At 71.2% G+C, this 115,343-nt stretch carries 97 protein-coding genes (1 of these 97 running past the window's edge); 43 read left to right on the forward strand and 54 right to left on the reverse strand.

The window, feature by feature from the left end; genetic code table 11:
* Window positions 1-344: 344 nt before the first annotated feature.
* Together recQ and DEI84_RS10000 are read right to left on the reverse strand one after the other, a co-directional pair.
* Complete coding sequence (gene recQ / locus DEI84_RS09995) at window positions 345-2,192, reverse strand: DNA helicase RecQ (protein ID WP_110890710.1); 1,848 nt, start codon at window positions 2,190-2,192, stop codon at window positions 345-347.
* Window positions 2,193-2,201: 9 nt separating this feature from the next.
* A complete protein-coding gene (locus DEI84_RS10000; RefSeq protein ID WP_146236348.1) occupies window positions 2,202-3,428 on the reverse strand; it encodes a CPBP family intramembrane glutamic endopeptidase in 1,227 nt (408 codons plus the stop codon).
* Between the two features lie 36 nt (window positions 3,429-3,464).
* On the opposite strand from DEI84_RS10000, the gene DEI84_RS10005 reads away from it, so the two are divergent.
* Window positions 3,465-4,385, forward strand: a complete 921-nt coding sequence (locus DEI84_RS10005) for an EamA/RhaT family transporter (RefSeq protein ID WP_110890712.1) — start codon at window positions 3,465-3,467, stop codon at window positions 4,383-4,385.
* Between the two features lie 18 nt (window positions 4,386-4,403).
* On the opposite strand, the gene DEI84_RS10010 is transcribed toward DEI84_RS10005, so the two are convergent.
* Window positions 4,404-4,895 carry a GNAT family acetyltransferase gene (locus DEI84_RS10010; protein ID WP_110890713.1) on the reverse strand — a complete coding sequence of 164 codons (492 nt, stop codon included), beginning with the start codon at window positions 4,893-4,895 and terminating at the stop codon, window positions 4,404-4,406.
* 103 nt (window positions 4,896-4,998) lie between these two features.
* Here DEI84_RS10010 and DEI84_RS10015 point away from each other — a divergent pair, with 103 nt between their 5' ends.
* Complete coding sequence (locus tag DEI84_RS10015) at window positions 4,999-5,805, forward strand: class E sortase (protein ID WP_258371752.1); 807 nt, start codon at window positions 4,999-5,001, stop codon at window positions 5,803-5,805.
* Entirely contained in the window at window positions 5,802-5,978 is a 177-nt protein-coding gene (locus DEI84_RS15705; protein ID WP_181419450.1) for a hypothetical protein, read from the forward strand. The genes DEI84_RS10015 and DEI84_RS15705 overlap by 4 nt, the downstream gene beginning before the upstream one ends.
* A gap of 87 nt (window positions 5,979-6,065) precedes the next feature.
* Here the strand turns inward: DEI84_RS15705 and DEI84_RS10020 are convergent, their stop codons facing one another.
* Together DEI84_RS10020 and DEI84_RS10025 are read right to left on the reverse strand one after the other, a co-directional pair.
* Complete coding sequence (locus DEI84_RS10020; protein ID WP_110890714.1) at window positions 6,066-9,119, reverse strand: AAA family ATPase; 3,054 nt, start codon at window positions 9,117-9,119, stop codon at window positions 6,066-6,068.
* A complete protein-coding gene (locus DEI84_RS10025; protein ID WP_110890715.1) occupies window positions 9,119-10,288 on the reverse strand; it encodes an exonuclease SbcCD subunit D in 1,170 nt (389 codons plus the stop codon). The genes DEI84_RS10020 and DEI84_RS10025 overlap by 1 nt, the downstream gene beginning before the upstream one ends.
* Window positions 10,289-10,399: 111 nt before the next feature.
* On the opposite strand from DEI84_RS10025, the gene DEI84_RS10030 reads away from it, so the two are divergent.
* On the forward strand, window positions 10,400-10,912 hold the full coding sequence (locus tag DEI84_RS10030; RefSeq protein WP_110890716.1) for a DinB family protein: 513 nt from the start codon (window positions 10,400-10,402) through the stop codon (window positions 10,910-10,912).
* A gap of 98 nt (window positions 10,913-11,010) precedes the next feature.
* Here DEI84_RS10030 and DEI84_RS10035 read toward each other — a convergent pair whose 3' ends face one another.
* Window positions 11,011-13,134 carry a DEAD/DEAH box helicase gene (locus tag DEI84_RS10035; protein ID WP_110890717.1) on the reverse strand — a complete coding sequence of 708 codons (2,124 nt, stop codon included), beginning with the start codon at window positions 13,132-13,134 and terminating at the stop codon, window positions 11,011-11,013.
* Between the two features lie 259 nt (window positions 13,135-13,393).
* The gene (locus tag DEI84_RS10040; RefSeq protein WP_258371753.1) at window positions 13,394-14,248 is read right to left on the reverse strand and encodes a polyphosphate kinase 2 family protein; all 855 of its coding nucleotides are present in this window, start codon (window positions 14,246-14,248) and stop codon (window positions 13,394-13,396) included.
* Window positions 14,249-14,312: 64 nt separating this feature from the next.
* Between DEI84_RS10040 and DEI84_RS10045 the strand changes: the two genes are divergently transcribed.
* The gene (locus DEI84_RS10045; RefSeq protein WP_110890719.1) at window positions 14,313-15,326 is read left to right on the forward strand and encodes an alpha/beta hydrolase; all 1,014 of its coding nucleotides are present in this window, start codon (window positions 14,313-14,315) and stop codon (window positions 15,324-15,326) included.
* A 158-nt stretch (window positions 15,327-15,484) separates the two neighbouring features.
* Entirely contained in the window at window positions 15,485-15,742 is a 258-nt protein-coding gene (locus tag DEI84_RS10050) for a hypothetical protein (protein ID WP_110890720.1), read from the forward strand.
* 88 nt (window positions 15,743-15,830) lie between these two features.
* Here the strand turns inward: DEI84_RS10050 and DEI84_RS10055 are convergent, their stop codons facing one another.
* From DEI84_RS10055 to DEI84_RS10065, 3 genes are all read right to left on the reverse strand, one after another.
* Window positions 15,831-19,211: an efflux RND transporter permease subunit gene (locus tag DEI84_RS10055; protein WP_110890721.1), complete on the reverse strand. Its 3,381-nt coding sequence runs from the start codon at window positions 19,209-19,211 to the stop codon at window positions 15,831-15,833.
* 97 nt (window positions 19,212-19,308) lie between these two features.
* Window positions 19,309-20,007: a DUF6518 family protein gene (locus tag DEI84_RS10060; protein ID WP_110890722.1), complete on the reverse strand. Its 699-nt coding sequence runs from the start codon at window positions 20,005-20,007 to the stop codon at window positions 19,309-19,311.
* Window positions 20,008-20,195: 188 nt separating this feature from the next.
* Complete coding sequence (locus DEI84_RS10065; RefSeq protein WP_110890797.1) at window positions 20,196-21,635, reverse strand: PLP-dependent aminotransferase family protein; 1,440 nt, start codon at window positions 21,633-21,635, stop codon at window positions 20,196-20,198.
* A gap of 61 nt (window positions 21,636-21,696) precedes the next feature.
* Between DEI84_RS10065 and DEI84_RS10070 the strand changes: the two genes are divergently transcribed.
* From DEI84_RS10070 to DEI84_RS10095, 6 genes are all read left to right on the forward strand, one after another.
* A complete protein-coding gene (locus DEI84_RS10070) occupies window positions 21,697-22,362 on the forward strand; it encodes a YitT family protein (RefSeq protein WP_110890723.1) in 666 nt (221 codons plus the stop codon).
* An 82-nt stretch (window positions 22,363-22,444) separates the two neighbouring features.
* Complete coding sequence (locus tag DEI84_RS10075; RefSeq protein WP_110890724.1) at window positions 22,445-23,299, forward strand: DUF4097 family beta strand repeat-containing protein; 855 nt, start codon at window positions 22,445-22,447, stop codon at window positions 23,297-23,299.
* Window positions 23,296-23,889 carry a PadR family transcriptional regulator gene (locus DEI84_RS10080; protein ID WP_110890725.1) on the forward strand — a complete coding sequence of 198 codons (594 nt, stop codon included), beginning with the start codon at window positions 23,296-23,298 and terminating at the stop codon, window positions 23,887-23,889. The genes DEI84_RS10075 and DEI84_RS10080 overlap by 4 nt, the downstream gene beginning before the upstream one ends.
* 238 nt (window positions 23,890-24,127) lie before the next feature.
* Window positions 24,128-26,371: an APC family permease gene (locus tag DEI84_RS10085; RefSeq protein ID WP_258371754.1), complete on the forward strand. Its 2,244-nt coding sequence runs from the start codon at window positions 24,128-24,130 to the stop codon at window positions 26,369-26,371.
* A gap of 59 nt (window positions 26,372-26,430) precedes the next feature.
* Entirely contained in the window at window positions 26,431-27,255 is an 825-nt protein-coding gene (locus DEI84_RS10090; protein ID WP_110890726.1) for a hypothetical protein, read from the forward strand.
* A gap of 121 nt (window positions 27,256-27,376) precedes the next feature.
* Window positions 27,377-27,622, forward strand: a complete 246-nt coding sequence (locus tag DEI84_RS10095; protein WP_110823514.1) for a DUF3072 domain-containing protein — start codon at window positions 27,377-27,379, stop codon at window positions 27,620-27,622.
* A 155-nt stretch (window positions 27,623-27,777) separates the two neighbouring features.
* Here the strand turns inward: DEI84_RS10095 and DEI84_RS10100 are convergent, their stop codons facing one another.
* Complete coding sequence (locus DEI84_RS10100) at window positions 27,778-28,926, reverse strand: NAD(P)-binding domain-containing protein (RefSeq protein WP_110890727.1); 1,149 nt, start codon at window positions 28,924-28,926, stop codon at window positions 27,778-27,780.
* Between the two features lie 162 nt (window positions 28,927-29,088).
* On the opposite strand from DEI84_RS10100, the gene DEI84_RS10105 reads away from it, so the two are divergent.
* Window positions 29,089-29,295 (forward strand): DUF3073 domain-containing protein, encoded by a 207-nt coding sequence (locus DEI84_RS10105; RefSeq protein WP_110823512.1) that lies wholly within the window; start codon window positions 29,089-29,091, stop codon window positions 29,293-29,295.
* A gap of 689 nt (window positions 29,296-29,984) precedes the next feature.
* On the opposite strand, the gene purM is transcribed toward DEI84_RS10105, so the two are convergent.
* Window positions 29,985-31,079 (reverse strand): phosphoribosylformylglycinamidine cyclo-ligase, encoded by a 1,095-nt coding sequence (gene purM, locus DEI84_RS10115; RefSeq protein ID WP_110890729.1) that lies wholly within the window; start codon window positions 31,077-31,079, stop codon window positions 29,985-29,987.
* A gap of 71 nt (window positions 31,080-31,150) precedes the next feature.
* On the opposite strand from purM, the gene purF reads away from it, so the two are divergent.
* The gene (purF, locus tag DEI84_RS10120; RefSeq protein ID WP_110823510.1) at window positions 31,151-32,608 is read left to right on the forward strand and encodes an amidophosphoribosyltransferase; all 1,458 of its coding nucleotides are present in this window, start codon (window positions 31,151-31,153) and stop codon (window positions 32,606-32,608) included.
* 57 nt (window positions 32,609-32,665) lie between these two features.
* Here the strand turns inward: purF and DEI84_RS10125 are convergent, their stop codons facing one another.
* Entirely contained in the window at window positions 32,666-33,127 is a 462-nt protein-coding gene (locus DEI84_RS10125; protein WP_110890730.1) for a hypothetical protein, read from the reverse strand.
* 104 nt (window positions 33,128-33,231) lie between these two features.
* Here DEI84_RS10125 and DEI84_RS10130 point away from each other — a divergent pair, with 104 nt between their 5' ends.
* Window positions 33,232-35,808: a LuxR family transcriptional regulator gene (locus DEI84_RS10130; protein ID WP_110890731.1), complete on the forward strand. Its 2,577-nt coding sequence runs from the start codon at window positions 33,232-33,234 to the stop codon at window positions 35,806-35,808.
* Between the two features lie 330 nt (window positions 35,809-36,138).
* Here the strand turns inward: DEI84_RS10130 and DEI84_RS10135 are convergent, their stop codons facing one another.
* Entirely contained in the window at window positions 36,139-36,498 is a 360-nt protein-coding gene (locus DEI84_RS10135; RefSeq protein WP_110823507.1) for a sterol carrier family protein, read from the reverse strand.
* Between the two features lie 57 nt (window positions 36,499-36,555).
* Here DEI84_RS10135 and purD point away from each other — a divergent pair, with 57 nt between their 5' ends.
* Together purD and DEI84_RS10145 are read left to right on the forward strand one after the other, a co-directional pair.
* A complete protein-coding gene (purD, locus tag DEI84_RS10140; protein ID WP_110890732.1) occupies window positions 36,556-37,824 on the forward strand; it encodes a phosphoribosylamine--glycine ligase in 1,269 nt (422 codons plus the stop codon).
* On the forward strand, window positions 37,821-38,699 hold the full coding sequence (locus DEI84_RS10145; RefSeq protein ID WP_110890733.1) for a phosphoribosylaminoimidazolesuccinocarboxamide synthase: 879 nt from the start codon (window positions 37,821-37,823) through the stop codon (window positions 38,697-38,699). Before purD ends, DEI84_RS10145 begins: the two co-directional genes overlap by 4 nt.
* 116 nt (window positions 38,700-38,815) lie before the next feature.
* Here the strand turns inward: DEI84_RS10145 and DEI84_RS10150 are convergent, their stop codons facing one another.
* The 3 genes from DEI84_RS10150 to DEI84_RS10160 form a co-directional block, all read right to left on the reverse strand.
* Window positions 38,816-40,018: a GAF domain-containing SpoIIE family protein phosphatase gene (locus DEI84_RS10150; RefSeq protein ID WP_110890734.1), complete on the reverse strand. Its 1,203-nt coding sequence runs from the start codon at window positions 40,016-40,018 to the stop codon at window positions 38,816-38,818.
* A 136-nt stretch (window positions 40,019-40,154) separates the two neighbouring features.
* Window positions 40,155-40,787, reverse strand: a complete 633-nt coding sequence (gene lepB, locus DEI84_RS10155; protein WP_110890735.1) for a signal peptidase I — start codon at window positions 40,785-40,787, stop codon at window positions 40,155-40,157.
* The gene (locus DEI84_RS10160) at window positions 40,784-41,314 is read right to left on the reverse strand and encodes a hypothetical protein (protein ID WP_110890736.1); all 531 of its coding nucleotides are present in this window, start codon (window positions 41,312-41,314) and stop codon (window positions 40,784-40,786) included. Before DEI84_RS10160 ends, lepB begins: the two co-directional genes overlap by 4 nt.
* A gap of 106 nt (window positions 41,315-41,420) precedes the next feature.
* Here DEI84_RS10160 and DEI84_RS10165 point away from each other — a divergent pair, with 106 nt between their 5' ends.
* The 3 genes from DEI84_RS10165 (at window position 41,421) to DEI84_RS10175 (ending at window position 43,777) form a co-directional block, all read left to right on the forward strand.
* Window positions 41,421-42,200 (forward strand): SDR family oxidoreductase, encoded by a 780-nt coding sequence (locus DEI84_RS10165; RefSeq protein WP_110890799.1) that lies wholly within the window; start codon window positions 41,421-41,423, stop codon window positions 42,198-42,200.
* A 44-nt stretch (window positions 42,201-42,244) separates the two neighbouring features.
* Window positions 42,245-43,144, forward strand: a complete 900-nt coding sequence (locus DEI84_RS10170) for a VOC family protein (RefSeq protein ID WP_110890737.1) — start codon at window positions 42,245-42,247, stop codon at window positions 43,142-43,144.
* Window positions 43,145-43,210: 66 nt separating this feature from the next.
* Window positions 43,211-43,777 (forward strand): GNAT family N-acetyltransferase, encoded by a 567-nt coding sequence (locus tag DEI84_RS10175; protein ID WP_110890738.1) that lies wholly within the window; start codon window positions 43,211-43,213, stop codon window positions 43,775-43,777.
* Window positions 43,778-43,863: 86 nt separating this feature from the next.
* Here the strand turns inward: DEI84_RS10175 and DEI84_RS10180 are convergent, their stop codons facing one another.
* Window positions 43,864-45,369, reverse strand: a complete 1,506-nt coding sequence (locus DEI84_RS10180) for a catalase (RefSeq protein WP_110890739.1) — start codon at window positions 45,367-45,369, stop codon at window positions 43,864-43,866.
* A gap of 139 nt (window positions 45,370-45,508) precedes the next feature.
* Complete coding sequence (locus tag DEI84_RS10185; RefSeq protein WP_110890740.1) at window positions 45,509-46,033, reverse strand: Fur family transcriptional regulator; 525 nt, start codon at window positions 46,031-46,033, stop codon at window positions 45,509-45,511.
* A 165-nt stretch (window positions 46,034-46,198) separates the two neighbouring features.
* Between DEI84_RS10185 and DEI84_RS10190 the strand changes: the two genes are divergently transcribed.
* Together DEI84_RS10190 and DEI84_RS10195 are read left to right on the forward strand one after the other, a co-directional pair.
* Entirely contained in the window at window positions 46,199-47,539 is a 1,341-nt protein-coding gene (locus DEI84_RS10190; RefSeq protein WP_110890741.1) for an acyltransferase, read from the forward strand.
* 138 nt (window positions 47,540-47,677) lie between these two features.
* Window positions 47,678-48,496, forward strand: a complete 819-nt coding sequence (locus tag DEI84_RS10195) for a cytochrome c oxidase assembly protein (protein WP_110890742.1) — start codon at window positions 47,678-47,680, stop codon at window positions 48,494-48,496.
* Window positions 48,497-48,683: 187 nt separating this feature from the next.
* On the opposite strand, the gene DEI84_RS10200 is transcribed toward DEI84_RS10195, so the two are convergent.
* Together DEI84_RS10200 and DEI84_RS10205 are read right to left on the reverse strand one after the other, a co-directional pair.
* The gene (locus DEI84_RS10200) at window positions 48,684-50,351 is read right to left on the reverse strand and encodes a DHA2 family efflux MFS transporter permease subunit (RefSeq protein ID WP_110890743.1); all 1,668 of its coding nucleotides are present in this window, start codon (window positions 50,349-50,351) and stop codon (window positions 48,684-48,686) included.
* Window positions 50,348-50,956: a PadR family transcriptional regulator gene (locus DEI84_RS10205; protein ID WP_258371755.1), complete on the reverse strand. Its 609-nt coding sequence runs from the start codon at window positions 50,954-50,956 to the stop codon at window positions 50,348-50,350. Before DEI84_RS10205 ends, DEI84_RS10200 begins: the two co-directional genes overlap by 4 nt.
* A 138-nt stretch (window positions 50,957-51,094) precedes the next feature.
* On the opposite strand from DEI84_RS10205, the gene purS reads away from it, so the two are divergent.
* Genes purS through DEI84_RS10225 form a run of 4 tightly spaced genes read left to right on the forward strand, consistent with a single transcriptional unit; the run spans window position 51,095 to window position 55,411 of the window.
* Window positions 51,095-51,343 (forward strand): phosphoribosylformylglycinamidine synthase subunit PurS, encoded by a 249-nt coding sequence (gene purS, locus DEI84_RS10210; protein ID WP_110823495.1) that lies wholly within the window; start codon window positions 51,095-51,097, stop codon window positions 51,341-51,343.
* A gap of 2 nt (window positions 51,344-51,345) precedes the next feature.
* A complete protein-coding gene (purQ, locus tag DEI84_RS10215) occupies window positions 51,346-52,041 on the forward strand; it encodes a phosphoribosylformylglycinamidine synthase subunit PurQ (protein WP_110823494.1) in 696 nt (231 codons plus the stop codon).
* Between the two features lie 47 nt (window positions 52,042-52,088).
* Window positions 52,089-54,470 (forward strand): phosphoribosylformylglycinamidine synthase subunit PurL, encoded by a 2,382-nt coding sequence (gene purL / locus DEI84_RS10220; protein ID WP_258371756.1) that lies wholly within the window; start codon window positions 52,089-52,091, stop codon window positions 54,468-54,470.
* Window positions 54,471-54,475: 5 nt separating this feature from the next.
* A complete protein-coding gene (locus tag DEI84_RS10225) occupies window positions 54,476-55,411 on the forward strand; it encodes a 2-hydroxyacid dehydrogenase (RefSeq protein WP_258365776.1) in 936 nt (311 codons plus the stop codon).
* 189 nt (window positions 55,412-55,600) lie between these two features.
* Here the strand turns inward: DEI84_RS10225 and DEI84_RS10230 are convergent, their stop codons facing one another.
* Both DEI84_RS10230 and DEI84_RS10235 read right to left on the reverse strand, forming a co-directional pair.
* Window positions 55,601-56,761, reverse strand: a complete 1,161-nt coding sequence (locus tag DEI84_RS10230) for a beta-propeller fold lactonase family protein (RefSeq protein ID WP_110890746.1) — start codon at window positions 56,759-56,761, stop codon at window positions 55,601-55,603.
* Complete coding sequence (locus tag DEI84_RS10235; protein WP_110823490.1) at window positions 56,758-57,075, reverse strand: chorismate mutase; 318 nt, start codon at window positions 57,073-57,075, stop codon at window positions 56,758-56,760. The genes DEI84_RS10230 and DEI84_RS10235 overlap by 4 nt, the downstream gene beginning before the upstream one ends.
* 78 nt (window positions 57,076-57,153) lie before the next feature.
* Here DEI84_RS10235 and DEI84_RS10240 point away from each other — a divergent pair, with 78 nt between their 5' ends.
* Complete coding sequence (locus DEI84_RS10240) at window positions 57,154-57,558, forward strand: DUF1304 domain-containing protein (protein ID WP_220032815.1); 405 nt, start codon at window positions 57,154-57,156, stop codon at window positions 57,556-57,558.
* 656 nt (window positions 57,559-58,214) lie between these two features.
* Here the strand turns inward: DEI84_RS10240 and DEI84_RS10245 are convergent.
* Window positions 58,215-59,231 carry an iron-siderophore ABC transporter substrate-binding protein gene (locus DEI84_RS10245; protein ID WP_309146385.1) on the reverse strand — a complete coding sequence of 339 codons (1,017 nt, stop codon included), beginning with the start codon at window positions 59,229-59,231 and terminating at the stop codon, window positions 58,215-58,217.
* Between the two features lie 104 nt (window positions 59,232-59,335).
* On the opposite strand from DEI84_RS10245, the gene DEI84_RS10250 reads away from it, so the two are divergent.
* Window positions 59,336-60,205 carry a shikimate dehydrogenase gene (locus DEI84_RS10250; RefSeq protein ID WP_110890747.1) on the forward strand — a complete coding sequence of 290 codons (870 nt, stop codon included), beginning with the start codon at window positions 59,336-59,338 and terminating at the stop codon, window positions 60,203-60,205.
* Between the two features lie 251 nt (window positions 60,206-60,456).
* Here the strand turns inward: DEI84_RS10250 and DEI84_RS10255 are convergent, their stop codons facing one another.
* The 3 genes from DEI84_RS10255 to DEI84_RS10265 form a co-directional block, all read right to left on the reverse strand.
* Window positions 60,457-60,837 carry a YchJ family protein gene (locus tag DEI84_RS10255; RefSeq protein WP_110890748.1) on the reverse strand — a complete coding sequence of 127 codons (381 nt, stop codon included), beginning with the start codon at window positions 60,835-60,837 and terminating at the stop codon, window positions 60,457-60,459.
* A 37-nt stretch (window positions 60,838-60,874) separates the two neighbouring features.
* Window positions 60,875-61,300 (reverse strand): organic hydroperoxide resistance protein, encoded by a 426-nt coding sequence (locus DEI84_RS10260; protein WP_110890749.1) that lies wholly within the window; start codon window positions 61,298-61,300, stop codon window positions 60,875-60,877.
* Window positions 61,301-61,429: 129 nt separating this feature from the next.
* Complete coding sequence (locus tag DEI84_RS10265; protein WP_110890750.1) at window positions 61,430-62,014, reverse strand: TetR/AcrR family transcriptional regulator; 585 nt, start codon at window positions 62,012-62,014, stop codon at window positions 61,430-61,432.
* An 85-nt stretch (window positions 62,015-62,099) separates the two neighbouring features.
* On the opposite strand from DEI84_RS10265, the gene DEI84_RS10270 reads away from it, so the two are divergent.
* Genes DEI84_RS10270 through DEI84_RS10280 form a run of 3 tightly spaced genes read left to right on the forward strand, consistent with a single transcriptional unit; the run spans window position 62,100 to window position 64,329 of the window.
* On the forward strand, window positions 62,100-62,885 hold the full coding sequence (locus tag DEI84_RS10270; protein ID WP_110890751.1) for an SDR family oxidoreductase: 786 nt from the start codon (window positions 62,100-62,102) through the stop codon (window positions 62,883-62,885).
* A 55-nt stretch (window positions 62,886-62,940) separates the two neighbouring features.
* On the forward strand, window positions 62,941-63,615 hold the full coding sequence (locus DEI84_RS10275) for a hypothetical protein (RefSeq protein ID WP_110890752.1): 675 nt from the start codon (window positions 62,941-62,943) through the stop codon (window positions 63,613-63,615).
* A 36-nt stretch (window positions 63,616-63,651) separates the two neighbouring features.
* Window positions 63,652-64,329 carry a maleylpyruvate isomerase N-terminal domain-containing protein gene (locus DEI84_RS10280; protein ID WP_110890753.1) on the forward strand — a complete coding sequence of 226 codons (678 nt, stop codon included), beginning with the start codon at window positions 63,652-63,654 and terminating at the stop codon, window positions 64,327-64,329.
* On the opposite strand, the gene DEI84_RS10285 is transcribed toward DEI84_RS10280, so the two are convergent.
* The gene (locus DEI84_RS10285; RefSeq protein ID WP_110890754.1) at window positions 64,314-65,012 is read right to left on the reverse strand and encodes an NAD(P)H-dependent oxidoreductase; all 699 of its coding nucleotides are present in this window, start codon (window positions 65,010-65,012) and stop codon (window positions 64,314-64,316) included. The genes DEI84_RS10280 and DEI84_RS10285 overlap by 16 nt on opposite strands.
* Before the next feature lie 66 nt (window positions 65,013-65,078).
* Here DEI84_RS10285 and DEI84_RS10290 point away from each other — a divergent pair, with 66 nt between their 5' ends.
* Window positions 65,079-65,810 carry an SOS response-associated peptidase gene (locus tag DEI84_RS10290; protein WP_110890755.1) on the forward strand — a complete coding sequence of 244 codons (732 nt, stop codon included), beginning with the start codon at window positions 65,079-65,081 and terminating at the stop codon, window positions 65,808-65,810.
* Here the strand turns inward: DEI84_RS10290 and DEI84_RS10295 are convergent.
* From DEI84_RS10295 to DEI84_RS10305, 3 genes are all read right to left on the reverse strand, one after another.
* Window positions 65,791-66,000 (reverse strand): hypothetical protein, encoded by a 210-nt coding sequence (locus tag DEI84_RS10295; RefSeq protein WP_110890756.1) that lies wholly within the window; start codon window positions 65,998-66,000, stop codon window positions 65,791-65,793. The two genes, DEI84_RS10290 and DEI84_RS10295, sit on opposite strands and share 20 nt — an antisense overlap.
* 218 nt (window positions 66,001-66,218) lie before the next feature.
* Window positions 66,219-72,995 (reverse strand): Ig-like domain-containing protein, encoded by a 6,777-nt coding sequence (locus DEI84_RS10300; RefSeq protein WP_181420414.1) that lies wholly within the window; start codon window positions 72,993-72,995, stop codon window positions 66,219-66,221.
* Window positions 72,996-73,376: 381 nt separating this feature from the next.
* Window positions 73,377-73,700 carry a hypothetical protein gene (locus tag DEI84_RS10305; protein WP_110890758.1) on the reverse strand — a complete coding sequence of 108 codons (324 nt, stop codon included), beginning with the start codon at window positions 73,698-73,700 and terminating at the stop codon, window positions 73,377-73,379.
* 286 nt (window positions 73,701-73,986) lie between these two features.
* Here DEI84_RS10305 and DEI84_RS15710 point away from each other — a divergent pair, with 286 nt between their 5' ends.
* The 3 genes from DEI84_RS15710 to DEI84_RS10320 all read left to right on the forward strand — a co-directional run bounded on the left by DEI84_RS15710 (window position 73,987) and on the right by DEI84_RS10320 (window position 76,109).
* A complete protein-coding gene (locus tag DEI84_RS15710) occupies window positions 73,987-74,526 on the forward strand; it encodes a VanZ family protein (RefSeq protein ID WP_181420415.1) in 540 nt (179 codons plus the stop codon).
* A gap of 72 nt (window positions 74,527-74,598) precedes the next feature.
* On the forward strand, window positions 74,599-75,759 hold the full coding sequence (locus tag DEI84_RS10315; protein WP_258371757.1) for an ATP/GTP-binding protein: 1,161 nt from the start codon (window positions 74,599-74,601) through the stop codon (window positions 75,757-75,759).
* Window positions 75,756-76,109, forward strand: coding sequence for a hypothetical protein (locus tag DEI84_RS10320; protein WP_110890760.1), 354 nt, complete (start codon window positions 75,756-75,758; stop codon window positions 76,107-76,109). Before DEI84_RS10315 ends, DEI84_RS10320 begins: the two co-directional genes overlap by 4 nt.
* 268 nt (window positions 76,110-76,377) lie before the next feature.
* Here the strand turns inward: DEI84_RS10320 and DEI84_RS10325 are convergent, their stop codons facing one another.
* The 11 genes from DEI84_RS10325 to DEI84_RS10365 all read right to left on the reverse strand — a co-directional run bounded on the left by DEI84_RS10325 (window position 76,378) and on the right by DEI84_RS10365 (window position 89,677).
* Entirely contained in the window at window positions 76,378-76,944 is a 567-nt protein-coding gene (locus DEI84_RS10325) for a hypothetical protein (protein WP_110890761.1), read from the reverse strand.
* A 451-nt stretch (window positions 76,945-77,395) separates the two neighbouring features.
* On the reverse strand, window positions 77,396-79,216 hold the full coding sequence (locus DEI84_RS10330; protein WP_110890762.1) for a DUF4012 domain-containing protein: 1,821 nt from the start codon (window positions 79,214-79,216) through the stop codon (window positions 77,396-77,398).
* 100 nt (window positions 79,217-79,316) lie between these two features.
* Window positions 79,317-80,735, reverse strand: a complete 1,419-nt coding sequence (locus DEI84_RS10335) for a lipopolysaccharide biosynthesis protein (RefSeq protein WP_110890763.1) — start codon at window positions 80,733-80,735, stop codon at window positions 79,317-79,319.
* On the reverse strand, window positions 80,732-81,847 hold the full coding sequence (locus DEI84_RS15480; RefSeq protein ID WP_181420416.1) for an O-antigen ligase: 1,116 nt from the start codon (window positions 81,845-81,847) through the stop codon (window positions 80,732-80,734). The genes DEI84_RS10335 and DEI84_RS15480 overlap by 4 nt, the downstream gene beginning before the upstream one ends.
* Window positions 81,848-82,049: 202 nt before the next feature.
* Window positions 82,050-82,673 (reverse strand): glycosyltransferase, encoded by a 624-nt coding sequence (locus tag DEI84_RS15485; RefSeq protein WP_146236350.1) that lies wholly within the window; start codon window positions 82,671-82,673, stop codon window positions 82,050-82,052.
* Window positions 82,674-83,023: 350 nt separating this feature from the next.
* On the reverse strand, window positions 83,024-83,920 hold the full coding sequence (locus DEI84_RS16090) for a glycosyltransferase family 2 protein (RefSeq protein ID WP_110890764.1): 897 nt from the start codon (window positions 83,918-83,920) through the stop codon (window positions 83,024-83,026).
* The gene (locus DEI84_RS10345; RefSeq protein ID WP_181420417.1) at window positions 83,913-84,554 is read right to left on the reverse strand and encodes a WecB/TagA/CpsF family glycosyltransferase; all 642 of its coding nucleotides are present in this window, start codon (window positions 84,552-84,554) and stop codon (window positions 83,913-83,915) included. Before DEI84_RS10345 ends, DEI84_RS16090 begins: the two co-directional genes overlap by 8 nt.
* Before the next feature lie 106 nt (window positions 84,555-84,660).
* Window positions 84,661-85,800, reverse strand: a complete 1,140-nt coding sequence (locus DEI84_RS10350; protein ID WP_110890766.1) for a glycosyltransferase family 4 protein — start codon at window positions 85,798-85,800, stop codon at window positions 84,661-84,663.
* The gene (locus DEI84_RS10355; RefSeq protein ID WP_110890767.1) at window positions 85,800-87,275 is read right to left on the reverse strand and encodes a sugar transferase; all 1,476 of its coding nucleotides are present in this window, start codon (window positions 87,273-87,275) and stop codon (window positions 85,800-85,802) included. The genes DEI84_RS10350 and DEI84_RS10355 overlap by 1 nt, the downstream gene beginning before the upstream one ends.
* Before the next feature lie 4 nt (window positions 87,276-87,279).
* A complete protein-coding gene (locus tag DEI84_RS10360) occupies window positions 87,280-88,215 on the reverse strand; it encodes a hypothetical protein (RefSeq protein ID WP_110890768.1) in 936 nt (311 codons plus the stop codon).
* A 16-nt stretch (window positions 88,216-88,231) separates the two neighbouring features.
* On the reverse strand, window positions 88,232-89,677 hold the full coding sequence (locus DEI84_RS10365; RefSeq protein WP_110823464.1) for a polysaccharide biosynthesis tyrosine autokinase: 1,446 nt from the start codon (window positions 89,675-89,677) through the stop codon (window positions 88,232-88,234).
* Window positions 89,678-89,834: 157 nt separating this feature from the next.
* Between DEI84_RS10365 and DEI84_RS10370 the strand changes: the two genes are divergently transcribed.
* The 3 genes from DEI84_RS10370 to DEI84_RS10380 all read left to right on the forward strand — a co-directional run bounded on the left by DEI84_RS10370 (window position 89,835) and on the right by DEI84_RS10380 (window position 96,200).
* Window positions 89,835-90,557 carry a CPBP family intramembrane glutamic endopeptidase gene (locus DEI84_RS10370; RefSeq protein ID WP_110890769.1) on the forward strand — a complete coding sequence of 241 codons (723 nt, stop codon included), beginning with the start codon at window positions 89,835-89,837 and terminating at the stop codon, window positions 90,555-90,557.
* A 312-nt stretch (window positions 90,558-90,869) separates the two neighbouring features.
* A complete protein-coding gene (locus tag DEI84_RS10375; protein ID WP_220032891.1) occupies window positions 90,870-94,757 on the forward strand; it encodes a TIM-barrel domain-containing protein in 3,888 nt (1,295 codons plus the stop codon).
* Window positions 94,758-94,907: 150 nt separating this feature from the next.
* Window positions 94,908-96,200, forward strand: coding sequence for a PP2C family protein-serine/threonine phosphatase (locus DEI84_RS10380; protein ID WP_110890770.1), 1,293 nt, complete (start codon window positions 94,908-94,910; stop codon window positions 96,198-96,200).
* Window positions 96,201-96,488: 288 nt separating this feature from the next.
* On the opposite strand, the gene DEI84_RS10385 is transcribed toward DEI84_RS10380, so the two are convergent.
* Window positions 96,489-97,178, reverse strand: a complete 690-nt coding sequence (locus tag DEI84_RS10385) for a response regulator transcription factor (protein ID WP_110823460.1) — start codon at window positions 97,176-97,178, stop codon at window positions 96,489-96,491.
* Complete coding sequence (locus DEI84_RS10390) at window positions 97,175-98,533, reverse strand: sensor histidine kinase (protein ID WP_110890771.1); 1,359 nt, start codon at window positions 98,531-98,533, stop codon at window positions 97,175-97,177. The genes DEI84_RS10385 and DEI84_RS10390 overlap by 4 nt, the downstream gene beginning before the upstream one ends.
* 175 nt (window positions 98,534-98,708) lie before the next feature.
* On the opposite strand from DEI84_RS10390, the gene DEI84_RS10395 reads away from it, so the two are divergent.
* Window positions 98,709-99,068, forward strand: coding sequence for a hypothetical protein (locus DEI84_RS10395; RefSeq protein ID WP_110890772.1), 360 nt, complete (start codon window positions 98,709-98,711; stop codon window positions 99,066-99,068).
* A 143-nt stretch (window positions 99,069-99,211) separates the two neighbouring features.
* Here DEI84_RS10395 and DEI84_RS15715 read toward each other — a convergent pair whose 3' ends face one another.
* The gene (locus DEI84_RS15715) at window positions 99,212-102,820 is read right to left on the reverse strand and encodes an SdrD B-like domain-containing protein (protein WP_181420418.1); all 3,609 of its coding nucleotides are present in this window, start codon (window positions 102,818-102,820) and stop codon (window positions 99,212-99,214) included.
* A 181-nt stretch (window positions 102,821-103,001) separates the two neighbouring features.
* Here DEI84_RS15715 and DEI84_RS10415 point away from each other — a divergent pair, with 181 nt between their 5' ends.
* A complete protein-coding gene (locus DEI84_RS10415; RefSeq protein ID WP_110890773.1) occupies window positions 103,002-103,433 on the forward strand; it encodes a hypothetical protein in 432 nt (143 codons plus the stop codon).
* 18 nt (window positions 103,434-103,451) lie between these two features.
* Here DEI84_RS10415 and DEI84_RS10420 read toward each other — a convergent pair whose 3' ends face one another.
* From DEI84_RS10420 to DEI84_RS10440, 5 genes are all read right to left on the reverse strand, one after another.
* Window positions 103,452-105,482, reverse strand: a complete 2,031-nt coding sequence (locus tag DEI84_RS10420) for a potassium transporter Kup (protein WP_110890774.1) — start codon at window positions 105,480-105,482, stop codon at window positions 103,452-103,454.
* A 114-nt stretch (window positions 105,483-105,596) separates the two neighbouring features.
* Window positions 105,597-106,262 (reverse strand): response regulator transcription factor, encoded by a 666-nt coding sequence (locus DEI84_RS10425; RefSeq protein WP_110890775.1) that lies wholly within the window; start codon window positions 106,260-106,262, stop codon window positions 105,597-105,599.
* Window positions 106,259-107,641, reverse strand: coding sequence for a sensor histidine kinase (locus DEI84_RS10430; protein WP_110890776.1), 1,383 nt, complete (start codon window positions 107,639-107,641; stop codon window positions 106,259-106,261). The genes DEI84_RS10425 and DEI84_RS10430 overlap by 4 nt, the downstream gene beginning before the upstream one ends.
* A complete protein-coding gene (locus DEI84_RS10435; RefSeq protein WP_110890777.1) occupies window positions 107,628-108,602 on the reverse strand; it encodes a CPBP family intramembrane glutamic endopeptidase in 975 nt (324 codons plus the stop codon). The genes DEI84_RS10430 and DEI84_RS10435 overlap by 14 nt, the downstream gene beginning before the upstream one ends.
* A gap of 95 nt (window positions 108,603-108,697) precedes the next feature.
* A complete protein-coding gene (locus tag DEI84_RS10440; RefSeq protein WP_110823452.1) occupies window positions 108,698-109,186 on the reverse strand; it encodes an SRPBCC family protein in 489 nt (162 codons plus the stop codon).
* 112 nt (window positions 109,187-109,298) lie between these two features.
* Between DEI84_RS10440 and DEI84_RS10445 the strand changes: the two genes are divergently transcribed.
* Window positions 109,299-109,772 carry a hypothetical protein gene (locus DEI84_RS10445; RefSeq protein ID WP_146236351.1) on the forward strand — a complete coding sequence of 158 codons (474 nt, stop codon included), beginning with the start codon at window positions 109,299-109,301 and terminating at the stop codon, window positions 109,770-109,772.
* 8 nt (window positions 109,773-109,780) lie between these two features.
* Here the strand turns inward: DEI84_RS10445 and DEI84_RS10450 are convergent, their stop codons facing one another.
* From DEI84_RS10450 to DEI84_RS10460, 3 genes are all read right to left on the reverse strand, one after another.
* The gene (locus tag DEI84_RS10450; RefSeq protein WP_110890779.1) at window positions 109,781-110,212 is read right to left on the reverse strand and encodes a VOC family protein; all 432 of its coding nucleotides are present in this window, start codon (window positions 110,210-110,212) and stop codon (window positions 109,781-109,783) included.
* Window positions 110,213-110,733: 521 nt separating this feature from the next.
* A complete protein-coding gene (locus DEI84_RS10455; protein ID WP_110890780.1) occupies window positions 110,734-111,600 on the reverse strand; it encodes an SDR family NAD(P)-dependent oxidoreductase in 867 nt (288 codons plus the stop codon).
* Window positions 111,601-111,619: 19 nt separating this feature from the next.
* Window positions 111,620-113,278 carry a DHA2 family efflux MFS transporter permease subunit gene (locus tag DEI84_RS10460; protein WP_110890781.1) on the reverse strand — a complete coding sequence of 553 codons (1,659 nt, stop codon included), beginning with the start codon at window positions 113,276-113,278 and terminating at the stop codon, window positions 111,620-111,622.
* Between DEI84_RS10460 and DEI84_RS10465 the strand changes: the two genes are divergently transcribed.
* Window positions 113,243-113,710, forward strand: coding sequence for a MarR family winged helix-turn-helix transcriptional regulator (locus tag DEI84_RS10465; RefSeq protein ID WP_110890782.1), 468 nt, complete (start codon window positions 113,243-113,245; stop codon window positions 113,708-113,710). The genes DEI84_RS10460 and DEI84_RS10465 overlap by 36 nt on opposite strands.
* Window positions 113,711-113,832: 122 nt before the next feature.
* On the forward strand, window positions 113,833-114,489 hold the full coding sequence (locus DEI84_RS10470) for an HAD family hydrolase (protein ID WP_110890783.1): 657 nt from the start codon (window positions 113,833-113,835) through the stop codon (window positions 114,487-114,489).
* A 51-nt stretch (window positions 114,490-114,540) separates the two neighbouring features.
* Here DEI84_RS10470 and DEI84_RS10475 read toward each other — a convergent pair whose 3' ends face one another.
* Window positions 114,541-115,343, reverse strand: the 3' portion of a protein-coding gene (locus DEI84_RS10475) for an NAD-dependent epimerase/dehydratase family protein (RefSeq protein WP_110890784.1). It continues 157 nt past the right edge of the window; the window shows 803 of its 960 coding nt (coding positions 158-960); the start codon falls outside the window, past its right edge; it ends in the stop codon at window positions 114,541-114,543.

Consider the following 115,343-nt stretch of genomic DNA (forward strand, 5'->3'; position numbering starts at 1 on the left):
CGGGCGCGGTGAGCACTGCAGGGTCCGTGAGCACTGCAGGGTCCGTGAGCACTGCGGGGTCCGACGTGCTCGGACGGGCCAGTCCAGCGGGTGCGTCGAGTCGGACCGGAGCGGCCGGCGCGCCAGGTACGCCCGGTGCGGACACTGCACCGCCGAACGGACGACCGGCAGCGGGGGTGACGCCGGCCACGGCCGTTCGCCTGGCGATCGCGTCGAAGAGCGGCGTGGAGGACACAGCGGACCTTTCCCGAGGAGGAGTCGGATGTCCCGCCGATGTCGGCGCCGGCGAGTGGGACCGAGCATAGTGCGCGTATTTCACATCTGCAATACCCGACGCTCGCGATTCACCCGGCGGCGGCGACCACGTCCAGGACCGCACGCCCGTAGGAGTCGAGCTTGGCCGCACCGACACCGGAGATCTCGGACAGCTCGTCGAGGTCGGACGGTCGTACCGCGGCGATCCCGCGCAGGGTGGCGTCGTTGAACACGACGTACGCCGGGACCCCCTGCTCGCGTGCCTGCCCGGCTCGCCACTGTCGCAACGACTCGAACAGCGGCATGGCCTCCTGCGGGATGTCCGACACGACGGCTCGGCGGGCGCGACCGGCACGCGGCGCCTTCACCGGGTCGCGACGCATCCGGACCTCGACCCGTCCGGCCAGGACGTCGGCGCTGGTCGGGCTGAGGACGAGCGTGCCGTACCCGTCGCCGGAGACCGCCACGTACCCCTGCGCCAGGAGCTGGCGTGCGACGGCCTTCCAGTCGGCGTCGGACAGGTCCTGGCCGATGCCGAACGTCGCGAGGGTGTCGTGCCGGAGTTCCTGCACGCGCGGCGACTGCTTGCCGGTGAGGATGTCCACGAGGTGCGCCACCCCGTACCGCTGCCCGCGCTCACGGTCGAGCCGCACGATCGTCGACAGCAGCTTCTGTGCGGGCACGGTGCCATCCCAGGACTCCGGCGGCGCGAGGCACGTGTCGCAGTTGCCGCACGGCGTGGACTCCTGCCCGAAGTAGGCGAGCAGGCGCACCCGTCGGCACTCGACCGTCTCGCACAGGGCGAGCATGGCGTCCAGGTGCGCGCTGAGCTGCCGGCGGTGTGCGGCGTCGCCCTCGGACTGGTCGATCATCCGGCGCTGCTGCACGACGTCGTTCAGGCCGTACGCCAACCACGCCGTCGAGGGCAGTCCGTCGCGGCCGGCACGACCGGTCTCCTGGTAGTAGCCCTCGACCGACTTCGGCAGGTCGAGGTGCGCGACGAAACGGACGTCCGGCTTGTCGATGCCCATGCCGAACGCGATCGTGGCGACCATGACGATGCCGTCCTCGCGCAGGAACCGGGACTGGTTGCGCTCACGCACCCGGGCGTCGAGGCCGGCGTGGTACGGCAACGCGGCGATCCCCTGGTCGACCAGGGCGGCAGCGGTCCGCTCCACCGAGTTGCGGGAGAGGCAGTAGACGATGCCGGCGTCCCCGCTGTGCTCGGTGCGGATGAACGTCAGGAGCTGCTGCAGGGCGCCGGTCTTCGGCTCGATGCGGTACTGGATGTTCGGCCGGTCGAAGTCGGCGACGAAGTGGGCGGCGTCGTCGAGTCCGAGCCGGGCGGAGATCTCGCGGTGGGTCTGCGGCGTCGCGGTGGCGGTCAGGGCGATGCGCGGCACGGTCGGCCAGCGCTCGTGCAGGATGCTCAGCTCGAGGTAGTCCGGCCGGAAGTCGTGCCCCCACTGGGCGACACAGTGTGCTTCGTCGATGGCGAAGAGCGCGATGCGGGCCCGGTCCAGGAGCGCGCGCGTCGACTCGATCCTCAGGCGCTCCGGAGCGAGGTAGAGCATGTCGACCTCGCCAGCGACGATCGCGCGCTCGACCCGAGCACGTTCGTCCGGCGCCTGCGTGGAGTTGAGGAACGCGGCCCGGACGCCGTTCGCGGCGAGGGCGTCGACCTGGTCCTGCATGAGGGCGATGAGCGGCGAGACGACGACGCCGACGCCGTCGCGCACGAGCGAGGGCACCTGGTAGCACAGCGACTTGCCGCCGCCGGTGGGCATGAGGACGAGGGCGTCCCCGCCGGCGACGACACGGTCGATGATCGCGGCCTGCTCCCCGCGGAAGGCGTCGTACCCCCAGACCCGGTGCAGCACGTCGAGGGCAGCGGAGCGGGTGCCCGCCGACTCGGGCGCGGGCGCGGTGGGACTCATGCGACGAGCCTACGGCCGGGGGCCGACACCACCGGACTTCTCCACAGTCACCGCTGCGGACGTGGCGTGACCGGCATCGGCATGGGCATCGGCATCGGCGGACGCACCGACACCCTCGTCCGGGTCGGCACCGGCGCCGACCCGCACCGGCTCCCGCACCGAGTCGCCGGGGGCGACCGACCCGTCACCGAGCGCCGGCGCACCGGACCAGCCCGGGCCTCCCGGCCGGAGCCACTGCCGACCGCCCGCCCAGGGCGGCACCGGTCCACGGAACCGCGGGGCCTCCTGTCCGGGGAACCGACGGTCCAGCTTCCGCCAGTGGGCCACGAGCTCGACGAGTCCCCAGTACCCGAGGGACGACGCCAGCGTGACGACGAAGCCCTGCCACGAGCCCTGCGAGCCTTCGCCGGTCAGGTCGATCTCGGACCAGCCCGGCGCCTGCAGCACGAAGATCATGATGTTGTTCAGCGCGTGCTGGAGGACCGTCGCCTCGAGCCCGCCGGTCCGGAGCACGATGACCGCCGCGACGAGCCCGAACGAGCCGACGTCGAGGATGCCCCAGATGTTGTACCCGTTCGGGACGTGCAGGACGGCGAACAGCAGCGTCGAGACCCCGACGGCGACCACGGTGCTGACGACCCGCACCGGGATCCACGAGCCGATGGTCTGCATGAGGAACCCGCGGAAGACGTACTCCTCGGCCGCCGCCTGGAACGGCACGAGCAGGACGACCAGCAGGATCGTCACCGTCAGCGTCTGCAACGACACGGTGGACTGACCGATCGCGGCGGTGTTCCAGTGCAGCCCGCCGTCGAAGGCGAACATGCCCCACGACTGGAGCAGGAACATCACGATCCCGAGCACCAGCAGCGGCAGCAGGCACCATCCGAGCCAGCCCCACCGGATCCGTAGCCGGATCGAGGACAGCAGCCCGTACGGACCGAGCCGCGCGATCCTCATCGACAGCATGATCGCCGGCAGGAGCACCACGAGGGACACGAGCGACATCGACAACACGAGCGGGTCCGTCGGGTCGAGCGCCCCCTCGGACAGCTTCGCCAGCAGGTCGTTCAGCCCCTCCGGGCCGCGCTGCACCCCGATCGGCACGAGGTAGGCGATCGCGATGACGATCTGCGACAGCACGTAGAAGCCGAGGAAGACCGCCAGGGCCACGAGCGGACGCCACCACCGCCAAGCCGCATCGACACGGGGCAACCGGTGGTAGGGAACGCTCACGCCGAGCAGGGTACCGGTCCGGGCAGGATGGGACCCGTGATCACCGTGCTGCTCGGCCTCGCCGGCGCCGTCGTCTACGGCGCCGCGGACTTCCTCGGCGGCCTCGCGTCCCGCCGGGCACGGGCGGTGTCCGTGACGGCGGTCGCCGCCGCCGTCGGTCTCGCGCCCCTCCTGGTCGGACTCGCCCTGCTCGGCGGTCGCTTCGGCGGCGAGGCCGTCCGATGGGGCGTGGTGGCCGGGGTCTCCGGCGGCGTCGGCGTGCTCCTCCTGTACGCGGCGCTCGCGACCGGACCGATGAGTGTCCTGTCGCCGCTGACGGCGGTCTTCACCGCGGTCGTGCCGGTCGCGGTCGCCCTCCTCCGCGGCACGGTGCTCTCCCCGCTCGGGGTGGTCGCGCTCGTCGTGGCGGGCGTCGCCGTCGTCCTCGTGGCGGCGGTGCCGGACAGCGGTGGTGCCCGCCTGACCGCCCGCGGGGTCGTCACGGCAGCAGCGGCGGGGTGCGGACTCGGCGGGATCGTCCTGGCGTACGACGCATCACCGACGGACGCGGGCGTCGCGACGCTCGTGGTGGCGCGGGTCGTGCAGGCGGTCCTGCTCGGTGCGGCGGCGCTCGTGGTCGTGCGGCTCCGGCCGGGAGGCCCGCCACACGACGCAGGGTCGGTCGGCGGCCCTGCCGGCGCCGGGTCCGGTGCCGTGCGGTCCGGACCGGGCCGGGCGCTCGTGCTCGCGGTGGTCGGGTGCGGGGTCCTCGACGCCGTCGCCAACCTGTTCATCCAGGCGGGCCTGCACTCGAGTGACGACCCGTCGACCCTGCCGGTGATGAGCGTGCTCAACGCGCTCTACCCGATCGGGACGGTCCTCCTCGCCGGGCTCGTGCTCCGTGAACGGCTCACCGCGGTGCAGGCGACGGGCATCGTGCTGGCGTTCGCCGCATCCGTCGGGCTCGCCCTGTCCTGAGAGGACTGCGAGGAATCGTCAGAGTTCTGCGGCGCCCGATCGCCCGACCTCAACCGCATCCGGCCCCGGACCCGCATCGTCGACGATGAGCCGCTTGCCCAGCGAGACCGCCTGGTCCGGCGCGTACCCGAGGGTCTCGTAGAAGGCGATCACCTGCTCGTTCCCGGCGCGGACCTGCAGGTTCAGCTTCGGGCACCCCATGTCCGTGAGCAGCCGCTCGAACTCGGCCATCATCGCCCGTCCGAGCCCGCCGCCCTGCAGGTCCGGGCGCACCGCGAGGTAGTTCACCCAGCCCCGGTGCCCGTCGAAACCGGCCATGCCCGCGGCGACGACCTCCGGGGCACCCCCGGCAGCGCCCTCCGCGACCAGGAACAGCTCGGGCTGCACGGTGAGCTTGCGTGCGATGTCCCGACGGGGGTCGTTCCAGGGTCGGACGAGCCCGCAGGACTCCCACAGCGCGACGACGGCATCGGTGTCCTCGGGACGGAACGGGCGGATGAGGTGCTCCATCTCCACCACGGTAGCGGTGGACCGCCCTGTGGATGATCCCCGCAGCGAGCCGTCGCCGTGGTCTGATAGACCTACTGCGCCGTCCACACGAACCGGAGCCCCAGTGACCTCTCACGACACGCTGCCGACGCGACGCGACGCCCGCGACGCGGCCGATGCCGAGCGGCCCCGGCGACGACGCCCCCGCCAGACCGTCTTCGGCGCGCTCGTCGCACTGCTCGCGGAGCTCCTCATCATCGCGGGAGCGGGCACCGGGCTCTACGTGGTGTGGACCGCCTGGTGGACGGACGTCGTCGCCGTGAACGAGCAGAGCGCCCTCGTGGAGACGCTCAAGCAGCCGGAGACCAAGAAGGCCGTCGGTCCGGAGCACCGGGACGAGGCACCCGTGCTGTCGGAGCCGCCGGGGATGTCGACCGTGTTCGGCACCATGCAGATCCCCCGCTTCGGCGCGGACTACACGCGTCCGATCGGGGAGGGCACGGACCGCGAGCAGGTCCTCAACACGATCGGGCTCGGGCACTACCAGGACACCGCGATGCCCGGGGCGGAGGGCAACTTCGCCGTCGCCGGTCACCGTGTCACCTACGGCAAGCCGCTCAACCAGATCGCCGAGATGCAGGACGGTGACTCGATCGTCGTCCGTGTCACGGACGCGGAGAAGGAGTTCGACGTCTGGTACGTCTACAAGGTGACCGACAGCCAGATCGTCACGCCGGACAAGATCGAGACCATCGCTCCGGTGCCGAACAAGCCCGGGGTCGAGCCGGGCGCCGAGGACCGCTGGCTCACCCTGACGGCCTGTCACCCGATGTGGTCCGCTGCCGAGCGGTACATCGTGCACGCGAAGATGGACTACTGGATGCAGGCGTCGGACGGCACGCCGAAGGAACTCTCGGAGACGGCCAAGTGATCTTCCCCCTCGTGTGGCGCCTCCTGCCCGGCCCCACTGCGCTCAAGGTGCTCGAGCTGCTCGTGCTCCTGGTCGCGATCGTGTTCGTCCTCTTCACGTGGGTGTTCCCGTGGATCGCGGCCGACATCCTGCCGCCGCCCGACGGCACCGTGGACGCACCCCACTCCCCCTGACCGGCGGACGATCACCGGGCGGACGGTCACTGGTGAGCGCTGACCGGCCGGCACTGACCGGCCGGCACTCGTCAGGGGTCCGGCCGGTCAGACGGTGGTGGTGACGCGGGAGCCGCCTTCGGGCGTGCGTCGGACGGCGATCCGCTCGGGGATCCGCTGCTTGAGCTCCTCGACGTGACTCACGATGCCGACCTGACGTCCGCCCGCGGTCAGCCGTGACAGCTGTCCGATGACGTCGTCCAGGGTCTCCGGGTCGAGGGTGCCGAACCCCTCGTCGACGAACAGCGTGCCGAGCGACACCCCGCCCGCCTCCGCCTGCACGACGTCGGCGAGCCCGAGCGCCAGGCACAGCGAGAATGTGAAGGTCTCACCACCGGACAGGCTCCTCGGGTCCCGGGTGCTGTCCGTCAGGTGGTCGCGGACCGCCAGTGCCAGACCGGTCCGCCGGGCCCGGGTACCGGTCTCCCGTTCGTCCGACGTCTCGAGTGCGAACCGTCCGGCGAGCATCGCTCGCAGCCGGTCGTTGGCTGCTGCGACGACGTCCTCGAACCGCCGCATGAGCACGTAGGTTCCGAGCGTGATGCCGGTCGGGTTTGCAGTCGGTGCCGCGGTGGCGATGTCGGCGAGACGGACCACCGCGCGGCTCTCGGCGCTCGTGGTGTCCCGTGATCGGACGGCCCGTGCGAGGTCGGCGGCGCACCGCTCCGCAGCGGCGGCACGCTCGGCCGCGGCTGCTGCGGCTCGGGTGGCGTCGTCGAGGGCGGCGGCAGCGGCATCCCGGGCGCTCCGGGCGGCGTCGAGGTCGAGCACGACGCTGCCCTCGCCGTCCTCGCGCGCCGTCGTGGCCGCCAGGTCCTCCGCTGCCGCGACGACCGCCGGCTCCGCGAGTCCGGCCTCGACCACGGCCAGCTCCCGGTCCGCGGCGGCCACGAGCCCGCGGAGTCGATCCGCCTCGGTGCGGTCGAGGGCGGCGGCCCGTGCGGAGCCGACGTCGGTGAAGCCCTGCGCCTGGACGGCGGCGTCGACCTCGGCCTTGCGGTCGGCGACGTCCCGCTCGGCGGCGGTCACGCGGTCGTCCAGGTCCGCCACGGTACGGAGCACGGCGGCCACGGCCTCGACCCGTCCGACCAGGTCGGCCAGGGTCTCGTCGACGCCGGGGTCGATGGCGGTCCTCGCTTCCGACCCGGCACCTCCTGACTCGGCCTCGATGGCGACCGCGAGCACGGCCTGTCTCGCCGCCTGCACGCGCTGCTCGTCGTCGGCGATGCGAGTGCGGTCTCCCTCGATGCGGTCGGCGAGGACCCGACTGCGCGTGACGAGGTCGTGGTGGTCCTCCTCGAGCGACCGGGTCGCCCGGTCGTGGGCCTGCAACCGACGCTCGTGCTCCTCGACGGCGTCGGCCGCGGCACGGGCTGCGTCGAGGCGGGCCTCCGCGTCGCTGCGCTGCCGAGCCACGGACGCGTCGTCGTGGTCACCGACGGCCTCGGTGAGACGGACGAGCTCGGCACTGGCGACGGCGTGCTCGGCCGTCGCGGCGGCGAGGGCGCGCTCGGCGTCAGCGCGGGACGCAGCGGCGCGGTCGATCTGGTCGGCGCTCGGGTGGTCCTCCTGCGGCTGCGCCACGGCCGGGTGCTCGACCGCACCGCAGACGGGGCAGGCGTCGCCCGGGGTCAGCGCCGCGCCGAGTTCACCGGCCAGGCCGGCGATGCGGCGAGCCCGGAGGTCGTTCTCGACCGAGAGTGCGCCGGACGCGGTGGCGGCCGCCTCGCTGACGGCGGCTGCGGTGTGCGCTGCGGTGTCGGCAGCGGCGGCCCGTGCGGCGAGCAGACGCGCGAGTTCCCGTGCGGTCGCGACCGCGCGTGCAGCAGCATCGGCATCGGCCGCGGTGTCGGCTGCCTGGCTCGCCGCGAGGACGATCGCGGCGCGCTCGTCCGGTCGGGCAGCGAGCGCCTCGGCGGCGGCACCGATCCGGGTGCGCGTCCGTTCGAGCTCCTCGACCGCGGTCCCGACCGCGACCGTCCGGTCGGCGAGGGTCCGCTCGAGCTCGACGAGGTGCCGGACGTCGGCGAGGACCGCCGCGAGCCGGTCGTGGGTCGCCCGGGGTGCCGGATCGGTGACCTCATGCCGGTCGCGGACCGTCGAGCGCTCGCCCACCAGCGCGGTGAGCCGGTCCTCGGCCGAGGCGGCGCCGTCCGCGACCGCCACGACCACGGCGGCGTGGTCCGCGAGGACGAGGGCGGTCCGGTGCTCGGCGACGGCCTGCGCTCCGGCGGCGATGGCGTCCTGGCGGGCGAGCAGGTCACGGCGCCGGTCGACGGCCGCCTGGCGCGCGGTCAGGTCCTGCAGGTGGGCGACGGTGTGCTGTGCGGCGGCCGCGGCGCGTGCGCGGGCGTCCTCGTGCGCGGCCGCGGTCCGGTGCAGCACGGCCACGACGTCGCCGGCGGTCGACTCGTCGGCGTCGTCGTCCCCGGAGGCCTGGCTGAACCGGCCGAGCGCGTCGCGCACCCGGGCGTCCGCCGCCTCGACCTCGGCGACCGCAGCTCGTCGCCGCGCCGCGAGTTCGTCGGCGGTCCGGTCGTAGACCGCGGTCCCGAAGAGTGACTGCAGGAGCTTCCGACGGTCCTCACCGGGAGCGCGGAGGAACTTCGCGAACTCCCCCTGCGGCAGCACGACGGTCTGCAGGAACTGGTCGCGGTTCAGTCCGACGACGCGGGCGACCTCGGCGCCGATCTCCGGCGCCCGGTGGGACAGCGGTTCGCCGACCAGGTCCGACGGGTCGGCGAGTCGCCAGAGCTGCGCGGACGCCTGCTGCCGGATCGTGCCGCTCCCCCGTTGCTTCGGACGGTCGTAGGGCGGCGTGCGACGGACGCGGTACACGCCCGCACCCGTCTCGAACACCAGGTCCACGAAGGGCTCGACGGCGGGGTCGGCATGCTGGCTGTACAGTCGATCGGCACTGGCGTCGCTGCCGGCGAGTCCGCCGAAGAGCGCGTACACCACGGCGTCGATGATCGTGGACTTCCCGGATCCGGTGGGGCCCTCGAGCAGGAACACCCCGGACGCGGCGAGCGAGGCGAAGTCGATCGAGACGAGGTCCGGGTACGGGCCGACGGCGCGGAGGTCGAGGCGGTGCAGGTACATCAGCGTGCTCCCTGCTCGGCCAGGGCGGCCGCGGCGGACTCGTAGGCGTCCAGCAGGATCCCGAGCTCCACGTCGTCCGGACGGCCGCCGGTGGCGTAGGTCACGAAGTCCGCGGCGACCTCGACCGGGTCGGACGTCGCGCTGACGGCTCGGGCCGGTGTCCGGTCGGGGACGTCTGCGGGCTCGTGCGTGATGGCGAGGGCGTGCGGGAAGCGGTCCTTCACCCGGGCGTAGAGACGCTCCGGGTGCACGGTGTCCGTCACGGCGACCCGCACCCATGCGTCAGCGTGCTCCGAGAACGCCCCGGACTCGATCTGGGCGATGCTGCCGCGCACGTCGACGAGCCGGCGCGGTACGGGCGTCGGGAGGAGGTCGACCGTCACGGCCCCGTCGGCCGCGAGCTCGACGAGCGTCACGGATTTGCTGTGGTTCCGCTCCCCGAACGAGAAGGCCAGGGGGGATCCGGCGTACCGGATACGGTCGCCTGCACCGACGCGCTGCGGCCCGTGCAGGTGTCCGAGGGCGACGTAGTCCACGCCGTCGAAGGTGGACTCGGCGACCCGGTCGACGCCCCCGACGCGGATGTCCTGCTCGCTGTCGCTCGGCAGCGCGCCGCCGACGAAGGCGTGCGCGACGACCACCGACCGGGTGCCGGGGCGTTCCGCGAGGTCGCGCCGCACCCAGTCCATCGCCGCGCCGACGACGGCCTGGTGCGAGCGGGCGAGCGGCTCGTCGGGCACGGGCGCGAGCGCGTACCGCACCATGTCGGGCTGGAGGTAGGGGATGCCGTACACCGCGACCGGACCGCCGCCGTCGTCGGTGTCGACCAGCACCGGCTCCGCGAGCCGGGACGGCTCGGCGAGGATCCGGACCCGGTCGCTCATGACGCCCGCACCGAATCCGAGTCGGACCGCGGAGTCGTGGTTGCCCGGGGTCACGACGACGGTCGCCGTCTCCGCGAGGTGTTCGAGGACGTGGGAGAGCATGCGGACCGCCTCGACCGGCGGGATCGCCCGGTCGTAGACGTCCCCCGCGACCACCACGAGGTCGACCGACCGCTCGCGGACGACCTGCACGAGGTGGTCGAGGAACGCCGCCTGGTGCTCCAGCAGGTCCGCACCGAGGAGGGTGCGCCCGAGGTGCCAGTCGCCGGTGTGCAGGATCCGCATGTGAGCCACGGTAACGGCCGCCGGGGACATCCCGGACGCCCACGCTGGCCCTGTGGAGGACCGGACGACCGCGGGCACCGGTGGACGACCGGGCGGCGTACGGTCGGACACATGACCACTCCCGCCGAACTCCTCGTCGAAGCGTTCTCCCGCGTGCCCGAGACCGTCGGACGCGCCGTCGACGGCCTGTCGGAGGACCAGCTCGCGTCCCGACCGGCCGCCGGGGCGAACACGCTCGCCTGGCTCGCCTGGCACATCGCCCGCGGTCAGGACGCCCAGGTCGCCGCCCTCGCCGGTACCGAACAGGTGTGGACGGCGGACGGCTGGGTCGAACGCTTCGGTCTGCCCTTCCCCGCCGAGGCGCTCGGGTACGGCATGTCCCGCGACGACGTCGGTCGCGTCCGCGCGTCGGCGGCACTCCTCACCGGGTACCTCGACGCGGTGCACGCGCGCACGGTCGCGTACCTGCAGACGCTCTCGCCGGAGGACCTCGAGACCGTCGTCGACGACTCGTACGACCCGCCCGTGACCGTCGGTGTGCGGCTCGTGAGCATCCTCGACGACTGCGTCCAGCACGCCGGCCAGGCCGGCTACGCCCGGGGCGTGCTCTTCTTCAACCGCTGACGCGCTGCGTCGTCGCCCGCGTCGCGCTTCGCGCACGGACGACGGACGGGAGGCCCGGTACCAGCTGATACCGGGCCTCCCGCGCGCTCGTGGTCGCGTCAGCGCGCGGCGAGCTCCGCGATGATGCGGTCGCCGGGGCCGCTCTCGACGAGGTCCGCCTCGATCTCCGCGTGCTCGAGGATGCCCTCGATCTTGCGGCGACGGCCGCGCGGGACGATCGTGACGACGGTGCCCTCCTTGCCGGCACGACCCGTACGGCCGGACCGGTGCATGTACGCCTTGTAGTCGTCCGGGGCGTCGGCCTGCACGACGAGCGAGACGTCGTCGACATGGATGCCCCGGGCCGCCACGTCGGTGGCGACGAGCACGTTCACGCGGCCACTGGTGAGCAGCTGCAGGTTGCGGGTGCGTCGCGACTGGTTGAGGTCGCCGTGCAGCGAGGTCGCGCGGATGCCGGCGTCCTCGAACTGGTCGGCGAGACGCTCGGCGTAGGCGCGGGTCCGGGCGAAGACGATGGTCTTGCCCTCGCCGGCGACGAGCTCCTCGAGGACGCGGTCCTTGTCGCGCTGCTCGACCACGAGCACGCGGTGGTCGATGGTCGAGGACGCCTGGTCCTCACCCGCGACCTCGTGCACGCTCGGCTCGTGCAGGAACTCCTCGACGAGCGCCGCCACCTGGGTGTCGAGCGTCGCGCTGAACAGGAGCTTCTGCGCGCGGTTGCCCTGCGGGGTGACCTCGGCCGTCGCGGAGAGGATCTCCTGGACGGGCTCGAGGAACCCGAGGTCGCACATGTGGTCCGCCTCGTCGAGGACGGAGATGATGACCTCGCTGAGGTCGAGCGTCCCCTTCTTCATGAGGTCCTGGACACGGCCCGGGGTGCCGACGATGATGTCGACGCCACGCTGGAGGGCACCCTCCTGGCGGCCGTAGGGCACACCGCCGTAGATCTGCGTCGTGAACAGGCCGACCGACCGGGCGATCGGCTGCACCGTGCGGTCGATCTGCAGGGCGAGCTCGCGCGTCGGGGCGAGGATGAGCGCACGGGGGGCGCGGCCCATCTTGCGCTTCGTGCCGCCGCCGTGCTCCATGAGCTTCTCGACCAGCGGCGCACCGAACGCGATCGTCTTGCCCGACCCGGTGCGGCCTCGGCCGAGGACGTCCTTGCCGGCCAGGACGTCGGGGATCGTCGCCGCCTGGATCGGGAACGGGCTGCTCGCACCGAGTTCGGCCAGCGCGCGGGAGATGTTGCCGCCGATGCCGAGGTCGCCGAAGGTCACGCCCTCGACGTCCGCGGCCACGATCGACTCGGCCTGGAGCTTCTCGAGCTTGACGTCGTCGGCCGGGACGAAGTGGCCGCGGGGAGCGTCGTCACGACGCGGGGCGCGGTCGCGGTCGTCACGGTCGAAGCGACGGGGCGCACGCTCATCGCTGTCACGACGCGGGGCGCGATCGTCACGGTCGAAGCGACGCGGAGCACGCTCATCGCTGTCACGACGCGGGGCGCGGTCGTTGCGGTCGAACGATCGCGGCGCACGGTCGTCACGGTCGAAGCGACGCGGAGCACGCTCGTCACGGTCGAAACGACGCGGAGCACGCTCGTCGCTGTCACGACGCGGCGCACGGTCGTCACGGTTGAAGCTGCGCGGCGCACGCTCGTCGCTGCCACGACGCGGAGCACGCTCGTCACGGTCGAAACGACGCGGAGCACGCTCGTCGCTGCCACGACGCGGCGCACGATCATCACGGTCGAAGCGACGCGGAGCACGCTCGTCGCTGTCACGGCGCGGCGCGCGGTCGTCACGGTTGAAGCTGCGCGGTGCGCGGTCATCGCGATCGAAGCGACGGGGGCCGTGGTCATCGGCGTCACGACGCGGAGCACGGTCGTCACGGTTGAAGCTGCGCGGGGCGCGGTCATCACGGTCGAACCGACGCGGCGTACGCTCGTCGCGGTCCGAACCGCGCGCGGGGCGGCCCGCACCGCGCGGCTCCCACGCAGGGCGGCTGCCGCGGCTGTCGCGCGGCTCCCAGTTCGGGCGCTCGCCCGAGGACGGACGGGAACGACGCTCGTCGGCGTCCCAGCGCTGCTTCTGGCGGGGAGCCGTCGGCTCGGCGGCGCGGAAGCCGCGGTGCTTGGCGCTGCGAGCGGCAGGGGTGCCGTTCGGGTGACGCGTGCGGTCGGTGCGGTCGGCGCGGGAGTTCGCGCCCTTGTCGTACGGGGCCATGTGTTCTTTCCGGGGTGCAGACGTACCACGCAGCCCGGCAGCGACATCGGCGGGGGCGGCTCGTGGAGAGGGGGTTCATCGCAACGTCGATCGACGCGATTCCAGCCCTCGAACTACACAACACCCAAACACGTCCGCGGCTCGCGGCCGCGGTGTCGAAGGCCGACCGATCGAGCATACGCGACCGCGCCCGATCAGACCAGCCCCGTCGACCGGCGAGGCCGGAGCCGGAGGCGGGACGGGCCTCCCGGCGGTCGGGTCAGGACTCGGCGAGCCGCTGGCGCTGCTCGGCCACGTCGAAGTCCGCCGCGGGCCACGAGAGGTGCATGTCCTCGAGGGCGCGCAGCAGGAGCTGCTGGACGGCGAGGCGGGCGTACCACTTGCGGTTCGCCGGCACGACGTACCAGGGAGCCTCCGTTGTCGAGGTGCGGTCGAAGACCACCTGGTACGCGTCCTGGTAGTCGTCCCAGAGCAGGCGGTCGTCGATGTCGCCCGGGTTGAACTTCCAGTGCTTGTCCGGCCGGTCGAGACGGTCGCCGAGTCGTTCGCGCTGCTCGTCCTTCGAAATGTGCAGCATCACCTTGATGATCGTCGTGCCCTGCTCGGTGAGCCGTCGCTCGAAGTCGACGATCGCGCCGTAGCGCCGTTCGATCTCGTCCGGTCCGGCGAACTGCCGGACACGCTGGACCAGCACGTCCTCGTAGTGGGAGCGGTCGAAGACGCCGAGCTGTCCCGCGTCCGGCAGATGCCGTTCGACGCGCCAGAGGAAGTCGTGCTCGCGCTCCTCAGCGGTGGGGGCCTTGAAACCCGCGTAGCGCACGCCGTTCGGGTCGACCGCGCCGACCACATGCGAGACGATGCCGCCCTTGCCCGCGGTGTCCATCGCCTGCAGGACGAGCAGCACACGGCGCTGGTCCCCCGCCGTCGCCGCTGCCCAGAGCCGTTCCTGCAGGGCCGCCAGGCGGGAGGCGCCCGCGGCGAGCGCTTCCAGCCCGTCGATCTTGCGGCCCGGGAACCCCGGGGTGGCGTCGGGGTCGACCGTGTCGAGCCGGAACCCGGGGCCGACGCGGAGGAGCGGCTCGGGGTCGGCGTTCCAGGACTTCTGACGGCTCACGGGTCCTCCTGTGGATCTCGTGCCCATCCTGGCACCCCCGCCTGCCCATGTACCGTGGCTGGCGATGAAGTCCGGCCGCCGTACCCTGCTCGCGCTCGTCGCCGCGGCCGCGGTCGTCGGCGCAGCGGCGTCGTGCACCGTCGACGGGACCGGGGACGGGAACAGCACCGTCACCGCCGACCCCGTCATCTACCCGCTGTCGCTGGAGTACCACGGCATCGACGTCGTGCCGGACGTGCCGTACGGGCAGGACCCCCTGCAGCAGCTCGACGTGTGCCTGCCGGCCGACAGTCCGCCCGAGAGCACGTCCACGCCCACACCGATGCCGACGCCGACCGCCCGGGCTGCCGAGGAGCCGGACCGCGTCGAGGTCGGTTCCCGCCCTGCCGTGATGATGATCCACGGCGGCAGCTGGTCCCACGGCGACAAGGCCACGGCGGCGTACCGGTCGGTCTGTCAGTTCCTGGCGTCCGAGGGGTTCGTGACGTTCAACGTCGACTACCGCCTCGCACCGACCGACCCGTTCCCGGCCGGTCTCGACGACGTCCGTCGCGCGCTCGACTTCGTCTTCCGGCCGACCACCCTGCAGACGTACGACGTCGACCCGGACCGGGTCGGGGTGTTCGGTGGCAGCGCCGGCGGCAACCTGGCCGCGCTCCTGGCCGTCGAGGACCACGAGTCGAGCGCCTACGCAGACGGCTCCCGTATCCGGGCGGTCGTCGACCTGAGCGGGCCGACCGACCTCACCGTCCGGTCCACCGAGGCGGACGGGGTCGCTGCCTCGTTCCAGCGGAAGCAGTTGCTGTACCTCGGGTGCGAGTCGTACCGGTCGTGCCCGGCGGCCGGACGAGCGTCGCCGATGTACCAGGTGACGCAGGAGACCGCGCCGTTCTTCATCGGGCACTCCACCGACGAGTTCATCCCGCTGTGGGAGTCGCAGCGCTTCGCGACGACCCTGCGCGACCACGGCGTCCCGGTGACGTTCGTCGCTGTGCAGGGGTCGGCGCACTCGATCGCGCAGCTCGACCGGGCGATGAGCCGCCGGGTGACGGCGTTCCTGCGCGACAACCTGGGCTGACGCCGACGCCGACGCCGTCCGGCCCCGCTGACCGCCCTCCGGGGTGACGTGCTCCGGGGTGACGTGCTCCGGGGTGACGCTCCGGGGCGACGTGCCCCGCACGGGTGGCACCCGGAGCGGGACTGTCGATGATTTCGACGGATCGTCAGGCTTGCCGGGTGACGCACCCTTCGATCTCCGCCCCGACCCCCTCCGCCGTGCGTGCCCGCACCGGCAGCTGGACGTCGGTCCGCACGGCCGCGGAACTCCTGCTGGGGCTCTCCTTCTTCGTCACGGTGGCGTCCGGTTGGTACGGCGCCGCCGTCGGGCAGGCAACCGTGGTCACACCCGTCGCGGCGGTCGTGTTCCTCGTCACCGTGACGTGCGTGCTGGTGTCCTGGTTCCGCGAGCTCGACCAGGACTCCGACGGCCGCTGACCCCGTCTGCGTGCCGTCGGCCGCACGGTCGCACGACCCGATGCATGCAGGGGCACGCCGCCGCATGAGCGGCGACGCGCCCCGCTGATCACGCCTCGGCGCGAGCCGCCTTCCGCTGCGCCCGACGCTCACGAGCACCCTCGACCAGGGCGTACAACGCCGGCAGCACGACGAGCGTCAGCAGCGTCGATGACACCAGGCCGCCGATCACGACGAGGGCCAGCGGCTGGGAGATGAACCCCGACTTGCCCGTGAGCCCGATCGCCATCGGCAGCAGCGCGAAGATCGTCGCCAGCGCGGTCATCAGGATCGGTCGGAGGCGTCGGGTCGCGCCCTCGAGCAACGCCTCCCGGACTGGCAGGCCTCGTCGCCGGTACTGGTTCACCAGGTCGATGAGGACGATCGCGTTCGTCACGACGATGCCGACGAGCATGAGCAGCCCGATGAGCGACGCGACACCGATCGGGACGCCCGAGATGACCTGCAGCAGGATCGCACCGGTCGCGGCGAACGGCACCGAGACCAGGAGCATGAGCGGCTGGAGCAGGCTCCGGAACGTGGCGACCATGATCACGTAGACGATCAGCACGGCGACCACGACGGCGAGGCCGAGCTGCGAGAACGCCGACGACTGGCTCGCGGCGACACCGCCGATGGAGGCGCTCGCACCGCGCGGCAGGTCGAGTTCGTCGACCGCCGCGGTGACGGACTGCACGGCCGCCCCGAGGTTCGTCGCGTCCGGTGTGACGGTGATCGTGGCGGTCCGGGCGGCGTTCGTCGTCGTGACCGTCGTGGGCCCCTCGGACTGCTCGACCGTCGCGACGTCCGTCAGCGGCACGGTGCCGGTGCTCGTCGGCACGTCGAGTGAGCGCAGTGCCGCGACGGTCGTCGGCGGGTCCGGGTTCGCGATGTACACGTCGAGCGTGGCGTCGTCGATCTCGATGCTGCCGGTGTCACGTGGCGACACCGCGGCGGCCACGAGTCCACCGACCTGGGTCTCGGTGAGTCCGAGGTCGGCGGCCTTCGCCCGGTCCACCCGGACGGCGAGGAAGGGCTCCGCCGCGGACAGGTTGCTCGTCGCGCCGGTGGTGCCCTCGACCGAACGCATGGTCGCGAGGACCTTGCGTGAGGCGGTCTCGAGCTGCGCCTGCGTCGGGGCGGTGACGTCCACCTCGATGTCACTGCTGCCGCCGAACCCACCACCGGACGAGGCGATGGTGATCTCGCCCACGCCGTCGATGGCGTCGAGCCGCTTCCGGGCGTCGGCCTGGATCGTCGGCTGGTCGGCTTCCGCGTCGGTGGTGACCGCGTACTGCACGGAAGCCGATCCGCCGCCGCCGAACGCGGCCTGGATGGACTGCCCGCTCGTGCCGATGGTGGTCTGGACGGTCTCGACGCCGCGGACGTCCTGCAGTTCCCGCTCCACCTGTCGTGCGGAGTCGGACTGGACGTCGAGGCTCGAACCGGCCTTCAGGTCCTGGGTCACGGTGAAGGTGTTCTGCCCCGAGTCCCCGAGGTAGTTCGTGGTGACCAACGGCAGCGCGGCGGCCGTGCCACCCAGGACGACGACGGCGAGCAGGACCACGACGACCGGCGCCCGGACGGCCCAGCGGAGCACCGGGAGGTACACGCGACGGAGACGGTCCGAGGTGCCGGCGTCGTGCAGGTCCGCGGCGGACGCGAGCGCGGCCTCGGACGTCGGACGGACGGCGGGCTCGTCGGCACGCCCCACGGCGTGCGCGGTCTGCTCGTCCCGCTCCGCTGTGGCCCGCTCGACTGTGGCCTGCTCCACTGTGGCCTGCTCACCCGTGGCCTGCTTCGCCTTCTTCGGGCGCAGCCACCAGTACGCGAGCACCGGGACGATCGTGAGCGACACGAGCAGCGAGGCCACGAGCGCCAGGGTGACGGTCACCGCGAACGGCCGGAAGAGCTCCCCGACGAGTTCCGCGACGAAGGCCACGGGGAGGAACACCGCGACGGTCGTGAGCGTCGACGCGGTGACGGCGCCGGCGACCTCGCGGACGGCGTCGAGCACGGCCTGCGCTCGGTCGACGCCGGGGCGCATGTGCCGCTTGATGTTCTCGATGACGACGATGGAGTCGTCCACCACACGGCCGATCGCGATGGTGAGCGCGGCCAGCGTGATGATGTTGAGCGAGTAGCCCGCTGCCTGCATGCCGATCGCCGCGAGGAGCACCGACGTCGGGATCGAGACCGCCGTCACGAGGGTGGACCGCACCGAGAGCAGGAACACCAGGATGACGACGACCGCGAAGGCCAGGCCGAGCAGTCCCTCCTCGGCCAGGGAGTCGATCGACTGCTGGATGTAGGGCGCCTGGTCGAAGACGACGGTGAAGCGCGGGTCGCCCTCGATCTTGGCCTCGATGCCGGGCAGCGCGTCGCCGACGACGGTCGACACGTCGACGGTGTTGGCCTCCTGCGTCTTCGTGATCGAGATCGTCAGGGCCTGCTCGCCGTCGACGCGGCTGATCGACGTCCGCGGCGACTCCTTGATCGCGACCTCGGCGACGTCGCCGAGGGTGGTGTCGGTCGGGGTCGCGGCAGGGGTCGCGGCCGCGTCGGTGGGTGCGGCGTCGGTCGCGCCACCGGTCGTCGTCCCACCCGGGGTCGTCGCACCGGCAGCGGGCCCACCGGCGGCGGGTGCACCGGCGCCGGGTGCGCCGGTCGTGTCGGTCGACGTGGTGTCCGCCGCGTCCGATCCGCCCGAGCCGGACGAGTTGGTGAGGGGCAACGCGCGGATGTCCTCGAGCGACGCGATCCGCTCACCGGTCTGCACCGAGAGGGTCGACCCGTCCTCGGTGATCGTGCCACCCGGGATCAGCGTGCCGTTGTCGTCGAGGGCGTCCGAGATCGCCGTCTGGCTGAGCCCCCGGGCCGCGAGCTCGTCCTCGTCCGGTGTGATGACGACGCGACGCCCGGGGTTGCCGAACACGTCGGCCTGCCGGACCCCGTCGAGCTTCTCGAGGTCGGGGATCGCGGTCGCCTGCAGCCGGTCGACCAGCTCCTCCTGGTTGCCGGACGACGAGACCGCGACCTGCAGCACCGGCAGGTCGTCGAAGGACCCGGTGACGATCTGCGTCTGTACGGAGTCGGGGAGCGAGAGGGCGTTGACCGCGGTCTGGATCTTGTCCTCGGCGCTGGCCAGGTTCGAGCCGTAGTCGAACGAGGCGGAGACGACGCTCTGCCCGGTGGACGACGTCGCACTCGTCGACTCGAGGTCGGGCACGACCTGGATCGCCTGCTCGATCTTCGTCGAGACGTCGTTCGACACGACCTCCGGCGTGGCCCCCGGGTAGGCGCTGACGATGGCGACCTGCGGGAACTCGACGCTCGGGATGAGTTCCTGCTTGAGGCTCGACAGGGCGACGCCACCGAAGACGGCCACCACGATCGTCACGAGGGCGATGAGGGCGCGGTTCCGGAGACTGAAGACGGAGAGGAGGTGCACGCCCTGATCCTCGCAGCCCGGTCCTGCATCCACCCAGCCGAAGTGCATCCTGGGGATGAACGTGCAGGTACCCGGACGTGTGGCGGGGACCTCCCGGTCAGGCGGCGCCGAGCAGGGAGTACACGGCGAGCACGCCGACCGAGCCGACGACGCCGACCCCGAGCGCGACCGCACGGCCGATCGGCGACCGGGCCAGCGCGATGCCGGCGACGAGGACGCCGACCCCGACCACGATCTGGACGACCCACGTGGCGGTCCCCGTGGTCGCGGCGACCTGCAGCAGGGCGCGGGCGCCCTCGCCGATGAGGACCGCAGCGGTCACACCGGCGGCGGCACCCCGCCAGCGGCCGTCCGGAGACCGGAGCGCGACGGCGACGGCACCGGCGAGCAGCCCGGCGGGCAGTGCCATCACGACCCAGAAGTTGGTGATCGACAGCGAGTCCGGGTAGCCGCGGAGGTTCGTCGTCGCCCAGTAGCCGATGTGCATGAGCTCGAGCAGCACGACGCCGAGCGCCATCGCGAGCGCGGTCCGCAGCCGCGGTCGGACACTCCCCCGAGCGACCCCGGCGGCGAGCACGAGCAGCACGGCGACGACGAACCACGGCCCGGCCGCGTTGGAGATGGACGCCAGCTCGGGCACCGCCTGCCCGAAGCTCGTCGCGACGCCGGCGAGCACGGCCCCGGTCACCGCCATGGTGAGTCGGGCGACCGGCGGCACGGCACTGCCGCTCGGGTGCCCGGGAGCGGTCGGCGACGCGGCCCGGGCGACACCGGGAGAGGACAGGGTGCTGTTCATGGTCTCGATGCTGGCGTGCCCGTCCGCTCGTCACATCACCCGGGAGGGGCATGGGCATCCTCCGCAGGAGTGACGCGGCCGACCGCGGACCACGGACGCGGACGTCCGCGCACCACGGACGCGGCCGACCGCGCACCACAGACCACAGACCACAGACCACAGACCACGGACCACAGACGCGTGCGTCCTCAGACCACCGCCGCCGACGACCCCCGCGCGCCCACGGTCGCCCCGCCCACCCGTGCCCAGGACCGCGCGAGGGCGTCGACCACGCGCTCCCGTTCCTCCGCGGTCAGGGTGAACGGCACGCGGAGCGACCGCTCGAACCCGCCGTCCGGCCCGAACACGCCCCCGGACGCGAGCACGACCCCCTCGGACCGCGCCGCGAGGACCAGCGCGGTCGACACCGGACGCCCGAGCCCCACCCACGTGGTCAACCCGCCGGCCGGCGACGGGACGTCCCACTCCGGCAGCCGTTCCCGCAACGCGGCGACGAGGCCGTCGCGACCCGCGCGCAGGGCCGGACGCCGGGCCTCCAGGACGGCCGCCGTCTGCGGGACCAGTTCGCGCGCGACGAGTTGGTCCAGCGTCGGCGTCCCGAGGTCGCCCGTCGGCCGCGCGAGGAGCAGGCGGTGCAGGAGCTCCGGAGCAGCCCGGATCCAGCCGATCCGCAGCCCGCCCCAGAACACCTTGTCCGCCGAACCGACCATCACGACCTCACCCGGCGCCCCGGCGGCCAGCGGGGGCGCGGACGGGCCGTCGATGCGGAGCTCCCCCATCGTCTCGTCGGCCACGACGACGGTGCCGACGGCCGCGGCGGCCTCGAGCAGGACGCTCCGCGTGGACGTCGGCATGGTCGCGCCCGTCGGGTTGTGCAGCTCGGGCATGACGTAGGCCATCGTCGGCGCCGAGCGGCGCAGGGTCGCGTCGAGCACGCCCTCGTCCCACCCGCCGCGTGGGTCGACGGGGACCGACACCAGCCGACCACCGGCAGCGCGGAGGGCCTCGTGCGCGTGCGGGTAGGTCGGCGACTCGACGAGCACCGGGTCACCGCGCCCGACGAGCACCCGCGCCAGCAGCGCGATCGCGTGTTGGGCGCCGACGGTGACGATCACCTCGGAGGGCGAGGTCGGCAGCCCCCGGGCCGTGTACCGCTCCGCGATCGCCGCGCGGAGGCCCGGGTCCCCGACGGTGTCGAACCCGATCCCGGCGAGCGCCGCCGGCAGGTGCCGCATCGCGCGTTCGACGGCCTCGGCCACGACCGGGGCGCTCCGCAGGGCGGCCTTCCGCAGGTCGAGCACGTCCGCGGGCACGACGCCGCCGAACTCCTCGGGGTCCGGGCGCCCCTCGAGCGGCAGGCGGACGACGCTGCCCGACCCGCGGAGGGACGTCAGGAAGCCGTCGACGCGGAGTCGTGCGTACGCGTTCGCGACGGTGGTGCGGGAGACGCCGAGTGCGGCCGCGAGCCCGCGTTCGGCGGGCAGGCGAGCGCCGTGCGGGATGCGCCCGTCGATGACGAGGACCCGCACGGCGTCGGCGAGCGCCTCGTACGCCGGGGCGTCGGAGCCGGCACGCCAGTGCGTCAGGAGTACGGCGGCGGAGCGGGCACTGAGGAGGACGGGGGTCACGGGGTCCACAGTAGGACGATTGGCTCTCGACCAGCAGGCCAATCTGTTCCAAGCTCGAACCGTGCCCCGCTCCTCCACCGTGTCCCTCCGTCTCGTCCAACTCCTCGTCGGCCTGTTCCTCTACGGCGCCTCGGTCGCACTGCAGGTCCGCGCGGTCGTCGGCGTCTCGTCGTGGACCGTCCTCACGCAGGGCCTGGAGAACGTCCTGCCGTGGTCGTTCGGCGTCATCACGGTCGTGTCCAGCCTGGTGATCCTGCTGTTCTGGATCCCGCTCCGGCAACGACCGGGGATCGGCACGCTGCTCAACGCCCTCGCGATCGGTCCGGCGGCCGATCTGGTCCTCTGGCTGGTCCCCGAACCGGCCGGTCTGGTCGGTCGCGTGCTGCTGTTCGTCGGGAGCATCGCCCTGCTCGCGGTCGCGACGGCGTGCTACATCGGCGCGGGCTTCGGCACCGGCGCGCGGGACGGCCTGATGGTCGGGCTGCACGAACGGTTCGGCTGGCCGGTGTGGGTGGCGCGCACGGTCGTGGAGGTCACGGTCGTCGTCGTCGGCTGGCTGCTCGGCGGGGACGTCGGCGTCGGCACGGTGGTCGCCGCGTTCGCGATCGGTCCGCTGGTCCAGCCGCTCATGCCGCTGTTCCGCCGGTTCCCGTGGAGCCCCGGCCGGGAGGCCGGACCCGCTCCCGCCCCGCTGGTCGCTGACCGTCTGCCCGACGTCTCGATCTGACCCTGGCGTCCGCACAGGACGCGATGTATCGTGTTCCGAAAGACGCGATACATCGCATTCCGTCCGACACCGAGGAGCAGTCATGGCACAGGAGAAATGGCTCGTCGACGAGCCGCAGGTCATCGACACCGGGATCGTCCGCGCACTGCGGGTGGGCCTGGTCGGCGGGCAGGTGGACGTCGTCACGCACGACGAGCCGACCGCGCGCGTGGAGATCCACCAGGTCTCCGGCAAGCCCATCAAGGTGGAGATCGAGGGCGACACCCTGACGGTCGACCACCCCCAGATGCGCTGGGACGACCCCCTCGGCTTCCTCAAGTCCTTCCGCGGCGGCGGCGCCCGCGCGGACGTCAGCATCCTCGTGCCACGGGACGTCACGGTCACGCTCGGGGTCGTCTCCGCCGGCGTCCTGCTCTCCGGCACCGAGCGCGGCGCGGTGCTCAACAGCGTCTCCGGGGACGTCGTCGTCGACGCGGTCATCGGTGACGTCCAGGTCCACGCGGTCTCCGGCACGACCACGATCCGCGACCAGGTCGGCACCGTCACGCTCCGGACGGTCTCGGGCGACGTCGTCGCCACCGGCGAGATCCGTCGGTTCTCGGCCGACGCCGTCTCGTCCGCCGTGGTGCTCGACCTGCACGGCACCCCGGACAGCGTGAAGGTGAACACCGTCTCCGGCCCGGTCGACGTCCGACTCGAGCACGGCACGGCCTACACGAGCACCATCACCACCGCCACCGGCCGCCTGCAGTTCGACGACGCCGAGCTCCGCGGCACCCGCGGCACGTACACCCGGACCGACGGGGAGCTCTCCGGCTCGTACGTCGACATCCGGGTCAACTCCGTCTCCGGCGACGTCGCGATCGTGCACGGCCCGGCACCAGTCCCGGCCGCCGACACCACCCCGACCGCCGACGAGCAGGGCGGTGTCGCATGAGCCCCGTCTTCGCGCACGGACACCTGCGCCTGTACCTGCTCGTCCTGCTCGCCGACCACCCGATGCACGGCTACGAGGTCATCACCGCGCTCGGCGACCGCTTCGGCGGCACCTACGTCCCGAGTGCCGGCACCGTGTACCCGCGGCTCGCCAAGCTCGAGGAGGACGGCCTGGTCACGAAGACCTCCGACGGCCGGAAGACCGTCTACGCGATCACCGAGGCCGGTCGCGCCGAGCTCGACGCACGAGCCGACGAGGTCGCCCAGCTCGAGAACGGTGTCGCGGACAGCGTGAAGTCGCTCGCCGACGGCGTCCGCGCGTCGGTCGGCGCCGCGATGGAGTCGCTCCGCGCCGACCTCGCCGCCGCGCAGCACAGCGGCCCGACGGGGACCCCGGGTGCCGCCGGCGCCGAGCCGGCACCGGTCACGGGGTCCGGCGGCCGGACCCTCCGCGACGCCGAGATGGCGGTCGCCGTGTTCCGGCAGCAGCTCCGTGCCGACCTGCGTCGCCGCGCAGCCCGCGGCACGCTCGACGACGCTGCGGTCCAGCGCCTCCGTGACGGCCTGGAGGCCCTGCGCGGGTCGTTCTGACGCGACCGGACACCAGGACGACCGGTCCGGCGGGGCGGACGCGGTCCGGGCCTCCCGGCCGCCACCGGAGCACCGACCGTCGAACCTGTCCGTTCCTTCAGAGAAGGACAGGAGAACCCTTCCGATCCGCGGCGATCCGCGGATCGGAGCGGTTCTCTGCGTCCCATCGGGTCGTGGGGGAATACGGTTCCGGCCTCCGGTGTTGCGTTCGCCCCGCCAACGAGTAAGTTCGTCGCTCGTGACCAACGAGACCCGGTCGTTGAAAGCCCGACTGATCGGCGACCCGCTCCCCTCCGAGAAACTCGAGGGGCAGCTCCTGCCGAAGCACCTGGCGCTCCCCATCTTCGCCAGCGACCCGCTCTCCTCCGTGGCGTACGCACCGCAGGAACTGCTCATGATCCTGCTGCTCGGCGGGATGGCGTTCCTGACGTTCGCCCCCTGGGTGGCCGCGCTCGTCGTGCTGCTGCTCGTGGTCGTCGTCGCGTCCTACCGGCAGCTCATCAAGGCGTACCCGTCCGGGGGCGGCGACTACGAGGTCGCGCACCGGAACCTCGGCGAGAAGGCCGGGCTCGTCGTCGCGAGCGCCCTCCTCGTCGACTACGTGATGACGGTCGCCGTGTCGGTGGCCTCCGGCGTCGACAACATCATCTCGGCGCTGCCGATGCTCAACCCGTTCCGCGTGGAGCTGGCGCTCCTGTTCGTCGTGCTGCTGGCGGCCGCGAACCTCCGCGGCGTCCGCGAGTCGAGCAAGGCCTTCGCCGTCCCGACCTACCTGTTCGTGGCGAGCGTCTTCCTGATGGTCGTGACCGGCCTCGTCCGCATCGTCGCCGGGGACGCGCCCGTGGCCGAGTCCGCCGGCTACACCGTCGAGAACATCGAGCACACCACGCAGGCGGCCTTCATCCTCCTGCTCCTCCGGGCCTTCGCGTCCGGCTGTTCCGCGCTCACCGGTGTCGAGGCGATCGCGAACGGCATCCCGGCCTTCCGCCGCCCGAAGATCAAGAACGCGCAGCAGACCCTCGTGCTCATGGGCGGCATCGCGATCGTGCTGTTCGTCGGCCTCATCACGCTCGCCCTCGTCTCCCGCGTGCACTACGCCGAGAACGCGTGCGACCTGCAGGGCTTCGCGGACTGTGCTGCCACACCGCAGCGTTCCCTCATCGCCCAGATCGCCGCAGCCACGTTCGGCAACAACTCGGTCCTGTTCTTCGTCATCCAGGCGACCACGGCGGCGGTGCTGCTCCTCGCCGCGAACACGGCCTTCAACGGGTTCCCGCTGCTCGGCTCGATCCTGGCGCGCGACTCCTACGCCCCGAAGGCGCTGTCCACCCGCGGTGACCGGCTCATCTACTCGAACGGCGTCATCGTGCTCGCGCTCGTCGCGGCCGCACTGCTCATCGTCTACCGGGCGAACGTCACGAGCCTGATCCAGCTGTACATCATCGGTGTGTTCGTCTCGTTCACGCTCGGGCAGAGCGGGATGGTCAAGCACTGGGTGAGCCTGCTCCGCGCCGACCGTGCCGGCACCGCCGGGGAGCCCGTGCACCGCGGGCAGGTCGTCCGCAGCCTCACGATCAACTCGATCGGCGCCACCTTCACGTTCGTGGTGCTCGTCATCGTCACCATCACGAAGTTCACGCACGGCGCCTGGCTCGTCTTCGTGATCATGCCGGTGCTGTTCGTGCTCATGCTCGGCGTGAACCGCTACTACCGCGACGTCTCGCACGAGATCGCGGCCGACGCGGAGACCGAGTTCGGCGCCACGGGCGACCACGCCATCGTCCTCGTGAACAAGCTGCAGAAGCCGGTGCTGAAGGCGCTCGACTACGCCATCGCCGCGAAGCACGCCGACCTCGAGGCGGTGCACGTCGCCATCGACGACGCCGAGGCCGCGCGCCTCCGGGAGCAGTGGGCCGAGCACGGCATCGAGGTCCCGCTGACGATGGTGCCGAGCCCGTACCGCGACATCTCGATGCCGCTCATCAAGTACATCAAGGCGCACCGGCTCGAACACGGGTCCGAGGTCGTCACGGTCTACACCCCGGTGTTCATCGTCGGCCACTGGTGGGAGGGGCTGCTGCACAACCACCGCGGCCGCCGCATCCGCAAGAAGCTGCTGCTCATGCACGGCGTCACGGTCGCGCTCGTCCCCTGGCTGCTCGACTCGTCGGAGCTGCTCTACGGCAAGCGCTCCCGCCCCTTCCCCGGGCAGGACCGCCGCGGCGAGCCCGTCCGCCCCGCCCTCCGCCGGTCGCCGCACGGCGTCTTCCGCTCGGAGGCCGAGGAGGACCGGCTCATCCGCTCCGCCCAGCGCAACAGCCTGGAACCGCAGAAGCTCGCGAACGCCGGCACCCCCTCGCGCCGAGCGACGCGACCGGCCGGCCCCGCGGAGGGCGTCGACCCCGCGACCTGCACGGGTGAGATCCGCTCCCTCGTCCCGACCGCCCCGCCGGTTCCGCACACGCCGGACGACCGCGCCTGAGCCGAGCACGGTCGAGCGATGACCCCGCGTGACGGTGTCCGGTCGTACCATGTGACCCCATGACCACCGTGCCCGAGGACCTCCGTACCTTCGCGACCTTCGACGGACACGGCGGCAAGGTCTCGAAGCGCGTCGAGGTGCTCGACCACCGCCCGCCGGTCTCGCCGGACGGCCGCTACGACGGGCTCGTCGCGGTGCGCGGCGAGCACCCGCTCGGCGCGCTCGACGAGCGCGCCGCCGACGACTCCGCCGAACTGACGCGCGGCGTCGCGAGCATCGGCTGGGTGGACCCGGCCACGCTCCGGGACTGGTACCGGCCGGACCGGGTCGTGGTGAGCCTCCTGGACGCCCGCCGTTCCGGGCTGGAGCCCGGGGTCTACGCCGACTCGCGAGGGCGCGGCCGGGTCCGCATCGACGGCCAGGAGGCCCACCTCGGCTCCGACGGGCGGCCCGCGTTCCGCGCACTGGCTGGGACGGCGGAGGCCCCGAAGGTCGACGTCCCACTGCCGATGGACCAGGCCGTGCGGCTCGTGGTCGTGACCGTCGCGGGGCGCGACGGCGACGACCTGGGCGGGACAGCACCGGCGCACCGCACGTCGACCGGTGCTGCCGGCGTGGAGGTCGTGACGACGCCCGTGGCGCCGCTCCTGGCCCCCGGCGAGTACCCGGAGTACGCCGACGACGTGCCGGGGCTGCCGCCGCGACCCGCGTCCGGACGGGTCCGCGTGAGCGCCTCGGTGCTGCTGGACGGGGCCCTGCACCCGGTGGACCGGCTCGACGAACAGGCGAACACGCTCTGGATCGAGCGGGGCGGCCGGGTCGTCCCGATCGCGGCGAGCGACGTCGGCGGAGACCTGGTGCGGTACACGGCGACGCCGGTCTGACGCGGGACTGGCGCCGGATGGCGCCGGACTGGCGCCGGTCCGGCGTCGCCTGTCCGTTCGCCGGTCGTCGGGGGACGCCGTGCTGCGCGAGACGTCGGGGGTGCGGCGTACGGTCACGCTCATGAGTGATGCAGACCAGAACCAGCCGGAGACCCTCGGCGGCGAGCGCCCGGACCCGTCGACCACCGCGAGCAAGGACCCCGAGCAGTGGGTGACCGGTGACGAGCCGATGACCGGCCCGCAGCGCAGCTACCTCGACACCCTCGCGCGCGAAGCCGGCGAGGAGCTCCCCGCCGACCTCAACAAGGCCGAGGCCTCGGAGAACATCGACCGTCTGCAGCAGAAGACCGGCCGCGGCACCAACTGAACCGCAGGCGTTGCTGTACGGCGGTCCGCATCCCAGCGGGCCGCCGTCCGGCATCTCCGTCGCGATCGCCGTCCCCGTCGCGGTCAGGGTCGACCGGGACTGCCGGACGGAGCCGCGAGGCGCCCGATGCCAGCGGTGCGGTCCACCGCTGTCGGTCACGCCCGAGCGGGTGACCGCTCCCCGTCGTCCGCGGCCAGCACCGCCAGGACCTGGCGGGCGATCCGACGACCGGCGCGGTTCGCACCGATGGTCGACGCCTGCGGGCCGTACCCGGCGAGGAAGAGGCGCGGTTCGGCTCCGGCACGCCCGTCCTCCACGACGACCCCACCGGCCTCGGTCCGCAGGTGCAGCGGCGCGAGGTGCCGGAGGTCCGCGCGGAACCCGGTCGCCCAGATGACGGCGTCGGCGTGCACGTGCTCACCGGTCGCGGTCTCGACGCCGTCCGCGTCGAGCCGGACGAACATCGGCTCGGGCTGCAGCAGCCCACGCGCCAGGCCGCGTCGGATCCGCGGTGAGACCGGGAGGCCCGTCCCGCTGACGATGCTCGGCAGCGTCCGTCCCGCCTTCGCTGCCCGGTCCTGGTCCTCGACGGCCGCCACGGCGGCGCCGAGCGCGAGATCCGGGTCGTCGGACCAGACCACCGGGCGACGGGTGAACCACCGCGTGGTCCGGGCGACGCCGTCGAGCTCGAGCAGGAAGCCGATGGCGCTCGTGCCACCACCGACGACCACGACGTCCTGCCCCGCGAACTCCGACGCGTCGCGGTACCCCGTCGTGTCGAGCTGACGGCCCCGGAACACGTCGCGACCCGGCACCCACGGCACGAACGGTGTGCCCCACGTACCGGAGGCGTTGACGACCACCTCCGCGCGGATCACCCCGGTGGTCCCGTCGTCGTCGCGGGTCTCGACCACCAGCGCGGGCGTACTGCCAGCCGGACCGGACTCGACCTCGCGGCGGACCGCCGTGACGGCGACGGGGCGACGCACCCGGAGGTCGTGGTGCTGCTCGAACCGCCGGTAGTACTCCGCGACGACGTCACGGGCCGGACGTGAGCGGTCCGCGTCGTCGAAGTGCAATCCCATCTCGTGCATGCCCGGCAGGTCGTGCACCCGGTGCGCGAGGCCGAGCCGGAGGGCCTCCCAGCGGAACTGCCACGCGCCTCCCGTTCCCGGAGCACGGTCGAGGACGACCAGGTCGCGGCCGGCGGTCAGTCCGGCGCGCTGGAGGTGCCAGGCGACGGAGAGGCCTGCCTGGCCCGCGCCGATCACGACGACACGGGCGTGTTGGTCGGCGGTGCGCATCACCCTCGATTCTGCTGTGCTCGGGACGCGCCGGGCGAAGTCGGCAACGGGGTACATGGTAAAGTGGCCGACAGATTTCAAACCACGAACCGTCTGTTCTTCCCGGGTGCACACTCGTCGCCCGCCGAGACCGGACACGAGCCGACACAGAGGGGGTCACGCATGGGGCGCGGCCGTCAGAAGGCGAAGCACACCAAGGTCGCCCGGGAGCTGAAGTACTTCAGCCCGGACACGAACTACGGTGCTCTCGAACGCGAACTCTCCGTCGCACAACAGTCGGACGAGCCCGACTACGTCGACCGCTGGGCCGACGAGTTCGGTGACGATGGTGACCTGGAGAACCAGACGGACACGAACAAGTCCGCCTGACCTCCCGGTCTGACGACGCCGCGCCCCTCCGGGGAGCGCGGCGTCTCGTCGTGCCCGGGCTGATGCCTCGTCGGGCCTCCGCTGCGGCACGCCGTGCCGGCCTCGCCTCCGCCGGGGTTGCACGGTCTGCCGCCGCCGGGCATCCGCCGGGGTTGCACGGTCTGCCGCCGCCGGGCATCCGCCGGGGTCGCACGGTCTGCCGCCGCCGGGCATCCGCCGAGGTTGCGCGATCTGCCGCCTCCGCGCGCCGGTGGCGGCCGCTTCTGCGACCTCGACGGAGCGCGCATGGCGGGTCGTGCGACCTCGACGACGCCGCGCGCGGTGAGTCGTGCGACCTCGACGGAGCGCGCACGGCGGGTCGTGCGACCTCGACGACGCCGCGCGCGGTGAGTCGTGCGACCTCGACGGAGCGCGCACGGCGGGTCGTGCGACCTCGACGACGCCGCGCGCGGTGAGTCGTGCGACCTCGACGGAGCGCGCACGGCGGGTCGTGCGACCTCGACGACGCCGGGCACGGTGAGTCGTGCGAACGCGGCGACGCCTCGACGACGCGCGGCACCGAGGAGGTTCCGCAACTCGCCGTGCGTCGGACGTCCCGGTGCCACGAACGCGGGATCTCGCGCGCCGAGGTTCCGTGATTCTGGAACCTCGGGGAACGGGCCGCGCGGGGCGGTACTGAGCGGGGCGCCTCAGCCCGCGTAGGACCCCACGAGGCGCACGGCCCCGCCGTCGACGCCCTTGGCGCCCTGCTCGAACCCGGTCAGGTCGCGCGTACCGATCGACACCGAGCCGACCGTCCACGCGGGCAGTCCGGCTGCCCCGAGGGTCGCGATGACCTCGTCCGCCGCGGCACCGGACACGACGGCGAACATGCCGATGCCGAGGTTCCAGGTGCCCTCGGTGTCCTCGATCGGGGTGCCGGCCAGGTCGGCGAGCACGCGGAACACCGGCAGCGGCTGCCAGGTGGACCGCTCGACCTCGACCCAGGACCCGACGGGCAGCACGCGCGCCAGGTTCGCCGCGATGCCACCGCCCGTCACGTGCGAGAGCGAGTGCACGGCACCGGGGTGCTGCTCGATCAGGTCCAGCAGCGGGGTCGTGTACAGGCGGGTCGGCTCGAGCAGGGCCTCCCCCACCAGGCCGCCGAGCTCCGGCAGCGTGTCCGTGTAGCCGATGCCGCGCTGGCCGAGGACGTGCCGGACGAGCGAGTACCCGTTCGAGTGCAGTCCGGAGGACTCGATCGCGATGACCGCGTCGCCGTCCTGCACGAGGTGCGCGCCGAGCTGCGAGCCGGCCTCGACCGCGCCGACCGCGGCACCGGCGACGTCGTAGTCGTCCGGACCGAGCAGGCCGGGGTGTTCCGCGGTCTCGCCACCGACGAGCGCGGTGCCCGTGGCCGCACAGCCGCGGGCGATCCCGGCGACGATGTCGGCGATCCGGTTCGGCACGACCCGGCCGCAGGCGATGTAGTCCGTCATGAAGAGCGGCTTCGCGCCGACCACGACGATGTCGTCGACGACCATGCCGACCAGGTCCTGCCCGATGGTGTCGTGCTTGTCGATGGCCTGCGCGATCGCGACCTTCGTCCCCACACCGTCGGTCGAGGTCGCGAGCAGCGGGCGCTCGAAGTCCTTGAGGAACGAGACGTCGTAGAGCCCGGCGAAGCCACCGACGCCGCCCAGGACGGACGCGTTGTGCGTCGCCGAGACGGCGGACTTCATGAGCTCGACGGCCAGGTCACCGGCGGCGGTGTCGACACCGGCCTCGGCGTAGGGGTTGGGCATACGTCGTCCTCCGCTGGGCATGGCAGACTTGTTCGGTACCACCCGATCCTACGGTCTGGAGCACCCCGCGAATGTGCGGCATCGTCGGCCTCGTTGCGCAGGGGCCTGCAAACCAATCCATCTACGACGCACTGCTCCTCCTGCAACACCGGGGACAGGACTCGACGGGCATCGCCACCGTCGACGGGCACGTGCACCACATGCACAAGACCCGCGGTCACGTGCGCGAGGCCTTCCGCACCCGTGACATGCGGGCGCTCCTCGGGACCATGGGTCTCGGCCACGTCCGGTACGCCACCCGTGGCGCCGCGACGAACGAGGAAGAGGCCCAGCCGTTCTACGTGAACGCGCCCTACGGCATCGTCCTGGTGCACAACGGCAACCTGACGAACACGCGTGAACTCACGCGGGAGCTGTTCGACATCGACCGCCGGCACCTCAACACGACCTCGGACACCGAGCTGCTCGTGAACGTCCTCGCGCACGAGCTGCAGGGCCAGGTCCGCGGCAAGCACCTGGACCCGGGGCAGGTGTTCGACGCCGTCGAGCGCGTGCACGAGCGGGTCGAGGGCTCGTACGCCACGATCGCGACGATCGCCGGGCACGGCCTGCTCGCGTTCCGTGACCCGTTCGGCATCCGTCCGCTCATCCTCGGGCACAAGTTCGACGACGCGGGGAAGAGCGAGTGGGTCGTCGCGAGCGAGTCCCTCGTGCTCGAGTCCGGCGGCTACGACATCGTCCGTGACGTCGCTCCCGGTGAGGCCGTCTTCATCGAGATGGACGGCACGATGCACGCCCGACAGTGCGCGAAGGACCCGCGGCTCGTCCCGTGCGCCTTCGAGTACGTCTACCTGGCCCGTCCGGACTCCGTGATGAACGGCATCTCGGTCTACGACGCCCGTCTCCGTCTCGGCAACCGCCTGGCCGACACCATCGAGCAGTACGCGCCGACCGGTGACATCGACGTCGTCATGCCGATCCCGGACTCGTCCCGACCGGCAGCGATGCAGGTCGCCCAGAAGCTCGGCATCGAGTACCGCGAGGGCTTCTACAAGAACCGCTACGTCGGCCGGACCTTCATCATGCCGGGCCAGGCGGAGCGCAAGCGCAGCGTCCGACAGAAGCTCAACGCGATGTCGTCCGAGTTCAAGGGCAAGAACATCCTCATCGTCGACGACTCGATCGTGCGGGGCACGACGAGCCGCGAGATCGTCGAGATGGCCCGTGCCGCCGGCGCGAACGAGGTCACGTTCACCAGCGCCGCGCCGCCGGTCCGCTACCCGCACGTCTACGGCATCAACATGCCGACCCGTGCCGAACTGATCGCGCACGACCGCAAGATCCCCGAGATCAACACGGTGCTCGGCAGCGACCACCTGATCTACCAGGAGATCGGCGACATGCGCGACGCGATCATCGAGGGGTCCGACGTCCCGGACCTCGAGATGAGCTGCTTCACCGGTGAGTACGTCACCGGCACGGTGTCGCCGGAGTACCTCGCCTGGGTCGAGGCGAACCAGCTCAGCTGACGTCGGTCCGGAGCATCGGGACCACGGACTGGAGGGGTCGCGTCCGCGACCGCAGCCTCAGCGCTCGGGCTGCCCCTGCTCGTCTGCAGTGGGCTCGGCCGTCGCATCGGTCGGGGACGCCGGGCCGGTGGCGGGGCCGTCGTGGTCCTCGAGCTCGCCGTCGACCGTCTCCGGGACCGGGTCGACCGTGACCCGCTCGGCGGTCAGGCTCGCCGCTCGGCGGGACGACACCCGGTCGAGGACGACCGCGACGAGCGCACCGACGAGCATGCCGATCGAGACGCCGTAGAGGCCGAAGTACCCGACGAGCCCGGCGAAGCCCGTCGTCTCCTGCTGGTCGCCGCGGTCGAGGCCCATGGTGAGCGCGACGACGACGACCGTCACGAGGAAGCCGAGCACGGCGCCGCCGAGGATGAAGACGCTGAAGCGTGGGGCGCGTCGGATGGTGACCTGGTCCGGGGAGGTGACCACGTCGGGTGCCGGGACCGGACGCTGGTCGGGTCGATCGGTGTCGCTCACCGTCCCATTGTCCCCCACCTTGGGAGGAGGCTCGCGCGGCAGTTCATCCACTGGACGCGAGATGATGGTCCGGTACCGCGGGGTTTCGAGACGGGAGGTGCGCGATGGTCGACGAAGCCGACCCGGGTGACCGCCGTCCGATGCGGGCTCCCGCCCGGTTGTCATGGCCGGTGCTCCGCCGCCGAGAGGAAGACCGGGCCGTCGCGGTCGTCGCCGATCACCGGTGGAGCGTCGCGCTCGTCGGTGCGCCCGGACTCGGGAAGACCACCGTCGCCGCCCGCGTGACCGACCGCGTGGTCCGACGAGCGCCGGACCCGGCACCCCTGGTCGTGCCGATCACCGCGGTCGCCGCCGGTTCCTCGATGCCGTTCGGTGCGGTCTCGGACCGGTTCGGCGACGTGCTCGGCGACGACCTGACGGAACCGGTCCCGGCCGAGGAACTCCTGCGCCGCGCGGCCCGGACGGAGGGTCGGGAGCTCGTGCTGCGGGTCGACGACGCGGACCTGCTCGACGCGCTGTCCGCCCGCTACGTCGCGTGGCTCGTGCGCGACCACGGCGCGCGGCTCGTCCTCACCTGCCGCGACTTCACGGCGCTGGCCGAACCGCTGCGGGCGCTCTGGCAGGACGACCTCCTCGAGCGGATCGACCTCGTGCCGCTCGACGTGGACGAGACGTCCGCGCTCCTGGAACGCGCGCTCGGTGCCCCGCTGGAACCCGCCTCGGTGGAACAGGTGCACCGGGCGACCGAGGGCAACCCGCTGTACCTGCGCGAGGTGGTCCGTGCCGGTCTCGCCTCCGGCGCGCTCGAGCACACCGCGCTGAGCTGGTACTGGCGCGGGCGGGTCACCGCGTCCCACAGCCTGGCCGACATGTACCGGACCGAACTCGCCGCGCTCCCCGGCGACCTGCGCGACGTCGTGGAGATCGTCGCGCTCGCCGAGCCGATCCCGGTGTCCCGCCTGCTCGCCCTGGTGGACGGGAGCGACCTGGACCGGGCGGTCGGCCTCGGGTTCGTGCGGATGGACTCCACGGGCACCGGCAGCCCGGTCGCACGGTCGTCCCACCCCCTCGTCGGCGACGTCGTCCGGGCCCTGGTGCCCGTCGCCCGACGGACCGCCCTGTTCGCGCGAGCCAACGCCTTCCGCACCGACCGGCAGGAGGGCGCACCGCCGGCGGCACGTCTCCGCGCGATCCTGTGGGCGCTCGAGTGCGGTGTCCTGCCGCCCGTCGACCAGTTGCTCGACGCAGCGCGGATCGCGAACGGCCTCCAGGAGCACGAGAGCACGATCGCCCTCACGTCCGCCATGCTCGGGGCGGTCCTCACGCCGACGGAGCGGGTCCGCACCCACTGCCTGCGCTCGCTCGCCCACGGGTACAGCAGCGGACGCGAGGCCGGCCGGGTCGACGCGGAAGCCGCCTGGTGCCTCGCCACGTCCGGCGTCGACGTCGACGACGTCGCGGTCGTCGAGGCGTGCGAGACACTCGCCAACCTCCGGCAGTTCCACGACGACGACGCCGCGTCCGCCGTGACGCTGACCGAGATCGCCGTCGAACACGTCGGCCCGGCCGCGCGCGAGCAGCTGCGCGTCCTGCGGCTCTCGCACCTCGGGTGGGGCGGCGAATTCGCCGAGATCCGACAGGAGATCGAGCGCTCCGGGGTCCTGCACGCCCCGGCGATCCCGCGGTCCTTCCTGCCCATCGCCGCGTGCGCCGTGATGGCCCTCGGCACCGGCGGGCGGCTCGACGACGCGAGGCGACTGGCCCACGCCTGCCTGGCGACCGCCACGGTCCACCTCGAGGACTCGCCGTGGACCGTCGGGGAGGTCGTGTCGGTGCTGCACCAGGTCCAGGTGTGGCGCGGGGACATCGCCGAGATGGTGACGCAGGTCCCGCTCATCCGGGCCGACCCGTTCCTCAAGTACGACTTCACCCTCGAGCTCTTCGGCATCGGGAACCGGGCGCTCGGGGAGCGACGGTGGTCCGACGCCGTGACGGCCTTCACGGCCGCGTGTGAACGGTACGAGGTCATCGACCCCGGCGGCTTCTCGGCCTACGCGTGGTCCCGTCTGGCCATGTCCCAGGCGTACGCCGACATGCCGGACGCAGCAGCCGAGTCCGTGGAGCGGGCGCGGACCACACCGCTCCGTGCCATGCGGATCCTCGGCGACCAGATCGAGACGACGATCGCGTGGACCGAGGCGCTGCTCGGGAACCCGTCCGGGCTCCGGCGGGCCGACGAGATCATCGCGCGCGGGACGGCGGCGGGTGCGTGGACCCACGTGCTCTACGCGCAGACCCTGCACTACGCGATGGACGCGATGGCCGGTCGGGACACCGCCGCGTCCCTCGCGCGGATGCAGGAAGCGGCCACCCGCGTCGACGGGCCCCTGGCCGCGGCGATCACCGGGTACGCCGACGCCCTGCGGTCGGGTGACCGCGCGTGGATCGCCAGCGCCCAGGCCGACCTGGCCGCGTGCGGCATGGCCGTCACCGCGGGCCGGACGAAGCAGCCGCTCACGAAGCGCGAGTACGAGGTGGCCGAGCTCGCCGCCCAGGGGTACTCGAACCGGCGGATCGCGGACCGACTCGGGTTGTCGGTCCGGACGGTGGACGCACACATGTCGCGCGTGTTCGCGAAGTGGGACATCCGCGCACGGTCGGAGCTCGTCGAACTCGTCTGAACACAGAACGAGCCGGGGATGGACCGGGCCGGGCACGGAACGGCCCGCGCACGGAACGGCCGGCGCACGGAACGGTCTGAGCAGGACGGAACGGTCTGGGCAGACCGCAGAAGAAGTTGCGGGATGCAGCACGACTCGCCGCTGCCGTTGACACACGGCGCCCGGTTTCGCGTAGCGTGGAATGCGTCGCCGGGTTCGGACCCGTTCGGGTCGGGTCCGAATCCCGGCGGCTTCACAAAGGCTAGAGAAGCGGGTGCACGGTCCACATCGGTAGGACCTACCTAATTCCCCCGGGTACCGAGACCGACGGCGTGTCACCACGCCGCCGGGTCAGGGCAGGCGGACCGGCAGGAACGCGGCGATGTCGGCCCGTGAACCGGACGCGCTGACGCGGCGGGTGGTCTCCGGGTCGTCCCAGTGCTGCCGACCCGTCGCGAGCGCGAGCCACGTCGTCGCGTCCGTCTCGACCACGTTCGGCGGCGTGCCGCGCGTGTGCCGCGGTCCGGGCACGGCCTGCACCGCGGCGAACGGCGGGACCCGCACCTCGACGCTGTTGCCGGGCACGTCCTCGGCCAGGCGCTGCAGGGTCCAGCGGACGGCCGTCGCGATCGAGGAGCGGTCGGTCGCGCCGGCGGTGACGGCGTCGAGCGCGGCCCGGCCGACGGCGTCGTCGATGGTCTTCGGCGGCATCCCCACAGGCTAGCCGGTGCACTACGGGCGGCTCATCGGGCTCGGTAGGGTGATCGGGTGCGAATCCTCGTCCTCGGTTCCGGTGCCCGCGAGCACGCGATCATCACGGCCCTCCTGGCAGAACAGGCCGGGCACGTCATCACGGCAGCGCCGGGGAACGCCGGCATCGCCGCCGACGTGGAGACGGTGTCGCTCGACCCCACGAACGGCGCACTCGTGGCGGAGTACGCGCTCGAGAACGACGTCGAACTCGTCGTCGTCGGACCGGAAGCGCCCCTCATCGCCGGCGTCGCCGACCCGCTCCGCACCCGGGGCATCCCGGTGTTCGGTCCCGGCAAGGCCGCCGCGCAGCTCGAGGGGTCGAAGGCCTTCGCCAAGCGCGTCATGGCCGAGGCCGGCGTCCCGACCGGACGTCCCGTGTCCGCCGGCACGGTGGACGAGGCAGTGGCGGCGCTCGACGAGCTCGGTGCTCCGTACGTGGTCAAGGCGGACGGGCTCGCGGCGGGCAAGGGCGTCCTGGTGACCGAGGACCGCCAGGCGGCGATCGACCACGCGACCTACTGGCTGCAGCACGGACACGTCGTGGTCGAGGAGTTCCTCGACGGGGAAGAGGTCTCGCTGTTCTTCCTCAGCGACGGGCACGACGTCCGACCGCTGTCGCCCGCGCAGGACTACAAGCGACTGTCCGACGGCGACCTCGGACCGAACACCGGCGGCATGGGCGCGTACTCGCCGCTGCCGTGGCTCGACGACCGCTGGGGATCCGAGCAGGCCTTCGTGGACGAGGTCACCGAACTGGTCGCCCTGCCCACCGTCCGCCAGCTCGAGCACGAGGGCACGCCCTTCGTCGGACTGCTCTACTGCGGGCTGATCGTCACCGAGCAGGGCGTGCGGGTGATCGAGTTCAACGCCCGCTTCGGCGACCCCGAGACCCAGGTGGTGCTCCCCCGCCTCGCGACCCCGCTGAGCGGCCTGCTGCTCGCCGCCGCGTCGGGGCAGCTCGGCTCCACGCCACGACCGGAGTTCCGCGACCAGGCGGCCGTCACGGTCGTCCTGGCCAGCGAGGGCTACCCGGAGAGCCCGGTCACCGGCCGGACGATCACGGGTGTCGACGCCGCGAACGCCCGCGACGGCGTCGCCGTGCTGCACGCGGCGACGGGCGCCCTCGACGGCGACCTCGTCGCGACCGGCGGCCGGGTGCTCAGCGTCGTCGCCACCGGGGCCGACTTCGCCGAAGCGCGCGACCGCGCCTACGCCGGCCTGCACGACATCACGCTCCCCGGCGCGCAGTTCCGCACCGACATCGCCGCGAAGGTCGTCCGATGAGCGCCGCCCCGGACGTCCAGGGCTGGCGACACGTCTCCTCCGGCAAGGTCCGCGAACTGTACGTGCCCGCGTCGACGGCCGACGTCGCCGGTGCCACCGAACTGCTCCTCGTCGCGTCCGACCGGGTGAGCGCCTACGACTTCGCGCTCGAGCCGCCGATCCCGGGCAAGGGCGAGCTCCTCACCCGGTTGTCGCGCTTCTGGTTCGACCAGCTGCGTGACGTCCCGAACCACCTGCTCACCCCGAGCGGGACGACGACGCCCGTCCCGGCATCCGTCGAGGCACGCTCGATGCACGTCATGCCGCTGCGGATGTTCCCCGTGGAGTGCGTCGTGCGGGGGTACCTGGTCGGCAGCGGCTGGGCCGAGTACCAGGAGACCGGCAGTGTCTGCGGTGTACAGCTGCCCGCCGGGCTGGCGAACGGTGACCGCCTGGCGGAGCCCATCTACACGCCCGCGTACAAGGCCCCGCAGGGCGAGCACGACGAGAACATCTCGTTCGAGCGCACCGAAGAACTCGTCGGCCCCGCGGACGCCGCGGCGCTGCGTGACCTGTCCCTCGCCGTGTACTCCGAGGCGGCGGCGATCGCCCTGCAGCGCGGTGTGGTCATCGCGGACACGAAGTTCGAGTTCGGCCGCGACGCCGACGGACTGATCCGGATCGCGGACGAGGTCCTGACGAGCGACTCGAGTCGCTACTGGGACGCAGCGGCGTACGAGTCGGGCAACCGGACGGACTCGTTCGACAAGCAGATCGTCCGCGACTGGCTCAGCGCGAACTGGGACCGCACGGGGACCCCGCCCGTGCTGCCGGACGAGGTCGTCGAGCGGACGGCCGCGCGCTACCGCGAGCTGATCGAGCGCCTCGGCGCCTGACCGCATCCCGGCCGGCGGGAGACCGACCGGGCAGGCGGCCGATCGGGCAGGCACCCGGTCGGGCAGGCAGCCGGTCGCGCTGCCAGTCGGTCGCGCTGCCCTCCGGTCAGGCCGGGTCAGGCGTCGCGGGACACGACCACGACGGTCAGGTCGTCACCCGGGTCGTGTTCGAGCGCCCGGCCCCGGACACCGGCCAGGAACGTCGACAGGTCCGGCGACTTCCGGTGGAGCGCACCGAGCCGGGAGAGCGACGCCAGGGTCGAGTCCCACAGCTCGAGGGCACCGTCGCTGACGAGCAGCAGGGTGTCACCCGGTTCCAGGACGAGTTCCCCCGCCGCGCGGTCCATCCCGATCGGGTGCAGGCCGACCGGCAGGTCGAGCGACCGCAGCACGGTCTCGGTGCCGTCGGCGTGCAGGTGCAGGACGAGTCCGTGCCCGGCGTCGACGAACGCCAGCCGACCGGTCGCCGTGTCGAGCCGCCCGTGGAACAGGGTCGCGAAGGCCTCGGCGGCGCTGAGGTCCGGGGCGACCTGCTCCTCGAGCCCGGCGACCGCGGTGGACGGGTCCTCGTGCCGGCGGGCGAGCAGGGCGCCGCGCATGCCGGCCGCGAGCAGTCCGGCGGCCATGCCCTTCCCCATCACGTCCGCGATGGTGAGGTCCACCGTCCCGTCGTCGATGCGCCAGTCGTGGAAGTCGCCCGACACGATGCCGTGCGGGATCGACGTCCCGCCGATGGTCCAGCCGGGCAGGTCGACGGTGTGCGGCTGCAGCCCGGAGAGCACCGTGCGGAGGCGGTCGTCGTCGAGACCGGTGGCGAGTTCGCGCTCCGCCCAGACGCCGAGTTCCTCGAGCAGGGCGACGTCCTCGGGGGCGAGGGCACGCGGGTTCGGGTCGATCAGGCAGAGCGTCCCGACCTTGGTCGCGTCGGCACCGACGTGCAGCGGCACCCCGGCGTAGAAGCGGACGTTCGGGTCGTTGTTCACCATCGGCAGGTCGGAGAAGCGCAGGTCGTCCCGCGCGTCCGGCACGACGACGGGGCCGTCCTGGTCGAGCGTCCGGCCGCAGAACGTGTCCAGGATGGGCGTCGACCCGGGGAACACCTGGTCGGACTGCTGCGACTTGTGGAAGAGCACGTCGTCGCCGGCGAGGTTGAGGAAGGAGCCGGAGACGCCGAACGCCTCTCGGGCGATCCGGGTGATGCGCTCGAACCGTTCCTCCGGGCCGCCCTGCACGACGTCGAGTGCGGCGAGCAGCGCAGCACGACGAGCCGCGACGGGAGCGGAAGCGGGGATCGTCTGCTCGACGTGCTCGGTGCTCATGCGACCACGCTAACGCGGATACCGGACAAGCCCTCTCGGAGTTCACGGAACGCATGACCCCAGTCGACGGGCCACGCGCACGACCCCCCCGGCACCGCGCACCGCGCACCGCGCACCGCTCGCGCACCGCTCGCGCTCAGTCGGCGTCGGGGACCGCGTCCCACTCGTCGCCGTACCGCGACAGCACCGACCAGCGGTCGACCGGCCAGGTGATCACGAACGCCCGACCGACGACGTCCTCGACCGGCACGTTGCCGTGCACGCGCGAGTCGGCGGAGTTGTACCGGTTGTCACCCATGACCCAGACACGGCCGTCCGGCACCGTGATCGAGAAGTCCTCGCTGGAGACCCGGTTCACGTCCGCCGGCAGGCGCACGTACGGCTCGTCCACCGCGTGCCCGTTGACCGACAGTCGGCCCTGGGCGTCGCAGCACTCGACCCGGTCGCCCGGCAGCCCGATCACGCGCTTGATGAGGTCCTCGCCCTGCCCCGGGGCGAGCCACGCGTTCGGGTCGCGGAACACGACGACGTCACCGCGCTCGAGCGACATGACGTCGGGCACGAGCTCGTTCACGAGGACCCGGTCCCCGACGAGCAGGGTGTCCTCCATCGACTCCGAGGGGATGTAGAACGACCGCACCAGGAACGCCTTCACCAGGAAGGACACGACCAGCGCCGCCACCACGATCACCACGAGGTCGCGCAGGAACCGGGCCGTGGACCGGCCACGGGTCTGCTCGGTCGCGGCCGACGGATCTGTCTCGCTCAATGGGTGACCACGACCTTCACGACGGAGATGACGAGCGCGACGGCGGCGAGCACGAGGCCGCCCCAGAGCCCGAGGAACGACGGCTGCTTGCCGCGGAACCGCTGGAGGAACACCCCGACCAGGCCGATGCGGACGACCAGGATGACGACCGCGGCGGTCTGCGCCCACTCGGCCGGTACCCAACCGATCCACGCAGCCGCGTAGAGGACGGCGGGGATGAGTCCCGAGGTCGCGATCGGGTTGGCGTTCCGGGTGATCACCGCGACGGACTCCCGCCGCGCCGTGTCGTCGGCGGTGTCCCCGATCGCGTGTGCCACGAGGTGCGCGAGCACGTGCGCGAGGTACGTCAGCACCGCCGTCGCGAGCACGGTGAGCACGGCGGCTCCGTGGTGGATCTGCTCGGGCGAGACCGCGATCGCGACGGCGAGCACGGTGATGTTGCCGTAGATGTACGACGACATCCGGTCGCGGACGTGCTCGACCGGCAGGTCCTGGGGGCGTGGGCGACCGCGGCGTTCGGAGGGCATCGGTCCATCTTGGCCCGTCCCCGTCGGGTCGGACCGACGAGCGACCGGGTTCGATGCCAGGGTGGACCGGACCGCGCACCGACGCACGGTCGGGACGGAGGCCCGGATGACGAACCGCAGACCACTCGCCCTGGTGACCGGGGTGGGCCGCCGAGCCGGCATCGGTGCCGCCATCGCGACCCGTCTGGCGGCGGACGGCTGGGACCTCGCCCTGAGCTGGTGGGGTCCGTACGACGAGCGGGTGCACGGAGCCGCGGACCCGGAGGGGGTGGACGCGGTCGTGTCGGAGTGCGAGGCCGCGGGGGCTGCCGTGACGCGCCTCCCGGTCGACCTCGCCGACGCCGAGCAGGCGGCCGCGCTCGTCGGCCGGGCCGAGGCGGAGGCGGGCGCTCCGGTGACCGCGGTCGTCATGTCGCACTGCGAGTCGGTGGACTCGGACTTCGCGACGACCACTGTCGAGTCGTTCGACAAGCACCTGGCCGTGAACGTGCGGGCTCCGTTCCTCATCGTGCAGGCGTACGCGCGCCGGCTCCGCGAGGGGGCCGACGCACCCCTCGACCAGCGACGCGTGATCGCCCTGACGAGCGACCACGTCGGCTTCAACCTGCCGTACGGGACGAGCAAGGGCGCGCTCGACCGACTCGTCGTCGGTGCCGCGATCGAACTCGGGGACGCGCGGGTCAGCGCGAACACGATCAACCCGGGGCCGAACGACACCGGGTGGATGACCGACGAGATCCGGCAGGCCGCCGTGGACCAGACCCCGCTCGGACGCGCGTCGACGCCTCGGGACACGGCCGCGCTCGTCGGCTTCCTGTGCGGGCCGGACGGCGGGTGGGTGAACGGGCAGCTGCTGAAGACCGACGGAGGCTTCAGCGCGAAGTGACGCGTTTCGTTGACGTGTCACCATGATCGGCGCACACTGAGGACATGCACTCGCAGGACCTCCTCGCCGCGGACACCGGGATGGGCGCCGTCACGCTCCGGGTCGCCGACCTCGACGCGATGACGGCGTACTACCGGGACGGCGTCCGTCTGACGGTGCTCGCGCAAGAGGGCGGCCGCGTGGTGCTCGGCCGTCCGGCTGCCGCGGACGCCCCGGGAGGACTCACCGTGCCGGTCCTGGTCCTCGAGCACGAGCCGGCGCTCCGGAACGCCGGCCCGGGGCAGGCCGGCCTGTTCCACACCGCAGTGCTCTTCGACACCCGGGCCGACCTGGCCGCCGCCCTGTACTCCGTCGCCACCGGCTACCCGCAGTCCTTCACCGGCAGCGCCGACCACCTCGTCAGCAACGCCTTCTACTGCACGGATCCCGAGGGCAACGGCGTCGAGCTCTACTGGGACCGCGACCGGACGCAGTGGTCGTGGACGCACGGCTCGGTCGACATGGACACCGTGTACCTCGATCCGAACGCCTTCCTGCAGGAGCACCTGACGGCCGAGGCGCTCGAGCACGCCGGATCACGACCGGGCCGCGTCGGCCACGTGCACCTGTCGGTCGGGGACGTCGCCACCGCGGAGGCGTTCTACGTCGACACGCTCGGCTTCGAGACCACCGCGGCGATGGGCGGGCAGGCGTTGTTCGTCAGCGCCGGCGGGTACCACCACCACATGGCGATGAACACGTGGAACTCGCGCGGGGCCGGACGCCGACAGCTCGCCCTCGGGCTGGGCCTCGTGCGCATCGAGGTGCCGGCCGACGACGACCTGGGCGCGCTCACCGCTCGGATGCGCGACGCCGGCGTGCAGACCGCGGACGACGGTCGGACGGTCGCGTTCGAGGACCCCTGGGCGAACCGCATCGAGGTGACGACCGCCGGTCGCGGGTGAGCCCTGACCCACCGGCGGCAAGCCCGACCCGCGCTGGCGGCCAGGCGCACCCGGCAGGATGGTGTGATGACTGACGAGATCCGGTGGGAGGTGGTCGAGGAGAGCGCGCTGACGCTCACCGACCACGAAGCGATCGCGGCGATGCTGGCGCAGGCCTTCCCGAGCTGGTCGCACTGGTACGTCGGCGGCCGGAGCTGGGCGGGGATGCAGCCCGAACGCCGGGTGGTCGGTCGCACCGAGGACGGCGTCGTCCTCGCCCACGTCGGCATCCGGCGGATGTTCGTGACGGTCGGCGGCGAGGACGTCCTGGTCGGCGACACCGGCCTGGTCGGGGTCGCACCGCGGCTGCAGGGCACGGGCGTCGGTCGCGAGCTGATGGACCGCGTGCACGACGTCCTCGACGGCCTCCGCGTGCCGTACGGGTTCCTCGGCGCGGGTGAGGACCGGATCCCGTTCTACGCACACATGGGCTGGCACGAGTTCCCCGAAGCGGTCGGTACCTTCAGTGCATTCACGGCGGACGGCGCCGGCGTCTCGGAGACCGAGCAGGGCGGGTGGATGGTCCGTCCCGTCACGGCCCGGCTCGAGGACTGGCCGGAGGGACCGATCCTCCTCAACGGCCAGCAGGTCTGACGCCGGGGCACCGGACGCAGCCGGACGCACGGGAGGCGCGGTGCGAGTCGGACTCGCACCGCGCCTCCCGGCGGTTCCCGCGTCGACTACGCCTCGACGGCGACCGCCTCCGCGTCCTCGTTCGAGCCCGGAGCGGTCGGCACGACGGCGGCGCGCACACGGGCACCGAGGTCGGGGTCGACGTTCGTCCAGTAGGCGAAGACGCGCTCGCGCAGGTCGTCACGCGTCACCTTGGAGACGTGTCCGGCGATGTTGCCGACCAGACGCTCGCGGGCGGCGTCGTCGAGCACCTCGCGGTAGAGCGTGCCGGCCTGACCCCAGTCGTCGTCCTCGGGGTGCAGCGTCGCGGCGGAGCGCTGGAGGGCGCCGTCGGACTCCCACCCGGGGACGTCGTCCGTCGCGTTCGGGTCGGCGTGCGCCCCACCGAGCGTGTTCGGGGCGTACACCGGCACCTCGGCCTTCTGGAAGTCGAAGCGCATGGCGCCGTCCTTGGAGTACGAGTGCACCTCGTTCTTCGGGGCGTTCACCGGCAGCTGCGCGTGGTTCGTGCCGACGCGGTAGCGGTGGGCGTCCGCGTAGCTGAAGATGCGTGCGAGGAGCATCTTGTCCGGGCTCGCCGCGATGCCGGGCACGAAGTTCGACGGGGCGAAGGTCGCCTGCTCGATCTGCGCGAAGTAGTTCTCCGGGTTGCGGTTCAGCTCCATCGTGCCGACCTCGATGAGCGGGTAGTCGGCGTGCGGCCACACCTTCGTCAGGTCGAACGGGTTGAAGCGGTAGCTCGCGGCGTCCTCGTACGGCATGACCTGCACCTTGAGGGTCCAGCGCGGGGTGTCACCACGCTCGATGGCCTCGTACAGGTCGCGGATGTGGAAGTCCGCGTCCTCGCCGGCGATGCGGTCGGCGTCCTCCTGCGTCAGGGTCGCGTGGCCCTGCTCGGTGAGGAAGTGGTACTTCACCCAGAAGCGCTCGCCCGCGGCGTTGATCCACTGGTAGGTGTGCGACCCGAAGCCGTCCATGTGGCGCCACGACGACGGCAGACCGCGGTCGCCCATGAGCCACGTGACCTGGTGCGCCGACTCCGGGGAGAGGGTCCAGAAGTCCCACTGCATGTCGTGGTTGCGCAGGTGCGAGCCCGGCAGGCGCTTCTGCGAGCGGATGAAGTCGGGGAACTTGATGCCGTCGCGGATGAAGAAGACGGGGGTGTTGTTGCCGACGAGGTCGTAGTTGCCCTCTTCGGTGTAGAACTTCAGCGCGAAGCCGCGGGGGTCGCGCCAGGTGTCGGGCGAGCCCTGCTCACCGGCGACGCTCGAGAAGCGGGCGAGCATCTCGGTCTGCTTGCCCGGCTGCAGGAACGCGGCGCGGGTGTACTGCGACACGTCCTGCGTGACGGTGAAGGTACCGAACGCACCACCGCCCTTGGCGTGGACGACGCGCTCCGGGACGCGCTCGCGGTTGAACTGCGCGAGCTTCTCGACCAGGTAGTGGTCGTGCAGGGCGAGTGGGCCGTCGGCCCCGACACCCATCGAGTGCTGGTCGCTGGAGACCGGGGCCCCGCTGTTGGTCGTGGTGGTGGGCGTGTTCTGGTCGGACACGGTTCCTCCTAGGTGGAACGGTTGGAACGGGTGGAACGGTTGGATCGGTCGGGGTGGCTCGGGTTGGTCTCGGTGGGCGGCGCCGGACAGCGGGCGCGCCTGAGGGGGGCCTGCCGGGAGGCCCGTGCGACGTGGGCGGTCAGCCCACGCCGGGTGCGGCGACGGGAGGCGCAGCCGCGGAAGGCGTGGTCGCGGGAGGCGCGGCTGCAGGAAGCACGGCACCCGTCGGCTCATCGGCCTCGTCCACCTGCTCCGCCGCAGCGCACTGCTCACAGATACCCCAGTAGGTGACCTCGGCGGTGGTGACCGCGAAGCCGTGGGTCTCCGACGGGGTCAAGCACGGGGCGTGACCGACGGCGCAGTCGACGTCGCCGATCGCGCCGCACATGGTGCAGACGATGTGGTGGTGGTTGTCGCCGGTCCGGCGTTCGTACCGGGCGGGGCTGCCGGCCGGCTCGATCCGACGGACGAGCCCGGCGCCGGTCAGCGCGTTGAGGACGCCGTAGACAGCCTGGTGGCTCGTCGTCGGTAGTTCACCGGCGAGCGCGCTGACCAGGTCGTCCGCCGTGGTGTGCGGGGACGCCTCGATCGCCCGGAGTGCCGCGAGCCGAGGAGCGGTGACCCGGAGTCCGGCTCCGCGGAGGAGTTCGGTGTCGTCGACCATGCGGAGCCTTTCTCTTGCAGCGTTCAAGACAACGCTCACAGTACACGGCGGATACCCTTCCGACGCCAACGCCACATGGGCGTTGCGGAATACGATGTGTCACGATCCGGTCGCGATCAGCTGAGCATCGCTCGACGGGGGTGGACCGGCCGGTAGCGTCCAGCCATGTCCATGCAGCAGGCCGGCGCGACGCCGGCGAACACCGCTCAGGACGCCCGGGGGACCATCGCGCAGCGGGACCTGGTCGTCGACCTCATCCGGACGGCCTGCGTCGTCCTCGTCGTCGTCGTGCACGTCACGATGGTCGGGGTCGGGTCGGACGCGTCCGGCATCCGGGTCACGAGCCCACTGCAGGAACTGCCCTGGTACGTCGGGGCGACCTGGGTCGGCCAGGTGATGCCGCTGTTCTTCGTGGTCGGTGGGTTCGCGAGCGCCGTCGGATGGCGCAGCACCGTCGCCCGGGCCGGTCACGGCGGCGACCCAGCCCGGGACTTCATCGCGACCCGGCTCGTCCGGCTGTTCCGCCCCGCGGTCCCGCTCTTCGTGGTGCTCGCCGTCGGCCTCGGCATCGCCACCGCGGTCGGGACGCCCGCCGACCTGCTCGGCGAACTCGCCTTCGGCATCGGGTCCCCACTGTGGTTCCTGGCGGCGTACGGCATCACACAGTGCTGCGTCCCGGGCATGGCCCGGCTGCACGCGCGTGCGCCGTGGCGGACCCTGCTCGCGCTGCTCCTGCTCGCGGCCGCGATCGACTCGGTCCGCCTGGCGTCCGGCATCGTCGAGGTCGGCTTGCTCAACCTCGGCCCGGTGTGGCTCTTCGCCCAGCAGCTCGGGTTCCTGTGGGTCGACGGCTGGTTCGCCCGACGGTCCCGGCTCCTGCTGCTCGGCATCGCCGGCCTGGCGTACGCCCTGCTCGTACCCCTGACGTCCGTCGGCCTCTGGGCACCGGACATGCTGCAGGACCTCAACCCGCCGATGCTCCCGCTGGCGTTCCTCGCCGTCGGGCAGGCGTGCCTCGTCCAGCTCGTGCACGCACCCCTGACGCGACTGATGGCGGCCCGCCCCGCACAGGCCGTCGTGTTCCTGCTCGGCCGCGACGGCATGACGATCTACCTCTGGCACCTGCCGCTGTTCATCCTGCTCAACGGGGTCGGCCTGCTCGTGGGGCTGCCGTTCCCCTCCCCGGGGTCGGGCGTGTGGTGGGCCACCCGCCCGGTCGCGGTCGTCGTGCTCCTCGCCGCCACCCTCGGTGTCGCCCGCCTGGTCCGTCGCGCCGACCGGCCCCTCCCCCGCCTGACGCCCGGGTCGGACCGCCCGGCGTGGCCCATGCTGGCGGCCGGCGCCGTGTGCACGATCGGTCCCGCGTTCGCGGTCATGCAGCTCCACCTCTCCTTCCCGCTGGCGCTCGTCGGAGGGGTCGCGATCCCGCTGGGCGTGTGGCTCCTCGCGCGCACGGTGCCGGCGGAGGAGGCGGCGACGCCGGTGCCGAGCGCGGGACGCATGTAGGGATCCTCATACGCCGGGGCCGTGTCGGGCCTCCCGGCCGAAGGAGGATGACTCCCGCAGCGCGACCCCGGGAGGCACCCCACGCCGTCACCCTCCGAGTTCTGGAGCACCTGGCACGTCGACCCCCTGGCGACGGCGCTGGTCGTCGTCGGGGCAGCCGTCTACGGCCGCTGGGTCCTCGCCGCCCGCCGCCGCGGCGCGCGCTGGCCGTGGTGGCGGACCGTGGCGTTCGTCGCCGCGCTCGGCCTGTTCGCGACGCTGCAGTCCGGCATCGTGGGACAGGACGACCGCCAGCTCCGGTGGGCGTTCGTCCTGCGGCTCGCGACGCTGTTCTTCGCGGTGCCCGCGTTCGCCGCGGCGGCCGGCCCGCTCGCGCTGCTCCGGACGGGAGGCCCGACCCGCCTGTCCGGGGCCGCCGACGCCGTCCTGCGGTCCCGTCCGGCACGGCTGCTCGGCAACGCGATCGTCGCGCCCCTGGTGGCCCTGGCCGTGTTCGGCGTCCTGCTCACCCCGCTGGCGGGCGTGCTGCGGCAGTCGTTCCTCAGCACCGAAGCGGTGACCGTCCTCGTCCCGGTGCTGGGCTTCCTCCTGTTGGCACCGCTGTCCGAGGTCGGGGTGCTCCACTCCTCCGCCTTCGCGACCGCCGAGTTCCTGCTCGCGTTCGTCGAACTCGTGCTCGATGCCGTGCCCGCGGTCGTGATGCGGGTGAGCGGCCACGTGCTGGACGGTGCCGGCCGGACCACCCTGCACGTGCCGTGGACACCGTCGCCCCTGCAGGACCAGCACCTGGCGGGCGACCTGCTGTGGTTCATCGCCGAGGTCGCGGACGTCCCCGTGCTCATCGCCCTGTTCGTCCGGTGGCAACGCTCGGACCGCCGCGAGGCCAGGGCCGTGGACGACCTGACGGACGAGCAGATGGCGGCGCTGACGCGGGAGCACCTGCGGCGTCGATCCTGACGGGGGCAGTGGGTCCCGCGCTGCCGGGCTCCCGCGGCTCCACGCCCCGCGGCTCCCGCGGCTGCGCGCCCACGGCCGCCGCCGTGGTCCCGCGGCGCCGTGGCCGCGCCGCCGGCACGCCGGAGCCCCGGCCCCTCGTGCGAGGGACCGGGGCTCCGGCGGCGCGACGAGCGCGGGCGTCGTGCGGCTAGGCGCCTGCGTGCTTGCCGTGGTGCTCGGTGGTGGCGAGCTCCTCCTCGGCGGTGGCGGGTGCCGGTGCCGAGGCGTGTGCGGCGACGTGGTCCTGCTCCCCCGCTGCGGGACGACCACCCGTGACCGGTCCGCTCTCGGCCGGTCCACCGTCGGGCTGCGTGGCGACCGCGCCGGTCTGCTTCCACGCGGCCGTCTGCTTCGGCTTCGTCAGGAACAGGGCCGCGACGATCGCCGCGATGAGCACGACGGCCGGCAGGACCAACGACTGGCCCATCGCCCGCGAGAACGGGTCGAGCAGGAAGCCCGGCAGGGACCCCGTCTGCTCGGCGCTGATGCCGGACCCACCGGACCGGCTGGGGAACTCCGCGCGGATGCGGGCCTCCATGAGGGCGGCGATGCCGGCGGAACCGAGCACCGCACCGATCTGACGGGTGGTGTTGTAGACGCCCGAGCCGGCGCCGGCGAGCCGCGGCGGCAGGTTGCGCGTCGCGGACACGGAGAGCGGTCCCCACATGCAGGCGTTCGCGAGCCCGAGGAGCGCGCTCGGCAGGAGCACCCAGCCCCAGTCGGCGTTCGCGGCGATGAGGGCGCCGAACCAGAACAGCCCGCCGGAGAAGCAGGCGAGGCCGAACGAGGCGACCCAGCGCGGGCTCCAGATGTTCAGCCGCTTGCCGACGTAGGGCGCGAGCGCGGCCGAGAGGACGGCCTGCGGGACCAGGAGGAGCGCGGCCTGCGTCGGCGAGAACCGGAGCACGTCCTGTGCCCACAGCATGATCGGCAGCGCGAAGGACGCGATGGCAACGCCGACAGCGGTGATCGCGATGTTCGCGAGGGTGAAGTTGCGGTCCGTGAACAGGCCGAGCGGGAGGAGCGGCTCCCCCTTCTGCACGCCCTGCCAGACGACGAACGCGGCGAGCACCACGATGCCGGCGATGATGAGCGACCAGACGGAGATCGGACCGGTGATGGTGCCCCAGTCGTAGGTCTCGCCCTCCTGGATGCCGAAGACCAGCAGGAAGAGCCCGACCGCGGACAGCACGACGCCGAGCAGGTCGAAACGGTGGCGGTTCGTGGCGAAGGACGGTACGAACTTCTGCGCGAGGACGAACGCGACGACGCCGACGGGGACGTTCACGAAGAAGATCCACTCCCAGCCGAAGCCGTCGACGAGCAGGCCGCCGAGGATCGGACCGACGAGCGAGGCGACACCGGCGACGGCACCCCACAGGCCCATGGCGGCACCGCGGTTCTGCGGCGGGAAGATGCGGGTGATGACGGCCATCGTCTGCGGGGTCATCATCGCGGCACCGAGGCCCTGCACGACGCGGGCGAGGATCAGCACCTCGATCGAGCCGGCGAGCCCGCACCAGAGACTGGCGAGCGTGAACACGACGAGGCCGACCTGGTACAGCACCTTCGGGCCGAAGCGGTCACCGAGGCGACCGGTGATGAGGAGCGGGACGGCGTACGCGAGCAGGTACGCACTCGTCACCCAGATGACGGCGTTGATGTCGGCGTCGAGTGCCTGGGAGATGGTCGGCGTCGCGACCGAGACGATCGTCGAGTCGACGAGGATCATGAAGAAGCCGACGACGAGTGCCCAGAGCGCTGGCCACGGCTTCTTGCCGTGCTCCAGGTCGGCGGCGGCGGAGGCGGATGTCATCGAGTGGTGTCCTTGCTGTTCTGGAGGTGTTCGTCGGGGAGGGCCGGGCCTTCCCAGGGGATCTGACCGCTGTCGAGGCGGTCGGCGATGGCACTGAGCCACTCGAGTTGCGCGGTGAGCATGGCACGCGCGTACGACACGTCGAGCCAGTAGTGTTCGGCGAGGCCCTTGGCTTGGAGGCCCGCGGCGGCGTCGTCGTACCCGTCGCGCTGCGTGCGCAGTGCGGCGATGCGCGCCCGGAGCGCGGCGGCCACGTCCTCGACGGGGAGGTTGTCCACGTGGGACACGGCGAGCCCGAACTGCGGGTACTCGTCCGCCGGCTCGGCGACCATGCGGCGGAGGCCCGCCTCGAGCGCCGCGCGTCCGGCGTCCGTGATCGCGTAGGTGGTCCGCTCGGGCCGGTTGCCCGCGCGGTCGGTGCCGACGACCTCGGCGTACCCGAGGTCCGCCAGACGGCCGACCTGGTGGTACAGCGTGCCCGGTCGGACCTTGACGTTCCGGTCCTCGCGACGCTGCAGCATCGTCTGGAACATCTCGTAGGGGTGCATCGGCGCCTCGGCCAGCAGGCCGAGCGCCGCGAACGCCAGTGGCGTCAGGTCGGGCACGGGGCCTCCGGTGTTCGATGCCGATTGTTCGAAGTGGAACATACGCCTTCGAACAGTCCTCCACAACCGCTCCGGCGGGTCGTGGGCGGCACCTAGACTGTTCCTGTCCCCACCCGACCCCTGTGCTGGAGTGAACACGTGCCAACGATCGTCGTCGAGGTCATGCCGAAGGCCGAGATCCTCGACCCCCAGGGCAAGGCGGTGGGCAACGCCCTCGCCCGGCTCGGCAAGAACGACCTGACCAACGTCCGCATCGGCAAGCGATTCGAGGTGTCGGTCGACGGCCCCGTCGACGACGCCAAGCTCGCCGAGGTCCGTGAGATCGCGGTCGACGTCTTCTCGAACGCCGTCATCGAGGACGTCGTCTCCGTGAGCGTGGTCGAGTGACGATGCGCATCGGGGTCATCACCTTCCCCGGCTCGCTCGACGACCGCGACGCCCAGCGCGCGGTCCGCCTCGCCGGTGCCGAGCCCGTCGCGCTCTGGCACGGCGACCACGACCTGCAGGGCGTCGACGCGATCGTCCTGCCCGGCGGATTCTCGTACGGCGACTACCTCCGTGCCGGCGCCATCGCCGCGAAGGCCCCGATCATGGCCGAGGTCATCGACGTCGCCGGCAAGGGCATGCCCGTGCTCGGCATCTGCAACGGCTTCCAGATGCTCGCCGAGGCCCGCCTGGTGCCCGGCGCCCACACCCGGAACGCCCACCAGCAGTTCATCCGGCGCGACCAGGTGCTCCGCGTCGAGAACGCCGACACCGCCTGGACCGCGGGCTTCGACGCCCAGCAGGAGATCACCATCCCGCTGAAGAACGCCGACGGCCGGTTCGTCGCCGACGCCGACGAGATCAAGCGCATCGAGGACAACGGCCAGGTCGTGTTCCGCTACGTCGGCGTGAACCCGAACGGGTCGATCGACGACATCGCCGGCGTCTCGAACGAGCGCGGGAACGTCGTCGGCCTCATGCCGCACCCCGAGCACGCGACGGAGCCCGGCTTCGGCCCGGACACCCGCGCTGCCATGGCCTCCGGCACGGACGGCCTGACCTTCTTCACCTCCGTGATCGAGCGCGCGCTCGTCAAGTGACCGCGACTCCAGCGCCCGCGACTCCAGTGACAGGGAACGACAACACCGTGACCACGCCCGTCCGCCCGAAGCCCGACACCGTCCAGGACGCCGCCGAGACGCCCGACAAGGAGCAGCCGTACGCGGCCCTCGGGCTCAAGGACGACGAGTACGCGAAGATCCGCGAGATCCTCGGCCGCCGCCCCACCTCGGGCGAGCTGGCGATGTACTCGGTCATGTGGTCCGAGCACTGCTCGTACAAGTCGAGCAAGAACTACCTCCGCCAGTTCGGCCAGAAGGTCACGCCGGAGATGAAGAAGAACCTGATGGTCGGCATGGGCGAGAACGCCGGAGTCGTCGACGTGGGTGACGGCTGGGCGGTGACCTTCAAGGTCGAGTCGCACAACCACCCCTCCTACGTGGAGCCGTACCAGGGCGCTGCCACCGGTGTCGGCGGGATCGTCCGCGACATCATCTCGATGGGCGCACGTCCGGTCGCGGTCATGGACCAGCTCCGCTTCGGTGCCATCGACCACGAGGACACCGCCCGCGTCGTGCACGGCGTCGTCGGCGGCATCTCGTTCTACGGCAACTGCCTCGGCCTGCCGAACATCGGCGGCGAGACCTACTTCGACCCGGTGTACCAGGGCAACCCGCTCGTCAACGCCCTCGCGGTCGGTGTCCTCCGTCACGAGGACCTGCACCTGGCGAACGCGTCCGGCGCCGGCAACAAGGTCGTGCTCTTCGGTGCCCGCACCGGTGGCGACGGCATCGGCGGCGCGTCGATCCTGGCGTCCGACACCTTCACCGAGGGCGGCCCGACCAAGCGTCCCGCCGTCCAGGTCGGCGACCCGTTCGCCGAGAAGGTGCTCATCGAGTGCTGCCTCGAGCTGTTCCAGAAGGAGCTCGTCGAAGGCATCCAGGACCTCGGCGCCGCGGGCATCTCGTGCGCGACCTCCGAGCTCGCGAGCAACGGCGACGGCGGCATGCACATCTCGCTCGACGACGTCCTGCTGCGCGACCCCTCGCTCACGGCAGAGGAGATCCTCATGTCGGAGAGCCAGGAGCGCATGATGGCGGTCGTTCGCCCCGACAAGCTCGACGCCTTCCTGCAGGTCGTCGGCAAGTGGGAGGTCGAGACGAGCGTCCTCGGCGAGGTCACCGGCACCGGCCGCCTCGTCATCGACTGGCAGGGCCAGGAGATCGTCAACGTCGACCCGCGCACGGTCGCCGTCGACGGTCCGGTGTACGACCGCCCGGTCGCGTACCCGACCTGGATCGACGCACTCCAGGCCGACGGCGCCGAGTCGCTCGACCGCCCGGAGACCGGCCCCGCCCTCAAGGCGCAGGTCCTGCAGCTGCTCGGCTCCCCGAACCTGTCCTCGAAGAACTGGGTCACGAACCAGTACGACACCTACGTGCTCGGCAACACGGCGCTGTCCTTCCCCGACGACGGCGGCATGGTCCGCGTCGACGAGGAGACCGGGCTCGGCGTCGCGATCGCCACCGACGCGAACGGCCGCTACTGCCAGCTCGACCCGAAGCAGGGCGCTCGTCTGGCCCTCGCCGAGGCGTACCGGAACGTCGCCGTCACCGGTGCCGTCCCGGCTGCCGTGACCGACTGCCTGAACTTCGGCTCGCCGGAGAACCCCGAGGTGATGTGGCAGTTCTCCGAGGCCGTCGAGGGCCTCGCGGACGGCTGCATGGAGCTCGGCATCCCGGTGACCGGCGGCAACGTGTCGTTCTACAACCAGACCGGTGACACCCCGATCCACCCGACGCCCGTCGTCGGCGTGCTCGGCGTGATCGACGACGTCGCCAAGCGGATCCCGTCCGGCTGGCAGGACGACGGCCACAACATCTACCTGCTCGGCACGACGAGCCTCGAGCTCGACGGGTCGGCCTGGGCCGGCACCGTGCACGGGCACCTCGGCGGTCGCCCGCCGGCGGTGGACCTCGGGCGCGAGAAGGCGCTGGCGGAGCTCCTGGCCGCCGCGGCCGACGAGCAGCTGCTCACGAGCGCCCACGACCTGGCGGACGGCGGCCTCGGCCAGACCCTCGCCGAGTCGGTCCTGCGCTTCGGCCTCGGCGCCCGGGTCGTGCTCGACGAGCTCGAGTCCCGCGACGGCGTCGACACCGCGACCGCACTGTTCTCCGAGTCGACCGGCCGCGTCATCGTGACCGTGCGCCGCGAGGACGACGTCCGCTTCCAGGGCCTCTGCAACGGCCGGGGCTACCCGGTCCTGCGCATCGGCGTGACCGACGCCGCGTCAGGCTCGCTCGAGGTCCAGGGTGCGTTCGAGGCGACGATCGACGAGCTCCGCGACGCACACCGCGCCACGCTGCCGTCGCACTTCGGCGACGTCATCCAGGAGAACGTGACCGAGGGCTACGTGGGCCGCGGCCCGCTCGACTCGCACGGCGCGTTCTCGCCCCGCACGGACGCCTGAACCCGGTGCCGATCGTCACGCTGCCCTTCCAGGAGCTGGTCGACCGGTTCGGTCCGGTGCCCGACGGCATCGAGCTGGACGTCTGGGACGTCGAGGCGCCGTACCCCCGGGCCGAGCAGGTCGCCATCGCCTTCCTGCCGTTCTACTTCGGTGGACGGCACCGGTGGCAGTACGTGCACGACCTGCCGAACCTCGAGCTGCTGCAGCTGCCGAGTGCCGGGTACGAGTGGGCGATCCCGCACGTCCCCGGTCACGCGCACCTGGCGAACGGCCGCGGCATCCACGACGACGAGACGGCGGAGCTCGCGGTCGGCCTGGCGCTGACCTCCCTCCGCGAGATCGCGGTGTTCCAGTTCGACCGGGTCGAGCAGCGGTGGGACTCGCGGGAGACCCGGTCCCTCGCCGACCGTCGGGTGACCGTCGTCGGCTACGGCGCGATCGGTTCCGCCATCGCCACCCGGTTCGAGGCGTTCCGCACCGAGGTCACCGTCGTCGCGCGCACGGCCCGCGTGCAGGACGGTCGTCAGGTGCACGCCTTCGGCGACCTGCCGGAACTCGCCCGCACCACGGACGTCCTCGTGCTCATCGCGCCGCTCACCGACGAGACCGAGGGACTGGTCGACGCGGAACTCCTCGCGGCGCTGCCCGACGGCGCCCTCGTGGTGAACGTGGCGCGCGGCAAGGTCGTGGACACGGACGCCCTGGTCGCCGAGCTGCGGTCCGGCCGGCTCTCGGCGGCGCTCGACGTCACCGACCCGGAGCCGCTCCCCGCCGACCACCCGCTGTGGACGACGCCGAACACCGTGCTCACGCCGCACGTCGGCGGCAACACGGACCTCAGCGTGCCGCGGTCCCTCGACCTGGTGCGCCGGCAGGTGTCGGCGCTGGCCGAGGGCCGGCCGTTCGAGAACCTCATCGAGGTCCCCGTCCACCAGGGCTGAGCCTCCAGGCGGACGCGGCCGCGGACGCGGCCGCGCCGGCTTCCCGACGGGCGCGACCCGCTCCCGGCGGCCTCGGGCGGGCCCCGCAGACGCGCCTCCCGGCGGACGCGGCCGACCGCCCGACGGGCGCGACTCGCCCCCCGCCTGATGCGGCCGACGTCCCCGGACGCGACCCGAGCCTCCCGGCCCTCAGCGCTCCTGGAGCGGGATGATGCAGGTCGGGCTGCCGACCGCGATCTGCCCGACGGCGTCGCCCGGCACACCGTCTGCACCGACCGGCAGCACCGCGACGGCGTCGGACATCTGGTTGGCGACGAGCAGGTACCCGGGCACGCGGGCGAAGTGCCGCGGCCACACGCCACCGGCCGACGCTGACCCGACGAACTGGAGCCCGCCGTCGGACGCGTCGAACACGACGATCTGGTCGCGCCCCCGGACGGCCACCGTGACGAGGCCGTGCTCGTCGACCTCGACGTGGCTGAGCAGCGAGGTGTCGACCGGCCCGTCGAAGGCGGCGGCAGCGCAGACCTCGCGGAGCGAGCCCGACTCGTCACGCCGCATCCGGTACACGCGACCGTCGAGCTCGCCGGCGACGACGAGGTCCCCGTCGAACCAGGCCATGTGTCGTGGTCCGGATCCGGGCGTCAGGTGGTGGACGCGCAGCGGCTCGATCGACACCGAGGCGGCATCGGCCACGACACGGAACTCGTGCAGGGCATCCCCTCCGAGGTCGGCGACCAGGACGGTCCCGTCCGGCGTGGCGATCGACTGATGGGCGTGCGGGCCCTCCTGGCGGTCCTCGACCGGTCCGGTCGCGTCGGGCAGGAGCACGGTGGCGACGGCTGCGTCCGGCAGCGCCGCGGACACACCGGTCCCCCGGCCGGCGATCCCGTGCCCCGAAGCCATACCGTCGGCAGCGGGAGCCGTGGCCGTGGTGCCGCCGACGATGCCGTCACTGGCGGAGACGGAGGCCGCGTAGGACTCCGCTGCCTCGAGCGACACCGCGGTGACCGTGCCCGAGACGTAGTTCGTGACGACGAGTGCCCCGGACGGGTCGACCCGGACGTGGCACGGCGCGTCCCCGCCAGCGGGCGCATCCCACAGATGCTCGAGAGCGGACCCGGACCGGCGGAACGCGTGCACCCCGCCGTCGGTCGTCTCCGAGACGGCGTACACGCGGTCCCCCGACACGGCGAGGAAGGACGGGTCGTCCAGCACCGCGACGGTCGAGGCGACGAGGGTGGCCTCGCCGGCGAACTGCCCGGGGCCGACGATCGAGATGCCCGTCGCGTTGCCCCCGCCGGTCGCCGTGTAGGACCCGACGAGCAGGTGCAGGTCGGGCAGGGTCACAGCTCGCCGACCGCGATGCGCTCGTGGTGGTGGATGACCTCGGCGACGATGAAGTTCAGGAACTTCTCCGCGAACGCGGGGTCGAGGTGCGACTCGGCCGCGAGGGACCGCAACCGTGCGACCTGGATCTGCTCACGCGAGGGGTCGGCCGCCGGCATGCCCGCCGCGGCCTTGAGGTACCCGACCCGCTGCGTGTACTTGAAGCGCTCGGCGAGCATGTGGATCACGGCGGCGTCGATGTTGTCGATGCTCTGCCGGATGCTCTGCAGTTCGGCGACGGCGTCCTCGTCGTTCGTGCTCGGGGCCTCGTTCATGCCCCGAGCCTACTGACCGAGCGCGGCCGGGACGAGGGGCGGACCCGAGCACCCATCGACTGCTGAGATGATGTCCTCATGACGGTTCTGCTCGCCATCTCCGGCGTCTTCGCGGTCCTGGCGGGCCTCGTGCACGTGTACATCTTCTTCCTGGAGTCCGTCGCGTGGACGAGCCCCCGGGTACGCCGCATCTTCGGCATCGCTTCCGACGCCGACGCGCAGGCCACGCGCGCGATGGCGTTCAACCAGGGCTTCTACAACCTGTTCCTCGCGATCGGCGCGGTCCTCGGCGTCGTGCTCGTGCTCGCGGACAACGGCGCGACCGGCTGGACGCTCGTCGTGTTCTCCTGCGCGAGCATGCTCGGTGCCGCGGTCGTCCTCGCGGGAACCGGCCGCAAGTACCTCAACTCCGCGTTCGTGCAGGGATCGTTCCCGCTCATCGCCCTGCTCTTCGCGTTCCTCGCGTCCACGTTCGGCGCCTGAGCCGGCACGGCCGCGGCGACTGCGAGTGGCGCCACCGGGCCCCGCGCAACAGAAACCGGCTCGAACCGCGGACTCCCGCAGTTCGAGCCGGTTCCCGTTGGGCCAGGCCGGTCGAGGCCTGACGCCGGGCGTCGGCCGGGAGGCCCGCGCCACCACGCTCGGGCCGCCGCCGGTCCGCCGGTACCCGCCCGCGCCTCCCGGCCGTCCAGCCCGGCGTCGCCGCCGCGCCGCCGCGCGCCCCGGCGCCTGCAAGCGGCGCCACCGGGCCCCGCGCAACAGAAACCGGCTCGAACCGCGGACTCCCGCAGTTCGAGCCGGTTCTCGTTGTGCCAGGCCGGTCGAGGCCTGGCGCCGGGGCGTCGGCCGGGAGGCCCGCCCCACCACACACGGGGCGCCGCCGGTCCGCCGGTACCGGCCGCACCTCCCGGCGTCAGCCCGGCGTCGCCGCCGCGCCGCCGCGCGCCCCGGCGCCTGCAAGCGGCGCCACCAGGCCTCGCACAACAGAAACCGGCTCGAACCGCGGAGTCCCGCGGTTCGAGCCGGTTTCTGTTGTGCGAGGCCGTTCAGCGCCGCCCGATCGCCGGCCCGCGAACCGCAGACCGGCTGCGCCAGCCGGCGGCGCCAGCCGACCGGCGGCCGCCGGCCGCCGGCCGGCGTCAGCCGAGCTTCGCCGCGAACTCGTCCGGCAGACGCTCGAGCGCCCACTCGATCGCCGCGGTGGTCCCCAGCGAGAACGCCGTCGAGACGTCCGAGTCGTCGATCACGATGGCGTGCCCGGCCTCGACCGACGGCACCTTCTTGAACAGCGGGTCCGAGGACGCCTTCGACGCCTCGACGTAGATCGGCAGCACGACGGTCAGGTCCGCGTCGAGCAGGTCGAGGTTCTCGTTCGACAGCGACACCGAGAACTCCTTGCCCGCAGCCTCGTCGATGGCCTTCGGGATCTCGAACCCGAGGTTCTGCATGAACGTGGCGCGGCTGTCGCGGGAGGCGTACACGCCGAAGCCCTCGGACGTGTACGCACCGATCGCCGCGGTCTTGCCCGCGAACTCGGGGTGCGCCTCGCGCGCGGCGGCGTAGGAGTCGTCGAGGTCGCTGAGGAGCTTCTTGCCCTCGCTCTCCTTGCCGAGTGCCTTCGAGATCATGTCGACCTGCTCCGTGGTGGACGCGAGGTAGTTCTCGCCGCCCTTCGGGATCGCGACGGTCGGGGCGATGGCGGACAGCTTGTCGTAGCGGTCCTTGTCGCCCGAGCTCTTCACGTCGAGGATCACGTCGGGCTTGAGCTTGAGGATCTCCTCGTAGCTGGGCTCGAGCGTGTCGATGATCTCCGGCGCCTTGTCGTAGGCGCCCTTGAGCCACGGGCCGACGCCCTCGCCACCGAAGGCGAGCCAGTCGCTGGCGCCGACGGGCTGCACGCCGAGTTCGAGTGCCGTCTCGGCGTCACCCCAGCCGAGGGCCACGACGCGCTTCGGGGCGGAGTCGATCGTCGTGGTGCCGAGGCCGGTCGTGATGGACACCGGGAAGGCCCCGTCGGACGAGCCTCCGCCGGAGGACTCGGACGAGGACGGGCTCGACGAGGAGCAACCGGTGAGTGCGAGGGAGACGGCGACGACGGCACCGGCCGCGGCGAGCACGCGCCCGAGGCGGCGCTTGGGGAGGGAGGTACGGATCACGAAGGGTAGCCTAACCTAAGCGCCGCTTCCCCGGGGGTCCGTGTGACGTCCGCGGACAGGCCGACGCCCGCGGACAGGCCGACGCCCGCGGCTAGGCTGCCGACGTGGCAGCCTTCCCCGACGCCGACCGGACGCAGCTCGCCGTCCTCGGCTCCCCCATCGCCCACTCCCTCTCCCCCGCGCTGCACGCGGCGGCCTACGACGTGCTCGGCCTCCCGTTCTCGTACGGGAGGCACGAGGTCGCGTCCGGCGGGCTCGCCGCGTTCGTCGCGGGGCTGGGTCCCGAGTGGCGCGGGCTCAGCCTGACCATGCCGCTCAAGCGCGAGGTGGTGCCGCTCCTCGACCGGACGACCCCGCTCGTCGACGAGCTCGGGGTCGCGAACATGGTCGCGTTCCGCCACGAGGGCTCCTCGGTCGTCCTCGCCGGCGCGAACACGGACGTCGAGGGGATCGTCCGCCCGGTCGCCGCACTCGGTCACGTGCCCGGCGAGGCCGTGATCCTGGGTGGTGGAGCGACCGCGGCGAGCGCCCTCACGGCGTCCCTGCGGCTCGGAGCCTCACTGGTGCGGGTGTTCCTGCGCGACACCGGCAAGGCGGGTGACCTCGTCATGCTCGCCGCCCGGCTCGGGGTCACGCTCGAGGTGCACCCCTTCGACGAGCTCGTGTCCGCCGGGCCGATGGGCTTCGTGGTGTCGACCCTGCCGGGAGGCGCAGCGGACGACCTGCCGCTCGTGCCGTCCGGGCCCGACGCGGTGCTGTTCGACGTGGCCTACGAACCGTGGCCGACCCGGGCCTCCACGGCGTGGACCGGAGCGGGTGGTCGCGTGCTGAACGGCCTCGACATGCTCAGCGAGCAGGCGATCGGGCAGATCCGCTTCTTCCTGACGGGGGACGAGGACGAGCTCCTGCCGTCCGAGGCCGAGGTCCGTCGGGCGATGCGCACTGCCGTGGGCCTGCCGCCGACGATCGGCTGACCCTTCCGCCGAGAGCCACCGCTGCGCTGTGGCCCGCGAGACGCCCCCGTCTGCCCGGGACGCCGCCGGACCGGGCCCGCGAGACGTCACGCCCGAGCCCGCGAAACGCCCCCGTCAGTCTTCGACGCCGCCGAGTGGCCGAGACGCCGCTGAATCTGGCGGCGTCTCGGCCAGCTCGCGGCATCTCGGTCAGCTCGCGGCGTTCCGCGCGGACGCCCCCGTCTCGCGCGCACCGGCCCGAGCCTGGGCGGTCAGGCCACGACACCGTCGACGTAGTACCAGCGGCCGGCCTCGCGGACGAACTCGCTCGTCTCCTCGAGTGTCCCGCGCTCGGTGTCGGCGCGCCACCACGCGCGGAACGTGACCGTGCCCGCGGTGTCGAACGGGCCTCCCGACCGGGTCGCGACGATGTCGAGCCGCGTCCACCGCTGCGCCGGGTCGAGGTCGAGCGTCGCCGGGCGCGTGCTCGGGTGCCAGCTGTCCAGGAGGTACCGAGGCAGGCCGAGCGCGAAGGCGGAGAACCGTGAGCGCATGAGCCGCTCCGCGGTCGGTGCAGGCGCGCCGGCGTGCAGGGGCCCGCAGCACTCGTCGTAGGGGTTCCCGCTCAGGCAGGGGCAGCGCTCGGTGCTCACCGCTCCAGCCTAGGGAGCGGCGAGCACCGCACGAGCATCAGTCGACGAGCGAGAGCGTCACCGTGATGTTGCCGCGCGTGGCGTTCGAGTACGGGCAGATGGTGTGTGCGAGCTCGACCAGGCGCTGCCGCGAGGTGCCCTCGACGGCGGGCGCGTAGACGTCGAGTTCGACCGCGAGGCCGAAGCCACCCGTGCCGTTGCCACCGATGCTGACCTCGGCGGAGACCTCGGCGCCGGTGGTGTCGAGCTCGAGCTGCTTCCCCGCGACGTGCAGCGCGCCGAGGAAGCACGCGGCGTACCCGGCGGCGAACAGCTGCTCGGGGTTGGTGCCCTCGCCGCTGCCACCCATCTCCTTCGGCGGGCGGGTGTCGAGGTCGATGCGGTCGTCCTCGGTGCGGACGTGTCCGTCGCGGCCACCCCCGGTGGCGTGGGCGGCTGCGGTGTAGACGATGTCGAGAGTCATGGCCCCAGGTCAGCGACCGTCACTGGACGATCGCTGGGGAGGCGCGGGACGGCGCTGCTCGTCGGCCCGGCTGGCGAGCGGCGTCGGGCGTGTCCGGACTCCCGCGCACGCGAGCGTCCGGCGGTCGGTTCAGCTGATGAAGGTGTCGACGATCGCCGTCGCGTCCGCGACGACCGACCGCTCCCACTGCTGCCGGGTCTTCCGGATGCGCGTGACGACCAGACCGTGCAGGGCGATCCAGAGCAGGTCCGCCTGCAACCGTTCGTCCCGGTCGCCCGCGGGCAGGCCGACGAGGAGGGCGTCGAGGCGGCTCTGCAGTCGGTCGATCCCGGACTCGACCGTCGCCGGGTTCTCCAGCAGGTCCCGCCCCTCGAACAGCAGCTGGTACGCGCCGGGGTTCGCGACCGCCCAGGTGACGTACGCGCTCGCGGTGGTCCGCAACGCCGTGGCGCGGTCGTCGGTCGACTCGCTCGCGCCTGCGTCGTCGATCGCCGTGGTGAGCGCGGTGAGGCTCTGGCTGGCCACGGCGATGAGCAGCGCCTGCTGGGACGGGAAGTGCCGGTACACGGCGGTCGCCGAGACGCCACAGGCACGCGCGGTCTCCCTGAGGGACGGCGGGGTGACGGCCAGGCGCTGCGACAGCAGGTCCGTCGCGGCTGCGAGGAGGTCGTCCCGCAGCTGGTCGCCCGTGCGGGTACGCGACGTGTTCGTCATGGAGCAACTGTTGCACGCACGAGAGGTTGACACCCGTTAACCCCTGCACGTAGGTTTACACCCGTCAACCTCGAAGGAGCAGTCCATGGACCACACCGACACCACAGCGCTCGTCACCGGCGCGAGTTCCGGCATCGGACGCGAGTTCGCCCGTGCCCTGGCCGCGCGCGGAGCCGACCTGGTGCTGGTCGCGCGCCGGGCCGACGTCCTCGAGGATCTGGCGCAGTCACTCCGGGCCGCGCACGGAAGGGTGGTGACCGTCGTGCCGCTCGACCTCACGCAGCCGGCGAGCGGCACGCGCCTGCTCACTGAACTCGACCGGCTGGGCGTCCGCGTGGACACGGTGGTGAACTGCGCGGGCATCGGTCTGACCCGCGACTTCGTGGACAGCACGCCGTCCGAACTGGAGGACCAGCTCGCCGTCAACGTCGACGCCGTCGTCGACGTGTGCCACGCGTTCCTCCCCCGGCTCGTGTCCTCCGGCCGCGGCGTGCTGCTCAACGTCGCGAGCCTCACGGCGTACATGCCGACGCCGGGGATGGCGGTCTACGCAGCCTCGAAGGCCTTCGTCCTGCGGTTCACCGAGGCGTTGGCGTACGAGTTGCGCGACGCCGGGGTCACCGTCATGGCCTTCTCGCCCGGTCCGACGAAGACCGAGTTCTACCGGAACTCCGGCACGGACGAGGGTCGGGTGCGCTTCGAGACGCCCGAGCAGGTCGTGGCGGCCGCGTTCCGGGCCCTCGACAAGCCGACGCCCCCGGTCAGCGCCGTCTCGGGCAGTGCGAACACGCGGACCAGTCGCATCGCGCCGCTGCTGCCGCGGCGGACGGTCCTGCGCCTGGCCGACTCGTCCCCGAGGACGACGGCCTGACCTCGTCCCTACACCAGGACGGCCGCCGAGGAGGCATGAGCGGTAGACAGGGGACGTGTACCGACTCGGCTGGCAGGTGTTCCGCACGCAGTTCCGGCAGGACGTGTCCGTCGACCGGCTCCGACGTGCCCTGGTGGTCGGCGGTGTCGTCGCGGTCGGCATCGGTGTGCTGCTCGCAGTGACCGACGCAGGGACCGGCTGGATGGACGTCGGTCCGGGGCTTTCCCCACTCGTCGTCGTCCTGGGGGCGCTGGCGGCCGGACTCATCACGGTGTCGTGCTTCCCGGTGCGCCGCAGGGACGAACCGCCGGCGACGATCAACGGATACCAGGTCCGACCGGACACGATGCGGATCGCTCGGCACTCGGTGCAGCGGTACCTCGGCCGCAGGATGCCCGACATCGAGGCCGACGACCGGGCGGCCGTCCTCAACGACACTGCCCTGGTACGCCGGACGCTCGTGGTCGACGTCATGCGTGCGGCGCCTGGCCTCCTGGGGTTCGCGCTCATCGGTGTCGTGGCGCTCCTGCTCGGAGGTCGCCACGGTCTCGGGTTCCTCGCGGTCTTCGGCTACCTCGGACTCGTTCCCGACCGCATCCTCCGGCTCGGCCGGGCGGAGCGCGCCCACCGTGCCGCCGCTGCTCTCCCGCCGACCGGGCCGGGATCGACCACCCCGACCGGCCGGAACCGGTTCCCGTCCGGGTCGAAGGTCGGCCTGCCCGACGTCTGAGGTCGCAACCGGTGACCGTCACGGCAGGATGAGCCCATGGACACCCGCGCACTGTTCGCCGCGACCGCGCAGTCATTCGTCGACCTGGTCGCCGCACTGCCCTCCCCCGCCGAGGACGCAGCGCTGTGGTCCGCGCCGGCGCTCGGCGTCTGGGACCTCCGCGCGCTCGTCGGACGCACGAACCGCGCGCTCGGCACGGTGGCGACGTACGCCACGGCGCTCGACCACGACCACACCGGCCCGGAGTCCCGAAGCACCACGACGACCGTGACCGACCTCTCCGACGCGGTGGACTACCTCCGGACCGCGACCGGCACGGCGACCGACCCGGACGAGGTCGCCGCGCGCGGTGCCTCGGCCGGCGGGTCGCTGGGCACCGATCCGGCCGCCGCGGTGTCGGCCGCTCGCGACGACGCCCTGGCTGCCCTCGCGGCGGTCCCGTCGGGTGCCCGCATCTCGGTGGTCGGCGGCCTCCGTCTGCCGGTCGAGGAGTACCTGCGCACCCGCATGGTCGAACTGGTCGTGCACGGCAGTGACATCACGCGCGCCGCGGGCGCAGCGGGCACCACGGTCCCGTTCGCCCCGCCGCAGCCAGCGGTGGTCGCCGCCGCCGTGCTGCTCGCCGAGGTCGGGGCGCACCGCGGCGACGGCCCGCTGCTGCTCGCCGCCCTGACCGGCAGGGGTCCCCTGCCGGCGGGCTACTCCGTGCTCTGACCGTCAGCCCCGACGACACCGGCAACCCCGACGACACCAGCGGCACCACCGACAGCGGCACCCCCGACGACACCGGCAGCACCATCGACGCCGACCGCACCGCTGACGGCCCGCGCGATCCGCTGCACGGCGCCGTCGACGAGGGCTCGGCGTGCCGCGTCGTCGTCCTGCTCGGACTCGTGCACGAAGGCGGTCGCCCCGCGGACCGCTCCGCAGTAGTCGACGATGCCGTGCTCGATCTGCGTCCGGATCGCCTGCTCGTAGCCGTGCCGCTCGTACGTCCCGGCCGCGTCACCGGCGACCGGCAGCAGGTGCACGGTGAGGCGGCCGAGGTTCCGCCGCGTCCCACCGGCCGGGTCGACGTCGAACGCCCAGCCGTTGACGAAGACGCGGTCGACCCAGCCCTTCAGGAGCGCCGGCATCGACCACCAGTAGACCGGGAACACCAGCACGAGGTGGTCGGTGGCGTCGAGCCGCTGCTGCTCGCGGAGGACGTCGTCGGGGAGCGCACCGGTGCCGCGGTAGGCGTCCCGGTCAGCGGCGCCGAAGCGCGGGTCGAACCCCTCGGCGGCGAGGTCGACCAGCTCGACCTCGCCGGGGTGCAAGGCGGCCTGCAGCTGCCGGGCGATGCCCGCCGTGAGCGAGTCCGGGTCGGGGTGGGCGGTGACGATGAGGGTCTGCACGGCGGTCAGTCAAGCGGACCCGGCTGAGCCCGGACCGACGTCGGTGGAGCCGGGCACACTGGTCCCATGTGTGGCCGCTTCGTCGTCTCCGACACCACCGCTGACCTCCTGCCCGAGCTCGTCGGTGAGCTCGCCGCGCGCACCGAGCACGTCGACGAGGACACCGGCGAGGTGCACACCGGCCTCGCGCCGAGCTGGAACGTCGCGCCGACCGACCCCGTGTACGCGGTCCGGCAGCGGTACGGGCAGCGCGAGCTCCCGCAGATCAGCTGGGGTTTCGTGCCGAGCTGGGCGAAGGACTTCGCCAAGCAGCGCCCGAAGCCGATCAACGCCCGCATCGAGACCGTGGCGACGAGCGGCATGTTCAAGCGGGCCTTCGCCACGAACCGCTGCATCGTCCCCGCGCAGGGCTACTACGAGTGGGTCGTGCGCGAGGACGGCAAGGAACCCCACTTCGTGCACGAGCCCGGCGGCGCGCTGGCGATGGCGGGCGTGGTGAGCGCCTGGCCGGACCCGACCAAGCCCGAGGACGACCCGGACAAGTGGCGCCTGTCGCTCGCGATCATCACGCGGGACGCCCACGTGGCCCCGGGCGAGGTGCACGACCGCATGCCGGCGTTCCTCACCCCCGACGGCTACGACGCCTGGCTCGGCGAGGGTGCCGGCACGGACGACCTGCTCGCCCTGCTCGACCGGGAGTCGCTCGAGGTCGCTGCCGGCCTGCAGCAGTACGAGGTCGCCCGCACGGTGAACAGCGTCCGGAACGACGGCCCGCACCTCATCGACCCGGTCGCCTGACCGTCCGTTCCCCGGTCTGCGTGGACCCACGGCGGGTCGCCCGCGTGGCCGTCCGGACGAGCAGCCAGACCGCGGCGGAGATCGCGAGGAGGACGAGCACCAGGCAGATGCTCCAGGCGATGTCGTACCCGAAGGGGATGACGGGGTTGTGTACTTCCTGCGCGATCACCGTCGCGGCGGTCCTGGACATGGCGTGTGGTCGACCTTCCCCCTCGCGCCGCAGCCACCCCTCGCGACTGCGTGGACGCCCGTCCGTTCTACCGCTGCCGACGAGACCACCACAAGCCCTCCTCGAGACCGTGACCACCCGGTGACACTGCCCCGGCGGCGCCACCGACGGACGGGAGGCCCGACCCCCGCGAGCCTGTCGACTCACGGAGGTCGGGCCTCCCGTCCGGTGCTGCGCGCCTAGCCGCGCCGACGCGGTCCGCTCACCGGCGCGACCATCCGCCGCCGCAGCAGCAGCGCCGCCCCGGCGAGCACGAGGGCGAACGCCCCGAGCCCGAGCCCGAGCAGCCCGGTGCTGCCGGTGAAGGCGAGCGCCGCGACGTGCACGACGGCGGCGAGGCCGGTCGGGTACCGGACGGTGATCGTCGCGGTGACGACCTGTCCGGCGGTGTCCTGGACCGTGTAGTCGGCCGTCAGCGTGCCGTGGTGGTCGCGCTCCGGGGTGAAGGTGACCGCACCGTCCTCGACGCTCCAGGTGCCGGATCCGTCCACGGTGAAGCGATCGGTCATGTGCCCGGTGGCGGGGTCGAGCAGGTGCAGGGTGTCGGTGTCGAACGTGCTGCCGCCGGTCGGGGTGTCGTTCCCGAGCGGTGTGACGGTCAGGCGCTCGCCCGTCCTGCCGGTGCGCTCGTCGTCGCGGGCGACCGCTGCGGCGACGACCCGGATGGTCGCGGTCGCGGTGGTCGTCTGCCCGGAGGCGTCGGTCACCGCGTACACGAACGTGTCCGTCCCGGTGAAGCCCGCGGCCGGCGTGTAGACGTACGACCCGTCGGCGTGCACGCGGACCGTGCCGTGCTCGGCCTTCCGGTGCAGGCCCGTGGTGAGCGCGGTGCCGTCGTCGTTGCGGAGCAGGCCGTGCCGGGCGTCGACGGCGAGCGGTGTGCCGGCGACGGTGCTGCCGGTGTCGTCGACCGCGGTGACCCCGACGGTCACGGTGACGGTCGCGTCGGTGCGCTGGCCGGCGGCGTCCTGCGCCGTGTACGGCACGGTGTCGACGCCGGAGAACCGCTTCGCCGGGGTGTAGACGAACGTGCCGTCCGCGGCGAGTGTGGCGGTGCCGTGCGCTGCGGTCCCGACGGCGACGACGGTCAGGTCGGTGCCCGAGTCGTTGCCGAGGACGCCGGGGCCGCGCACGGTGACGGGCTTGCCGGCACTCGTGCGGGTGGCGTCGTCGGTCGCGGTCGGGGTGACGTCGATCGCGACGAGGGCGACGGCGGTGTTCTCCTCGGAGTCGTGCGCCGTGTAGGTGAACCAGTCGCGGCCGGACCAGTCGGCGGTCGGGGTGTACTCGTACGACCCGTCCTTCGCGAGCGTGATCCGCCCGTGCCGCGGCTCGACGTCGAGCGACGCCCAGAGCCCGGTGCCGGCGTCGTCGGACAGGACGCCCTTCGCCGCGGACATCCGGACGACGCCGTTCGTCGTCGTGGTGCTCCAGTCGTCGCCGGCGACGGCACCGACCAGGACGACGACGGTGGCCGCGGTGGTCTGCCCGGAGGCGTCGGTCACCTCGTACCGGAAGCGGTCGGTCCCGGAGGTGCCGGCCGCCGGCGTGTAGACGAGTCCGCCGTCGGTGCCCGTGGTGACGGTGCCCCGGCGGGCGTCGCCGTGGCCGGTGACGGTCAGGCCGGTGCCGGAGTCGTTGCCGGTGAGGGTCGTGCCGGCGATGGCGAGCGGCGTACCCGCGGGGGTCTTCAGCACGTCGTCGACGGCCGTCGGGGTGACGGTGACGGTGACGGTCGCCGAGGCGGTGCCGCCGGTCGGGTCGACCACGGTGTAGCGGAACGTGTCCGTTCCCGAGAAGCGGTCGGCGGGGACGTAGGTCACCGTGCCCGCGCCGGTCACGCGCACGGTGCCGTGCGCCGGGGCGCCCTGGGCCGCGGTGCCGACGCCGCTGACCCGCAGCGAGGTGCCCGAGTCGTTGCCGGTCACGTCGACGGCGATCGGGGTGCCGGCCGTGGTGCTGGCGGTGTCGTCGACGGCCTTCGGGACGATGGTGATCGTCACGGTGCCGGTCGTGGTCGTGCCGGAGCCGTCGGTCACGGTCACGTCGAAGGTGTCCGGGCCGGAGTAGCCCGGCTTCGGCGTGTACGTGTACGAGCCGTCCCGGTCGACCTCGACCGCGCCGTGGTCCGGTGCGGTGTGGTCGGTGACCTGCAGGTCGGTGCCGGTCGAGCCCTGCAGCACACCCTGGTCGGCGGGGACGACGAGCTCGCCGTCCGCGGTGGCGCTCGAGTCGGAGGCGGCGAGGACCGGCGTGACGGTGATCGTCAGGGTGCTGGTCGCGGTGCTGCCGGAGGCGTCGGTCACGGTGACGGTGACGTGGTCGATGCCCGACCAGCCGGCGGCGGGCACGTACGTGACGGAGCCGTCCACGTCGACCGTGGCGGTGCCGGAGGCGCCGTTCGTGACGCCGGTGACGACCAGCCCGGTGCCGGAGTCGTCGGCGGTGAGCGATGCCGAGGTGGCGGTCACCGGGTGCCCGGCCGGGGTCGTGCGGGCGTCGTCGCCGGCGCTCGGGGTGACGAGGACCATGACGACACCGGTCGAGGCGTTACCCGAGCCGTCGGTCGCCGTGTAGGTGAAGGTGTCCGTCCCGGAGAAGCCGTCGGCCGGCGTGTACGTGTACGAGCCGTCGGCCGCGAGGGCGAGGGTGCCGTGTGCGGGCCGCTGGTCGACGGTCGCGGTCAGGTCGGAGCCGCGGTCGTTCGCCAGGACACCGGTCGCCTTCGGCACGGTCAGCGTCGAGCCGGCGGTGACGGTGGCGCTGTCACGCATCGCCATCGGCCCGACGACGACCAGGACCGTCGCGGTCGCGGACTGCCCGGAGGCGTCGGTCACCGTGTACGTCAGGGTCTCGGTCCCGGAGAACCCGCGCTCCGGCGTGTAGACGACCGAGCCGTCCGCACCGAGGGTGACGGCTCCGTGTGCGGCACCGCTCACTCCCGTGACGGTGAGGCCGCTGCCGGAGTCGTTCCCGAGCAGCGTGGCCGCGGCGACGGTGAGCGGCCGGCCGGAGGCGGTGCCGACGGTGTCCGCCGTCGCGACGGGCCGCACCGTGACGGTCACGGTCACCGGGTCGGTGGTCCGCCCGGCGGCGTCGGTGGCCTCGTACGTGAACGAGTCCGTGCCGGAGAAGCCGGCGGCGGGCGTGTACGTGACCGAGCCGGAGCGCTCGACGACGGCCGTGCCGTTGGTCGGCTTCGTGGCGACGGCCGTGCGGAGCCCGGACCCGGCGTCGTTGCGCTGAACGTCGATCGTCGTCGGCCGGTTCGCCGAGGTCGTCGCGGTGTCGTCCTGCGCCACCGGGGTGACGACGAGCCGCACCGTGGCGGTCACGGGCGTCCCGGCGGTGTCGGTGGCCGTGTACGTGAACGAGTCGTCGCCGGAGAAGCCGTCGACCGGCGTGTACCGGAACGCACCGGTGGCCGCGTCGAGGACGAGGACGCCGGAGGTCGGCTCGGTGTGGCTCGCGACGGTCAGGCCGGTGCCCGAGTCGTTGCCGAGCACGCCGGTCGCGCGGGTGGTGCGGGTCAGGGTCTCCCCCGCCCGGACCGTGCCGGAGTCGGCTGCCGCCACGGGGGCGACCACCACGGTCACGGTTCCGGTGCCGGTCGATCCGTTCGCGTCCGTGACCGTGTAGCCGAAGGTGTCCGTGCCGGAGAAGCCGTTCGCAGGCGTGACGGTGATCGAGCCGTCGGCGCCGAGGGTGACGGTGCTGTGCGCGCCGTCCGTGACGGCGGTGACCGTCAGGCCGACGCCGGAGTCGTTGCCGGTCAGGGCCCCCGAGGTCACGACGAGCGACTGCCCCGCGACGGTGGTGAGCGTGTCGTCACCGGTGCTCGGCTTCACGGTGACGGTGACGAGGCCGGTCGCCGGGGTGCCGGAGCCGTCGGTCGCCGTGTACGTGAACGTGTCCTTGCCGGAGAAGCCGTCCGCGGGCGTGTACGTGTACGAGCCGTCGGCCGCGAGCGCGAGGGTGCCGTGCGCGGGCCGCTGGTCGACGGTCGCGGTCAGGTCGGAGCCGCGGTCGTTCGCCAGGACACCGGTCGCCTTCGGCACGGTCAGCGTCGAGCCGGCCGTGACGGTGGCGCTGTCGCGCATCGCCATCGGTCCGACGAGGACGGTGATCGTCGCCGTGGTGGTCTGCCGGGAGGCGTCGGTCACCGTGTACGTGAGGGTCTCGGTCCCGGAGAACCCGGCTGCCGGCGTGTAGACGACGGCGGCGTCGGCTGCGAGCGTGGCGGTGCCGTGCGCGGCACCGGTCACCTTCGTGACCGTGAGGCCGGTGCCAGCGTCGTTCCCGAGGAGCGTGGCCGCGGCGATCGTGACGGTCTGGCCCGCCTTGCCGCCGGCGGTGTCGGCCGTCGCGACCGGGGTGACCGTGATCGTGACGACCACGGGGTCGGTGGTCTGCCCGGCGGCGTCGGTCACCGTGTAGGTGAAGGAGTCGGTGCCGGAGGAGCCGGCGACGGGCGAGTACTGCACGGTGCCGTCGGTCCCGACCGCGACCGCCCCGTGTGCCGGCTGGCTGACGACGGCGGTGGTGAGTCCGGTGCCGTGGTCGTTCGCCTGCACGTCGACGGTCACGGGCCGGTTCGCGGGGGTGGTCGCGGCGTCGGCGGTGGCGGACGGCCGCACGGTGATCGTCACCGTGGCCGAGGTCGTCGCACCGGTGGCGTCCGTGGCGGTGTAGTCGAAGCGGTCGGCGCCGGAGAACCCGTCGGCGGGCGTGTAGGTGTAGGTGCCTGCGGCGGCGTCGAGCACCAGCGTGCCGTGTGCCGGGGTGCTCGAGGTCGCCACGCGGAGGCCGTCGCCGGCGTCGTTGCCGAGCACCCCGGTCGCGCGGGTCGTCGTGCTGACGGAGCTGCCGGCGTCCACCGTGGCGGTGTCGTCGACGGCCTTCGGGGCGACCCGGACGGTCACGGTGACGGTGTCGGACTTCCCGTTGCCGTCGACGACGGTCACGTCGAAGCCGTCGGTGCCGGAGTAGCCCGGGGCCGGCGTGTAGGTGGTGGTGCCGTCCTTCCCGACCACGACGGTGCCGTGTGCGGGCGTGGTGGTCCCGGCGACGGTCAGGTCGGTGCCGAGGTCGTTGCCGAGCAGTCCGGGAGCGGCGACCGTGGTGGTCTCGCCGGCGGTCGCACTGATGGTGTCGGCCTTCGCGGTCGGCAGGACGGTGATGCTGACCGTGCCGGTGATGGTCGCGCCGGCGCCGTCCTCCGCGGTGTAGGTGAAGGAGTCCGCGCCGGAGAACCGGGCGGTCGGCGTGTACACGTACGACCCGTCGGCGTCCACCGTCAGCGAGCCGTGCGCGGGGGCGCTGTTGCCGGTGACGGTCAGGCGCGAGCCGCGGTCGTTCGCGAGGACGCCGTCGGCGGCGCTGGCCGTGGCGGTCGATCCGGCGTGCACGCTGAAGGCGTCGTCCACCGCGGTCGGCGTGACCGTGATGGTGACGGTGCTCGTCGAGCTCTGCCCGCCGCCGTCGGTCGCGGTGTAGTCGAACTGGTCCGTCCCGGAGAACCCGGCGGCCGGGCTGTACGCGAAGCTGCCGTCCGCCGCGGGCATCGTCAGGGTGCCGTGGGCCGGGTCGGTGTGCTTCGTGACCGTGAGGCCGGTGCCCGCGTCGTTCCGCAGGACGCCGGCGGCCGGGACGGTGAGCGCGGTGCCGACGGGGGTCGAGTACGTGTCGGCGGTGGTGGTGGCGCGGACGAGCTGCATCCGGTTCGTGAAGGTCACGACGACGTCGGTGCCGTCGGAGCCCACGGCCTGCGGGAAGGTGAAGGCAGCGGTCGAGCCGGTGCCGGACGCCACGACGGTGCCGCTGTTGACGTCGACGGCCTTCCACGTGGTGTCGTAGTCCGCCAGGTCGGCGGTCCCGGCGGCCTTCTGGGTGACCGTGTACTTCTTGCCCGGCGTGGTGAGGATGGCGCCGGCCTTCTGGTCCTGCAGTCCGGTGGCGCTGCCGGTCGTGACGGTGGACGTGCCCTTGCTCGTCGCGGTGATGCCGTCGCCGGTGATGTCGAGGCCGAACTGGTCACCCGTGTGCCAACGCTGGTCGACACTCGTGCGACCCGTGACCGTGTCGGCGTAGTTGCAGCTGGCGAGGTCGCTCGCACCGAAGTTCCCGGTGACCGGGAAGCTCCGGACCTGGGTGCCCGAGGTGGGGTCGAGCTGGTAGATGGTGGTCGTCGAGACGGCGCTCGTGCCGGTGCCGCTGGTGGTCGTGTTCGAGACGTAGAGGTAGCCGTCCGACGAGAACGCGATGCCGGGGCTGTTCGTGCCCGACGGCAGCGTCGCGATCTCGGTGGTGCCCAGGTCCGTCTGGCCGGGGGCCGTCGGGACGGCCTCCGTGTTGACCCGGTAGACCTTGTCCGCCGCGACGACGAAGAAGAGCCCCTGCGAGCTGAAGGCGAAGTCGCCGTTGCCGGACTTCAGGCCGGTGATCTGTCCGACCTGTCCGATGGCCTTCTTCGCCACGGGGTCGTACGCCAGGAGCGCGCCGGCGTTGTCGCCGTAGTAGTAGTAGCCCGTGACCGGGTTCACCGCGCCGCGGATGATCGTCCGGACCTTGTCGGTGGCGACCGGCGACGAGGCGGTCCCGGTCTTCGGGTCGTAGGACCGCAGCGTGGCGGTGGTGTTGTTGCCCGCGGCGTACATCGCCGTGCCCTCGCGTGCGATGCCGAGGCCGTTGTTCGCCCCGGTGCCGAGGTCGGCGACGTCCACGGTCGAGCCCTTGCTCGTGCCCTGCGTGATGTCGATCGCGACGACCTTGCCGGCGCTGTTCGAGGCGTACAGCGTGTTCTGGTCGCAGACGAAGTGCCCGCCGTCCGTCGCCTGCACCGCGGCCGACGCCGGAGCGGTGGTCGCGACGGTGGCCGCCGTGCTGAGCCCTGCGCCGACGAGCAGTGCGGCGCCGAGCATGGCGAGGGGGCGGAGGCCGGACGTGCGGCGGGGCACGGCGGAGCCCTGGGGAGCAGGCAGCATGGGTCACTTTCGGGTCGAGACAGCGCGCCTGGCGCGTTCGAGGGCCCGAAGACTCGGGGAACGGCAGCCGACGCCGATCCCGATCCTGGCAGGAAGCTGAAGCCGCATGGGGACAAGCGGAGTCCCCAGTAGGGGGGACCAGCGCCAGACGACGGGGTACACGCCCCCGGACTGGGGACAGGACACCGGGCCCCCGCGGGCCGGTTCTGGCCCTGCACCTCGTCCCCGCTCCGGCTCGCCTCCCCCGGCAACGTCGAAGCCCCGCCGGTGTTCCGGCGGGGCCTCGGTCATGCTGTTCCGGAGGTCAGGCCTCCGGGTGGTGCTTCGCTTCTGCGTGCTCCGTGTCGGGTTCGGTCAGTCGACCGGTCGGATGACGGACGGGAGCACGATGTGCAGGCGCTCGGCGAGACGCGACTGTGCGTCCTCCAGCGAGCGGAAGTCCCCGACGTACTGGCCGAACGTGTCGGACACGAAGTAGTGCCCGTCCCGCTTGTCGACCGTGCCACCGAAGTAGCCGCCGTAGTTGGCGGACCAGAGGCCGGTCTCGACCTCGGTCCACGTGAGCATGGCGCGGGAGGGAGTGTGGGCCACCTGGGCCTCGAGCACGGCGATCGTGTCGACGGTGTCCGTGTCGAGGGTCACCTCGACCTGGTGCACGTCGTGGCTGATGATCGTCATGGCCCTGCTCCTTCACGTTCTGGGGTACATCTGCTTGCGGGATCAACGGTACGGGGGACGTCCCCGCCCCACCAGCCAGCCCCGTGCATTCACGGGTTCTCCTGATCCGCGTCGGTATCGAGCCCCGGAAAACCGGGACAACACGTCACGTTTCTGGGGTACAGGGGACAAAGCGGGGTACTCGCGATCCGGACGAAACGAGGCGGAGGCTGGCCGGGCCTCCCGTGCGGAGATCCGCCGGACGGCGGACCCGGCCTGGAGGCCCGCCCCGGTAGCGTCACTCCCCGTGACCCCTGATCGACCGGACGACCGCGTGCACGACGTGCCGTCGGCGCCCGTCGGCCGCATGGCCGGGTCCGGCAACGCCCTGCGGCGCCACGGCAGCACGAGCGCGCACGCGACCGGGCGGAGCCGCAGCGTCGCCGGGGTGCTCGCCGTGGGCTACGGGGTGGCGGTGGTCCTCATCGGGTTCTGGGGCAGCCCGGTCGACGCACGCGTGCAACCGCTGCTCGCCCGCGTGGTCGCCGCGGCGCAACGACGCGGAGCGCCGAGCTGGTTCGGGTACGAGCTGTTCGAGTCGCTGGCGAATGTGGCGTTCTTCGTGCCGTTGGGGCTGCTCGTCGTGCTGCTCGCCGGGGCCCGCTGGTGGTGGGCCGGCGCGGCGGCGGGGTTGCTCGTCAGCGCCGCCATCGAGACCGGGCAGGCGCTGTTCCTACCGGCGCGGTTCGCGACCATCGACGACGTGGTGGCGAACACGATGGGTGCCGTCGTCGGGGCGCTGCTCGGGGTCGTGCTGCTCGGGGTGGCGGCGCGGCGACGGCGCTGACGGCCACTCGCGGCTCATCCACCCGAGGGCGGCTCAGCCTCTCCGCACGTGCCGCCGCCTACGGTCGGGGACATGGCCTCGAACAGCACCCCGATGGTGGAGCAGCACATCGCCGTCTTCGGAGGGAGTGGCAGCGGCAAGACCGTCCTGCTCTCGTCGTTCTACGGCTCCGCCCAGGAGCCGAGCGTCCGACGATCGAACCGGTTCGCCGTGACCGCCGAGGACCGTGCACAGGGCCGCACGCTGCACCGCAACTACCTGGGCATGCGCGACGGCGACACCGTGCCCAGCCCGACCCGGTTCGCCTCGACCTCGTACCGCTTCGTCATCGAGCCGTCGGCGGACTCCCTGCCGAAGGGCCGGTCGAGGCAGAAGGCAATGAAGCCCCTGCGGATCGTGTGGCACGACTACCCCGGCGAGTGGTTCGAGGAGGACCCGAGCTCCGCCGACGAGGCCGCGCGCCGGGTCGAGACCTTCCGGTCGCTCCTCAGCGCCGACGTCGCCGTGCTGCTCGTCGACGGGCAGCTCCTCGCCGAGCACGCCGGCGAGGAAGAGCGCTACCTGAAGGCCCTGATCACCGACTTCCACACCGGGCTCTACGCGCTGCGTGACGACGTGCTCGAGGACGGCAAGCGGCTCACCCGTTTCCCGCGGATCTGGACCCTGGCGCTCTCCAAGGCGGACCTGCTGCCCGACATCGACGTCGAGGCGTTCCGGGAGCTCGTCATCGGCAAGGCCGGCGGGGAGCTCGACGAACTCCGCGACGTGCTGCAGAGCTTCGTGCAGGACCCGGACGCACTCGACGTCGGTGAGGACTTCCTGCTGCTGTCGTCGGCGAAGTTCGAGCCGGGGAACATCGACGTGACGACCCGCACCGGCGTGGACCTGCTCCTGCCGATCACCGCGATGCTGCCGTTCGAGCGCTTCGCGAAGTGGGCGACGACCCGGCAGCGCGGGGCGCAGGTGGCGGAGCAGCTGTTGCAGTTCGTCGGGCCCGTCGTGGGGTTCCTGGCGACCTCGCGCTACGGCAAGTCCCCGCTCGTCGGTGCGGCCGCGGGCTGGATCGGTGGCGGGATCGGTTCCCGGGCCGTCAGCTTCGCCACGAAGCGCGTCGCGAAGATCAAGGACGAGGCGGTGGCCGAGCAGGAGTTCACCTCCCGCGTGCTCGCGCGGTTCGCCGAGGACCTGGACCGCGGGGTCGAGCAGCGCGTGCTGCGCCGGGGTGAGTCGTGAGCTTCATCTGGGCGACCCGGGGTCGCACGTGGGGCTTCCGGTTCCTGTCGACCGAGCAGCCGGGGCAGGACCCGCTCGCCCGCTACGAGCAGGCGTTCGACGGGGTGCGTGACGTGCCGGCCGTGGTCCGTCGGCGCTCCCGGGTGCTCGCGGTCCGCTTCCCCGACCCCGAGGGTCGTCGCGACCGCTCCGGGCGGCTCATCCCCCACGAGTTCGTGCTCACCCCGCCGCTCAGCGACTCGGTGCGCTCGGTCGAGGACGCGGTCGCGCAGGTCTGGCCGCTCGTGCGTGAGCGGTACGCGGAGGTGTGGGAGTTGCCGAAGGCGCCCGCCGCTGTGTCCGACGTGTGACGGCCAGCCGAGAATCCTCCGCGTGCACCTGCCAGGAGGCGCAGTGACCGTCCGCCGGACACCTCACCGCCCTACGGTCGGCGTGTGAACCCGAATCGCAGACAGTACCGTCGTCCCTCCGCTTTCCCCTGGTGGCTCTGGGTGGTCGCGCCGCTCGCCGTCATCGGCGTCGTCGGCATCCTCCTCGTCGTGACGTGACGTAGCCCCTGGACACGACGAAACCCCCGGAGCCTGACGGCTCCGGGGGTCCCGCTCAGTGAGCTGAAGCTCAGACGGTCTCGCGCTGGCGACGGACCGAGCCGCGCACGACGAGCAGGCCGCCACCGAGGACGACGGCGCCACCGGCGACCCAGAGGGCCAGGGTGGAGACGGTCGAACCGGTGAAGGCGAGGGAACCGTTGGTGCCGGTGCCCGCACCGTTGCCGGCGGCAACGCCAGCAGCGTCAGCCGGGGCGATGGTGAAGGACGCGACACCGACGACACCGGAGGTGGCGCCCGTGGCGGTCAGGTTGTAGCTGCCCGAGCCGCCCACCGGGAGGGTGACGCGAACGGGGAGCGAGCCGTCGGCGCCGGCCGTGTAGGCCTTCGAGACGGTGGTCACGGGCAGGGCACCGAGCGTGGCGGAGTTGACGCCGGCGCCGGTGATCTGGACGTTGACCGTCTCGTTGTTCTGGAAGGCGCCTTCGCTGAAGTTGATGACGACGATGCCACCGGCGACGTAGTTGCCAGAGATCGCGACGTCCGAGTCGGGAGCGTAGCCAGCTGCGTTGGCAGCGGCGGGAGTTGCGAGCAGTGCGGCGCCAGCCAGCACGACCGCGGCGATGAGCTTCTTCATGAAGTTGTTCCCCTAGTGATCTGATCCGACAGACCCTGATACCAGAGCCCTGCCTCCGCAGATGTCAATCCCCCCGTGACCACAGACATGGCACGTGCGATTGGCGAAGTTCCCTCAATGTAGCGGATGTTCACAGAGTGTTGCCACCCTTCGTGCAACGAGTTCGTGAACAGGCGCTGGATCGGTTCCCAGGGAGCACGTGCCCCGGATTCCGTCCGCAGCCGGCACCGTGCGCCCGACGCAGAGAACCCCAGGTCACGAGCGACGCGTCGTCTCCGCCCGCCCTCCCTGAGGAGGACCGAGGTCGCAACTGAGTGCGGCTAGCAGTCCGCTCAGCCCGCGCAGCACCCCCGGATTGGGGGCACGATCGGCCGCGTAGTTCGGCGAAACGCCGTCTCACCCTGCGGCGAGAGCGGTCACCGAGTACCTATCGTCCGCGCACTCGCTGGCCTCAGCCGACCGGGACCGGCTCGGCGCAGTCGAACTGCAGCGGCTCGACCTTGGTCTGACGGACGCCGGGCGTCGACTCCGCCTGCACTCCGGCCTTCGCGAACTTCGCCTCGCCGAGGAACGCGACGCGGAAGGTCGTGCTCTGGCCCGGCTCGAGCAGCGTCTGGATCTGTGCCACCGGGTGCTCACCGTCCGTTACGGTCTGCAGGGCCGCGCCCTTGCCGTCCTGCGAAGCCTCGAGGTAGATCGAGCCCGGTGGTGCGTACACCGCGACGAGCGTTTTGATCTTGCCGGGCTCTGTGCCGAAGTATCCGCCGCCTGTGACGTAGCTGGGAAGGCTGGTTGCTGCATCGGCCGGAGCGGTGTTCTTCAGCGTCACCTCAACCACGGACGTCGGTCGCCCGTCCTTCCGGCACACTGAGCTTCCGACCGACACCTTCTTGTCGAGGTAGTAGTCCATCTTCGCAGCGGTGCCGTCGTTGAGGTAGACGCCGAACTCGCGCGTCCTCGCCGACGCGGTCGGCAGGGTGCCGGCGACTGCGGTTCCGGCGATCTGCTTCTGCTCCGCTTCGTCCGCGCTCCAGAGCCGGAGCCGCCCGTCCTTCGTGCCGTCGGTCAACGCGGCGATGAACGCCTTGGTGTCGAAGCCACCGCTCGACACCTTCTCGAAGACCGCACTCGCCGCCGATGCGAAGAAGGCATCCTGCACCGCCGGGTCCGGGTACTTGGCGTAGACGTCGCTCAACAGGAGCTTCGCTGCGTTGTCCGACGTCAGCGTGTCCCCGGTCGGCAGCTGCACCGGACCGGTCGCCCGGAGGATGTAGCCGAGCGTCACCGGGTCGATCGCCAGGACACCATCCACCTGCTGCCCGAACTTCTGCTTCCACATCTCCCGGGCAAGCGCACCGGTGACGTCGAATCGCGGCGTGAGGTTCACGTCCTGCATGTACCGCCCGGTGATGTCGCCGTACAGGCTCGTCGTCGCGGCCGACAGCGGTAGCACCGGCTTGTCGTACGGCCCGAAGGACGACCCCGCAGCTTGGTTGCCGAGACTGATCGCGCCGTCCTTGGCCTGCAGGAGCGCGACCGCGCCGGGGATCCCGCCGCCGGCGCGCAGTTCGGCGTTGTTCTGGAAGAGCAGCACGTAGCTGCGGTTTCCGTCGTGACCTAGCATCACAGGCGCGAGCTGCACGACCTTGTTGGCGGTGCTTGCCTGTCGCGCCACCGTCGCTAACGCATTCCGGAGCTGGTTCACCGCCGACGTGACCGGCGACAACGTCGACGTGGTGTCGATGTCATCGGCTGCGTCGACAGCTTCCGACAGCGTCTTCGTTGCACGCGCAACGGCGGGCTGGGCGTCGGCGAGCGGTTGCAGGTCAATGCGTCCGTTGTCTGGCCTGAACGCCTCCTGGTTGAGGTCACCGAGCACCCCGGCCGTCGGCCGCACCGCGCCGGTGGCAACGTCGTCGACAACGACCGCAACGTCACGGACGGCACGTAGATTCGTGCCGAAGAAAGGCGTGGACTGCGCAGCGCCCCAGATCGGGTCGCCGGTCAAGCTCCGCGCCGACGCGGCGTGGTCCTCCAGCTGCTTCGCCGTCCTCTGCGCCGCAGTGGTGTCCGCCCCCGTGATCTGCGTCCGGAGCGTGCTCACGAGGGCGACCGACTGCTCGAGATGGTGTTTCGCGAGTAGGCCACGCGCACCGACCCAAGCGACAGCGAAGATCAACAGCAGGACGAGAGCGACGACGATCCACAGCACAACTCGGGCTCTGGGCCCCCGGTGTGCAGCAGCGGGTCGCGACTCGGGCAAGTCGGACATGCGGGGAGGCTATAGCATTCCTCGGTTCACGGCGACTCTCAGCCGCCTCGGCGAGGTCCGGTCGACTAGGGCTTACAAGCCATGACCCGTAACACTCCTCCTAAGACTTGCGGAATGCCAGGAGTTCCTTGAATTCCGCCCTGAACCCTCGAAACGCGAGAAGTATCCCGACGCTGACCACTACTCCCCCTAAGGACGCAGCGAGGCGCCCACTCGAATCTAAACCGAAGAAGCGAGCGAGTACACCAGCCGACAATTCACATATGGCCAAAACGCAGACCGCAACCAGCGGTCGCACCAACGGTGCAAGAAAGTGCGATCGTCGGAGCTTCATTGCGGGAGGAGCAATACTGACTCCAACAACCCACATCACGAACTGACCGACGACCACCGCTGACGCAACTTCAACTGCCCCAAGTTTCGCCATCCAATAGCTTCCAGCTATGATAAGAAGCCGGCCTGGCAGCTCCGTCCAAAAGAGCACGCCCACTTTTGCTTTCACCAAGGACGCCCAATACAGAGGGTAAGCAAGGACTTGAAACGCACTCGCTACTGCCAGGAGCTGGAGGATCGGCGCAGCCGGACGCCACTGCTGTCCAAGGACCACCGCAACCAGGTCGCCCGAATTCACAAGAAGCATGAGCAACACCGGGAGCGCCACGTATGCGAAGACTACCTGAAGGCGTCGGAATTTTCGATGGAATGCCGACACCGAGTCGATGCCAGCGAGTGATGGCAACACGGCTCGCGTAAGCGGCGCAGCCAATTGCTGTACCGGCAACACACTGAGTTGGAAAGCGCGATTGTATAGTCCTACTTCCGCAGCCTTCTGCCAGACGCCGAGTAAAACTGTGTCCGCGTTGGTACTGACATAGTTCGCCACTTGGGTGCCAAACGTTGCCAATCCGAACCTAGCATGGGCTCGTAGCCCAGAACGCAACGAGGGACGCGAAGGACGCCATCGAGAGAATAGTGCGGCTAGAACGAGACCACTGAATGCCGCCGCAACTAACTGCCAAGCAAGCGCCCATACTCCGAACCCTTCGGCAGCGAGAATCACGGCCAGCACGAAGCCAGCCAATTGACCTAGCACATCCGTCATAGATAGCCGAATATACTTCGCTGAGCGGTTCAAAACGACTTTGAATTGCACCGCTGCCCCATTGAGAACGAATGTTGACGACAACAATAAGATGAGCGGGACGATGTCCGGCCGACCGTATACGACACCAATCAGCGGCGACAAGGCTATAAAAGATGCAGCTAAAATGAGGCCTATGAGAACATTAGCCCACAGAAGCATCGACTGCAATGGCCGCGACAGCACCTTCGCGCGAAGGGCCGAGAGCGAAAGCCCAAAGTCTCCAACTACCGAAGCTATACCGGTGAGGCTCGTAACCAGTGCAAGGGTCCCGAAGTCTGCTGGGTCCATCAGACGAGCGAGTACAACCAAAGAGGCCAGTTGAAGCCCATACTTCAGCCACTGCCCGGACACGAGCACGATGCTTCCGCGCTTCATCGAGCAGCCACCTGCCGCTCCCCTCTGAAGGGCTTCGGAAAGGCACTAGGCGCAACCCAGTTCCTTTCACAAACGAGCGCCACCAAAGGCAAGGCTATGCCGAGATATCCGGCATTGGTGAAGATCGGAACGGTGAAGGCCGAGGCTATGGAAACGGCCATCAGAACGCGTACGGCTCTGCGCGACTCCTGACTCGCACGTGCTGAAGCACGCCAGATAGATGCAATCAACAAGAGAAGGCATACAAGTTGAGGTATCCCACCACAAACAAGTTCTAAGAGCCACTGAGACTCCGCGGACGGCCAAACTGCCCACTGGGGAAATGCTCCCCATTGCCTGAACTCGATGTAAAATCCTTGACCCCAGCCGGTCCAGGGCCGCGATGAGACGACGGGCAGAGTCTGTGACTCCCAAATCTGGATGCGATAAGACAGGCTCTCAGGCAACCAGCCCTGCCTCTGAGCGAATGCGCCAGGATTGTAACCAAACTGCTGCCTTAGACGCGCCGTGATTGGGCCACTCAAGAACGCGGTGAGAATCGCTCCGAGTGCAACTATCGGAACGGCCCTACGACGGAACGATGCCGAGCGCGAAAGTAAAATCAAGGCTACAAACGCTGCGCCCGTGATGATCGCAAGAGTAAGAGTCGATAAAATCCCGCCCGCAACCAAGGCGAGGGCGAATACCAGACGTCTGCCATCGATCGCTGTCTCTCCTGCCAACAAGCAGAGGGCCGTGAGAACGACCAGCAAGTACGCACCCAGGCCGGTCCAGTGTCCCACCGTGCTCGTGGCCCTAGCCAGGCCGCCCGCGGTATCCTGCGTCGGACTGAAACCCGTCAGCGAGAGAACAAGGTCCTCCGCGGCGGGAACCTTGACCGTCTGAAGCAGTCCAAGCAGCGCAACCGCAGGAGCCGGAAAAACGATGATCCGTAGCACTTGCTTCCAGTCGACGCCGGTCATCAACATCAAGCGGCATGCAACGAATACAGCGGCGTAAATGACTAGTTGAAGTATTACATCGCTTCGATAGCCGTGGCCCACGTCAGCACTGTTGAACGCTTCCAGCAATGCTCTGGAACCAATGTACAACGCAAAGGCGACGTCGATCATGGTGAGCCTGTAGAACAGGAGCATCCTCGACGAAGTTACAAACATTATCACTACGGCGAGCAGAAAGCACAGATTGGCAAAATTGACGCCGCCTATCCTCCACTCAACCCCAGGTGAAGCAGCACCCACTCCTATAAGAACGGCCGACAGCGTTGCCGGTGAGGTGAAAGCCGTTGCCGCACCTTTGTTGGAATCCACGGACTTACTCCGACGTTAAACGGCGATAAACACGATTATGAGCACTGGCGGCCTCGCCCCAGTCTCGACTTGGACCCCACTCCGGAGATGCATGAGGCGCCGACAGCGGAATCTCATCCTTATCGAAATCTATAACCCGGACCCAGTCGGACCCAAACTCTGAAACAAGAGTCTCCGCCACGGCTGACTTCTGCACGACGACTGGCGTCTCGAGCGAAAGCGCAAGAAGCAAGGCTCCTGAGTTGTACAGACTTTTGTACGGTAGCAACACTACGGTGGCTTTCGAGATCTCAGCTATCAGGACGCTATCCGCCACTCGACCCTCGTTGAATACGCTCCCCGGAGAGTTCTTAATCAGCGTGCGTATTTCCTCAGCGTATTGTGCATTCGGAGCTTGTCCTATCACCTTCAAGTGGAGACCTCCGGTCCGACCGACGGCCGCAATAGCACTCTCTATGCCTTTGTAGGGTTTTACGATTCCGAAGACCAGCGCAGTCGGGTCGACCTTGGAATCCGCGGGCTCGACTTCGACCTCTCGAGCCTCTACCCAGGGCCTGTAGTTCGGATGAGGAATGACAAAATCGTCGTCAAGCGGGAAGTCAAGGCCTTGACGTACGGTAAGGTACACGTCGCTAAGAGTCGATGGAGGGAGAGTTCTTATGGCTAACTTGCGTAGGCGCCCGATTCGGTCATGGGGGTGCAGATTATGTTTCGTTCGAACGACCGGAACACGGCGACATCGCAGGGTGAGGCCCCACATGCAAAGAAGCAAGGCTGAGACTACTCGCTTTAGTCGACCTCCTGATATCAAATGCTCTGGCCAATGCAGATGGACGATGTCGTACTCACCAAACAGTGCTCGAGTCCACGAGAAGCCAATGACCTCCGTCTCGGGAGACGTTCGAGCAGCAAGCAATTCTATATAAGGATTTTTCGCCCAATGCCGCGTCCTAACATCGATGAGCACCTTGCGCTGGGTCATTGCTTCGTCCGCCTTTCCGTCAAGAAAGCTGCTGGCAAACCTGCCAGAGCAACAGCTACTGCCGCTAGGTGAGGTACTGCGTGAATCCGGCCCAACGCGAACCGGACCCCCCGGAGATCCCGCTGGCTGATAGCCGCACGCATAATGTGAACGAGTACGAAGTCTGCGCGTGAACGAGGGGACATCGAGGATTCATGCCGAAGAAGAAATGCTTGTGAGTCGCGCCACTCACGACGTCGGGAAATGGAATCCGCCGACCCCTGTTGCGTGAAGACGCGGGTTGCATTCACATGCACTTTCACGTCCGCAATCTCGGAACACCGGATCAGAAAGTCCCAATCTTGATGTTTCCGCAACGTCGGATCCCACTCGACGGCACGACCCAAAACCGCAGAAACGAGGATGGCACTGCTTTGCAAGCCTGTTGCCCCGTAGCGGAACGAACTCCGTTCCGCTAAGTAAGTCGCCAATCCTTCGTTCCGGAAAGTCGGCGGATGCCGCGGGATTCGACGCACGGACTGATCGGTCGTGCTGCTGTCTTGGACTAGATTGAATCCTGCGGTGATCAGTACACGTTGAGCGGAGCAACTGAGCACCGAAACATAATCTTCGCCGAATCGCCCTTGCGCCCAGTAGTCGTCGTCGTCGAGGTAGGCAATCCAGTCCGCCGTGGCCAGGCGGGTTCCGATTCGTCGGCAAGCCCCGCCCCCCTGCATCCCTGTAGAACACACTATCTCTGCCCTGGTTCCAGCCAGCATGCTGGCTATTTCGACCTCAACCTCGGGCCGATCTAGAACCACGATCACTCTAGCCACTTCCGGCTGCGCAAGGGCGCTCATCACCGCTCGGCGTAGGGTTGACCGTCCCGTGGTTGGCACAACCACATCAATCATCGGATGATCCGCGCCTTCTTAGGATTGCGAAAAGCCGAAAGGGTTCGAGAAGATAGCGATCTGCCAGTCGACGCGGGTCCAGCAGCAGGCGATACAGCCACTCAACGCCCAATCTGCCCATCCACCTTGGTGCTAACGACTGAGCGCCCGCCAGATAATCGATTACCCCACCAACATTCGCTACCACTTTGCCTCGCAACTGATCCTCGTGTGCGACGATCCACTCTTCCTGCTTGGGCATGCCCATCGCCACAAGAACCAGATTTGCCCCTTCAATGGCACGGTCAGTCTCGTCGGTGTTGGCAAGGCCAATGCCGTCATAGCCGTCGATTCCCTCCCAGATCAAGCCTTCGTAAGCAGACGTTACCGCGGCTTCAGCTAACCTGCTAGCGGCCGACGTCCCGCCGATAGCGACGATGCGCAATCTGCTGCGCTCCTCATGCCTGAGGAGTACCTCGAGCCAATCAGTGCTGCCAACACGATACTTCGACGAACCAAGCCGTGGCCAGAGAGACGCGGCCAGGATGGGCCAGCCATCTATAAGCCGAAGATCTGCGCCGCCCGTGTAAGCCGCAAACGCTTCGTTGGTCATATGCATGTAGACGCCATGAAGATTGTAATTGGCTATCTGCAAGCCACCACGATCGATACTCTCGAAGATAGCGGCTACGACTTGCGCAGCAGTCCGTGGAGTCACGGATATTTTGAAGAGCGGAACGTTCAATTCCCCACGCATTGCATCACAGCCCTATCGTCGAAAGCATCTGCTTAGAAATTGACAACCACGAGAATGCACCGGCTCGAGTAATCGCGGAAGCACTCATGCGCCGAAGATCTGTGGAAACGTCACTCAATTCGAAGATGACGGTCGCGAGACCCGGTCCGTCTTCGGGCGTGATTACGCGGCCTTCGATTCCATCGCGCACATTGACGGGTAATTCTCCAACATTCGTCACCACGCACGCCAGACCTCTAGACATCGCTTCAAGGGCTACCAGTCCAAATGCTTCCTGTCGAGCTGGTAAACACAGCACATCGTGCGCGTCATAAACATCGCGCAAAACATCCCGATCCTGGATGAGTCCTTGAACGTCGATCCAGGAGGCGTCCCTCGTCCAGCCGGGTAATTGCTGTTGGTCAACCCCAGCGATGGTGAGCGTGATTCCGGGTCTACTCTCATGCACCGACGCCATAGCTTCAAGAAGAAGGTCGAGCCCTTTACGCTGCACCTCCTTCCCAACGAACAGGAATTTCCTTGCCGGACCAGATCGTTCGCTTGGCGACCGGCCGGAGAAGCTATTCAAGCCGTTGCCGGTGAGTACTATTTTTTGGGGCGGAACGTCGTAGTGCTCGGTAAGACTGTCGAACGCAGCCCGCGATGCCACAAAGATTTTCGTCGCACCAGAGTAGTATCGCTGCTCACGCCTGCGTCGTTTGACCTGCTGAACCTCAGGCAGCGTCCACTTAGGTGCAGCCCCTTGCAGCATAGTGGAGGTTGCGTCAATGAATGCGCTGTACGGCAGCCTGCTGGGAAAGTACCAAGATCGAATGTGAATGACGTGACGGACGTCGCCCGAACGGCCGATCAACTTCAAGTCCCTGATTGCCGATCGAAGTGCAGCTTGAAGCCAGCCATGCAGGAATACTTCGTCCCACCTATCTCGTCGCCGACGGAAGGTCAGCGCTCTAGCTAGCCACCGCACGGGTCGATTTGGGTATGCATTGATAGGCACGACGATGGCCAGTTCTTGCATTGCCTGAGCCAGAAAATAAGGAACACCCGAAACGGCCCGGCTGTTGCGGAATGAACCATTAGCCACAAGAGCGATACTTGTCGCGGACGATCGCCTGCGGTTTTCGCTTTCATTAAGCGACACCATCAGTACGCCCCTTGCGAATTAGAGACAGCTCGAATAGTTCTGGTCAGAATTGCTAAATCTCCGATAATAGACCAATTCTCGACGTAGAAGAGATCGAGACGCACCGAGTCTTCCCATGAGAGGTCAGATCGACCGCTTACTTGCCATAGTCCCGTCATCCCCGGCTTGACGAGAAAGCGACGGTGGACATGAGAGTCGTAGCGTGCCACTTCCGCTGCGAGCGGCGGACGCGGCCCGACCAGCGACATCTCGCCGAGCAGCACGTTGAAGAGCTGCGGGATCTCGTCCAAGCTGTACCGCCGCATGAAGCCCCCGACCCGGGTCACCCGCGGATCGTTCTTCATCTTGAACAGCACGTCGTTGCCCTCGGCGCGGTCGAGCTGGCTGAGCTCCTGCAGCCGGGCTTCGGCATCGACGACCATCGACCGGAACTTGATCATGCGGAACGTCGAACCGTTCAGGCCGACGCGCTCCTGCCGGAAGAACACCGGGCCGGGCGACGTCAGCTTCACCAGCAGGGCCAGGACGAGCAGGAGCGGCGACAGCACGATGATGAGCGCCGTCGACCCGACCAGGTCGAACGCCCGCTTCGTGTAGAGCTTCCGCCCGGAGTAGGTCGGCGTCTCGACGTGGATGAGCGGCAGGCCCTGCACTGGGCGGGTGTGGATGCGGGGGCCACCGATGTCCGTCAGGCTCGGCGCGACGACCAGGTGCTGGCGACCGGGCTCGAGGGACCAACTGAGCTCGCGGACGCGTTCCGGCGGCAGGTCGTCCGCGCTGGTGATGACGACGGTGTCGGCACCGGTCTCCGCCAGGGCCTCGGTCAGGTCGTCGAAGCCGCCGAAGCTCTGCACGGCCGAGCCGGGCAGGACGCCTCGGGTCCCTGCTGACACAGCCGCACCGACGACGCGGTAGCCGGCCTCCGGCGACCGGCCGAGTTCACGGGCCAGGTGCAGCACGCTGCTGGTCGACCCGACCAGCAGGACCTTGGCGGAGTAGTTCCCCCGCTTCCGCTCGGCGACGAGCCACTGGCGCCACATCCACCGCGACAGCAGCAGGACGAGGATGCCGACCGGGAAGGCGATGAGGATGTACCCGCGGGCCAGGTCCACGTGCAGCAGGTACGCGGCGATCGCCAGGACCCCGAAGACGCGCACGCTCGAGTCGGCGACCAGGCGGTACTCGGTGCTACCGACGCCGATGACGCGGTGCCCCCGGGTGTCGTACAGCGCCAGGGCGCTCATCCACACGGCGATCACGACGATCGAGATCCCGGTGTAGCTGAGGCGCAGGTCGGCGGTGTTCGTCGCCAGGTTCGAGTCGAGCCCGAGCCACGCGATCTGCACGCCGAAGACGACCCAGAAGAGCGCCAACAGGTCCGTGACCAGGACGCGGCGCGAGTAGGACCTACTCCACGCTTCGGTGGAGCCCGTCGATGCTGAGACCCGTACCGCGCCCGCGGTCATGGTCGCCATCCGGTCACCATGTCGCGCCGCCGTCCGCAGACACGGAGACGGCGTCGCCGGCCCAGAGCCAGACGTCGTCCCCGGCACGGTCGAGGCCGATCGGGCCGATCGTCGCGGCGTCAGCGGCGCAGCCGACGGCCGGGGTCGCCGTCTCCGGCGTGACGCCGATCGCGGTCAGCGAGGCGATCTCGACACCCGCGCACCCTTCGGCGCCGACACGGGCGAGCAGGTACTCGTCGTCGTTGTCCGCCACCGCGCGGATCCCGTCGACCGGGACTTCCACCCACTCGCCGGTGCCCGAACGCCACTCGACCTTCCCCTCACAGATGACGACCGAGGTCTGCTGTCCCTGGTACGCCTTCTTCGGGCGGCCGCAGGGCGACTCGACGACACCGGTGGCGAGGACGATGCCGGCCGTCGAGATGCCGGCACCGGCTGCGCCGGGGCTGCCAGCCGTCCAGGTCACGCCGTCGTCGGCACTGGTGCGGACGGTGGTGGCGCAGTCCGCACCGACGCCGGCCAGGATCGTCAGGTCCGTACTGGAGGCCCGGATCGCCATGAGCGTCGACACGTCCGGTCCGAGCGCGACCGGCACCCACGTCGCGCCACCGTCGACGGTGTGCTCGAGGGTGGGCGCGGGTCCGCCGCACGTCGTGCCGGTGGCGCGCCACGCCTCCTGGCCGTCCACCGCGGTGAGGAAGCGACGCGTCACGGCCGCGGCGTCCGCGGAGTCCGCGGAGGCGGTCGGACTGGCGCTCGAGTCCGGCGAGCTGGAGAAGGTCGGGATCGGGCCTGCCGGGTCCCCGGCGTTCGGAGCGGTGCGACCGAGCGCGAGGGTCACGAGTGCGATGTCGACGACGACCAGCACGACCACCACGACGGCGACCCAGACCAGGGTGGTCCGTGTGGTGGTCGAACCGAGGTTTCGGGTCCCCCGGCGAGTGTCCATGTCCCCCGACCCCGTCTCAGCGCTCAGCGCGGCTCAGTGCGCCGAGCTTCTTCCCGCCGCGCTTGGGCGGCTTGACCTTCGGTGTGTTCTCGTCCGCTTCCAGGCCGTAGCCGTACCCGTAGCCGTACCGGCCGTAGCCGTAGGCGCCCGGACCGCGGACCGGCATCATCGTGATGACGAACCCGGCGATCGGAGCGCCGACGTTCTCGAGCGCCGACACAGCCGCGGCGAACTGGCCCTTGTGCGTCTTGCCCGAGGCGACGGCGACGATCGCACCGGAGGCCTTCTTCGACAGGATCGCGGCGTCCGTGACGGGCAGGAGCGGCGGGGCGTCGAACAGGACGTAGTCGAACTCCTTCTCCAGGCGTTCGATGAGTTCCTGCATCGCCCGGGACCCGAGGAGCTCCGACGGGTTCGGCGGGATCTGACCGGCCGGCAGGACGACGAGCTTGCCGCGGCCCCAGGGCTGTGCGACGTCCTCGAGCTCGGCGCGGCCGATGAGCACGTCGGTGAGGCCGGCGTTCGTGTCGACGTCCATGTACTCGGCGACGCGCGGACGGCGGAGGTCGGCGTCGATGAGGATGACGCGGAACCCGGCGCTGTCGAGGGCAATCGCGAGGTTCGCGACCGTGGTGCTCTTGCCCTCGGACTGCACGGAGGACGTCATCACGAAAGTGCGCGAGCCGGTGCCGAGGTCCAGGAACTGCAGGTTCGTGCGGAGCGTGCGGAAGGACTCGGCACGGGGGCTGCGCGGGTCGACCTGCACGATGAGCGGACGCTCCGACGCCTTGCTGTCGAAGGCGATGCCGCCGACGACCGGCTTGTCGCTGATCTTCTCGACGTCCTGTTCCGTGCGGACGCGGTTGTCGAGCGTCTCGCGCAGGACGGCGATGCCGACGCCGAGCGCGAGTCCGACGAGGAGGCCCAGGGCCACGTTGACCGGGACGTTCGGGCTGACCGGGGCGCTCGGCACGTCGGCCTGCTTGACGCGGGTGAGCTTGACGCTGCTCGTCCCCTCGGCGTCGGTGGCCTCGATGTCCTCGACGACGTTGGTGAGGCTCTGCGAGGTCGCGTTCGCGATGTCCGCGGCCCGGACCGGGTCGGTGTCGTTGACGCTGATGGAGATGAGCGTCGTGCTCGTCGGCGCGCTCGCGGACACCATCGTCGCGAGCTGCTCGGCGTTCATGTCGAGCTGGAGCTTCGAGATGACCGGCAGGAGCACGATCGGGGTCGACACCAGGTTCGAGTACGTCAGGACACGCTGCTGCGTGAAGGTGTTGCCCTGGGCCAGGTCACTCGCGCTGCCCGACGTCTCCGTCGACACGAACACCTGCGCGGAGGCGGAGTACACGGGCTTCTTCAACAGCGAGAAGCCCGCTGCCGCGGCCACTCCGACCAGTGCCAACACCAGGATGAGGACCCATCCCTTGCGCAACACCGTGATGTAGTCGCGTAGTTCCACGCGGCCCGCCTTCCCCGACGATCCTGCCGCGCTCCTGCGGTCCCAACACAGGCGCACCGGGGACGTCCCGGCCTACGGCATTCAAATAGTGCCACATGATCGAGCAACGCTCGGCTGTGTCGGGCGATCCGGTCACCGCGTCCTCTACGGTGACCCCATGAGCACCGAGTCCGACGTCAAGCACGCCGAGCCCGACACGAGCCGCCAGCGCGACCTGGTCATCCTGCTCGTCGCCCTCGGGGTGGCGGTCATCCTGGCCCGCGTCGTCGGCGGCGTGAGCCGGAGCGGGAGCATCCCGTCGCCGGTCCTGCAGGTGATCGCGGCCGACCTCGCCGTCTGGCTGCCCCTGGTGGCGGGGATCGTCTGGGTGCTGCGACGGTCACCGAACCCTGGTCGTGCCCGGATCCTGCGCCTCGAGATCGGGGACGCGATCTTCGCGATCGGCATCGTCATCCTGGTCCGGGTGTTCGACGCGTTCCTCGGCCTCGCGTTCGGCGGCAGGACCGGCCTGGAACCGGTCCCCACCCTCGGGACGCCGGACATCACGCTGCTCGTGGTGTCGGCGATCGGCCTCGTGCTGGTCAGTCCCTTCCTCGAGGAGGTCTTCTTCCGCGGACTGTTCCAGCGCCGGATGGCCGAGGAGCTGACACCGCGCACACGCTTCATGGCCGTGCTGCTGACCGCGTTCCTGTTCGCGGTGCTGCACGTCCTGCTCGGCGCCGGGACGACCCAGCTCGACGGCTTCCGGGTGTTCCTGACGACCTTCGCGCTCGGGTCCCTCACCGGCACGCTCGTCGCGATGACGAACCGGCTCGGCGGCGCGGTCCTGGCGCACGTCCTCTTCAACGCAGTGGCGGTCGTCGCGACCTGGCCGCGCTGACTCCTGCCACCGGACCTGGCGCGGCCGACCCTCCTGGTAGCCGCGCCGGCCTCGCCGCTCGGCGCCCGCTGGCTGTCGCGACTGCCAGGGCGACCACGTCCTGATCCGGCGATCCGGGCCTCCCGTCCGGTCCGCTGAGCGCGACCGCGAACCCTCCGATCTCCTGTCGGACTTCCCTGAACCGGCTGTGAGCCCTACTCTTTCCCACGTTGTAACGCGGGCGGACGGGGGCGCTCGCGCGACGACCTCAGCAGATCGCTGTCGGCCACGCCGACGAACGACCGGACGACGCCGTCCACGAGGAGCACACCTTTGCGTCCCACTCTCACCTCGACCCGGAGGCGCCGACGCGTCCTCGGGTCGTCCCTCGCCGGAGCCCTGGTCGGCGCACTCGCGCTCGGCGGACTCGGCATCTCCGCCCTGCCGGCAGCCGCCGCGCCGGACGCCCGCACCGTGGTGTCGGGAGACGCCCGCTTCCAGGTCCTCTCCCCCACCCTGATCCGCACCGAGTACGCCGGTGACGCGCAGTTCATCGACCAGGGCACCTTCAACGTCATCGGTCGCGACGACTTCGCCGCGACGCCGTTCACGCAGACCCGTGCGGACGGGTGGCTGACGCTGAGCACCGGGAAGATGACCGTCAAGTACCGCGAGGGGTCCGGGGACTTCACCCAGGACAACCTCCAGGTCGACCTGACGACGTCCACGGGTCAGGCCGTCACCGGCTCCCCGTGGGTGACCGCCGAGACCCCGGTCTGCACGATCGGGACGCTCTGCGAGGGCGAGGCACTGCAGTTGCAGGGCCTGGCCTCCGCCAAGGACCACGCGGGCTACACCGGGTCGGGCTTCGCCGCCGGGTTCGAGAACGTCGGCAACTCGATGACGTTCGCCACGACGGTGCAGCAGGCCGGTTCCTACGACCTGGCCATGCGCTACGCGAACAACCGTGGCGGCGACGGCCAGCTCGAGACCCGCACCCTGAGCATCGTCGTCGACGGTGGGGCGCCGGTCACGCTGCGCCTGCCGGCCGGCGAGAGCTGGGACGAGTGGAAGCAGACCACGGCGGCCCTCGACCTGACCGCCGGCAAGCACATTATCCGGATCGAGCGCAGCGCGTCCGACTCCGGCCGCGTGAACGTCGACAGCCTGGCGGTCGTGCCCTCCGGCGCGGCCTACCCGACGCCGACCCCCGCGACCGCCGGTCAGGACTGCGCCTTCGGTGCGGTCTGTGAAGCCGAGGACGCCGGCAAGGCGGGCAACGCCCAGACCGCCGCCGACCACAACGGGTTCTCTGGCGACGGCTTCGCGTCCGGACTCTGGGGCGGCGCGGACTCGGCGCTGACCACGCACGTGACGGGTGTCCCGACGGTGGGCGACTACGCCCTGCAGGTCCGGTACGCGAACGGCACGGCGAACTCCCCGGAGCTCACCGTCGCACCGGCCGGCCAGGAGGCCACCACCGGTGCCCTCGCACCCACGAGCGGTTGGGACTACTGGAACACCGTCACGATCCCGGTGCACCTGGCCGCGGGCGCGAACGACGTCACGCTCGGCTGCCCGACCGTGGACAACAACTGCAACGTGAACATCGACACCATCGCGGTCGTCGACCAGTCCTCGCCGCTGCTCGCCGCGCACGCCCCGCTCGGCGGGTACCGACGCGACCTCGACACGGCGAACGGCTCCGTGAAGACCAACCCCGGCCTGCTCTACCAGGACGGCTGGTCGCTCCTCAACGACACCGCCTCGGCGCTGTACGACACCGCCACCGAGCAGACCACGCCCCGCGGTGACCACGGCGGCGAGGGCTACCAGGACGGCTACGTGTTCGGGTACGGCACCGAGTACACGACGGCGTTGAAGGACCTCGCGACCCTGACCGGGCCGTCGAAGCTCCTGCCGCGCTGGGCATACGGCGTCTGGTACTCCGAGTACTACGACCGCTCGCAGGAGGACTACCTCGCCATCGCGAAGCGCTTCAAGGACGAGGGTGTGCCCGTCGACGTCATGGCGATCGACACGGACTACAAGACCGGCAGCACCACGAACCAGGGCGACAGCAAGTGGAACGGCTGGTCGGTCGACCCGTCCCGCATCCCGGACATGACCTCGCTGCTCGCCGACTGGCACGAGCAGGGCATCCACAACACGCTCAACATCCACCCGTCGATCTCGGGCAACGACCCGGAGTTCGCGAAGGCGCAGGCCACCGCGAAGGGCAAGCTCACCAAGGGTGACGGCGACCGCTACCTGTTCGACTGGTCCGACCCCGACCAGCTCAAGGCCTACTTCGAGCTCCACGACACCCTGCAGCCCGAGGGCGTCGACATGTGGTGGCTCGACTGGTGCTGCAGCGAGAACTCGAAGTACTCGGCGAACGGCGTCACGCCGGACGCGTTCATCAACCAGCAGTACGCGGAGTACACCGACGAGCAGCTCAAGGGCCGCGGTCTCGCGTTCTCCCGCGCGTACGGGTCGCTGACCGCGGGCGGCTACGGCAACCCGCAGGCCGTCCCGACCGGACCGTGGGCGGACAAGCGCACGACGCTCCACTTCACCGGGGACACCACGTCCACGTGGCAGGAGCTCGCCGCGCAGGTCGGCTACACGCCCGGTGAGTCGGCAGCGACCGGCCTGTCGGCGATCAGCCACGACATCGGCGGACACAACGGTGGCCAGTACGGCATCGAGGGCGCCGAGCCCGGCACGACGCAGCTCCCGCCGGACCTCTACGCCCGCTGGGTGCAGTTCGGTGCCTTCCAGCCGATCGACCGCCTGCACAGCAACCACAGCGACCGGCTGCCGTGGCAGTACCCGGCCGAGGCGAACGCGTCGGCGAAGCAGTTCCTCAACCTCCGCGAGGACCTGCTCCCCCTGACGTACACCCTCGCCGCCGACGCCTCGCGCACCGGCACCCCGATGCTGCAGCCGCTCTACCTGCAGTACCCGGAGGCGCAGGAGTCCTACGCGCAGGCCGGCAAGGAGTACCTGTACGGCAAGGACGTCCTCGTCGCACCCGTCACCTCGGGTGGCTCGACCGCGACCACCTCGGTGTGGTTCCCGGCCGGCGACACCTGGACCGACTGGTTCACCGGCAAGACCTACGAGGGCGGCACCACCGCCGACGTCACGACGGACCTGACCACCATGCCGGTGTTCGTCCGCAGCGGCGGCATCGTGCCCACCCGCTCGCACCACGTCGCGAACGACGCCGCACCGCTCGACGCGGTCACGGTGACGGTCGCGACCGGCGCGGACGGCTCGTTCGCCCTGCACGAGGACTCCGGCGAGGGCCAGCCCACCGCCGCAGCCGACACCTCGGCCCGTGCGGCCGGGAACTCGGCCTCGACCGCCATGCGGTTCACGCAGCAGGCGACCGGCGGCACGCTCGACATCTCCCCCGTCGACGGCTCGTTCGACGGTCAGGTGCAGGACCGCTCCTGGACGGCGACGTTCACGAACGCCGAGCGTCCGCAGTCGGTCACGATCGACGGAGCCCCCGTCGCCGCGTCCGAGTGGACGTACGACGCCGACAGCCGCACCCTCACGGTGCCGGTCGCCGAGCGCTCGGTGACGGACCGGACCGTCGTGCGGTACTCGACGCTCGCGGCCGCTGTCCCGAGCCTCCAGGTCGAGGACCAGCGCGTCACTGCCGGTGACACGCAGACCGTCATCGGCACCGGGTTCCCGGCGGACGCGACGGTCATGCTGGCGACGACGCCCGAGATGGGCGACGATGTCACCGTCCGCACGGCCGCCGACGGGTCCTTCACGGCCGAGCTGGCCGTGCCGGCGACGGCCGCGGCCGGCCGCGTCACGGTGACCGCCTCGGTGGGCGGGGTGGTCCTCGCCCGGGCCGCCTTCACCGTGGTGGCCGCTCCCCCGACGGCGTCACCGTCGCCGACACCCGCTCCGGGTGACGGTCCCGGTGCCGGCGGCCCGGGGACCGGTGCCCCCGGTGCCGGTGGCCCCGGTGCCGGTGGCCCTGGTGCCGGTGGTTCCGGTGCTGACGGCTCCGGTGCTGGTGGTTCCGGTGCGCAGCCCGTCGGCGACCAGCCGGGAGGCTCCGGTGCGGACCGCGACGGTGCCCTCGCCTGGACCGGTGCGGACGTCGTGCCGATCGGCATCCTCGCCGTGGTGCTCCTCGCCGCGGGCGGGCTGCTCCTCACGCAGCGGATGCGACGCCGCCGCGCGGAGTGAGCCGGACGGGCTGAGCGCGCGACGCTGAGCCCGAGGTCGGACGACGGCGGGGTACCCGGGAACGGGTGCCTCGCCGTCGTCGTCGTCCTGGCCCCTCTTCGGGACGCCACACCGGCGCGGCCCAGCGCGAACCAGTAGCCTGCCCTGAGCATGTCTCGCCCCACCAGCGTCATCGACAACCCCCTCGTCCGGCAGGCTCCGATCAGCGGCCTGCTGGCCCTCGGCGCGCTGTGCACCGTGGCGCTGCCGTCGCTCTCGGTCACCCACGTGGAGCTCTTCCTCGCGAGCCTGGTCGCGACCGCGATCGCGACACTGCTCGCCGCGGTCGCCGTGTACCTGCCGAAGGTGGCGCCGCTCGTCCCGATCCTGCTCGCCGTCGACTTCGTGTCCATCGCCCTGTTCCGGACCGGCACGGGCGCCGGGGCGTCGGTCTTCACGTCCCTCGTGGTCCTGCCCGTGGTGTGGTGGGCGTCCCTCGAGGGTCGGCGCACCATCGTGTACTCGGTCCTCGGCGTGACGTTCGTCATCCTCGCCCCGTTCGTGCTCCTGCCCGGCGACGTGCCGCGTCCCAGCGAACTGGTCCGGCTCGCGATCACCGTCATCGTGTTCGGCACCGTCGCCGTCATCGTGCACGAGCTGTCCTCCCGCGCCCGCCGGTCCGTCCTCACCGCCCAGGCCCGCGAGGGCAGGGTCCGCGCCGAGATCAGCCGCGCCGCCGCGGTCCAGCGGTCCCTCCTGCCGACCTCGAGCGACCACATGGGCCAGGCGGTCACCGTCGCCGGCGCCTGCCTGCCGGCGAAGAGCGTCGGCGGCGACTTCTACGACTGGTACCGCACCCGCGACGGCATCGCCGTCAGCCTGGGTGACGTCATGGGCAAGGGCGTCGGGGCCGGCCTCATCGCCGCCGCCGTCCGCGCCACCATCCGCAGCGCCCGCACGGTCGACGACACCTCCGAGGCACTCCGTCGCGCCTCCGACGGCCTCGCCGCCGAGGGTTCCGGCACCGACGTCACCTTCACCACACTGTTCCACGCCCGCATCGACGACGACGGCAGCCTGCAGTGGGCGGACGCCGGACACGGCCTGAGCTTCATCCTCCGCGTCGACGGAGGCGTGGAGCGCCTGCGGTCGGTCGACCTGCCGCTCGGGATGGGCCTCCGCGACGAGTGGGCGACCACCACCGGCATCCTCGAGCCGGGCGACCTGCTCATCTCCTTCAGCGACGGCGTCCTCGACCTGTTCGGCGGACGTGACGACGCCGTCGACTCGGTCGCCGAGCTCGCCGGTCAGGACCGTGAGCCCGCGGCGATCGTCGCGGCCCTGACCGAACGCGCGGGCCGGGTGCCGCACGACGACGACGTGACCGTCATCGCCATCCGCCGCGAGGCCGTCGTGTCCTCGCCGACCGAGGTGGCGGCGGCGCCGCTGACGCGCTCCGCCTGACCGCGGCGGCGGCGGCTGCTGCTCGCTTCGCGCTCAGCGAGACCGTTCGCGGCCGTGCACGCGAGCACTGTCGCCCAGCGCGAACCGTCCCGGACGGGAGGCCCGGCGCGGCCCCGCCACGTGCCTCCCGGCCGGACCGACAGCGGCGGCCGACCGCGGCGGCCGACCGCTCGCGCTCAGTGACACCGCTCGTAGCCGCGTCCGCGAGCACTGTCGCTCAGCGCGAACCGTGCCGGGCGGGCGGGCGGGCGGCGGACCGTGCCGGGCGGGCGGCCCCGGCGCGCGCGACTACGCGGACCAGTCGGGCCGGACGAAGCCGCTCTCGTAGGCGAACACGACGGCCTGCACGCGGCTGGTCGCGCCGACCTTGGCGAGGACGCTGCTGATGTGGGTCTTCACGGTGGCCTCGCTGATCCAGAGGTCCTTCGCGATCTGCGCGTTGCTCGCACCGCGGACCAGGGCGCCGAGGACCTCCCGTTCCCGGGCGCTCAGCGCGGCGAGGGCCGAGGCGTGTTCGGCCGGCGGGGTCGGTGCTGCCGGGCCTCCTGCGACGGGCGCGGCGACCAGACGGTTCTCGAGCAGCGCGCGGGTCATCGAGGGTGCGATGAGGGTGTCCCCGGTGTGGGCGGCCCGGACCCCGGCGGCGATGAGGTCGGGGCCGGCGTCCTTGAGCAGGAACCCGAGCGCCCCGGCACGGACGGCGTCGAGCAGGTACTCCTCGTCGTCGAACGTGGTGAGGATGACGACCGCGCCTGCGGTGCCCTCGGACACGATCGTGCGGGTGGCCGCGATGCCGTCGAGCACCGGCATCCGGACGTCCATGAGCACGACGTCGGGGCGGAGCTCGGCGCAGACGGTGACCGCCTCGGCGCCGTTCGGTGCCTGACCGACCACGGTCAGGTCCGCCTCGGCGTCGACCATCATGCCGAGTCCGGTCCGCACGACCGCCTGGTCGTCGACGATCACCACGCGGATCACGGCGCCACCACCCGGCGGTCGACGGGAGCGGCAGCGGCACGGGGCCCGTCCCCGGCCCCGGCGGTCGCTGCCTGTGTCCGGACCGGCGCCGGTGCCAGCGACGGCCCGGTCGTGTGCGCGCCCCCGGTCGGAGCTGCGGCCGATCCGGGGACCTCGCGCGGGGCCTCCAGGACGACCCGCCAGCCGCCGCCGTCGACCGGACCGGCGTCGAGCACCCCGCCGATCGACGCGGCGCGTTCGCGCATGCCGCGGATCCCCGCCCCGCCGGCGGCGAGCGCCGGCACCCGCGGGCCGCCCTCGGTCCCGCCGTCGTCGAGGACCTCGAGGTGGATGCGGTCCTCCGAGACGGCGAGCGTCACCCGCACGCAGGAGCCGTCGGAGTGCACGAGCGTGTTCGTCAGTGCCTCCTGGCAGACACGGAGCACGGCGAAGTCCTGCATGACGCCGAGCCGCGCCCCCACGCGGAGGTCGACCTCGACCTCGACGCCGGTCGCCCGGACCCGTTCGACGGCGTCCTCGACCGCGGCCCGCAGCGACACCGGAGCGTCGGTCGTGCCCCCGTCCCCACCGGCACGGAGGACCCGCACCACCTTCCGCATCTCGGACAGCGCCTGCTGCCCGGTGCCCGCGACCCACGAGGCGTACTCGGCGAACTCGGTCTGGTCGGCGACCCCGACACGCACGAGGGCCTGGGACCGGACGACGATGGCGGCCATGTGGTGCGCGACGACGTCGTGCACCTCGCGGGCGACGGCGGTCCGTTCCTCCGAGGCGATGCGGGCCTGGTCGGCCTCCCGCAGGCGCACGAGCTCCTCGTTGCGGCGCTGCAGGACGAGTTCGGAGCGCCGTCGTCGTGCGGTCGCGCGGCCGAGGAACGCGCAGGCGACGAGCAGGATCCCCATCAGGACGATCGTCGACCAGTCGGCGTTGCTCGACCAGACCTGCCAGCCGCGGAGCGCGGTGAGCCAGTCGTGCACGGGGACGGAGACGAGCGGCAGGAACATCGCGAGCACGGTCGGGACGGCTGCGACGGACAGCACCGCGAGCACCCGGCGGCCGGCAGCGCAGGCCAGGTAGACCGCGATGACGAGCGGGATGAGCCGGACCTGCAGCACGTCGAAGGTCCACGAGGGCCATGCGACGACGACCCCGACCACCACGAGCAGCGGGTACGGCAGTCGCTGCCCCACCACGAAGCACACGGCGACGAGCAACGCGGTCAGGCGGTAGTCGTCGAGCCGGGTCGGGTACCACCCGGCTCGGTGCAGCCCCTCCATCGCGATCAGGGCGGCTCCGAGGAACACCACCCCCGCGAGCGCGGACCGCACCCACGGCGGGATCGGCAGAGGACGCATGGCGAGAGGCTAGCCGCCGGAGTCCACGTCGCGCCTCCTCCGAAGGTCGGAGTCGCCGGTCGCGACGATCAGTCGGTCGGACGGGAGGCCCAGCCGGTCCGCCGATGCGGCCGACGCCCGCCTCGTCCCAGGCTGGACGTGCCGCACACCGCGGCCCACCGGACGGGAGCACGTGATGCAGAAGAAGACCGCAGCCACACTGACGACCCTGGCCCTCGTCGTCGCGATCGCAGCCACCGGCGCTGCCGCCGCGACCGTCACGGGAACGGAGGCATCGGGTGCGACCGACGGGGCCACGAGGACGGGCGGCATGTCGACGGTCGTGCAGACCACGGCCCCCACGACCGACGACGACGGGTGGCAGGGGCAGCTGCCGGACGCCGACCGGTTCCGTGCGCTCTCCGACGCCGAGCAGCGTGCCGTGTTCACGCGCGTGGACCGTCTCATCGGGGACCTCCGCGGGACGGACGACGGCGCGGGACTGGTCGCGCAGCTCGACGGGTACCGCGCCGAGATCGAGCGCGCTCGCGGGTGACCGGAGCCGGACGGGAGGCGCGGGGCGGGTCGGCCCCGCACCTCCCGTCCCCGCACCGGCGGCAGGCACGGCCCCGGCGCACGCCGGTGACCGGATGCCGGGCGGGAGGCGCGGGGCGGGTCGGCCCCGCACCTCCCGTCCCCTCACCGGCGGCGGGCGCGGCCCCGGCGTCCGAGGACGATCGCGCTGCCCAGGGCGAGCAGCAGCAGCGCGGCGCCGAGTGCGATCGGGAGGCCCGCCACACCCGTGAAGGCGAGGTCGCCCCGACGCGCAGCACCCGCGGTCTGTGCGCGGTCCGGGACCGATGCCGACGATTGCTCCGCCGGTCGGCCGCTCCCACCAGCCGAGCCCGGCGAGCCCGTGCCGGTGCCGGTGCCGGTGCCGCCCGGTGCGCCCGGCCCACCGTCACCGGGGCCACCGTCGCCCGGGCCGCCGTCGCCCGGGCCGCCGTCGCCCGGCCCGCCGTCACCGGGCCCGCCGTCGCCGGGTCCGCCAGTGTCCTCCGCCGGGAGCACACCCGCGTCGACGGAGGTGGTGCGGTCCACCCCGTCGAGAGCACCCTCCGGGGTGGTCACCCGGCGGAGCGTGATGGTCTCGGTGGAGCCGTCCTCACCTGCGTCCGAGTCGACGGCATCGTCGTCGCCGACGTGCTGCCGCGTGAAGCTGCGGTCGTCCGGGGCGTCGAAGGTGACGACGTAGGCGCCGGGTCTGAGGCCGTCGAACCGGTACCCGCCGTCCGCGTCGCTCGTCGTCCGCCGCTGCACGGCCTCCCCGGAGTCGTCCGTCCCCGTGAGTCGCACGTCGACGGCCTCGACGCCGGGCTCGTCCGCGCCCTGGAGACCGTCACCGTCCCGGTCGGACCAGACCCGGTCGCCGATCGCCCCGGCGACCACCCGGATCGTGGCGCGGTTGGACTGCACGGGGAGGCGGATGCCCGCCACGCTCAGGCCGAACCGGTTCACGTACGTGTCGCCGTCCTGCTCACCCTCGGTCGCGAGCGCCAACCGGTGCGTGACCGAGGCGCCGACGGCGACCTGGGCCGTCCGGGTGATCCGGATCGCCGTCACGTCCCGGAGCGACGCGGGACACCCGTCTGCGCCGAACTCCTGTTCCGAGCACCACGTGGTGGAGCCACCGGGCTGGTTCGACGGGTCCGTGCCCACGAGCGAGACGGCGCCGGGTGCTGCCGCCGTGTAGCGCACCTGCTCTCCGGCGCCGGTGTCGACCGCCACGGCCTCGGCGAGCCCCGTCCGGCCGTGGAAGGACCCGTCGTGTGCAGCGGTCCGATCCGGCAGGACGTCGATGAGGTCGGAGCCGTGGAACGGGTCGGGGTCGGTGTTCGTGTAGACGAGGTCCCACTCCAACCGGTCGCCGGCGGCCACGACCGGTTCGACGGCGTGTTCCTCCACACCGACCCCGCCCGTGGTGGTGACCTGCACCGCTCGCTGCGCTCGGCGGTACTCGGCGGGCGACGCATCGGTGGGGGACGCGACCTCGGCCACGTTGTCGATCGGACCGGCGGGCGCCGCGGTCGAGATCGTGGCCCGGTAGGTGATCGGCGGGATGGACGAGTTCGGTCGGACGTCGTGCATCGTCCAGGTGAGCCGCTGGTGCCGCCGCCCCTGCGCGTCCTGCACGGTGTCGACCGCCGGGGTGGTCGACGCACTGCCGGGGACGTAGGTGGTGTCCACCGGCAGGGTGTCGCGGACGGTGACCGTTGCCGGACGCCCCTTCGTGTTCCCGTTGGTCAGCGTCGGGTAGAGGGCGTACTCGAGCGTGTCCCCGGCGACGGCGGAGGTGGTCCGGTCCGGGGTGTCGGCAGCGTCGTGTCCGGGGTCGACGGTCTTCTTCGCGATCCGGGCGAGGTTCTCGGTGATGACGACGCTGTCCGTCAGGCCGCCGACGCCGAGCGACGGATCGGCGCTGTCGTGGATCCACCCGGGGTGCTGCGTGCCCGAGGAGAGGTGCCCGAAGTCGAGGGCTCGGGTCCCGTCCGGGGCGTCGAGGACGGTGACCCACGAGTACAGCGCCGCGTGGCGCCCACCGGCCAGGTCACCGACGGCGCGGACGGCACCGACCGCGGCGACGCCGCCCGGCACGTCCTCCGGAGCGTCGTACCACGGTCCGTCCTCGTCGTCGCACGTGCGTCGCTGCCCCGCTGCGGCCGACGTCATGTCGTACGCGGCGTACTGCACGTGCGCGTCCGACAACCCGGTCGCCTCCGCGGCCCGTGACGGGCTCCCCACCCGGGTGAGGCGTTGGGTGGCACGGTCGAACGTGTCGCAGAGGACCGCGTCCTGGTACGCCGAGAGCCCGCCGTTGCTCATGGTGACCTCGCTCCGGAGCCGGACCCCCGCGGTCGCCCAGGGATCGCCCTGGCGCGCGGACCCAGGGCGGACCTCGTGGGCGTCGCCGACCAGCCGGTACAGCCGCTTCCCGCCGCTGCCCGGGTCGAACTCCACGAGGTTGCGCTCGGACACGTTGTCCGCCGTCGGCTCGGTCCCGCCCGGGAAGTTCGGGGCGCCGCTGGCCGACGTGGTCTGCAGCGGGGTGAAGGTGTTGCGGGACAGCACGTTCGTCCCGCCCGTCGGCTCGGGCAACCAGAAGCTGATGTACCCGGCGACGACGAGGCCGACCTTGCCACCGGCGATCGGGCCGCCGTACTGGTTCTCCGTCGGCATCCGTGTGGGGTCGGTCACCGTCCCCGTGATCGTGACGTCGACGTCCTCCCCCGGGCCGCTCTGCGCACAGCTGATCGTGCCCGAGTCCGCGACGGCCCGGGCACCACCGCCCTTCCCGGCCGGGAGTCCGCCGAACCCGGACGCCGCGCGCGAGTTCGGCCCGCACACGGGCTCGTCGCCGTTCCAGAGCCGGGCGCCGGACGGCAGGTCGCCGAGGATCTGCGAGACGTCGTCGGTGAAGGTCATCGGGCCGCCGGCCCCCTCGAAGCCGAGCAGACCCTGACCCGGGACCACCGGCTGCCAGTCGACCGCGATCGGGTACACGAGCTGGATCCCCCGCTGTCCGCCCGGACCGGTGACGTCCGTCCGGAGCGACGACGCCTGGATGTCCTTCGCCAGGTTGTACCGCGCTGCGGCGGACACGGTCGTGGTGGGCGAGGTCGCCGTGACGGTCCCGTTGTCGGCGTCGTCCGCGGTGCCGGTCGCACGGACCGTGATCGTGTCACCGTGCCGGAGCTCCGCGGAGACGTCGAGCACCGCCGGCACCGCGACCGCTCGGCCTTCGGGGACGGAGTCGAGGTCGCAGACCAGCTCCTGGCCGTCGATCCGTGACCCGCTCCCGGTGCACCGCGAGGGCACCGCGGCCCAACTGGTACCGGCCGGCGCGGTGAGGGTGAAGCGCTCGTGTGAACTGGCTCCGCCGGTGGAGTTCATCGTGACGCGGTACGTGATCGCGTCGAGGGTGCGGACGATGCCGTTCGCGGCGCCGCTGTCGCCGCCCGGCTGGTCATCGGGCGTGAACGGACCGTTGCCGTCCTTCGCGACCTCGATCGCGAGCCCGACCTCGGCGTCGGTCGACGTGGCCGGACCGGTCGACGTGGCCGGGGACGGCGCAGTGGACGCGGCCGGAGACGGACCGGTCGACGGAACCGGGGCCGGCGCGGTGGACGCGGCCGGCGCTGACGTGGACGGTCGCCCCGCGACCGCCCAGGTCGGTGTCGCCACGGTCAGCACGAGGCTCGCGGCGGTCACCACCGTGACCGCGATGCGGGAGGGGATGCGTGGTCGCAAGGGGACTCCAGTTCAGGACGGGCACCGTCAGGTACCCGGGGCGGTATCCGTACGTCACACATCAAACACGAGCGGCGTCTCAGCGCCTCTTTCTCGGCATTCCGTATTCCACCCGCATGCGATCAGGCACGATCCGGTCACGATCCGCGACGACGAGCCCGACCCGGGCGACACTGACGCCATGACACGGGGGAAGACCGGGGTCTCGATCGGGGTCGTGCTCGCGCTCGGCGGTGGACTGGGTGGCTGCGCGGCGATCTCGGTCGGGCAGTGCGTCGAGTGGGCGCCGCTCTCCCCGGCCGAGCAGGAGCAGGAGGCGAGCCTCGTCGTGGACGCCGACCTGCGGCCGACCGACCGCACTGTCGAGGCGCTCGGGCGCTACCGCGTCCGTGAGGCGGACATCACCAGCGTCCGCAAGGGCCACGCGCCCGGCGACCACATCGACGTCATCGCGACCTCGGACCAGTGCACGAGCAGCGGGGAGCCGGTGGAGTACCTCGACGGCGATCCGCTCGCCGAGCCGGGTTCCTACCGGCTGTACCTGACGAAGGAGCAGGCCGGGGGCGCGTGGCGACTCGTCGTGCCCGGCGCCGCCCAGCGTCTGGACGACTGACCGGCGCGAGCAGGCGCGTCAGACCTCGACGTCGCTCCCCATCGTCACCGTGCGCCGGAGCGGCAGCCCGAACCGTGCAGCCGGGTCGGCGGCGTTGTGGGCCATCGCGACGAACAGCTTCCGCCGCCACGACACCATCCCGCCCTTGCCCGAGCCGGTCCGGAGCGCACCACGGGAGATGAAGTACGACGCGGCCGACATGTCCTCCTGCGCCAGGTCGAGCACGCCGGCGGCACATGCGGCACGCATCGCCGCGGGCAGGTCCTGGTCGTCGGAGAACCCGAAGGTGATCGTGATGTGGTCGATGCCGTCCTCGTCGTGGCCGAGCTCGTCGCGCCTGAACGCATCGGACAGCGCCACGTGCGGCACGTTCGCGGTGAGCACGGACACGATGACGACCCGCTGGTGCACGACCCCGTTGTGCTCGACGTTCGCCCGGAGCGCGAGCGGGGTCGTCTCCTTGTTCGGGTGCGGGAACACGGCGACGCCCGGGACCCGCGGGATGTGGTCGGCGTTGACCGTCTCGATGAACTCCGAGAGGGACCCCTCGCGCTTCCGCCGCTCCTGCTGCACGAGCTGGCGGCCGCGGTGCCAGGTGGTCATCAGCGTGACGACGGCGAGCGCGATGAGCAGCGGCACCCACCCGCCGTGCACGACCTTGGACAGGTTGCCGGCCAGGAAGGTGAGCTCGAGGCCGCCGAACACCACGGCGACGAGCACGAGCTTCCACGTCGCCCAGCGCCACAGCGGCTTCACCACGACGAGCAGCAGGAGCGTGTCGACCACGAGCGCCCCGGTGACGGACACCCCGTACGCGGTGGCCAGCGCCGCCGAGGACCGGAACGCGAGCATGATCGCCATCACGCCGATGAAGAGCAGCAGGTTGACGGCCGGCAGGTAGACCTGGCCGCCCTCGCGCTTGGACGTCTGGCGGATGGTCAGCGGCGGCAGGAGCCCGAGCTGCACGGCCTGCCGGGTGAGCGAGAACGCGCCGGAGATGACAGCCTGGCTCGCGATCACGGTGGCCGCGGTGGCCAGGATCACGACGGGTATCTGCGCCCAGCTCGGGAACAGCAGGAAGAACGGGTCCTCCGTGGCCGTCGGGTCCTCGAGCACCAGCGCTGCCTGGCCGAGGTAGTTGCAGACGAGCGCGGGGAACACCACGAAGAACCAGGCGCGGAGGATCGGCATGCGTCCGAAGTGGCCCATGTCGGCGTACAGCGCCTCGGCCCCGGTGATCGCGAGGACGACCGCACCCATCGCGATGAAGGTGATGAACGGGTGCGCGAACAGGAACGCGATCGCCCAGGTCGGGGACAGCCCCTGCAGGACGCCGGGGTGCTCGACGATGTGCGGGATGCCGGCGACGGCGATGACGACGAACCAGAGCAGCATCACGGGTCCGAACGAGGCACCGACCTTCGCGGTGCCGAACCGCTGGACGACGAACAGCCCGACGAGGATGACGGCCGCGATCGGCACGACGAGGTGCTCGACCGACGGAGCCGCGGTGCCCAGGCCCTCCACTGCCGACAGCACGGAGACGGCCGGTGTGATCACGGAGTCGCCGTAGAACAGGGCGACCCCGACGATCCCGATGACCAGGAACACGGTGGTCCCGCGCGGGCGGTGCGCGTGCAGACGTCGGGCGAGTGCGGCGAGCGCCATCACCCCGCCCTCGCCGTGGTTGTCGACCCGCATGAGCACGAGTACGTACTTGATCGACACGACGATCGTGATCGACCAGACGAGCAGCGAGATGACGCCGTAGACGTCTTCGGGGACCGGCCGGACGATCCCGCCGTCGACCGAGAACACCGTGCGCATCGAGTAGAGGACGCTCGTGCCGATGTCCCCGAAGACCACACCGAGCGCGGCGAGGGCCAGAGCTGCCTTGCCACGGTGCCCACGGGCCTCCCGGCCGGCGGGCTGCTGGCTGGCCGTCGCGGGGTGCGTGGCGTCGTCGCCGGGACCGGCGTCTCCGGGCTGGGCGTCACGCGCAGCCGACGGCTGTTCGGACGACTGCGACGACGCGCGGGTCTCGGTCACGGCGGGGGCTCCAGTTCGCGGCCGTGCGGGCGACGGCCGCGCCCATCATGCACCCGCGGAGTGACAGCTGAGCACCAGGCAGCCCCGCCGCGGTGCCGGACGGCGCTCCGTGTCCTACTCGGGCACCGTGACGATGCGGTTCTGGTACGCCCAGACCACGGCCTGCAGCCGCGACCGGACCCCGAGCTTGGGCAGCATGCGCGCCAGGTGGGACTTGACGGTGGAGACCTCGACGACGAGCTCCGCCGCGATCTCCTCGTTCGACATCCCCTGCGCCAGGAGCAGCAGCACGTCCCGCTCCCGGGCGGTCAGCACCCCGTCGACCCGGTCGCCCGTCACCGGCTGCAGGCTCCGGCGCGAGGTGAACTCACGGAGCACCCGCCGGGTCAGGGCCTGGTCGAGGGTGCCGTTGCCCGCGGCGACCTGACGGACGGCGCCGATGATCGTGTCCGGTTCGGCGTCCTTGAGCAGGAAGCCGGAGGCCCCGGCCTCGAGGGCACCGAACACCAGGTCGTCCATGTCGAAGGTCGTGAGCATGAGGACGGGCACCGCGGGGTCGGCGTCCGGCCGGCAGAGTTCGCGGGCGACCTCGATGCCGTTCCGGACCGGCATCCGGATGTCGAGGACCGCGACGTCGGGCCGCGTGCTGCGGGCGAGCGCGAGTGCTTCGCCGCCGTCGGCGGCGACCCCGACGACCTCGATGTCCGGCTCGGCGTCGAGGAGCGCCGAGACGCCGGCCCGGACGAGCGGCTGGTCGTCGGCGACGAGCACGCGGATCACCGCGCCACCTCCGGGTCGGCGGCCGTCGTGTCGGACTCGGGCCGGGCCTCCCGGCCGAGCGTCAGTGCGACCAGCCACCCGCCGTCGTCCGTCGGACCGACCTGGAGGCCCGCCCCCACCAGTTCCGCCCGCTCGCGCATGCCGCGGAGTCCGTTGCCACCCGCGGGGGTGCTGCCCTGCGCCGGCACGGCGGCCGGCCCGTTCTCGATGCGCACGAGGAGGTGGTCGCTGGCGCGGTCGTCGATCGTGACGGTGCACGGCGCTCCCGGAGCGTGCAGGGCGGCGTTGGCGAGGGCCTCCTGGACGGTGCGGTACGCGGCGAGCTGCGCGAGCGGGCCGACCCCGTCGCCGAGCGGACGGCCACCACCCGCGTGGTCGGCGGCCAGGACGTCCAGCCGGACGTCGCTGCGGAACCGCGCCCGTTCGACCAGGTCGACGACCCCGGCGACGGTCTCGACGGCCCGTTCGGCGGGGCTGTCGTCGCGGAGCAGGCCGACCAGGCGGCGGAGGTCCTCGAGGACGGCGGTGCTCTGCTCCCGGACCTGGCGGACGCCCTCGTGGGCGCGCTCGGGGTCGGTGTCGATCTGGCGGTCGATGACGGCGGACATGAGGGCGATCCCGGAGAGGTGGTGGGCGGCGATGTCGTGGAGCTCCCGGGCCATGGCGGCACGCTCGCGGGAGACGGCTGCGTCGATCAGGGCGTCCTGCTCCCGGTCGACCGCGGTGGCCTCGGCGGTGCGGGCGACGCGGACCTCGCGGCGGGACAGCACCACCAGGGTGACGAGCAGCGGCAGGCCGACGGCGCCGACCGCCTGCAGGACGCCCTGGCCGATCGAGCCGGTGAGGCCCTGACCGAAGCTCGCCCGGAACCTGCCCGAGGTCACGGCCCACAGCACCGCTCCCCCGATCACGACCAGCACGGCCGCTGCGGTGAGTGCGGGCCACAGCCGTGCGAGCGGGACGCGGAGTGCGGCGAGGACGACGGCCACCGCGACGGCGAACGGCGTGAGCCCGAAGAGTTCGAACGCCTGCGGGGCGAGGACGGCGACGAGCACCGGGATCGCCGCCACGACGACGAGCGTGGTGCGCGGTGCCCGGCGGGCGGCGAGCAGGGCGGCCGCCTGGGCGAGGAGCCCGAGGGTCAGGACCGTCCACGGCGCACTGCCGACGGCCGGGTAGCTGACGGTCTCGCCGACCGTGTCCGGGTCGGCGGCGTCGAGCGGCGGCAGGGCGAGCAGCAGACTGAGGGCGACCACGGCGGTGCCGAGCGCGACGAGCACGTCGGTGCAGCGCTCGCGGGCGGTGGCGGGACGACGGGCGGGCGCAGCGCCCCCGGCCTCGGCCTGGGGGCGCTGCGCGAGCGGCTCAGCGGGTGCCATGCTGCGATCCTACGAGGGGCTTCGCCGCCGGGATCGGGGCGTCGATCGGCAGCGCCCGACGGGCCGGGTCGTACCCGAGGTGCCCGCGGGTGGCGATGAGCAGCACCACGGCGGTGATCGTCGACATGATCGTCAGGCCGATCATCAGCGTGCCGGCGGTCATGCTCGGGTACATCGTGGGGAAGAACGTCGAGATCGTGTTGTTCACGCCGACGTGCAGCAGCAGTGCGAGCGGCAGGCTCTCCCCGGTCTTGTTGAAGACCTGCACCATCAGGACGTTGAACGTGATCGTGAACAGGGCGAACACGACGGGCTCGCTCCAGTGCGCGTCCGGCCACCCGCCCCAGTCGCTGAGGTACAGCGGCATGTGCCACAGCGCCCACACCGGGCCGAGGATCGCGGCGGCACCCAGGCCACCGAAGCGGTGCTGCAGGCGGGGCAGGGCGAAGTCGCGCCAGCCCGGCTCCTCGCTCAGACCGGTGGAGAACAGCTGGATGACGAGACCCGGCACCACGGCGGCGAACACGAGGGCGGTCGGCGCGTGCACGTCCCCGCCCGCGAACGGCAGCGCCGACACGATGATCAGGGCCGGCACGACGACGAGCGCCAGGGCGTACCAGTACCAGGCGACCCGCCAGCGGAACAGGCGTCCGACCCAGCGGCGGAGGCCCGGGCGACCGTCGGCGACCGCGGTCACGATGAACGCGCCGCCCAGCGGGCCGAGCAGTGCGCCGGGCAGCACCCCGGTGAACTGCGCGCTGCCGAGGACCTCGGCGAAGTGGATGTCCCAGACGCCCATGCCGTGCGGCGACAGGATGTAGGGGACCCACGCGAGCCAGCTCAGCCCGAGTGCGAGGGTGAAGAACGACCCGAGTGGGTGCCGCGCGATGACGCCGCGGATCCCGTGCCGGTCCTGCGGAGCGGTGCCGGTCTGCGACCGGGCTTCGATGGTGTTCGTCATGACATCGACGCTAGGAACTGCGCCGCGCCGGGACGACCGGCGGAGGGACGCACGTGCGGGACTTGCATCGAAAGGATGCAGCCCCGCCGCGCCCGTCAGCGACCCCGGTCCGGAGCCGCGGCGGCCAGCACCACCGGGTCCTCGCAGCCCCGCGCGAAGCCCGCGATCCGCCGGTCGATGTCCCGCTGCAGCACGAGCACGCCGATGCGCTCCGCGAGCGGGGCCAACCACTTCGGCTTGCAGGTGAAGTTGTAGCGCCAGACCGCCAGGGTGTGCCCCGGCTGCCCCTCCGCAGCGCTGAACCGCCATCCGCCGCCCATGCGCTCGAAGAACCACGAGCCCTTCGTCATCTTCATGCCGACGTTCGAGGGCGGGTTGTACGAGACGTACTCGCTCTCCATCGCCAGGCCGAACCGCTGCACCGTGTACGTCCGCACACCCTTGCCGGGCACGGTCGCGCCGATGAGGTGCTGCCGCCGGATGAACGGGTCCCACCGCTTCCGGACCTCGCCCTGCGTCTGCGAGACGGCGAAGGCGACGTCCACGTCGACCGGGACGACACAGCGGGACTCGACGACGGGCATGCGCCCATGCTGGCACGCGGCGGGACCGCCGGACGGGAGGCCCGGGGCGGGCCCGCACCACGCCTCCCGCCCGGTGGCGGCATCTCTGCGCGCCGCGATCTACCCTGGCGGCATGGTGGCATCTCGGGACGAGTCGACGATCAGTTGTCCGCGCCGAGTTGCGTTCCTTGCTGTGGTCGTCCTCGCCGGCGCGGTCTTCGCCGTCGGGATGTTCAGTCTCGGGACGATCAGGTACAGCTCCGTGGACTGGGAATCGGTGGCTGTCGCCTCACAGGTCGCGATCCCGTTGGGAGTCGTGGTGGCCGCTACCGTCGCGCGGGTCGGAGTGATCGTGAGGAACCGCGCGGAAGACGAACTCGTGGCGCATCCGGTCCGCCGTGCATCGGTCGTTGTGGGCGTGCTGGCGTTCGTCGCTGCCGCTGTCGGCGGTCTGCTCTTGACGGTGGGCGGTTGGCAACTCGTCCTGCCGGCGGCAGCCGTCTGCGCTCCCCTGGCCGCGGGATGCGCAGGTCTTGTTCTCCGACGACCAAGAGCAGACAACCGGGACGACGAGTCCGATCACCACGGGGCAGCAGACGCCCGGTAGCCGATCGTCTACGGGGCGGTTGGTCGTCGTCCCAGTGATGACTGGAACCGCGCGAGGTATCCGTCAGGGTCCTGGACGAGGAATTGATGCACGCCGACCTCTTCCTCGCCGACGCCGTACCACTTCGTCTCGGGTTGCATGAAGAGCTCAACGCCAGCCCGTCCGAGGACCTGCGCCAACACCTCGGAGTCCGGCACCGTGATCTGGAGGTTCACCCCGCGACCGAGCGGGCGCTCAAGAGGCCCCGTGATCCAGTTGCGACCCACGCCCGCTTGTTCGAGCATCAGGTGCGCGGAACCGAGCGTGATGTACGCGAAGCGTTCCTCAGCGCGCGAGTAGGCGACGTCGAAGCCGCACAAGTTGCACCAGAACTCGAGGCTCTGATCCAGGTCGGCCACGAGCAGTTCGGGAACGAGCGAGGGTTCGAGGGTCTCAGCCACCGGACCATCGTCGCAGTCCTCACCCTGCGGGCAGTCCCGGTAGCGGATGGCCTATCGGGACGCGGGTCCGCCCTCGCTGGCAACTAGGGTTCGTGTCGTGTCCGCGACTCCTGAGAAGCCGAAAGCCTGAGCGATTGCGAGCTTCTACATCGCTGGTGCAGCCGCGCTGATCTTCGGTGTCGCTCGCTGGACGACGCAGAGCCAGGCAGAGCTAGCCGCGCTGTCGTCGGGGCGGGTGCTGGTTCTGCCCGGATGGGCGTGGAACCTGTTATGCGTGGTGCTGGGGCTGGCGATGTTGGGGTTCGCGATCTGGGCGACGGTCCGTTCCCGTCGTTTCCGGTGAGGCTGGGCTCGCACTGCACCTGGTTGCCACCGTCACAGCAAGCAGCGGATGCTCTGGACGCGCCCTCCTCGCGCGTCCGATAGCCGATCGGCTACCGGGACGGGTTGGGCCCGGTCTCGTCCGACCGGCACCCTCACTCGTTCGGTTCGCCTTGCGATGCTTCCGGCGTATTGCCGATTCACCTGAGGCTCATGAGGAGGTTCTCGGTTGCTTCCCAGAGCAGCGCCTGCAGTGCCGGGTCGTTCGCCGGGGCTGTAGGGCGGATTTCTCGGCGATTGCGGACGGTGACGTAGAGCCCAGTGCGTCCGTCGTACTCGGGGTCGGTTGCGAGCGCGGTGATGAGGTCGGCGCCGCGCTGCGGATCCCCGATGTGGAGTGCGGTGAGGAGCTGTTCGAGGCGGCCGGCGAACCCGAGTTCGCGGCCGAGGCCGGTGGTGTTGAAGCCTGGGTCGAGGCAGTTCGCCGCCACACCGGTCCCGTCGAGGCGACGCGCGAGTTCGAGGCTGAACATGATGTCGAGCAGTTTCGATTTGCCGTACACGGGCGATGAGCCTCGAGCGGTGAACGGTGTCGTGTCGGTGAGATCATCGGGCAGCGAGAGCGTGCCGTGTCGGCGAGACGCTTCCGACGCGACCGTCACGATCCGTCCCGTGGGGGCGCGCTGGAGCTGCGGCAGGAGTGCGTTCGTGAGGATGAACGGCGTGAGGTAGTTCACGGCGATCATCTCGGGGAGCCCGTCAGGGGTGATCCGCGGTTGGAAGGCGTGGATGCCGGCGTTGTTGATGAGGACGTCGATGTGGTCGTAGCTGGCTGCGATTTCGGCGGACACTCGCTGCGTGTCGGAGACGCGGGTGAAGTCTGCGAGGAACACGTCGACCTGTGCGTGGGGGGTGTGCGCGAGGATCTCCGCGCGGGTGTCGTCTGCTTTCGAGTGGCTGCGTGCTGTGATGGCGAGCCGTGCGCCTCGGCGGGCGAGGTCCCCGGCGGCGATGCGGCCGAGGCCGTTCGTTGCGCCGGTGATGACGATGAGGGGTGAGGAAGTCATGCAGAGTTCTCCGTCGGTTTCAGTCGGTCGCGCGCTGGGGGGCGTTGTTCTCACCGGTCGACCTGATGGCGGTGCGTCGCACGACGAGGGCGACGACGGCGCCGAGCGCGGCGATCACGGCGGCGATGAGCATCGTGGCGTGCATACCGGTGAGGAATGCGTGGTGGGTGGCATCAGTGATGAGCGCAGCGGTGGTCGGATCAGCCCCGGCAGGGATGGGCGCGATGCCGCCGGCGACGGCGGTGGTTCCGGAGGGCTGGAGTGCATTCGTGAGTGCCTTTGGGAGTTCCGAGTCGTCGAGCTGCCGGGTGAACGCGGAGCCGGTGGTGGCGGCCATGACTGCGCCGAGGACCGCGACGCCGAGGGTTGCGCCGAGGCGGCTTCCGGTCTGCTGAACGCCCGAGGCAGGCCCAGCGAGCGCAACGGGAGCGTTGCCGACCGTGGCGTTCACCGTTGCGGTCACGAGCAGGCCGAGTCCGAGGCCGATCAGGCTTAGACCGATGCCGATCTGGGTGTAGCCGCCCTCGACCTGTGCGAGGGAGGTGCTTGCGAGGCCGGCCGCGACAAGGAGCGAGCCGATGACCAGTGCCCAGCGATCACCGATGCGATCGATGAGGCGGCCGGATGCTATCGCGCCGACGAGCATCGCCAGCCCGAGCGGCAGGAGCCACACTCCGACGGTGGTCGCGGGAACGCGTTGGATCTGGAGCCAGAACAACGAGACGACGAAGAGTCCGCCGTTGAGCGCGAAGAACGCAAGCACGCTCAGGACCGCGCCCGCAGCGAACGAGCGCTCCCGGAACAGGGACAGGGGCACCAGGGGTGCTGCCGCTCGTCGTTCGACGAAGATGAAAGCAACTAGCGCGACGAGCGCGACTGCGATGAGGATCAGGGTCGACGGTGCTGTCCAGCCCGTTGCAGGAGCGTCGATTAGAGCGTAAACGAGCGCCGTGAGTGAGCCAACGAGCAGGACCGTGCCAGCGATGTCGAAACGAGCAGTCGTCTGGATGCGGACCTCCCGCAGGACGACGGCACCGACGATCAGGCAGATCAGAGCGATCGGAACGTTGAGGAACATTGTCCAGCGCCACCCACCAGCCTGGACGATCAGCCCTCCGACGATCGGGCCAGCTGCGATGGAGAGGCCCTGAACGGAGTTGAAGATGCCGACCGCTCCGGGCAGACGCTGCTCTGGCACGTTCGCACGGAGCAGCGACAGTGCGTTCGTCGTGAGGAACCCACCGAAGACGCCCTGCGCGACCCGTAGGCCGATGATCAGTCCCAGCGGGGTCGAGAACCCGATGAGCAGTGACGTCAACCCGAACCCGCCGATACCGATCAGGAAGATCCGGCGTCGACCGAAACGATCGCCGAGGGCTCCCGCGAGGACGAGTGAACCCGTCAGCCCGAGCAGGTACGCGGTCGTGATCCACGCGAGATCCCCCAGCCCCACTCTAAGGTCGGCCGACAGGCTTCCGTTGGCCACAGACAGGATCGTCGTCGCCAACCCGGGCATCAACGCGCCCAGGGTCACGGCGACGAGTGGTGCGGTGCCAGACGGTGCGCGCACGGTGGTTTCGTTCATCGCTGCATCTCCAAGTAGTTTGCCGATGCCCACAACAGTAGGAGGTATGATTGAGATATGCAAACCAGATCGCGAGCGAACCAGGGACGCCATGCACTCGAACTCGCCCTGGGCGAGAGCATCAACGCGCTGCTCAGCGCAACGCGGGCACTCACGGAACGCAGCGCAGCTTCGTTCCACGAGGGCCTGCAACCGGCGGGCTTTCACATTGCCCGGTGGTTGCACGCATTTGGCCCGGCGAAGCCGAGCATCATCGCGGACGCCGTCGGTATGGATCGGAGTTCCACGAGCACACTCCTGGGACGGATGCGAGCGCTCGGACTCGTGGACAGCAGTCCCGATCCCGCCGATCGGCGCGGCGTCATCGTCGGCCTGAGCTCGGCAGGCGAAGAGCGAGTGGCGCGCACGCTCGCCGAACGGGGCGACGAGTTCGGTGCTCGGGTTGATGCATGGCCGGACGCGGACGTGCGGACACTCACCGAACTCCTGAACAGGCTGACCTCCACCGGTTCCGTCTCAGAGTGACGGGCAGGATCGGCTCCAGCTAGCAGGGCGCATTCACTGTCTCGATAGCCGATCGGTTATCGGACGCCGTTGCTCACCTGGTGGGTCGCTGAGGGAGCCCGTTTGGGTGGGAGGATCGCCTCGTGCCGATCGAACTGCCCGCAGGAGTCCTCGCCATCGTCTTCGACGTCGGCGAGACGCTCGTCGACGAGTCGCGCGCCTGGTCTGCACAAGCGGAAGCGGCCAGCGTCCCACCGTTCACGTTGATGGGAGTGCTCGGTGCGCTGATCGCGCGGGGTGAAGACCACCGCCGAGTATGGGCGCTCCTCGGCGTCGAGAGGCCCGCGGGGAGCGCGCTGATCGAGGAAGCAGACCTCTATCCCGACGCGCTGCCGTGCCTTCGTGCGGCCGACGAGCGCGGCCTTGTCGTCGGCATTGCAGGGAACCAGCCGGCGGGCGTGGAAGCGCAGCTCCGCGCGGCCGGCTTCTCACCGCACTTCTTGGCTTCCTCCGCGGCGTGGGGGGTGGAGAAGCCCTCACCCGAATTCTTCGCTCGCGTCGTCGCGGAGGCAGGCCTCGAGGCCGGGTCGATCCTCTACGTCGGTGACCGCCTCGATAACGACGTCCTACCAGCACGCGCTGCCGGCATGCGGACCGCGTTCATTCGGAGAGGGCCGTGGGGTCACCTTCACGCTGAACGGCCGGAAGCACGTCTCGCGGACCTCCGACTCGATACCTTGGCGGACCTCAGCGCCGCGCTGATTGCCGGACGGCCGGCCGAGGTGCAGGTTACGTCTTGATCAGGAGCAGTCGAGTGCGACTGCGCTCAAGGGTGCCCGGTGATCGATCGGCTACCGGACGTGCCGCATCACGCTGCGTTCCTCGGCCGGGGTGAGGCCCGAACGCCGAGGACGGTCCAGTCCCCGAGACAGTTCGTCTTCAAGCACGTCGGCAACGATCGATTCGAGTGGTCGGGCACGTCCGCCCATCCGCTGGAACGCCCGCGCAGAGCGCTGGGCGAACGCCGCGTCGGGCAACGGTAGCCACAATGGGAGTGAGCGGGGTCCTGCCCAGTACCGGACGTCGTTCGCCAGCAGTACTTCGTCCGCGACTTCTTCGAGCTCATCCTCAAAGCGCGTGACGGCAGCGACGCGGGCGAAGAACTCGCCCATCGGGACGACCTCGCCGACGGCGTTGACGACTCCGACGCGTTCGTGCTTCGCCGTCTGACTCAGCCAGGACGCCAGATCTGTGACGTCGATAACCTGAACGAACCGACCGGCCACCGTCGGAATCAGAGCAGGCCCGCTCCTGCGCAACCGCGCAGGCCAGTAACCGAATCGGTCACTCGGATCGCCAGGACCGACGATAAGACCGGGACGAGCAATAAGCAGCCGAGACCCCAGTCGAGCCGTGCTGCTGCGCTCGGCAGCGACCTTCGCGTCCGCGTATTCCGTCAAGTCCGTCGGCTCCGCCAACGCTGCCGACTCGTCCGCACCCGGTTCATCGTTACGGGCATACACGGAGACTGTCGACACGAGTGTCCAGTGCGCTGCCGTGTCAGCAAGTTCGGCTAGGGCTGGCTCAACGAGTTCCGGCTCGCTGGACAGCTCGATGACCTCATCCCATTCGCCTCGTACCCGTTCGTACGCAT

Origin of the sequence: Curtobacterium sp. MCBD17_023 (genome assembly GCF_003224415.1) — a bacterium.
GTDB lineage: Bacteria > Actinomycetota > Actinomycetes > Actinomycetales > Microbacteriaceae > Curtobacterium.

What these genes read in the sequence shown, in the direction of transcription:
- recQ (WP_110890710.1), bottom strand. Translation starts at nt 2,192, where the DNA reads ATGAGTCCCACCGCGCCCGCGCCCGAGTCGGCGGGCACCCGCTCCGCT.
- DEI84_RS10010 (WP_110890713.1), bottom strand. Translation starts at nt 4,895, where the DNA reads ATGGAGCACCTCATCCGCCCGTTCCGTCCCGAGGACACCGATGCCGTC.
- DEI84_RS10020 (WP_110890714.1), bottom strand. Translation starts at nt 9,119, where the DNA reads ATGTACCTGCACCGCCTCGACCTCCGCGCCGTCGGCCCGTACCCGGAC.
- DEI84_RS10025 (WP_110890715.1), bottom strand. Translation starts at nt 10,288, where the DNA reads ATGCGGATCCTGCACACCGGCGACTGGCACCTCGGGCGCACCCTCCTC.
- DEI84_RS10030 (WP_110890716.1), top strand. Translation starts at nt 10,400, where the DNA reads ATGACCACTCCCGCCGAACTCCTCGTCGAAGCGTTCTCCCGCGTGCCC.
- DEI84_RS10035 (WP_110890717.1), bottom strand. Translation starts at nt 13,134, where the DNA reads ATGGCCCCGTACGACAAGGGCGCGAACTCCCGCGCCGACCGCACCGAC.
- DEI84_RS10045 (WP_110890719.1), top strand. Translation starts at nt 14,313, where the DNA reads ATGAAGTCCGGCCGCCGTACCCTGCTCGCGCTCGTCGCCGCGGCCGCG.
- DEI84_RS10060 (WP_110890722.1), bottom strand. Translation starts at nt 20,007, where the DNA reads ATGAACAGCACCCTGTCCTCTCCCGGTGTCGCCCGGGCCGCGTCGCCG.
- DEI84_RS10075 (WP_110890724.1), top strand. Translation starts at nt 22,445, where the DNA reads ATGGCACAGGAGAAATGGCTCGTCGACGAGCCGCAGGTCATCGACACC.
- DEI84_RS10080 (WP_110890725.1), top strand. Translation starts at nt 23,296, where the DNA reads ATGAGCCCCGTCTTCGCGCACGGACACCTGCGCCTGTACCTGCTCGTC.
- DEI84_RS10090 (WP_110890726.1), top strand. Translation starts at nt 26,431, where the DNA reads ATGACCACCGTGCCCGAGGACCTCCGTACCTTCGCGACCTTCGACGGA.
- DEI84_RS10095 (WP_110823514.1), top strand. Translation starts at nt 27,377, where the DNA reads ATGAGTGATGCAGACCAGAACCAGCCGGAGACCCTCGGCGGCGAGCGC.
- DEI84_RS10100 (WP_110890727.1), bottom strand. Translation starts at nt 28,926, where the DNA reads ATGCGCACCGCCGACCAACACGCCCGTGTCGTCGTGATCGGCGCGGGC.
- DEI84_RS10105 (WP_110823512.1), top strand. Translation starts at nt 29,089, where the DNA reads ATGGGGCGCGGCCGTCAGAAGGCGAAGCACACCAAGGTCGCCCGGGAG.
- purM (WP_110890729.1), bottom strand. Translation starts at nt 31,079, where the DNA reads ATGCCCAACCCCTACGCCGAGGCCGGTGTCGACACCGCCGCCGGTGAC.
- purF (WP_110823510.1), top strand. Translation starts at nt 31,151, where the DNA reads ATGTGCGGCATCGTCGGCCTCGTTGCGCAGGGGCCTGCAAACCAATCC.
- DEI84_RS10130 (WP_110890731.1), top strand. Translation starts at nt 33,232, where the DNA reads ATGGTCGACGAAGCCGACCCGGGTGACCGCCGTCCGATGCGGGCTCCC.
- DEI84_RS10135 (WP_110823507.1), bottom strand. Translation starts at nt 36,498, where the DNA reads ATGCCGCCGAAGACCATCGACGACGCCGTCGGCCGGGCCGCGCTCGAC.
- DEI84_RS10145 (WP_110890733.1), top strand. Translation starts at nt 37,821, where the DNA reads ATGAGCGCCGCCCCGGACGTCCAGGGCTGGCGACACGTCTCCTCCGGC.
- DEI84_RS10150 (WP_110890734.1), bottom strand. Translation starts at nt 40,018, where the DNA reads ATGAGCACCGAGCACGTCGAGCAGACGATCCCCGCTTCCGCTCCCGTC.
- DEI84_RS10160 (WP_110890736.1), bottom strand. Translation starts at nt 41,314, where the DNA reads ATGCCCTCCGAACGCCGCGGTCGCCCACGCCCCCAGGACCTGCCGGTC.
- DEI84_RS10165 (WP_110890799.1), top strand. Translation starts at nt 41,421, where the DNA reads ATGACGAACCGCAGACCACTCGCCCTGGTGACCGGGGTGGGCCGCCGA.
- DEI84_RS10170 (WP_110890737.1), top strand. Translation starts at nt 42,245, where the DNA reads ATGCACTCGCAGGACCTCCTCGCCGCGGACACCGGGATGGGCGCCGTC.
- DEI84_RS10175 (WP_110890738.1), top strand. Translation starts at nt 43,211, where the DNA reads ATGACTGACGAGATCCGGTGGGAGGTGGTCGAGGAGAGCGCGCTGACG.
- DEI84_RS10185 (WP_110890740.1), bottom strand. Translation starts at nt 46,033, where the DNA reads ATGGTCGACGACACCGAACTCCTCCGCGGAGCCGGACTCCGGGTCACC.
- DEI84_RS10190 (WP_110890741.1), top strand. Translation starts at nt 46,199, where the DNA reads ATGTCCATGCAGCAGGCCGGCGCGACGCCGGCGAACACCGCTCAGGAC.
- DEI84_RS10200 (WP_110890743.1), bottom strand. Translation starts at nt 50,351, where the DNA reads ATGACATCCGCCTCCGCCGCCGCCGACCTGGAGCACGGCAAGAAGCCG.
- purQ (WP_110823494.1), top strand. Translation starts at nt 51,346, where the DNA reads ATGCGCATCGGGGTCATCACCTTCCCCGGCTCGCTCGACGACCGCGAC.
- DEI84_RS10235 (WP_110823490.1), bottom strand. Translation starts at nt 57,075, where the DNA reads ATGAACGAGGCCCCGAGCACGAACGACGAGGACGCCGTCGCCGAACTG.
- DEI84_RS10240 (WP_220032815.1), top strand. Translation starts at nt 57,154, where the DNA reads ATGACGGTTCTGCTCGCCATCTCCGGCGTCTTCGCGGTCCTGGCGGGC.
- DEI84_RS10260 (WP_110890749.1), bottom strand. Translation starts at nt 61,300, where the DNA reads ATGACTCTCGACATCGTCTACACCGCAGCCGCCCACGCCACCGGGGGT.
- DEI84_RS10265 (WP_110890750.1), bottom strand. Translation starts at nt 62,014, where the DNA reads ATGACGAACACGTCGCGTACCCGCACGGGCGACCAGCTGCGGGACGAC.
- DEI84_RS10270 (WP_110890751.1), top strand. Translation starts at nt 62,100, where the DNA reads ATGGACCACACCGACACCACAGCGCTCGTCACCGGCGCGAGTTCCGGC.
- DEI84_RS10280 (WP_110890753.1), top strand. Translation starts at nt 63,652, where the DNA reads ATGGACACCCGCGCACTGTTCGCCGCGACCGCGCAGTCATTCGTCGAC.
- DEI84_RS10290 (WP_110890755.1), top strand. Translation starts at nt 65,079, where the DNA reads ATGTGTGGCCGCTTCGTCGTCTCCGACACCACCGCTGACCTCCTGCCC.
- DEI84_RS10295 (WP_110890756.1), bottom strand. Translation starts at nt 66,000, where the DNA reads ATGTCCAGGACCGCCGCGACGGTGATCGCGCAGGAAGTACACAACCCC.
- DEI84_RS10305 (WP_110890758.1), bottom strand. Translation starts at nt 73,700, where the DNA reads ATGACGATCATCAGCCACGACGTGCACCAGGTCGAGGTGACCCTCGAC.
- DEI84_RS10315 (WP_258371757.1), top strand. Translation starts at nt 74,599, where the DNA reads ATGGCCTCGAACAGCACCCCGATGGTGGAGCAGCACATCGCCGTCTTC.
- DEI84_RS10325 (WP_110890761.1), bottom strand. Translation starts at nt 76,944, where the DNA reads ATGAAGAAGCTCATCGCCGCGGTCGTGCTGGCTGGCGCCGCACTGCTC.
- DEI84_RS10330 (WP_110890762.1), bottom strand. Translation starts at nt 79,216, where the DNA reads ATGTCCGACTTGCCCGAGTCGCGACCCGCTGCTGCACACCGGGGGCCC.
- DEI84_RS10335 (WP_110890763.1), bottom strand. Translation starts at nt 80,735, where the DNA reads ATGAAGCGCGGAAGCATCGTGCTCGTGTCCGGGCAGTGGCTGAAGTAT.
- DEI84_RS15480 (WP_181420416.1), bottom strand. Translation starts at nt 81,847, where the DNA reads ATGATCGACGTCGCCTTTGCGTTGTACATTGGTTCCAGAGCATTGCTG.
- DEI84_RS16090 (WP_110890764.1), bottom strand. Translation starts at nt 83,920, where the DNA reads ATGATTGATGTGGTTGTGCCAACCACGGGACGGTCAACCCTACGCCGA.
- DEI84_RS10350 (WP_110890766.1), bottom strand. Translation starts at nt 85,800, where the DNA reads ATGGTGTCGCTTAATGAAAGCGAAAACCGCAGGCGATCGTCCGCGACA.
- DEI84_RS10355 (WP_110890767.1), bottom strand. Translation starts at nt 87,275, where the DNA reads ATGGCGACCATGACCGCGGGCGCGGTACGGGTCTCAGCATCGACGGGC.
- DEI84_RS10360 (WP_110890768.1), bottom strand. Translation starts at nt 88,215, where the DNA reads ATGGACACTCGCCGGGGGACCCGAAACCTCGGTTCGACCACCACACGG.
- DEI84_RS10370 (WP_110890769.1), top strand. Translation starts at nt 89,835, where the DNA reads ATGAGCACCGAGTCCGACGTCAAGCACGCCGAGCCCGACACGAGCCGC.
- DEI84_RS10380 (WP_110890770.1), top strand. Translation starts at nt 94,908, where the DNA reads ATGTCTCGCCCCACCAGCGTCATCGACAACCCCCTCGTCCGGCAGGCT.
- DEI84_RS10390 (WP_110890771.1), bottom strand. Translation starts at nt 98,533, where the DNA reads ATGCGTCCTCTGCCGATCCCGCCGTGGGTGCGGTCCGCGCTCGCGGGG.
- DEI84_RS10395 (WP_110890772.1), top strand. Translation starts at nt 98,709, where the DNA reads ATGCAGAAGAAGACCGCAGCCACACTGACGACCCTGGCCCTCGTCGTC.
- DEI84_RS10415 (WP_110890773.1), top strand. Translation starts at nt 103,002, where the DNA reads ATGACACGGGGGAAGACCGGGGTCTCGATCGGGGTCGTGCTCGCGCTC.
- DEI84_RS10430 (WP_110890776.1), bottom strand. Translation starts at nt 107,641, where the DNA reads ATGGCACCCGCTGAGCCGCTCGCGCAGCGCCCCCAGGCCGAGGCCGGG.
- DEI84_RS10435 (WP_110890777.1), bottom strand. Translation starts at nt 108,602, where the DNA reads ATGACGAACACCATCGAAGCCCGGTCGCAGACCGGCACCGCTCCGCAG.
- DEI84_RS10440 (WP_110823452.1), bottom strand. Translation starts at nt 109,186, where the DNA reads ATGCCCGTCGTCGAGTCCCGCTGTGTCGTCCCGGTCGACGTGGACGTC.
- DEI84_RS10445 (WP_146236351.1), top strand. Translation starts at nt 109,299, where the DNA reads ATGGTGGCATCTCGGGACGAGTCGACGATCAGTTGTCCGCGCCGAGTT.
- DEI84_RS10455 (WP_110890780.1), bottom strand. Translation starts at nt 111,600, where the DNA reads ATGACTTCCTCACCCCTCATCGTCATCACCGGCGCAACGAACGGCCTC.
- DEI84_RS10465 (WP_110890782.1), top strand. Translation starts at nt 113,243, where the DNA reads ATGCAAACCAGATCGCGAGCGAACCAGGGACGCCATGCACTCGAACTC.
- DEI84_RS10460 (WP_110890781.1), bottom strand. Translation starts at nt 113,278, where the DNA reads ATGGCGTCCCTGGTTCGCTCGCGATCTGGTTTGCATATCTCAATCATA.